Annotated in this window: 75 protein-coding genes and 1 pseudogene (1 of these 76 cut by a window edge); 60 read left to right on the top strand and 16 right to left on the bottom strand. The window is 44.8% G+C overall.

Features of this window, described 5'->3' with window-relative positions; genetic code table 11:
* Positions 1-683 precede the first annotated feature (683 nt).
* Complete coding sequence (locus MH215_RS04895) at positions 684-875, bottom strand: cysteine-rich CWC family protein (RefSeq protein ID WP_239288702.1); 192 nt, start codon at positions 873-875, stop codon at positions 684-686.
* Between the two features lie 171 nt (positions 876-1,046).
* Positions 1,047-3,047 carry an endonuclease MutS2 gene (locus tag MH215_RS04890; RefSeq protein ID WP_239288617.1) on the bottom strand — a complete coding sequence of 667 codons (2,001 nt, stop codon included), beginning with the start codon at positions 3,045-3,047 and terminating at the stop codon, positions 1,047-1,049.
* A 537-nt stretch (positions 3,048-3,584) separates the two neighbouring features.
* Between MH215_RS04890 and MH215_RS04885 the strand changes: the two genes are divergently transcribed.
* From MH215_RS04885 to MH215_RS04825, 13 genes are all read left to right on the top strand, one after another.
* Positions 3,585-5,921, top strand: coding sequence for a helix-turn-helix domain-containing protein (locus MH215_RS04885; protein WP_239288616.1), 2,337 nt, complete (start codon positions 3,585-3,587; stop codon positions 5,919-5,921).
* A gap of 348 nt (positions 5,922-6,269) precedes the next feature.
* Positions 6,270-7,223: an ABC transporter permease gene (locus MH215_RS04880; protein ID WP_056701329.1), complete on the top strand. Its 954-nt coding sequence runs from the start codon at positions 6,270-6,272 to the stop codon at positions 7,221-7,223.
* Positions 7,224-7,267: 44 nt separating this feature from the next.
* Complete coding sequence (locus MH215_RS04875) at positions 7,268-8,140, top strand: carbohydrate ABC transporter permease (RefSeq protein ID WP_239288615.1); 873 nt, start codon at positions 7,268-7,270, stop codon at positions 8,138-8,140.
* Between the two features lie 69 nt (positions 8,141-8,209).
* Positions 8,210-9,709 carry an extracellular solute-binding protein gene (locus tag MH215_RS04870; protein ID WP_239288614.1) on the top strand — a complete coding sequence of 500 codons (1,500 nt, stop codon included), beginning with the start codon at positions 8,210-8,212 and terminating at the stop codon, positions 9,707-9,709.
* Between the two features lie 23 nt (positions 9,710-9,732).
* Positions 9,733-10,842: a glycoside hydrolase family 88/105 protein gene (locus tag MH215_RS04865; RefSeq protein ID WP_239288613.1), complete on the top strand. Its 1,110-nt coding sequence runs from the start codon at positions 9,733-9,735 to the stop codon at positions 10,840-10,842.
* A 304-nt stretch (positions 10,843-11,146) separates the two neighbouring features.
* On the top strand, positions 11,147-12,661 hold the full coding sequence (locus tag MH215_RS04860) for an extracellular solute-binding protein (protein ID WP_239288609.1): 1,515 nt from the start codon (positions 11,147-11,149) through the stop codon (positions 12,659-12,661).
* Between the two features lie 222 nt (positions 12,662-12,883).
* Positions 12,884-14,950 carry a type I pullulanase gene (gene pulA, locus MH215_RS04855; RefSeq protein ID WP_239288608.1) on the top strand — a complete coding sequence of 689 codons (2,067 nt, stop codon included), beginning with the start codon at positions 12,884-12,886 and terminating at the stop codon, positions 14,948-14,950.
* 341 nt (positions 14,951-15,291) lie between these two features.
* A complete protein-coding gene (gene pulA / locus MH215_RS04850) occupies positions 15,292-18,165 on the top strand; it encodes a type I pullulanase (RefSeq protein WP_239288607.1) in 2,874 nt (957 codons plus the stop codon).
* 241 nt (positions 18,166-18,406) lie between these two features.
* Entirely contained in the window at positions 18,407-18,910 is a 504-nt protein-coding gene (locus MH215_RS04845; protein WP_239288606.1) for a hypothetical protein, read from the top strand.
* A gap of 217 nt (positions 18,911-19,127) precedes the next feature.
* A complete protein-coding gene (locus tag MH215_RS04840) occupies positions 19,128-19,760 on the top strand; it encodes a 50S ribosomal protein L25 (RefSeq protein WP_239288605.1) in 633 nt (210 codons plus the stop codon).
* 243 nt (positions 19,761-20,003) lie between these two features.
* Positions 20,004-20,525: a hypothetical protein gene (locus MH215_RS04835; protein WP_239288601.1), complete on the top strand. Its 522-nt coding sequence runs from the start codon at positions 20,004-20,006 to the stop codon at positions 20,523-20,525.
* A gap of 257 nt (positions 20,526-20,782) precedes the next feature.
* A complete protein-coding gene (locus MH215_RS04830; RefSeq protein ID WP_239288600.1) occupies positions 20,783-21,748 on the top strand; it encodes a helix-turn-helix transcriptional regulator in 966 nt (321 codons plus the stop codon).
* A gap of 43 nt (positions 21,749-21,791) precedes the next feature.
* Positions 21,792-22,154: an HIRAN domain-containing protein gene (locus MH215_RS04825; protein ID WP_239288596.1), complete on the top strand. Its 363-nt coding sequence runs from the start codon at positions 21,792-21,794 to the stop codon at positions 22,152-22,154.
* A 12-nt stretch (positions 22,155-22,166) separates the two neighbouring features.
* Here the strand turns inward: MH215_RS04825 and MH215_RS04820 are convergent, their stop codons facing one another.
* Positions 22,167-23,267 carry a glycosyltransferase family 4 protein gene (locus tag MH215_RS04820; protein WP_239288700.1) on the bottom strand — a complete coding sequence of 367 codons (1,101 nt, stop codon included), beginning with the start codon at positions 23,265-23,267 and terminating at the stop codon, positions 22,167-22,169.
* 212 nt (positions 23,268-23,479) lie between these two features.
* Here MH215_RS04820 and MH215_RS04815 point away from each other — a divergent pair, with 212 nt between their 5' ends.
* The 6 genes from MH215_RS04815 (at position 23,480) to msrA (ending at position 29,550) form a co-directional block, all read left to right on the top strand.
* On the top strand, positions 23,480-23,776 hold the full coding sequence (locus MH215_RS04815; protein ID WP_056701357.1) for a DUF3817 domain-containing protein: 297 nt from the start codon (positions 23,480-23,482) through the stop codon (positions 23,774-23,776).
* A gap of 289 nt (positions 23,777-24,065) precedes the next feature.
* Positions 24,066-24,884, top strand: a complete 819-nt coding sequence (locus MH215_RS04810; RefSeq protein WP_239288595.1) for a TerC family protein — start codon at positions 24,066-24,068, stop codon at positions 24,882-24,884.
* A gap of 588 nt (positions 24,885-25,472) precedes the next feature.
* Positions 25,473-26,936 (top strand): RtcB family protein, encoded by a 1,464-nt coding sequence (locus MH215_RS04805; protein ID WP_239288594.1) that lies wholly within the window; start codon positions 25,473-25,475, stop codon positions 26,934-26,936.
* Entirely contained in the window at positions 26,936-28,243 is a 1,308-nt protein-coding gene (locus MH215_RS04800; protein WP_239288593.1) for an AAA family ATPase, read from the top strand. The genes MH215_RS04805 and MH215_RS04800 overlap by 1 nt, the downstream gene beginning before the upstream one ends.
* A gap of 314 nt (positions 28,244-28,557) precedes the next feature.
* The gene (locus MH215_RS04795; RefSeq protein ID WP_056701367.1) at positions 28,558-28,815 is read left to right on the top strand and encodes a GlsB/YeaQ/YmgE family stress response membrane protein; all 258 of its coding nucleotides are present in this window, start codon (positions 28,558-28,560) and stop codon (positions 28,813-28,815) included.
* Positions 28,816-29,034: 219 nt separating this feature from the next.
* Positions 29,035-29,550, top strand: coding sequence for a peptide-methionine (S)-S-oxide reductase MsrA (gene msrA / locus MH215_RS04790; protein WP_239288591.1), 516 nt, complete (start codon positions 29,035-29,037; stop codon positions 29,548-29,550).
* A 167-nt stretch (positions 29,551-29,717) separates the two neighbouring features.
* Here msrA and MH215_RS04785 read toward each other — a convergent pair whose 3' ends face one another.
* A complete protein-coding gene (locus tag MH215_RS04785; RefSeq protein WP_239288584.1) occupies positions 29,718-30,980 on the bottom strand; it encodes an outer membrane protein assembly factor BamB family protein in 1,263 nt (420 codons plus the stop codon).
* Positions 30,981-31,288: 308 nt separating this feature from the next.
* Here MH215_RS04785 and MH215_RS04780 point away from each other — a divergent pair, with 308 nt between their 5' ends.
* Positions 31,289-31,894 carry a restriction endonuclease gene (locus MH215_RS04780; RefSeq protein WP_239288583.1) on the top strand — a complete coding sequence of 202 codons (606 nt, stop codon included), beginning with the start codon at positions 31,289-31,291 and terminating at the stop codon, positions 31,892-31,894.
* Between the two features lie 140 nt (positions 31,895-32,034).
* A complete protein-coding gene (locus MH215_RS04775; protein WP_056701374.1) occupies positions 32,035-32,256 on the top strand; it encodes a hypothetical protein in 222 nt (73 codons plus the stop codon).
* Positions 32,257-32,318: 62 nt separating this feature from the next.
* On the opposite strand, the gene fabV is transcribed toward MH215_RS04775, so the two are convergent.
* Positions 32,319-33,509 carry an enoyl-ACP reductase FabV gene (gene fabV / locus MH215_RS04770; RefSeq protein WP_239288582.1) on the bottom strand — a complete coding sequence of 397 codons (1,191 nt, stop codon included), beginning with the start codon at positions 33,507-33,509 and terminating at the stop codon, positions 32,319-32,321.
* Between the two features lie 201 nt (positions 33,510-33,710).
* On the opposite strand from fabV, the gene MH215_RS04765 reads away from it, so the two are divergent.
* On the top strand, positions 33,711-34,991 hold the full coding sequence (locus MH215_RS04765; protein WP_239288581.1) for an XRE family transcriptional regulator: 1,281 nt from the start codon (positions 33,711-33,713) through the stop codon (positions 34,989-34,991).
* A 136-nt stretch (positions 34,992-35,127) separates the two neighbouring features.
* On the opposite strand, the gene MH215_RS04760 is transcribed toward MH215_RS04765, so the two are convergent.
* A complete protein-coding gene (locus tag MH215_RS04760; protein WP_239288580.1) occupies positions 35,128-35,550 on the bottom strand; it encodes a hypothetical protein in 423 nt (140 codons plus the stop codon).
* A 281-nt stretch (positions 35,551-35,831) separates the two neighbouring features.
* Here MH215_RS04760 and MH215_RS04755 point away from each other — a divergent pair, with 281 nt between their 5' ends.
* Together MH215_RS04755 and MH215_RS04750 are read left to right on the top strand one after the other, a co-directional pair.
* Positions 35,832-36,248 carry a hypothetical protein gene (locus MH215_RS04755; RefSeq protein WP_239288579.1) on the top strand — a complete coding sequence of 139 codons (417 nt, stop codon included), beginning with the start codon at positions 35,832-35,834 and terminating at the stop codon, positions 36,246-36,248.
* 97 nt (positions 36,249-36,345) lie between these two features.
* A complete protein-coding gene (locus MH215_RS04750; RefSeq protein WP_239288578.1) occupies positions 36,346-37,140 on the top strand; it encodes a hypothetical protein in 795 nt (264 codons plus the stop codon).
* 149 nt (positions 37,141-37,289) lie between these two features.
* Here MH215_RS04750 and MH215_RS04745 read toward each other — a convergent pair whose 3' ends face one another.
* The 3 genes from MH215_RS04745 to MH215_RS04735 form a co-directional block, all read right to left on the bottom strand.
* Positions 37,290-37,904, bottom strand: a complete 615-nt coding sequence (locus MH215_RS04745) for a hypothetical protein (protein WP_239288577.1) — start codon at positions 37,902-37,904, stop codon at positions 37,290-37,292.
* A 48-nt stretch (positions 37,905-37,952) separates the two neighbouring features.
* The gene (locus tag MH215_RS04740; RefSeq protein WP_239288576.1) at positions 37,953-38,768 is read right to left on the bottom strand and encodes a class I SAM-dependent methyltransferase; all 816 of its coding nucleotides are present in this window, start codon (positions 38,766-38,768) and stop codon (positions 37,953-37,955) included.
* Between the two features lie 89 nt (positions 38,769-38,857).
* The gene (locus MH215_RS04735) at positions 38,858-39,805 is read right to left on the bottom strand and encodes a helix-turn-helix transcriptional regulator (protein WP_239288574.1); all 948 of its coding nucleotides are present in this window, start codon (positions 39,803-39,805) and stop codon (positions 38,858-38,860) included.
* Between the two features lie 100 nt (positions 39,806-39,905).
* Here MH215_RS04735 and MH215_RS04730 point away from each other — a divergent pair, with 100 nt between their 5' ends.
* Together MH215_RS04730 and MH215_RS04725 are read left to right on the top strand one after the other, a co-directional pair.
* Positions 39,906-41,339 (top strand): glycoside hydrolase family 1 protein, encoded by a 1,434-nt coding sequence (locus tag MH215_RS04730; protein WP_239288572.1) that lies wholly within the window; start codon positions 39,906-39,908, stop codon positions 41,337-41,339.
* 170 nt (positions 41,340-41,509) lie between these two features.
* Entirely contained in the window at positions 41,510-42,073 is a 564-nt protein-coding gene (locus MH215_RS04725; protein ID WP_239288570.1) for a hypothetical protein, read from the top strand.
* A gap of 8 nt (positions 42,074-42,081) precedes the next feature.
* On the opposite strand, the gene MH215_RS04720 is transcribed toward MH215_RS04725, so the two are convergent.
* A complete protein-coding gene (locus MH215_RS04720) occupies positions 42,082-42,858 on the bottom strand; it encodes an AraC family transcriptional regulator (protein ID WP_239288569.1) in 777 nt (258 codons plus the stop codon).
* Between the two features lie 15 nt (positions 42,859-42,873).
* Positions 42,874-43,458, bottom strand: a complete 585-nt coding sequence (locus MH215_RS04715; protein WP_239288568.1) for a LysE family translocator — start codon at positions 43,456-43,458, stop codon at positions 42,874-42,876.
* A 206-nt stretch (positions 43,459-43,664) separates the two neighbouring features.
* Between MH215_RS04715 and MH215_RS04710 the strand changes: the two genes are divergently transcribed.
* The 6 genes from MH215_RS04710 to mmsB all read left to right on the top strand — a co-directional run bounded on the left by MH215_RS04710 (position 43,665) and on the right by mmsB (position 52,027).
* Positions 43,665-44,672, top strand: a complete 1,008-nt coding sequence (locus MH215_RS04710) for a substrate-binding domain-containing protein (RefSeq protein ID WP_239288565.1) — start codon at positions 43,665-43,667, stop codon at positions 44,670-44,672.
* Entirely contained in the window at positions 44,653-46,638 is a 1,986-nt protein-coding gene (locus MH215_RS04705) for a cache domain-containing sensor histidine kinase (RefSeq protein ID WP_481857425.1), read from the top strand. The genes MH215_RS04710 and MH215_RS04705 overlap by 20 nt, the downstream gene beginning before the upstream one ends.
* On the top strand, positions 46,635-47,891 hold the full coding sequence (locus MH215_RS04700; RefSeq protein WP_239288563.1) for a response regulator: 1,257 nt from the start codon (positions 46,635-46,637) through the stop codon (positions 47,889-47,891). Before MH215_RS04705 ends, MH215_RS04700 begins: the two co-directional genes overlap by 4 nt.
* 331 nt (positions 47,892-48,222) lie before the next feature.
* The gene (gene chvE / locus MH215_RS04695; protein WP_275445966.1) at positions 48,223-49,308 is read left to right on the top strand and encodes a multiple monosaccharide ABC transporter substrate-binding protein; all 1,086 of its coding nucleotides are present in this window, start codon (positions 48,223-48,225) and stop codon (positions 49,306-49,308) included.
* A gap of 21 nt (positions 49,309-49,329) precedes the next feature.
* Entirely contained in the window at positions 49,330-50,889 is a 1,560-nt protein-coding gene (mmsA, locus tag MH215_RS04690; RefSeq protein ID WP_239288561.1) for a multiple monosaccharide ABC transporter ATP-binding protein, read from the top strand.
* Positions 50,864-52,027 (top strand): multiple monosaccharide ABC transporter permease, encoded by a 1,164-nt coding sequence (gene mmsB, locus MH215_RS04685; RefSeq protein WP_056701410.1) that lies wholly within the window; start codon positions 50,864-50,866, stop codon positions 52,025-52,027. The genes mmsA and mmsB overlap by 26 nt, the downstream gene beginning before the upstream one ends.
* A gap of 216 nt (positions 52,028-52,243) precedes the next feature.
* On the opposite strand, the gene mgtE is transcribed toward mmsB, so the two are convergent.
* Positions 52,244-53,614, bottom strand: coding sequence for a magnesium transporter (gene mgtE, locus MH215_RS04680; protein ID WP_239288559.1), 1,371 nt, complete (start codon positions 53,612-53,614; stop codon positions 52,244-52,246).
* Positions 53,615-53,847: 233 nt separating this feature from the next.
* Between mgtE and MH215_RS04675 the strand changes: the two genes are divergently transcribed.
* The 22 genes from MH215_RS04675 (at position 53,848) to MH215_RS04570 (ending at position 75,387) form a co-directional block, all read left to right on the top strand.
* Entirely contained in the window at positions 53,848-54,546 is a 699-nt protein-coding gene (locus MH215_RS04675) for a DNA alkylation repair protein (protein ID WP_239288693.1), read from the top strand.
* Between the two features lie 61 nt (positions 54,547-54,607).
* Positions 54,608-55,147, top strand: coding sequence for a methylated-DNA--[protein]-cysteine S-methyltransferase (locus MH215_RS04670; RefSeq protein ID WP_239288555.1), 540 nt, complete (start codon positions 54,608-54,610; stop codon positions 55,145-55,147).
* 216 nt (positions 55,148-55,363) lie between these two features.
* Positions 55,364-56,587: an amidohydrolase gene (locus MH215_RS04665; protein ID WP_481857421.1), complete on the top strand. Its 1,224-nt coding sequence runs from the start codon at positions 55,364-55,366 to the stop codon at positions 56,585-56,587.
* Between the two features lie 194 nt (positions 56,588-56,781).
* Positions 56,782-57,657 (top strand): GNAT family N-acetyltransferase, encoded by an 876-nt coding sequence (locus MH215_RS04660; RefSeq protein ID WP_239288554.1) that lies wholly within the window; start codon positions 56,782-56,784, stop codon positions 57,655-57,657.
* 39 nt (positions 57,658-57,696) lie between these two features.
* Positions 57,697-58,191 (top strand): hypothetical protein, encoded by a 495-nt coding sequence (locus MH215_RS04655; protein WP_239288553.1) that lies wholly within the window; start codon positions 57,697-57,699, stop codon positions 58,189-58,191.
* A 5-nt stretch (positions 58,192-58,196) separates the two neighbouring features.
* Positions 58,197-58,625, top strand: coding sequence for a GNAT family N-acetyltransferase (locus MH215_RS04650; protein WP_239288551.1), 429 nt, complete (start codon positions 58,197-58,199; stop codon positions 58,623-58,625).
* Positions 58,626-59,063: 438 nt separating this feature from the next.
* Positions 59,064-59,339, top strand: a complete 276-nt coding sequence (locus tag MH215_RS04645; protein ID WP_239288549.1) for a CD3324 family protein — start codon at positions 59,064-59,066, stop codon at positions 59,337-59,339.
* Positions 59,340-59,503: 164 nt separating this feature from the next.
* Positions 59,504-60,052, top strand: a complete 549-nt coding sequence (locus tag MH215_RS04640; protein WP_239288547.1) for a GNAT family N-acetyltransferase — start codon at positions 59,504-59,506, stop codon at positions 60,050-60,052.
* A gap of 83 nt (positions 60,053-60,135) precedes the next feature.
* Positions 60,136-60,558 (top strand): DUF1801 domain-containing protein, encoded by a 423-nt coding sequence (locus tag MH215_RS04635; RefSeq protein WP_239288545.1) that lies wholly within the window; start codon positions 60,136-60,138, stop codon positions 60,556-60,558.
* Positions 60,559-61,031: 473 nt separating this feature from the next.
* Positions 61,032-61,529, top strand: a complete 498-nt coding sequence (locus MH215_RS04630; RefSeq protein ID WP_239288543.1) for a hypothetical protein — start codon at positions 61,032-61,034, stop codon at positions 61,527-61,529.
* A 371-nt stretch (positions 61,530-61,900) separates the two neighbouring features.
* The gene (locus MH215_RS04625) at positions 61,901-62,254 is read left to right on the top strand and encodes a hypothetical protein (RefSeq protein WP_239288541.1); all 354 of its coding nucleotides are present in this window, start codon (positions 61,901-61,903) and stop codon (positions 62,252-62,254) included.
* 230 nt (positions 62,255-62,484) lie between these two features.
* The gene (locus MH215_RS04620; protein ID WP_239288539.1) at positions 62,485-63,507 is read left to right on the top strand and encodes an endo-1,4-beta-xylanase; all 1,023 of its coding nucleotides are present in this window, start codon (positions 62,485-62,487) and stop codon (positions 63,505-63,507) included.
* Positions 63,508-63,796: 289 nt separating this feature from the next.
* Positions 63,797-64,909 carry a response regulator transcription factor gene (locus MH215_RS04615; protein WP_239288537.1) on the top strand — a complete coding sequence of 371 codons (1,113 nt, stop codon included), beginning with the start codon at positions 63,797-63,799 and terminating at the stop codon, positions 64,907-64,909.
* A 4-nt stretch (positions 64,910-64,913) separates the two neighbouring features.
* Positions 64,914-66,686 carry a sensor histidine kinase gene (locus tag MH215_RS04610; protein ID WP_239288535.1) on the top strand — a complete coding sequence of 591 codons (1,773 nt, stop codon included), beginning with the start codon at positions 64,914-64,916 and terminating at the stop codon, positions 66,684-66,686.
* Positions 66,687-66,697: 11 nt separating this feature from the next.
* Entirely contained in the window at positions 66,698-68,251 is a 1,554-nt protein-coding gene (locus MH215_RS04605; RefSeq protein WP_239288533.1) for a response regulator, read from the top strand.
* Between the two features lie 139 nt (positions 68,252-68,390).
* Positions 68,391-70,052 (top strand): ABC transporter substrate-binding protein, encoded by a 1,662-nt coding sequence (locus MH215_RS04600; RefSeq protein WP_239288531.1) that lies wholly within the window; start codon positions 68,391-68,393, stop codon positions 70,050-70,052.
* A gap of 180 nt (positions 70,053-70,232) precedes the next feature.
* Positions 70,233-71,135, top strand: a complete 903-nt coding sequence (locus MH215_RS04595) for an ABC transporter permease (protein ID WP_260985345.1) — start codon at positions 70,233-70,235, stop codon at positions 71,133-71,135.
* Between the two features lie 13 nt (positions 71,136-71,148).
* The gene (locus MH215_RS04590; protein ID WP_239288526.1) at positions 71,149-72,051 is read left to right on the top strand and encodes a carbohydrate ABC transporter permease; all 903 of its coding nucleotides are present in this window, start codon (positions 71,149-71,151) and stop codon (positions 72,049-72,051) included.
* Between the two features lie 316 nt (positions 72,052-72,367).
* Positions 72,368-72,697, top strand: coding sequence for an immunity protein TriTu family protein (locus MH215_RS04585; RefSeq protein WP_239288525.1), 330 nt, complete (start codon positions 72,368-72,370; stop codon positions 72,695-72,697).
* Positions 72,698-72,825: 128 nt separating this feature from the next.
* Complete coding sequence (locus MH215_RS04580; protein WP_145408224.1) at positions 72,826-73,644, top strand: purine-nucleoside phosphorylase; 819 nt, start codon at positions 72,826-72,828, stop codon at positions 73,642-73,644.
* Positions 73,645-73,883: 239 nt separating this feature from the next.
* Positions 73,884-74,807: a DUF7638 domain-containing protein gene (locus MH215_RS04575; protein WP_239288524.1), complete on the top strand. Its 924-nt coding sequence runs from the start codon at positions 73,884-73,886 to the stop codon at positions 74,805-74,807.
* A 52-nt stretch (positions 74,808-74,859) separates the two neighbouring features.
* Positions 74,860-75,387: an SMI1/KNR4 family protein gene (locus MH215_RS04570; RefSeq protein ID WP_239288523.1), complete on the top strand. Its 528-nt coding sequence runs from the start codon at positions 74,860-74,862 to the stop codon at positions 75,385-75,387.
* 123 nt (positions 75,388-75,510) lie between these two features.
* On the opposite strand, the gene MH215_RS04565 is transcribed toward MH215_RS04570, so the two are convergent.
* Positions 75,511-76,764, bottom strand: a complete 1,254-nt coding sequence (locus MH215_RS04565; protein WP_239288521.1) for an MFS transporter — start codon at positions 76,762-76,764, stop codon at positions 75,511-75,513.
* 56 nt (positions 76,765-76,820) lie between these two features.
* Positions 76,821-77,726: an ArsR/SmtB family transcription factor gene (locus MH215_RS04560; RefSeq protein WP_239288519.1), complete on the bottom strand. Its 906-nt coding sequence runs from the start codon at positions 77,724-77,726 to the stop codon at positions 76,821-76,823.
* 318 nt (positions 77,727-78,044) lie between these two features.
* Here MH215_RS04560 and MH215_RS04555 point away from each other — a divergent pair, with 318 nt between their 5' ends.
* From MH215_RS04555 to MH215_RS04545, 3 genes and pseudogenes are all read left to right on the top strand, one after another.
* On the top strand, positions 78,045-78,473 hold the full coding sequence (locus tag MH215_RS04555) for a GNAT family N-acetyltransferase (protein ID WP_239288517.1): 429 nt from the start codon (positions 78,045-78,047) through the stop codon (positions 78,471-78,473).
* Positions 78,474-78,650: 177 nt separating this feature from the next.
* Positions 78,651-79,877, top strand: a complete 1,227-nt coding sequence (locus MH215_RS04550; RefSeq protein ID WP_239288515.1) for an MFS transporter — start codon at positions 78,651-78,653, stop codon at positions 79,875-79,877.
* 13 nt (positions 79,878-79,890) lie between these two features.
* Positions 79,891-80,290: pseudogene (locus tag MH215_RS04545) on the top strand (LLM class flavin-dependent oxidoreductase); the annotation flags it as partial.
* Positions 80,291-80,534: 244 nt separating this feature from the next.
* Here the strand turns inward: MH215_RS04545 and MH215_RS04540 are convergent.
* Positions 80,535-81,884 (bottom strand): response regulator, encoded by a 1,350-nt coding sequence (locus MH215_RS04540; protein ID WP_239288513.1) that lies wholly within the window; start codon positions 81,882-81,884, stop codon positions 80,535-80,537.
* Positions 81,881-83,593, bottom strand: a complete 1,713-nt coding sequence (locus MH215_RS04535) for a sensor histidine kinase (RefSeq protein ID WP_239288511.1) — start codon at positions 83,591-83,593, stop codon at positions 81,881-81,883. The genes MH215_RS04540 and MH215_RS04535 overlap by 4 nt, the downstream gene beginning before the upstream one ends.
* Before the next feature lie 404 nt (positions 83,594-83,997).
* On the opposite strand from MH215_RS04535, the gene MH215_RS04530 reads away from it, so the two are divergent.
* The 3 genes from MH215_RS04530 to MH215_RS04520 form a co-directional block, all read left to right on the top strand.
* A complete protein-coding gene (locus MH215_RS04530) occupies positions 83,998-84,792 on the top strand; it encodes an ABC transporter permease (protein ID WP_310138571.1) in 795 nt (264 codons plus the stop codon).
* Between the two features lie 21 nt (positions 84,793-84,813).
* Positions 84,814-85,683, top strand: coding sequence for a carbohydrate ABC transporter permease (locus MH215_RS04525; RefSeq protein WP_239288509.1), 870 nt, complete (start codon positions 84,814-84,816; stop codon positions 85,681-85,683).
* Between the two features lie 63 nt (positions 85,684-85,746).
* Positions 85,747-86,797: the 5' portion of an extracellular solute-binding protein gene (locus MH215_RS04520; protein ID WP_239288507.1), read on the top strand. Its footprint extends 635 nt past the window's final position; only the first 1,051 of its 1,686 coding nucleotides appear in the window; it begins with the start codon at positions 85,747-85,749; its stop codon lies beyond the right edge, outside the window.

Genomic DNA, 86,797 nt, shown 5'->3' with positions numbered 1-86,797 from the left:
GCGTCACTTGCAACAGCATTAAGCGTCAACTCACAATTGTCCACTGAAGTGTTATACGCAGCAGATCACAATATGAGAGTGAAGGTTGAGATCCAAGACCTGCCTTATCACACATCATATTCAACACGAACAATCTTTACTGCTGTTAATTAACGATAAACTTAAATGAATAAATAGATTTTGGATAGTCTTCTTGTCTTAAGTATCCTTTAGTGTGAGTAGGAGCACCATGGATCTGTTACGAAGCACTGCAACGTTGGAAGCTACAAATGAGATAAAAATAAAATCGTTAGATATCTTGCTCACCGTGGATAACATAGGGCATAGAAATAAGCAGCGCAGTGTGATGTTACAATCACGCTGCGCTGTTTGGCTACCAAGAGGAGTTCATCTTCGCTCCAAACGCTAACGAACCTACCGCATCTTAATAGACATGTTATCAACGTATGCAGGATTTAACGAACCTCAGTATCGCTATTCCGTCATAGAGCGGTGTCAAAACCTCAAAATTCAACTGAATTTACGAAATAGTGCCTCTGTGATTCGTTAGATTTCAGATCCCGGAAAATGGGAGTGAATAGCGTGTGTCAGATTCATTACATCAAAAAAACACTAAAAGGGAGGGCCATCCCCGTCATATTCATGACTTATGGGACAGCCCCTTTTGCTACCAAGAACGCCATTTACCCCCGTGCCTTAAACTCTGCTAGACATGTCTGACAAATGCACGACTTTCTTCGTTGCTCCGTAGGAATCCGGTCGAACACGCCTTCAGGAAATACAGCTTGGTTACACCAGCAATCAGAATGCGGAGCGCCAGCGGCATACGAACATCCATTGGCTTCCCCACAGAGGGGACAGACCAGTGGATTCATTTGAGCCTCCTTAAGATTTGCATTTGCATCACGATCTGCGCCCACATCTGTATCTGAGCTTAAGTTAGACTCCGATTCGAATTGTAATTCTGATCTTAATTCTCTATTCAATTTGAATTCCACCTTTATTTCGGTCAGGTCTTTCTTACAGTATATCAGATACTGGGATCGTCATTGTTGTTCAGGAGGCAGTTCTATCTGAAGTCCTTCCACATGTTTACGTCCCATAAGTTTACGCTTCTTCCGGTTCACTTTGCTCTCAAATACAATATCGAGGTCATAGTTGTCAGGGTAGAGTTGATCGGCAGCGATATGCAGAGTCAATCTCTTCTTATGAATCTTAAGCTTGCGACCACGGAGTATGACACCGATATTACCACGAGCATCCTCAACGTCGCACACAGTTCCCGTTTGACCAAGATACCCGATGTAGACCCGGTCTCCCTTTTGGAATACGTTGGCTTTTACAGGCGCCTCTGATTCTTCTGGCTTCTTAGACTTAAGTGCCGACTCTGACAGAGAGGTGGTGTTGGTCAGCACGATAGGTCTATCTATGTCAGTTACAGGATGTTTTTCTGTTGATTGTGAAAGTGGGGTTGAAGAAGGTTCTGTTATCCATTTCTCTGTTGATGAATTACTCTGTTGAATGCCCTGATTGGAGATGGACTTCGAACGATCGATAATGTGTTGTGCCATTCCTAGTTTCAGTGCAATGGCATAAGCATAACTTTGTCCAGCTTCCCCAATTCGCAACCGATATAACGGCTGAAGTGTTGCCGTGTCAAATTCCATCCGAGCATTTTCAAAACCTGGTGTAGCGGCAGCAAAATGCTTAATTTCTCCAAAGTGGGTGGTGGCTACAACCGTCGCTCCCCGTCGATGTAGTTCTTCAAGCATGGCAATGGATAGTCCTACCCCTTCCCCTGGATCTGTACCAGAAGCCATCTCGTCAATGAGAACGAGTGTTGAGGAATTAGCCTGTTCCAGGATACCGATCATGTTGCGAATATGGGCAGAGAACGTGCTAAGTGCTTGCTCCATGCTTTGACCATCTCCGATATCCACCGCAATTTCACTGTATACAGACATCGTACCACCTTCTCCAACAGGGACAAGCAAACCGGATTGCATCATAAGGGTAAGTAGTCCGAGTGTCTTGAGTGCTATTGTTTTACCCCCGGTATTCGGCCCCGTAACAATGAGTGAACGATAGTTCGTGCCAATTGTAAAATCGAGTGGAACCATAGATTCGCCCATCAATGGGTGATGTGCACGTTGGAGTTGAACTCTTCCTTCTGCATTAACTTGAACAACGCGTCCATCCATAGTGACCGCATATTTTGCTTTTGCCAGTAGAAAGTCTAGTATGCCTATCGTCTCGGTATTCAGAGCAATTTCACGACTATATGACTCTGTGAGCGTGGTCAACTCACCAAGAATCTTCATCTCTTCTCGAGATTCATCTCCCTGTAGTGCTGCGAGTTCACTGTGAAGACTCATGAGTTCTACCGGCTCAATATATACCGTTTGCCCACTTCCTGATTCGTCCAACACACTGCCCTTGACCAGCTTGCGGAATTCCTTCTTGATCGGCAGAACGGTTCTTCCATGACGTTGACTAATCACATTTTCCTGCATGATGGAGCGATGTTTGCCGAGCAGTGAATCGAGCTTACGCTTCATTCGCTCTTCATTTACCATCATTTTTTTACGGATTCGTGTAAGCTCTTTGCTCGCCAGATCTTGAATACGTCCGTTATGGATACTACGTTCAATCTCGCTTAGCAATGATTCCATGAGCATCATAGATGCAGCATAACGGCTGACGGTTGGAGCGATCTCGGATTTGCCCTCCATATATTTCATCAGCTGTGCACAGCTTCGCAGAAATTGTGCAAGATGACTGAAATCACGTTCACTAAATAAATATCCTGTGCCTAGCAGATCCATGATGGTTTCCATCCCATCAAGGGATGGAATGGGGATGCTCGCGCCGTAACGGAGCATAAGAGCGGCTTCTGCTGTTTCTTCTAGCCGCGTCTGAATCCAATGAACATCATTCATCGGTTTCATGTTATGAGCATGACGTTTGCCCAAATAAGATCGCGCGCAGGAGGCTACGTTTTTTTGAATTTCAAAATAATTCAGTGTGCGTAAAGTGTTTTCGTTCATGGGAATCTCTCCTTAATATTAAATATGGTGTTGGGTTATACAGCTGACTTATTCCTGGAAAACGCAAAAAGGGCAGAGAATGAACAAACGTCATTCTCCGCCCTAAGCTGTATGGGAAAGCAGAGTCCAATAAGGTCTATAACAAAAAAATCCACGCTGAACACAGCGCGGAAATAGACCCGGACAAGTACAATCCCGGAGGCGATTTATGATATCCGCTGTTCTTAACTAAGTACAGGGATCTGGCTCATCATGAAATACACGTATGCCTGAGGGCATATGCGAAATGAGAGGCCAAACTCCTGAATATGAAACTTGGTTAGTTAAGAACGCTCACCGACATCAAAATCTCTCCTTTGATTGAGGAATATGCAACTAATATAAACTGGAAATTACCTCAAAGTCAACCCGGAAGTTCATCGTTCAGAAGAAATGAGTGGACTTGAATAAGAATGGGTTTTAAAATAACAATAGTAAATTAACCCAATGTAAGCGATATTATGGAATGGGAAGTTTGTAGAAGGAGGGTGCTCTTCTTTGCCAAAATACTTGCTGCGTCTGCTATGCTTCACCATGATCCTTGGAGCGCTTCCAGTCATCATTATTGGCTCTGTCTCATATACGATTGCTTCACAGGATATTGAGCAAAAGGTGCGCGAGAGTAATCTGCAGATATTACATCAGACTCAGATGAGAGTGGAGCAGGTGCTGCGCAGTTTGCAATTATCATCTATTCAATACGTAAATTCTCCTTTGGTTTTACAAGCGATGAAACATCCACTGGATAGTAGCGAATTTGAGCAAATCCGTGATCTGACATCTGGCTTTAACAATTTACAGGCAGTGACTAATATTGATCAGGCTTATTTAGTCAATCTAGATGAGGACTGGGTTGTTTCAATGCGTTCGTTTGGCAAATTAGACGATTTTAGTATCCGAGATCGAATTGGCTCATATCTGAAATATACGAACAGTTTATTCTGGGTGACGCAGAATGTAAACTCAGCAAAAGAAAGTGTACCTGTATCGGCAGGTGTGGGCGATTCAACACAGGAGATCGTTCCGGCACTCATTTCTTCGGACAATGTGGTTAGCATGGTGTTCAAAATCCCGATGATGCCGACGAATGTCAAACCGAAAGGATTTCTTGTGATTGATATTTCCGATACAGAGCTTAGCTCTTATTTGAGTCGGAATACGAATTCAGGAGATATGTATGTACTTGATCGGGATCAGAAGTTTTTCCTGAGTGATGCGGATCAAAATGGGAAGTACACTGCATTGAATGAGGAAATTCAAGAAAAAGTGCAAGTAACAGGGCAGTCAGAAGGCTTCTTCAATGCAGAGGTAGAGGGGAATCAGGTGGCTGTTAGTTATAAACAGTCACAGCTTAACGGATGGTTGTACGTATCTGTTGTATCTCTTGGGCAGATTACTGCTCAATCTCAGAAAATTGCATTGGTAACGGGAGTGGCAACACTGGTGATGTTGGGATTAACCGGATTAGTTGCTTTTTACGGTAGCCGGCGGATGTATTCACCCATTTCGAGACTCCTTCAATTCACGAAAGGGCTGGACTCTCCTATGGATTCGAAAGGTCGAAGACAGGATGAATTCAGCTATATTGAAGAGCGATTATCGACCTTATTCAGTTCAGAACAGACCATGCGAGAGCAGATGAAGGGACAGCACGTTCATTTACAGGAATTTTTTATGACGAAACTATTAACAGGCAAAATATCGGAAGAGGACTTCAGATATCAAGGTGATCTATATGATTTTCCAACCAACTGGTCGAGCCTTGGTGTGCTTACACTTCAGATGGATACCATTGAGGGGACGCGTTATGAGGAGCAGGATCGGGATCTGCTGCTTTTCGCTGTAAATAATATCGTTGGAGAATGGCTTCCTCCGGAAATTCGGTTCACACCAGTCATGATTGATGACGCCCAGGTTACCGTTCTGGCCTCTGAGCTGCATGATGAATTGCAACTAAAAGAATGGATGCACACGCAAGCCGAGGGCATACGAGAACGTGTCGTTACTTATCTGAATCTGCCCGTAAGTATTGGGATCAGCCGATCTTATCAGGCCATAGGCGATACACCACAAGCTTATCAGGAGAGCCGGGAAGCACTCCAAGGGCGAGTTAGCCTGGGTAGCCGTATTATTTTGCATTATGAGGATATTCAGCCACGAGGTCAGACAGAAGCCGCCCTATATACACAGTTACGGATGATCGAAGATCAATTGGCTTCTGCGCTGAAGCAGGGTGATGTGGAGAAAACGGATGCCTACTTCACGCAGTACTTGGGATTACTTGCAGATAAGAAACTACATTTCAGTGAGTATCCGGTCATTATGGTTCAATTGTTGTCCCGTGTATATCAATTAGTACAGGAACAGGGTGGAGATGTGGCGGAAGTGTTGGGGGAGAAAGCCTCGATGGCTCGTTTGTTGAAGCTGTCTACACTGGATGAGATGACGAATTGGTTCCGCAAACGCTTATTTCAACCGGTCATCCATTTCTGGCGAGAGCAGGAAGAGTCTCAATACATGAATATCGCTCGACGAATGATCCGATTAATCGAAGAACGTTATGATCGTGAGCTGTCACTTGAGGCTTGTGCGGAGGAATTGAATTTTCATCCTGTTTATTTGAGCCGTGTGTTCAAGAAAGAAGCAGGCGTGAACTTCACAGAATATTTAGCCCAATACCGTATGGAAAAAGCCAAGACCTGGCTACAGACAACGGATCTGAAAATATCAGAGATTGCAGAGAAATTGAACTACACTAATCCGACGGCTTTTATTCGCACATTTCGTAAAATTACAGGCACGACCCCGGGGAAATATCGGGAACAACAACGGTAGAAATAGACCTGCTTCGCCTGCTATGGCGGGCAGGTTTTTTTGAGGTAATGTGATGCGAATCATCTCTGGACTAACTTTTCCTGTGGATTAGAAGAATTAGAAGATCACAGCCTCGTTTACAGATTGTCCTCATCTTTTCTTAGGAGTTAAGACAGAGATATTGAGGTTAAAAGCGGTTCATTACCGGTTGGGATTTAATTACACAAAAGCTGTAAACCCTTGCTACATAAGGGGAAACAAGAAGCTAAAATGAGACGATAGCCAGTGATGTGTTTATCCTCCACAATGAAGACATGAATTCAGGAAGTGATATTTTGTAATCGTTTCCAATGTGGGGAGGAAGACACTATGAAAGCCGAAACGGCGGCTCAGACACGGCCCGCTACCCGCAGTGACAAAAACCTACTGTGGAGGGACATCATCAAAAACCGGTGGCTCTATATTATGTTAATACCCGGTGTGCTTTACTTTATTATCTTCAAATACATACCTATGTATGGCATTACGATGGCTTTTCAGGATTACACGCCTTACAAAGGTATCCTCGGCAGTGAGTGGGTTGGTTTTAAGCATTTTTCACGTTTCTTCGGGGAACCGCAGTTCTGGACTTTATTCCGAAATACGTTCTTGCTTGCCATCTATAACATGGTGTTTTTCTTCCCACTGCCAATTGTACTGGCACTGATGTTGAATGAAGTTCGTCGTGAACGTTTCAAACGATTCGTACAAACACTTGTCTATGTACCTCACTTTGTATCATGGGTTGTTGTTGTTGGTGTGTTCTACATGTTGTTCACCACTGAAGGCGGTGCCATTAATGAATTGCTCTACAATCTGACGGGACAAAAAGTTGCCTTCTTACTTGAGCCAGGCTGGTTCCGTACCATGATTGTTGGACAATCCATTTGGAAAGAAGTCGGCTGGGGTACAATCATTTTCCTTGCTGCCCTCTCTGGTGTAGATACACAGCTCTATGAAGCGGCAAGAATCGATGGCGCCAACCGCTGGCGTCAGACGTGGCACATTACGCTGCCTGCTATTCGTAGTACCATTGTTATTCTGCTCATTCTGCGTCTGGGCAACTTCCTGGATACAGGCTTTGAACAAATCTTCCTGATGCTGACTCCGACAAACCGCGATGTGGGCGAGGTGTTTGACACCTACGTATACACGAAAGGTCTGACACAGGCACAGTACAGTTACAGTGCTGCCGTGGGATTGTTCAAGTCGGTCGTCGGTCTGGCACTTGTACTAGGTGCCAATAAGTTGGCCAAAAAATTCGGGGAGGAAGGCGTCTACTGACATAAAGAGCAGGCGCTCTTCACCAGACAGGAGTGAACATTAAGATGCAACAGGATAAAACGTGGGGCAATCGGATTTTCGACTTTCTCAATCATGGCTTGCTATTGTTAATCGGAATTGTGACCGTCATTCCATTCATTTATATTTTGGCGGTCTCCTTTACAAGCCCGAGTGAAGTAGCCAAGGGAGGATTCATTCTTTTTCCTAAAGAATTCTCACTTGCTGCATATCGCTATATTTTCTCCACAGATACCTTGATTCGTAGTTTGGGAGTATCCATCTACATCACCGTTATCGGAACCTTCATTAACTTGTTGTTTACGTCTCTTATGGCTTATCCGCTCTCAAGAAGATACTTGCGTGGACGTCAGCCGATCTTGTTAGGTGTACTGTTCACCATGTTATTTAGCGGAGGCATGATCCCGACCTACTTCGTCGTGAAATCACTACACCTGACAGACACGTTATGGTCGCTCATGCTGCCTACGGCAATTAGTGCGTTTAACCTGATCGTTCTTAAAAACTTCTTCCAGGCCATCCCTGATGAACTGGAGGATGCGGCCAAAATCGATGGGTGTAACGATGTCGGCGTATTATTCCGGATTGTGTTGCCTTTATCCATGCCAGCGATGGCAACGTTCTCCTTGTTTTATGCCGTAGCTCACTGGAACAGCTTCTTCAGTGCAGTTATCTATATCAACGATAGTCAGAAATGGCCGGTACAGGTATGGCTACGTGAGATTGTCATTCTGGCACAGAGCCGGATTGGGGATACAAGTATCGAGGAAACGGAGATTCAGCCACTCACCATCCGTATGGCGGTTATCGTGTTCTCAACCATTCCAATTATGCTTGTCTATCCGTTCCTGCAAAAACACTTTGCCAAAGGGGTGATGCTAGGTTCGGTGAAAGGTTGAGTTGGCACATGTTAAGAAATCGGAACTTTAAAACAGTTAAAGCTGCATAAAAAGGGGAGGTTTCATTCTATGAAAGCAACAAAAAAGAAAGCCGTAGCCGTTCTGAGCACACTTGCACTGGTTACAGGTTTGCTCGCGGGATGCGGATCAGATGAGGGTCAGGCTGCTGAAGGCGGCGTGCAAAATGTATCCATTGCGATCGCACAAGTAGGAGACGTTCCAAGCAAGGACAACGAAGTACAGAAGAAAATCGAAGCGTATACCAATACGAAACTGGACGTCCAGTGGATTCCGGCTTCAGCGTACAATGACAAAATCAATGTCATGATCGCTTCCAGCGACATGCCTAAAATTGTGAAAGTTCAATATAACCCTACGGTAACAAGTGCGATGCGTAATGAAGTGTTCTGGGAAGTTGGACCGTTATTGAAGGATTATAAAAATCTGTCTGCACAGAACGAGCGCTTTTTTGACAACATCAAGGTTGAAGGGAAAATTTACGGCGTACCTGTATTCTCCGATATTGCCCGGGCAACTGTCATTTACCGTAAAGATTGGTTTGAGAAGCTGAATCTCAAAGTACCGACAACACCAGATGAATGGTATGAGACGATCAAAACGTTGTCCACTTCTGATCCAGATGGAGATGGTCAAGATAATACATTTGGTCTGATGCTGTTCAAGCGTTACAACGAGGATCAATATTCCTTCACAACTCGCCTTGGTGTAAGCTTTGGCGCGCCAAACAAGTGGAAAGTGGAGGACGATGGAAGCTTTACACCGGAATTTATGACGCCTGAATATAAACAAGTCATGGATCTTCTGAAGCGTTTGTATGATGAGAAGTTGCTTAACCAAGATTTCGCAGTATTTGATTCCACAGAAGCTGAGAAGAAATACGATTCCGGTTTAGTGGGTATGCGTGTGGGTGTTGCACAGAACGGTAAAAGTCAGCAGGAACGTTTATCCAAGAACGACCCTGACGGTGTAGTAGATATCGCTGGATTGTTAGGGCAAAATGGAGATCGCGTTGCAGGACAGACAGGTAACTCAGGTATTCTGGCATTCCCTAAATCCACGGTGAAATCGGAAGAAGAACTGAAGAGTTTGTTAGCATTCATTGATAAGTTGATGGATCCTGAAATGGCTACGCTCTTAATGCGTGGTATTGAAGATAAACATTTCACCAAGGTTGGTGAAGATCAGGTAGAGATGAGCGACTTCGACGCTTTCCAACGTGAAGTGAAGCCATATCGTGATAATTTCCCTTATGTTGAGGGCTATAATGTACCGAAACTGAAAGATACTGAGCTGGGTGAAAAAGGAACCGCACTCGCGAAAGAGCTTGCGGAGCACGCTGTTCCGAACCCTGCCCTTACGTTGTATTCTCCTACCTATGGTGATCGCGGCGCGGATCTTGATCAGATGATCGCGGATGCGCAGACCAAATACATTATGGGCAAGATCGATGAAGCAGGCTGGCAGAAGGAAATTGAGAATTGGGCGAATGCAGGTGGAAACAAAATTCGCGAAGAATATGCGGAGGACTACAAAAAGCAAGCTCAATAATGAGCTAGAAGCGGAGGAGCGCCATGAAAGAAACGTTACAACTTACGCCAGTGCGAATGGCTGAACAGTTCATGGAAAGTTATCGTAGCCATGACTTGTACTCCACCTGGCATTATGAGAATGGTTGTATATTAAAAGCCTTAGAAGAGTTGTATACCCATACGGGGGAACAAAAGTATTTTGATTATATCCAGGAACTGATGGATCATTTCGTGCAGGAAGACGGTACGATTCGAAACTACAATGTTGAGGAATATAATCTCGATCAGATTAATCAAGGGAAATCGTTATTTCTGCTCTTAGACAAAACGGGAAAGGAGAAGTATCGCCAAGCGGCTGACCTACTCATGGTACAGCTCAAAGGCCAGCCACGCACAAGCGAAGGTGGATTCTGGCACAAAAAGATATATCCTTTCCAAATGTGGCTAGATGGGTTGTATATGGCGACCCCTTACCTGACACAATATGGAGCCGTAACGGGCCAAGATAAGTGGTTCGATAAGGCAGCACTACAGTTGCTCTTGGTAGAGCAGCGCACACGTGATCCGCGGAGCGGTCTGTTGTATCATGCTTGGGACGAGAGTAAAGAGCAGCGCTGGAGCTCAGGGGAGACGGGTTGTTCTCCCCATGTCTGGAGCAGAGCTGTTGGCTGGTATGTGATGGCTGTGGTAGACACATTGGACTATCTGCCAATGGATCATGAACAGCGTGGACAGATTGTAGGTATCTTCGAACGACTGGCTAATGCGCTTGTACATGTTCAGGATCAACAAACTGGATTATGGCCGCATCTCTTGGATCAACCAGGCCGTGAGCGCAATTACTTGGAGGCATCGGGGACTTCGATGTTTGTGTATGCCTTAGCTAAAGGTGTACGCAAAGGATATCTGAGTGGTAAATTCAAGGCGATTGCGGAAAAGGGATATCAAGGTCTGTTACAGCATTTGCTGCAAACGGATCGAGAAGGCGTGCTCTCCTTAACGCAATGTAATGGTGGAGCTGGTCTTGGCGGCAGTCCTTATCGTGATGGTTCATACGAGTATTATGTAACAGAATCAATTCGGATTAATGATCCGAAATCGGTCGCTCCGTTTATTCTTGCAGGAGTGGAGATGGAACTAGCTACACGATAGGTCGTTTCTGAAAACTCGCTGAAGTGCATCTTTTACCGCTTTTTCGCCCCCTGCTGCGTCACTTTCCCTTGACGTGCCCCGGCACGCCTGCGGAAAACTTCCTGGCTTGGAACGAAAATTCGGCAAAATCTGCGTCCTTCGGAGTTTTCAGACACTCCCTAGTGCTTTTCTTCAGAACATTTATGATAGCGCATTCATTTATTGGTTTTGCTTCAATCCATACCAAAGCTTCCAACAACCCGTGAGCACCTTCTACTCGATGGAAGCAGGTCATGATTAGGTTATCCAAAAGGAGAGATGGTTCATGAGCCCAAAAGTACGGATGTCTCGTTTAAGCGGATTGGTTGTCATTGGTGCAATGTCCGCAGGACTGCTCGCAGGTTGTGGGGGAGAGAAAGCACCTGCTGCGACGGGAGAAGGCAAGTTTCCCATTTCCATCTCTTTAATGCAGGTAGGTGATGTACCTGCGAAGGAGAACGGGGTTGAGCAAAAGATTGAGGAATATACGGGTACCGATGTGAATGTGCAATGGATTCCGCAGTCTGCTTTTGATGATAAAGTAAACGTCATGGTTGCTTCGGGTGAGATGCCCACCATTATGAGGGTGAACTATGTACCGACAACTTTTAATGCAGCCAAAACAGGTTTGTTCTGGGAACTTGGCCCTTACCTGAAGGATTATAAGAACCTGTCTGCCCAATCCGAGGCGTATTTTGAAAATATCAAAATAGAAGGCAAAATCTACGGTATCCCTAATTTCCGTGATATCGGCCGTACCGCGATTGTATATCGTAAGGACTGGTTCGATAAATTGAATCTGGAAATCCCCAAAACATTGGATGATTGGTACAACGTGATGCATTCCATGCGCAAGGATGATCCTGATGGAAATGGCAAAGAGGACACCTATGGTGCGTTGCTGTTCAAACGGTACAATGAAGGTGTATCTTCCCCACTTACACGGATTGCGGTGAGTATCGGAGGCGTAAATAAATGGGGTGTGGATGACTCGGGTAAACTGACACCAGAATTCATGACTTCGGAATATGTAGACACGATGAAGTTGTTCAAAAAGTTGTTTAGTGAGGGACTCATTAACAGTGATTTCCCTGCACTTGATCCATCGGAAGCGGACAAAAAGATGGATTCCGGGCTCATTGGCATGAAGCTGAACGGGGTAGCCCAGAACGGCAAGTCATCCCAACAACGTCTCACACCGAATGCACCGGATGGAGAGATTGATGTCGCTCCATTCCAAGGACCGGATGGAATTCGTATCGCTGGAGAACCAGGTAACTACGGTATGCTTGTCATTCCAAAAGCTGCCGTACCTGATGAAGAGCAGTTGAAGGAGGTACTCACCTTCTTGGATCAGCTAATGGATGAAGAACTTAGTACGTTACAGTTACGCGGTTTGAAGGATGTGCACTATACCGAGACTGCCGATGGCAAAACGGAGCTGAAAGACTTTGATGCATATCAACGGGAAGTGAAGCCTTATCGTGATAATCTTCTAAGTATTGAGGGTTACAATGTTGCTGAACTGGTGGACGTACCTATTGGTATGAAGGGTACAAAGATGGCACGTGAGAATGAACAATATGCAATTCCGAATCCTGCCCTGACACTCTCTTCTGCAATCTATACGGAGAGAGGTCAAGAGTTAGATCAGATGATCTGGGATGCCCAAACCAAGTACATTATGGGTAAACTAGATGATGCAGGCTGGGAGCAAGAAGTGGCAAACTGGAAGAAATCCGGTGGTGACCAACTGATCTCAGAGTTTGAAGCATCGTATAAGGAATTGAACGGCAAGTGAATCCATTTCCAGTGATTTATGAAATTGATTCAAGTAGTTTATAAAATGGAGGCGTACCTCGTGCGCTTATCATCTACGTTCTAAAATAAGGGTTGCGAATCTTCGGATTCGTAACCTTTTTTATTCGTTTTTATTATGAATGGACTGTGGAAGGGGTATAAGAGTAGAGGAGCACTTATATAGCATAGTCAACTTGATGCCCACAGAGAGGAGTACACAGACATGATAGAACAATATGAATACGAGGATCAACGGTATGTTGAGGATGTAAACGATACATATGAGGGAGACGATCTAGGTATTACGATGCAATCAGCGTCATGTCGTTTCAAAGTATGGACACCGAAGGCTGCTGAAGTTCAGATGTTGTTATATCCCCCATCTACAGACGGAAGTCCTGAAGAATATTCCGATCGTTCGGGACAATTGAAACCTAAAGTAATTCCCATGAATAAACAAGCTCAAGGCATCTGGCACGTCGAGATGAGCGGTGATTGGTGTGGTTATCGTTATATGATTCAGACTACCTTCGGGGACGGAAGACGCGAGGTAGCTGTAGATCCTTATGCTAGGGCTGTCACTATGAATGGAGAGATGGGGGTAATCGTCAGACTGGAGCATACAGATCCCGAGGGATGGAAAGAAGATGTTCGGCCAGAACTCGCGAGCCCAGTGGATGCGGTGTTGTACGAGCTACACGTGCGAGATTTCTCGATTCACCCTTCATCTGGGATGAAGTATAGGGGCAAATATCTGGCTTTTACCGAGACGGGTTTACTGGATTCGGAAGGTAATTCCATCGGTGTTGATCACTTGGCTGAGCTTGGCATTACGCATGTGCATCTGCTACCCGTATTTGATTTTGCTACAGTAGATGAAGCTCAGGTGGATACTTCCAATTCCGATCGATCTAATTATAATTGGGGGTATGATCCCCTCCATTACAATGTGCCAGAAGGCTCTTATGCAACACGGGCGGATGAACCAGAGACTCGAATTCGAGAGTTCAAATCGATGGTGATGGCTCTGCATCAAAAGGGGATCGGCGTCGTTATGGATGTGGTCTACAACCATACCTTCGACACTGCGAGAAGTTCATTTGAGAAGCTCTATCCAGGGTACTACTATCGTCAATGGGAGGATGGTACATATAGTAACGGGTCGGGAACAGGAAATGAAGTAGCGACCGAGCGTTATATGGTTCGTAAATTCATTATGGATTCTGTACGCTATTGGGCAGAGGAATACCATGTGGATGGGTTTCGGTTTGACCTGATGGGGCTCATCGATACAGCAACAATGAAAAGTCTGGCGACAGACCTACATGAGAAGGTCTCACCATCCATCCTGTTATATGGAGAACCTTGGGGCGCACTGGAATCGCCTCTTGGAGACGATATGACGCTTAAGGGGGATCAACGTGAGTCTGGTTTTGCTGTCTTTAATGATAATTTTCGCGGAGCTATTAAGGGGGACAGTGATGGTGCAGGAACAGGGTTTGCAACAGGTGCAGAAGGAGCAGAAGAAAACGTGTGGGTTGGAGTAAAGGCAGCTATTACCGATTTTACTGCAGCTCCGACAGAAACCATTAATTATGTTACCGCGCATGACAATCTTAATTTGTGGGACAAGGTTGCGTATACGCAAGGACTGGAGGATACACTCGGTTTTATCAGCTATGATGAGGACGGCAGTGTCAAAGGATGCGACAATGTGCAGCAAGCGGTTCAACAAGCGAGCCCGTATAAGCAGGTTGAAGCTGAACATGTTCTAGAGAATGAAATGGTACGGCGATGTTTGCTTGCCAATGGCATTGTATTGACCTCTCAAGGTGTACCATTTCTGGCTGCTGGTGATGAATTGCTGCGTACCAAGTTTGGTGACGCTAACAGCCATGAGAGCGGGGATGTAGTTAACGCTATCCGTTGGGAATACAAAAAGCAGTTCAAACCGGTATTTGATTATTATCGCGGTTTGATTCGTCTGCGTCGAGAGCATCCTGTTTTTCGCTTTCGTACCCGAGGAGAGATTGAGCAGAATATACGATTGCTTGAACAGGGCAACGGTATTCTGGCATATGAGTTACTCGGCACAGCATCAGGCGATTCGTGGAAGCGAGTCATCGTTGCCTATAACGCTGCAAAAGAAAGTCGAGCACTTTCCATTCCGTCAGCACAATGGCATGTGGTTGTGGAGCAAGGACGAGTGGGTACGGATACGATCCGTACAGTAGTAGGTGGAGAGCTTAGCATTCCAGCCATCTCAATGACAGTTATGTATTGCTCATAATCATAATCACTATACAGAATAGGTTTAGAAATGATCTGCCTCTCTTCTTTGGAAGAGGGGCTTTTTGGGCATATGACGTTAGCGTGTTGGATCATATTGAACATTTCATGCCTTTTTCGTCTGGACAGGACAAATGCTGTCAATCTATGGCACTTGTTTACATATGCTGTATTTTGAAAGCGATTGCTGCGGGCGATAGAACTTTTGCCCAGATATGACTTCATCAAAAGCGAGCATAAACCGATATGTTGAGTATCAGACAACCTTGGGTTGACAAATGGCGTCCCACTTCGTAACATCGGGACAACGTGAAATTCATGCATATAAAGGCGGTGGGAACGATGCCGGAATGGACATCTTTTCGTTATGATGGCAACGATCTTGGCTTAACATATACTCGTGCTGCAAGTTTCTTTAAACTGTGGGCACCAACGATACAACAGGTTTCACTACTCCTTTTTGAAGGTGCTGGGATCTATGATGCAAAGGGAAAGGTAACGGAACATACAGATGGCCAAGAGCATTTGATGGCTCAAGATCCAGATGGAATATGGAGCTTGAAGCTTGAAGGGAACTGGGCGGGCTATTATTACATGTATCAGGTCACCCATGCCGATCAGCGAATAGAAGTGGTGGCAGACCCTTATGCTCGGGCAGTATCTGCCAACGGGCAGCGGACAGCGATTATTGATCTGGAGGATACACACCCGGTCGATTGGGAGCAAGATGTGAAGCCTACTTTTCTGCACCCAGTAGATGCTGTGATCTATGAATTACATGTACGTGACTTCTCATCAGATCCACATGCTAACATTCCGTATAAGGGGAAGTATCTTGCCTTTACTGCTTCGGGACTGACAGATAATGCGGGCAATTCCATCGGCGTAGATCACCTTACTGAATTAGGCATTACACATGTACACTTGCTGCCTATAGCCGATTATCAGACGGTAAATGAATTGGTTGCTTCCGAAGTTACTCCGGCGGCTAAAGTACCTTATAACTGGGGGTATGATCCACAACATTATAATGTACCCGAGGGTTCTTATGCGACAGATCCGCATGATCCAGCAGTTCGGATTCGGGAGTTCAAGTTGTTGGTACAGTCGCTACATCGACAAGGAATACGTGTGGTGCTTGATGTTGTATACAATCATACGTACAGCATAGAGGAAGGTCCATTCGAACGCATCGTGCCTGGATATTTCTATCGTCATCGTGCGGACGGTACGCTGAGCAACGGATCAGGTGTGGGTAATGAGCTGGCTACCGAGCGTCCTATGGTGCGAAAATATATTGTTGATTCTCTTTTATACTGGGCAGAAGAGTATCATATCGACGGTTTTCGTTTTGACCTAATGGGACTGATTGATACAGAAACGATGAATGAATTAACACGTGAGCTGCGAGAGCATATCGATCCGTCGATGTTGATTTATGGTGAACCTTGGACGGGGGGAGACTCACCGTTAGAGCGAAAGACACTCAAAGGAACACAGCGGGGTCAGGGTTTTGCCGTGTTCAATGATCACTTTCGAAGTGCCATTAAAGGAGATAGTGACGGAACGGGCACCGGATTCGCTACCGGGGCTGCCGGTAAAGAATACGATCTAATCACAGGAGTAGCAGGAGCATTGGATGATTTTACATCATCACCTATAGAGGCGGTCAACTATATAACGGCGCATGATAACCTCAATCTATGGGACAAAATTGCAACAGCGATGAACCTTCGACATGAACTTGGTTTTCCGACGTGGAAGGATGGTCAGCCTGTGGAAGGTGGTAGTGCCGAATCTGCGGTAAAAGCAGCCAACCCCTACCGATATATTCATGAGGATCATGTCCTAGATCATGAGATGGTTCGTCGCTCTTTAATAGCGTCAGGCATTCTATTGACCTCTCAGGGGATTCCTTTCCTGCATGCGGGCGATGAAATGCTCCGTTCCAAATCAGGAGATCAGAACAGCTATCGTAGCGGTGATGCGGTTAATGCAATCACTTGGGCGAATAAAGCTAAGTTCCGTCCTGTTTTTGACTATTATCGTGGCTTAATCCATCTGCGTCGTACACACCCGGCTTTTCGAATGATCGAAGCCCAGCAGGTACGGAATCACCTGCGTATTATGCGTGCCGAGGGCAACGTTGTTGTTTTTATGCTCCACGATGGAGCGAATCAAGATACTTGGAATCAGATTATCGTCATCTACAACAGTTCCGCTAATCAGCAGCAGATTCATCTGCCGGAAGGAAGCTGGCATGTGGTGGTGAATGATCAACATGCGGGTACGGAGCCGATCACAACCGTTAATACTAGCGTCTCTGTCGAGCGATGGTCGCTGATGGTGCTATATGATACAGAGCGTGCATGTGTTGCAGAACCGGCAGTGGTTGAGATTAATAGCCCACGTCAGGTGTATAGTCCTGGGGAGACAGCAGAGCTAAGAGCGGTCGTGAGGGATCTTCTAGGCAATGTCGTGGAGAACACTGAAGTACGATGGACTTCTTCTCATCCTGATGTGATGCGTATCCAGTCGAATGGTGCAATTCAGGCTGTGCAGACGGGAGAAGCATCCATCACCGCTCAATGTGGTGAGCTTACTTCAACCTGTACATTACAGGTGGAGCAACGCTATGCTGAACGAATTGAGATCGTGGGTGAGCCGATTATGTACACCACACGCATTAGCCGTTTTCGAGCATTGGTTCTAGATCAATTTGGTCAGCCTCTGCAAGGAACCAAGCTTCGTTGGAGCTCATTGAATCCGGAAGTAGCAGCTGTTAGTACTGCTGGTATTGTACGTGCGCTGACGCCTGGATCAAGCGATATCGTAGCCGAGGCAGGTGGGATTCGTGCTTCCGTCATGACGAAGGTGCATAAGCAAATTTCACGCGTTGTTACCCTTCGATATGAACGTGAGGATCAGAGATATGAGGGATGGGATGTGTGGGTCTGGGGCACAGGTATGCAAGATGGAGCCGTTCCTTTAGAACGTGTAGGAAATGTGGCAGAAGCTCGATTCCGTGTTGCCGCAGGCCTGCATCATCTCGGCTTGATCATTCGACTGAATGAGTGGGAGGCCAAAGATACATGCGGAGACCGATATGTGGATATCGTGCCTGAGGATGGAGATGTGCAAATCATCGTGCGCAGTGGATCAGATCAGATGCAGGTTATTCGAGCAAATGCTGAAGAAGAACAGGATAGTGCATAATTCAATCCAGTTGTAATCGGTAGCATGCAATGTAAGACCACGTTGGGCAGGCAGTCGGGAGTGATTCCGGCTGCTTTTTCTATACTTAGAGTTACGCTGATTAATCACTCGAACAGAGTATAGATCACTGGAGATAAATATAGAAGTAGAGTCCACTATATAGACTAAATTAGTAAAATCATGAAACTTTCCAGCGATTTGAAGCGTAATGAAAGTAACGACTCTGTTTTGAGGTGATGAAATGAAGGCTATAAGTAAATTGCTGCTCCTCTGTATGATTCCAATTCTATTGTCCTCCTGCTTACATAACGGGGAAAGTCCTCAACTGACCTCTGATTCGGATCTGAAGCCTCCAGTCGAAATAACAATTGAAGAGGCAGAAGCCAAGATCCCATTTGACATTAAAGAACCGTCAGTTCCATTCCAAACGACTGAAAAATCGATAAGGATTCTAGCTACCAATGATCCATATGATGCTGTAGAAATTACGTATGCCAATACAGACCAAGGATTGAACCTGATTATGATGATCACCAACTCAAAGGTTAAAACGTCTCCCCATGGAAAGAAAAGGCAAAAACTAGCGGACGGTTCGCAAACCTGGGATCAGGGAAACGATCATATCAGTGCCATTTACTGGAGGAATGAGGGGTTAACATACTCTCTGGTTGCAGGCAAAAATAACAACCTCGAACCCTTATATGATTACAAAACATTAATTGAAATAGCTGATACAATCCAATAATTGAGTAAGTTCCATTCATGATGCTAACGGGAGATTCTTATAGTCAAAATCAAAAAAATGTACAAGTAATGTTTGAGATCCTCTTTCAATGGGGTAAATATAGATATGGCTCCTAATTAGGCCACAGAATATAAAGACCCATTTGGTTTAATTGCGAAGCATCTGGCTTCCTCAAACCAATATGAAGTAGGGATCCCTTGAAGGAGGATGTTCAATCATGAAATCCAACGGAAAAATGGCTCAACTTACGGCAACCCCAAGAACTGAAAAGAAAGGTGCAGCCTTGCGCCTGTTGAGACAGGGCGGACGAGTTCCGGCTGTCGTGTATGGCCCGGGACAAGATGGCGCCCCAATACATGTAGATGAAAAAGAAATGCTGAAGGTAGCGCGCACAGGACGCTCTGAAATGTTCAACCTCAATGTAGAGGGTGGCAAAACAGTTCCAGTGTTGATCAAGGATCAACAGGAACGTAACGGACGTCTGTTGCATGTAGACTTTCTGCAGATTTCTAAGAATAAACCAATCAGTGTAAGTGTAACTCTTGATTTCCAAGGTACTGCTGCTGGCTCGAAAGCAGGCGGCGTATTCCAGACACAGGAAACTCAGTTGGAGGTCGAAGGATTGCCTGCTGACCTGCCTACTTCTATCGAGGTAGATGTAAGTGGACTGGAGATCGGTGATCGTCTAACGGCTGCCGATATCAAATTGGATAAAGGCTTGACGCTAATTACGTCCCCTGATTCCATTATCGCTTCCGTAATGCCGCCACAAGCGGTCGAGGAAGAGCCTACGGCTTCTGCAGATGAAGCAGAACCAGCGGCTGAAGAAGAGAAGTCTACAGAAGAATAAGCAAGGTATATAATCCTGCGGGATTCTAACCTTACTCAAGCCCAGTCCATTGGACTGGGCTATTCTTAGTTGTTAAGACAGGAGAGTAAGATGCATGGATGAACAATCCTTAGCAGAATGACAAGATGTAGTTCATGAACGGTTGAAACGAGGGGTTGTAACGCATCAGAGTGCTTGTGCGTTTATAATATAGGTACGGCTAAATATAGGTTAAGTTGAAGGAAAAGAAGGTAGGTATGTATCATGTTTGATCCGACTGTATTTGATAATCTGAAAGTAGGCTTCGAAAATACGCTCTATGACCTTGATAATTTAGATGAGCTCATTCTGATCACGGATCGTCGAGATCGCCTAGAGATGGCGAGCATGTCCAGAGAGTTTGTATTGCAATTCAGTTTACGTGCACATCCTGAAGTGACCGGAGAAGTGGTGTTAAGCAGTTCTCTTGAAGCCATTGCTGCTGAAATATTGGAAAAGCCAGATGGGGTGCCCGGCTGCCGGCTGCAACTTCGGTTTGCTATGAAGATTGTACAGCCTGATCCAGATTGTGAGAGAATACGTGCAATATTACAGCAGAGCTGGCCGCAGCAGAGTATAATCCTGAAGCTCCAGTACGTGTATGAAGAGGAACCGAGGATATATTTTGTCTCCGCTGAAGTCTATTTTGACCGTAATGTGAACGAGGAACAGATGGGGGATATCCCAGAACTTGCTGAGCACATGATCGATGCTTTAACCCAATTGGTAGCGCTACATACCTCATAGGCTCAAGCCTTGTCTCTTGATCAAGAGACAAGGCTTTTTTGTGAAAATTAATATAGGTAATCAGACACAGGTAAAAGGGCTTTGAATTATTAATTTACGCAAGCAAGTAAGAGAATGTATATTGGAATAGCGTTATAAGTGCAAGAGAACTAGATGTTAGTGGTGAAATTGCGAAAGTGAATTGGGTCTAAAGATTTACCAGTGTACTAAAGGAACTAGTTTTCCTTGCCGATAAAGTATCGAAGGGGAGAAACTACATGACAGAGAAATTAATTCGTCTGCTACGTATACTTCAGGCTATACAAGCAAATCCCGGTATTACAGCCAAAGAATTGGCTGTAAAATGTAATACAACGGTACGCACAATATATCGTGACCTACGGATTTTGGACAGGGTTGCCCCTATAACAAATGAAGGTTATGGAAAAGGTTACCGTTTTATTGGGGGATTTTCCATGTATCCTCTTGATTTTACGGAAAAGGAAGCTATGGTTTTCTCCATGCTTCCATCTGTCGTGGATACCTCTAAGCTGCCTCTTGAATTCGATTCTGCGTTTGATAAAGTGATGTCTGCTCATTCCAGATCGAATGCAAAAAGCAGTGAAATTGTGGAAGATATTGCAGGTATTATTCGTATGGGCACTCCAGCCTATCGGGAAGAAAGTAAAGATCCCAATTTGTTAATTCCGATTATTGAAGCTATTCTTCATCAACAAACGATTCGAACGCAGTACCATACACTGACGAATAATGAAATCACAATTCGGGACATTGACCCCTATTATCTTATACCGCGTGATCAACGCTTTTATCTAATTGGTTATTGTCATTTGTTGCAAAAGGTGCGTCTATTTCGAATCAGTCGATTTCTTGACGTGGTTCGGATCAACAATCATTTTGACAAAAGTGATTTCAACATAACGCAGTACATGAAGCATACATGGTCTATTGACCGTGGGGACGAACATATCCATTTCAAAGTTAAATTTTCGGATAAAATAGCCCCTTACATAAAAGAAGAGGAGATGTTTGTTCGTCCTCGTATGACAGATACGCCCGATGGTGGGTTGTTATTCGAAGTGACGTTGAACAGCAGTCGTGAATTTCTGAAGTGGCTATATCAATTCGGGCCTCAAGCTGAAGTGCTAGAGCCCCGTGAATTCCGTAAGGAAATTCGTAATCAATTAACTCAATGGTTGAAGCATTATGATCGGGAAGCCTAAGTTCCCATGTGAACTGAAGAGAAAACGTAAAGGAGTATGATTCATGAGTAAAGAGTTATTCGCAGCCATGTATGGGATGGAACACTATCATGGTGTTGGGGCTTTGCATGTAGGAGACATGTTGTTTCTGGTCAAGGATCCTGATAATCGTAGGGATCAACATGCAATTAAAGTCGTCATTCCCCCGATTGGAACGGTAGGATACATTGTTAATGATCCCCGTCTGATTCCTCACGGCTGTTGGACAGGTTCGGACTTCTATGACATCTTCAGTCAACAGACCTGCGCAAAGGTAAGGTTTGCGATGAAGGACATGATTATCGTAGAGCTAATTGAGATTGTACAGGTTCCCGTTCCGCATATGGACACATTTATAACAGGCTGGCAATCACGAGAAAAGGCTTGATTTATCTCGCTTTTATTCGCGAATTAGCCGGGTATAGGCGGCTTCTAGATGTAATGCTGTACGCTCCCAGCTAAACTTTTGGATGGCGTGTGCTCTCCCGTTTTCGCCTAAGGAGCGAGCCAACGCTGGATTAACGGCTAGTTTATACAGAATTGTAGCAAAAGGCTCTGGCTCATGATATGGATGTATTAGATAACCATTATGCCCAGACTCAATGATCTCTCGTATACCTCCATTGTCTGAAGCAATTACCGGAATACCTGAGGCCATAGCTTCAACGTTCACCAGTCCAAAAGCTTCATGTTGCTGGGAGGGACACACAAGACAGTCCACAGCTCGGTATAAACGATCGATTCGTTTATGCGCAATCTGACCGCGAAAAGAAGCACGTACGTTCATTTTTTTGGCTAATTGTCGCAGTTTACGAACGTATTGGGGTGGCCCTTTACCTGCAATAATGAGTTTGACTGATATGTGTTGTTGTAGACGTGCTATTGCACGAATCAGGACATCAATCCCTTTGCCAGGGATGAGTCTACCAACATAGAGGACGCAGAAAGACTCTGATAGTTTAAACTCCGTTCGGAGATCTTGACGTTCAACCGCTGTAGCAGGCTTGAAGCGTTCGAGATCCACACCTAATGGAATAACGGACATGAGACTTGTTAATTGGGGGAATCGACGACTGAGGCGTTGTTTGAGTGAGAGGCTGTTGACAGCAATTAGATCAGCCTGTCGCATCAACGCGAGACGTGCTAATCCTGGCTGTGCGAACGTAAGAGAATGGAGGTAGAGGATCACAGGGATATGAGGAAGGTTTTGTTTGATGGCAGCCATGCAGCGTGGTCGATTGTCGACTTGAATCAGGTCAAACGTATGGTGTTTCAATAAACGTATAACAGCTTTGGTGTATTGCTCTGTATTGGTGGCAGGCAAACGCCGTATGGTCATTCCTTCAGTATATTCCGTTGTGGGCAGACCTTGCATTTCACGACTGATGATAGTAACTTCATGCCGGAGGGAGAGTTCGCGAGCGATACCTAAGATACAGATCTCGACTGATCCATTTCCAGGTACAGGAAGTTTTTCCGGTGCAACCATAGCGATTTTCATCAACCTGTCTCCTCCTTGTCCCTCCAGCGTAAACAATCTTCGTCATATCCTATGTGCAAATGAGGCTTTTGGTTCAAAAGCTTATGCCGTGGATAACATTCCCACTGAGTGCAGTTGGGAGTATGCCATGTTTAATGTGGTATACTGGTTGAATTCAATGGTATTGAATATGAGATAGTATTCAGGATAGGTATGAAGCCAGGAGGAAAGACATGTTACATTCAACAATGGGTCGCTTTCGATTGCTAATGTGGTTGCAGGGACTCTCTTATTTGTTATTGCTTTTTGTTGCTTTTCCATTGAAGAATGCCGGGATTATGCCGCAGGCTGTTACCTGGTTTGGTAATCTGTATGGTTTTCTTTTCTTGATGTATCTACTGATTGTGGTCAGCATGCATACTTCGCAAAAATGGCGTATACGCCGATCATTGGCGCTATTCTTCATTTCGTTTGTTCCGCTCGGGAATTTTGTATATGACTTTGTGGTTTTTCGAAAAATGGTTCGTTAAATAAAGCTTGACTTTAATTAACGTTATGAATATGATGAGAACAGGTTATTGAAGCCTGTTTCATCTAAAAACTACATATCCTGATGTTAAAGGGGAGTAGCTTTCACAGTAAAGTCGTCAATTCGGGATTTATCCCCGGCTTTATTGGCAGCAATTTGTTGTTAGCGAGACCTTTACCAAGTTTTTATGCTGGGTAAAGGTCTCTTTTTGTGGATAAAAAGGATCTTTACCAGCGATGGTAAAGGTCCTTTTTTTTGTACATCATAAGGATACTAAGGAGGAGTCAATTTTGGAGTTGTCATTATTATTGGAGTATGGGTGGGTGCTTGCCGTCTTAGTTGTCCTGGAGGGATTGCTGGCAGCAGATAATGCATTGGTGCTCGCGATCATGGTTAAACATCTACCAGATGATAAACGCAAAAAAGCGTTGTTTTACGGTTTGTTAGGAGCATTTATATTCCGTTTGGGATCGTTGTTCCTAATCTCGTTCCTCGTTGATGTGTGGCAGGTTCAAGCGATTGGTGCGCTGTACCTCTTGTACATCTCCATCAACCATATCGTCAAGAAGATATTAGGTAGTCGTAACAAAACCGATGAAGCTGCAGATCAGACACCGAAGAAACCGAAGAAACAAGCTGGCTTCTGGATGACGGTCTTCAAGGTAGAAGTGGCGGACATTGCATTTGCTGTAGACTCCATCTTGGCCGCTGTTGCACTAGCTGTTGCGTTGCCGCCAAGTGGATTAGCTCCAATTGGTGGTCTCGACGGCGGACAGTTTATCGTTATTTTCTTGGGAGGATTCATTGGTCTTGTGATCATGCGGTTTGCCGCTTCCTTCTTCGTTAAATTGCTGCATTCCCGTCCTGGTCTTGAAGTAGCTGCTTTTGTTATCGTAGGTTGGGTTGGGGTTAAACTTTCAGTTATCACACTTGCACACCCTTCTCTGGGCGTACTGGATGAGCATTTTCCAGAAAATAAAATTTGGAAATTCGGATTCTATATTGTCCTGATTGCGATTGCCGTTTGCGGCTGGTTCTTCTCTTCTAAAGTACCGGAAAAAGAGAACGAAAATCCGGTCGAAGAGTTGGAGCAACAAGTAGGAAAGTAAGCTTGAGTTTTCTTGAAATAACAAGTGAAATGGATAGGACAAAGGCAAGATTCGCTTACAGCGGGTCTTGCCTTTTTGTTATGCATCATGTTGACAAGATACGCGATTCTTTAGGGTACCCGATAGCAGCGCTTATTTTAATTTCCAAGAATAGGGTTGACACATGGAAAGAAATCCGCTTAATATTGTATATATCATTTACGAAGGGAGGTCGCGAGTCATGACGCTGGTCTACAATTGGAACTACACGCAACAGAAATTACAACACAACTCACACACAATTGCATATGCAGCTCATTGTCTCATCGGCCTCATACGGGCAACATAGGAGAAGGAGCGTATCTGTGAAGAGTCAGAATGACTCGGTATGGATAGGCTGTTCGCCGCTAATTTAGCGATGGAAACTAGAGTCGCAGCTTCTTCAAGCTGCAACTGTTTTCCATTATGGTGATGAAGAAGTCATGGGCATTCTGTCCATGGCTTCTTTTTTTGTGCCTTTTGCAGAAGAAGGACAACGAATCTGGATATTACAGCAATTTATGAAAATGTTTAAAACTTACGGATAAATGAAAGGAATAAACCAATTTTATGAATACACAACCTAATTTATTTGCGGATGCGAATGATTCCTTGGGCGGATACCGGCATGAGGTCAAGTTGCCGGCGGGGGATCTAACCGTATATGCCGCACAACAGCTATTCTCCTCTCTGGACTATAAAGTGTTCGAGATGGCCAATAACAATTTGCAGATCCCCGGAATTTCGTATATGAGCTATACACCTGACGTGCATGTCGGTGTTGGTACATGTATTGGAACAACAGCGGTATGGGATGCGACCAATGGGTATGTATCACCCTCGATTGTAGGCAGCGACATTGGCTGTGGCATGAGGGTGCATATGACCAATTTGCATAAAGATGATTTGAAAGATGTAAAATTGCGCCGAAAACTCGTTAAAGCGATTGAAAAGGTACTGCCTATGGAAGCGAACCAGCGGGGGCATTATTCTGACATTCGATTAGAGCACATTGTTCGCAAAGGATTACATGGATTACCGAAGAAATATATACCGGATGGCTATACCCCTAAGAAGTCCACGTCTGTTACCCATGTGGAGAGCAGTAAATTCACATTTGATGAAGAAGTGCTGAACCTTGTCCCAGATATGACATGGCATCGTTCCCACCGTCAGCTAGGTACGTTGGGCGGAGGGAATCATTTTGCCGAAATACAAGCGATTGAGATCGCCGAGGAGAATCGTGATATTGCTGAAGCATGGGGGTTAGTTGACGGACAAATTGTAGTGATGATCCATTCCGGCTCTCGCACTTGGGGAGGGCATATAAGTCAAACCAGTTCATCAGCAATCGCCAAAATGATGCAGCGAAACGGGCTCGGAACATCTGACCCAAGACTAGTCTTTGCCCCACTGGAGCATGCCGAGGGACGCCACTACGTGAATATGATGTATTCCGCACTAAACTACGCTGTGGTGAATCGTCACTTGATTGCTTACTCCATTCGTGAAGCCTTTCGTGAAGTGTTCGGATCCAAGTGCGAATTCCGTACACTGTATGATCTGATGCACAACTATGCTTGGGAAGAATCACATGCAGATCAAGGCTCGGTCTTCGTACATCGCAAAGGGGCAACACGTGCATTGCCAGCGCATCATCCTGATAATCCGAAGCCATATCTCGCCACTGGACACCCTGCGCTGATTCCAGGCTCCATGGGCACAGCTTCATATATCATGGTTGGTCAACCGCAAGGAGCAGATAACTTCTATTCCATCTGTCATGGTGCAGGGCGAATCCGTTCACGTAATGCAACGAAGCGTTTAGTCACTTTGGCGGATTTTGAACGCGCGCTGGGTGTAGGTACAGAGAATGAGATTGTTGTCAATCAGCGTTCACTAGAATCGATTATTGATGAATCACCACAGGCATATAAAAATGTTGATGAAATTATTGATAGTGTTACCGGCGCGGGACTGGCTCAAGTTGTTGCCAAATGTAAACCGCTTGCCGCTGTGAAGGGAGCTAAATAATGACAGTACACAAGGAACATGTGAAGCAAACGAATTCACCGAGAGCGATCTACGCCTTTGATGAGCATAATGATGGTCGAATTGAAGGATACTCAGCATATGCACGTCTCATTCGCGGCATTTCGGAGGCGCTCTATGAGCGATACGGAACTCAATATGAACTATTTGCGAGCGATGATCCCAATAGCGAATATTGGGATCTGCTGAGAGAGGATCTACGCACGGATAATCCTGAAGTAGAGATTGTGGCTCGAATTTTCGATGATTTGGAACTGCGCACATTACATTATGACGATGAGGGAGATGTGCCATCTTACGGCGTGCATTACTCCATCCGCAACAATGTATTTGTTTATCCAAGCTGGGGTGTGGCGCTTGTACGCATTCCTTTCTTCCGGGAAAATGGAATATATAACGAGGACTTTGTTTTTGCCATCGGAGAAGAAGAGCTGAAGCAATTTCTGGGCAGTGTACGTGAGCGTGAACGCCAGCAAAATATGAAAAAAGTAACGGTATACACTGACGCGCGCAATGGTAGTGACCGTCATTCAGAGTCGATTACTCGTTCAGTGACCAGAGATGAGGTGGTATTATCGCCTCAGATCAAACAAGATATTTTCCGCTCACTGGATCAATTCTTCGAAGCGGATCGCTCCTTCTATCGGGATTACGATATCCCTTACAAACGTGGAATTCTCCTCTATGGTCATCCGGGTAACGGTAAAACGACATTGGTGAAATCCATTGCGGGAAGCATTTCAGGGCCTGCTGCTTATTGGCAGATCACGGAGTACACGAATAGTGAATCGGTACGTGATGTGTTCGACGCGGCGAAGCGTTTAGCGCCGATGGTGCTGATTATTGAGGATATTGATTCCATGCCGGAGGAGGTGCGTTCATTTTTCTTGAACACGCTGGATGGCGCTACGTCCAAAGAAGGCATTTTCTTAATTGGGACAACGAATTATCCAGAAAAAATAGATCCGGGTCTGATGAACCGTGCCGGACGTTTCGACCGGGCGTACGAGATTCCAATGCCAGACGAGGCGCTGCGCCTGCAATATTTGCAGCAGCGGGGCTTCGCAGTGTTCGCTGGTGAGGAAGGCACGAAGGAAGCAGCGCGTTTGACGGATTCCTTTTCACTCGCACAGCTAGGAGAACTATATGTTAGTACAGCATTGGAATGGCATCAGAACGGAGAGGCAGATATGATGAAGATCATTCAAGCCATGCGTGGTGAATTGGACAAGAGCCACAAGCAGAATTGGATGACGCAGCCTGGAAAAGGACGTGCTGGATTTTATTGATCTGCCCGTATCCTGTTGGATAATGATGATCGGATAACGTCCAAAATATTATAAATCTCAAATGGTTATACTAAGGTTGTCTGGTAAGACATACAATGACTTTCGGGAGGTACAAAGCAGCTCTGCTGTGTAAGTAATCCGTTACCGGAAGTTATACCGAGAATGAATTCGATACCGTCGTGGGTAGCAGCCTAAAAATGAGTCTTATGGAAATAAGGTAATATACAACAAATTTCGTATAGGTGTTTAAATGCTTCCGTAGCGGTTAATAGTAGACAGACAACAACAAAAACTTTTAATTAGAGGTGAATGATATGGGTTGGTTATGGTCATTAATTATCGGTGGTATCATTGGATGGTTGGCAGGACTTATCGTTGGTCGTGACATTCCCGGCGGTGTAATTGGTAACATCGTAGCTGGTTTCATCGGTGGATGGTTAGGTGGAGTCATTCTGGGAGATATGGGTCCAGAAATGGGCGGATTCTTCATCGTACCGGCATTAATCGGTGCTATCGTACTGGTAGCCATCGTGAGCTTGATCTTCCGTTCTATGGGTCGTAGCCGCGGGTAACGATATTCGAGATAATGCGAATTCTTGCAAACACATATGAAGCTGTGTAGTGGGTAACGCAAGGGCTCGATCACATAACGGATGACTACGAAGAGGTTGATGGAAGTCCACATAAGTGGATTTCCATCAACCTCTTGTTTGTTATGTTATTTACTTCGATAGATGTATTTCTTATACTTTGCTTAGGGCGTGTTGCTTAATTAGAAAGGATGAGGTGGAGTGGAGAAAGCTACATTTGCTGGAGGTTGTTTCTGGTGTATGGTTACACCGTTTGAAGAGCAACCGGGCATACATGGTATCATATCCGGCTATGCCGGCGGTCACGTCGATAATCCAACATATGAACAGGTCAAAACGGGAGAGACGGGGCATGTCGAGGTGGTAGAAATCACATTTGATCCCGAGGTATTCCCTTATGAACGATTACTGGAGCTATATTGGCCTCAGATTGACCCTACTGATGATGGAGGGCAGTTCCAAGATCGAGGTTCACAGTACCGGACGGCTATTTTTGTGCATAATGAACGCCAACGTGAGCTTGCAGAACAATCCAAGCAGGCTGTAGCTTCTAGCGGTCGCTTCAGTCAACCGGTTGTAACGGAGATTCGGGATGCGGCAGTTTTCTATCCGGCAGAGGACTATCATCAAGACTATCATAAGAAAAACGAGAAGCATTACAAAGAAGATCGTGCGATATCTGGCCGTGATGAATTCATTGAAGAGAACTGGAAATAATGTCGTTGTGATCTGAAAGTGACGAATCTAAAAGGTAACGAAATGCGAAAATCCAGGGAGTTCCGGTTGGAACCCTCCTGGATTTTTGGTTTATCATATGATGAACTAGCTGTTACTTCATTATAAATGAAGCAGATCGAAAATAGATGTTTATAACCATTTACGTATTAATTGTTCGCTGTGTTTAGGACATATTTGGACAATGCCTCGTTCTTGAAGTTATAAATAATATCATTCGTATAGGTGGAGTAACCCTTCATATCTTCAGGAGATGAGGTGAATTCGTGAATGCTCTCCAAGGTAGTAGGATCAAGAATATAACCTGTGTTAACAAAATCAATTTTATAATTCCCATCCTGTGTATGTTCAACGACAGTTAATACATCTTGTTGATCCTTGAACATGCGCTCCGTTACCTTGCCTTTCATCGTATACAGCTCAAGCTTCTGTCCTGTAAACACGGTATATCCGTTACCTGCCGTTTGCACGAAAGCATTGCCAGCAATGGATCGACCCCAAGCGAGTTTACCATCTGAACCAAAGCCCATGAGTTTATTGCCTGTATTGTCGAAATTGGCACGCATAATGACTGAACCGTCCTCCAGAATAGCCAGCGATTCGCCACCACCGTCTCCGATCGTGTTAGCGTTGGTAGGGAATTGATAGAAGGAAAGACGATTCAACGTGAGATCATAAATTTCCAGCTTCGGATTCGCCGCTTGCTGCCAGTAGTTGCCTACTTTGGTCTGCTTGCTGGCATCTACAACGATGCGGTCATTACCAGCTTTTAGCACAGCCCCATTGATGGTTTTCGCTGTGATCAGCTTGCCCTTGGCGTCATAAAGTGAAATGGATGAACGAACAGAACCATTTGATAGTGGCCCCGTACTGGAAGCAATCATTAACGTGCCGTTATTCATTAGATATAAGTCAGATGGCGCGTTTACCGTTTTGACCCAGTTCGTTTTACCGGATGTATTGTAGGAATACACTTTTTTCGTTCCATCGGAATATTCCATGTATACATAGGCTGTTCCGTTATCGGCGTACAATGAATTGGAGTATGTAGTATAAGGGCCACTTTTCTCATGGAAAATAACATTCCATTTCAGTTTACCTGTTGTAGCATCCAGTGCCTGGAGTGAGTCCAGATTCCAATCCAGCGCCGTTTTACTGTTGATTTTGGTTACAGGCTGATAAGAGTGCACGTACACCAGATTTTTGGAGGGCACGGCGTGAATTTCCTTAATTCTAACGTCTTCCTGAGCGTTCACTTCAGAGAGCATGAGCGATGAGGAAGTCCAGGAAGGCTTGGTCAGCGCTTCCGTTGAAGTTGCTGCGTAGCTTGGTGTATTCATGCTGAAGAGGAGCACGCCGCTAAGTAAAAGGGCAGCCCATGTTTTGGTATTTCGTTTGCTAAGTGTATGCAAGTTATAAACCACCTTTCTTCGGTTCGAATAGAACCGATTGTTGAATTCTACCATTTATAGCAAGTTGAATTCAACCTAATGGGCTGTAACCTTTTATCAATATAAATAGGTAATTGTAGTTGTTTGCAGAATTTTGGCGGTTACAAGGAATTCATCTTCTTTCGGCCGAGGTGGAAGTCTGATATATTTAGTCCGGTGGCGAAGACGAATCATAGATTTGGCATCATTTTGATAAGTGCGTGTTCAAAAAGGTCGGTTTTCAGACTTTTTGAACAACCTATATAAGGGAATGGACAAGGAGAACAGACATGAATTGGAACGACAATTGGACCACCTGGGTCATCGGCTGTATCGCTGCATTACTCATATTTGTATGGATTATTCGCCGTATTATTGGGCGAGGGCAGCGCATACGCAGAGAAGCCAATCCCCGCAAAATTACAATTCGAGACATTGATAAAATGCAGGATGGATCGGAATTCGAGCTGTATCTATTTCACTTATTTCAACAGATGGGATATGACGAGGTGCACAAGACGACAAGCAGCCGAGATTTTGGAGCAGACCTCGTGTTTACGGACAGATTAGGTCGAAGAAATGTCATTCAAGCGAAGCGATATGGGGCTAACCATCCTGTAGGGCTAAGTGCTGTGCAGGAGATATTTACATCCATGCGTTATTATGAAGCGGATCGTTCTATTGTATTGACGTCGGCTAGATACACGGAGGCGTGTCGAACACTCGCTGCTGTGAATGGTGTAAAGTTACTGGATCGAGAGGATCTAATGGACTTAATTACTTTGTTCAAATCGAGAAGAATCGAAGAGGCGATGGAATTAATTGAGGAAGAGGATCACGAACCGATTGAAACATGGCAATCCCGGCAAAAGAAAGCGATCAAAGCAGCCAAATAAGAATTGGCTTCTTGTTTACAGAATAATAGTTAGTTGAATGTGTCGGTAAGATGTACTGCCTCAAGGCACTCATACCTTCACATTCAACTAATGCACATGGTATATTGGGGATATCCCAATTCAAGGAGTGTGTTGTCATCATGGCACGAACCCAAACACAAAAGGCATTACGCAAAGCAGAGCTTGCAGGACAATGGTGTTCAGAACAAAGCAGAAGAAATAACAAAGATTACGGTGCAATCTCGCAGCATGTTCGCATCATGCCTACGAAACAAGAGAAATTACAAAAGGTCAAACACAAGAAGCGGATCCAGGATGGTGGTGCTTCTTTTTATTTTGTCTTTGCTCGGTTGAGTTGTTGAAAAGTGATACAAAAAGGGAGAGCCACAAGACTCCCCTTAAAGTTAACGTATTATTTTCACAATTAGCGAAGGTGTGGAACCTCTACATTGGGATCAACGTCTGCTTCGTAATCTACGCCGTCAGTTTCGAAACCAAACAGTTGGAAGAACTCTTTACGATACCCTTCGAGATCAGACAAATCATAGATATTATCCGTAGTTAGCTCGTTCCAAATCTTCGCAACTTCCTCCTGCACGTCGCCCCTCATCTCCCAATCGTCAATACGAATGCGACCTTGTTCATCCGTTGGCACATCGCCACCTGCATATAGACGATCTGCGAAGAGACGTTGTAATTGCTCGATGCAGCCCTCATGCAATCCTTTTTCTTTCATGACTTTGTACAATGCGGAAATATACAACGGTACAACCGGAATAGCTGAGCTGGATTGAGTAACGAGTGCTTTGGCAACGGTAACGTAAGCACGTCCACCCGTAGTGCTCAAACGATCATTCAGCTTGTGCGCTGTCGCTTCCAAATGATCCTTCGCCTGACCGATGGAACCTTCACGGTAGATGGCTTGCGTAAGCTCTGGTCCGATGTAAGAGAACGCGATCGTTGTAGCATCATCAGCAAGTACGCCACCTTGTTGCAAGGCATCCATCCACAGTTCCCAGTCTTCTCCGCCCATGACGGTTACTGTTTGGCGAATTTCTTCTTCGCTAGCTGGCTCCAAGGTAACTGAACTAACTTCACCTGTATGGAAGTTGACCGTTTTGTTAGTGTACGATTGTCCAATCGGTTTCAGAACGGAATTGAACACTTCACCTGTATTTGGATCAACGCGGCGTGCGGAAGCTACGCTGTAAACAACGAGATCGACTTGACCGAATTCGCTACGAATCAATTCAACGGCTTTCTCTCTCGTTTCGTTTGCAAATGCGTCACCTGTAATGCTGTACGATTGAAGACCAGCTTGTTCGGCTGCTGTCTCAAAAGCGGCAGAATTATACCAACCTGCGGAAGCCGTACGTTTCTCTGTGGACGTGCTTGGGCGGTAAATACCGATTGTATTGGCACCTGCTCCGAAGGCAGAGACCACACGGGAAGCTAGTCCGTATCCGGTTGAAGCACCAATGACAAGCACATTGCGCGGGCCTTTAATTTCAGGTTGGGATTTTACATATTCAATCTGTTCCTGCACCTGTGCAGCACAGCCTACAGGATGGGAGGTTGTACAGATAAAACCACGTGTTCTTGGTTTAATAATCATATATTGGCATCCTTTCATGTTCAGCTCATATGTTACATACCTTCCTATTGTAAAACAATTGGCTCCGAAACGGAAACCGTTTGATTCATTTTTAGGAATAGTGTGGCAATCGGCGTTTGAGTTTGCGATGATAGTACATAACATGAAGATGATCATATATCCATTTCATTTGTCAAAATAATAGGAAGGATACATAAAATTATGCTCAAGGAACGAATTGAATTTCTAAGTAAAAAGAAACAAATCTCGCGCAAAGATCTTGTGGATGGCCTGGTTACTCAGGCACACTTTGCTAATATTTTGGCAGAACGATACGCACTTCCTGAAGACTTGGCAGATGCCATCGCAGAGCGGTTAGGGGTGCAGCCATCATATCTATTACATGCGGCTGCGCAGGATGGGCAGACGCTTTCGCGTGCCGAAGCGATCTTTGACCAGTTGTCGGTTGCCGCCTCGGCGATCCCAGAGGAGACGGTACATGCATTGGATGACCGAGATGATACACTTACGGTGGAGTTAACCACTGCCTTAATGAAGGCAGTCTATTATCAGCAATTAAATGATGCATCCGCACATGAATATATACATAGCTCGTACCTGAACTTTTATCTGGAGAAATACGGTCGTCCGGATGATTCGGATCTCCCACGTCCGTTATACAAGGCCTTGTTATACTACAAAATACAATACTATCGTTCTAAACATGCTTTTGTGGATGTTCTCACACATGCGACCCGACTTAGTTCGTTGCTTCCTCAAGGCAGTGAGTTTTGGTTGTCTGTGCAGAACATCAAGATGGAAGCGTACATTCAGGTTAGGCAGTATGAAGAGGCCAAGCAGGTGTTTAAGCAGACGATGCGTCATGTTGTAGATCAGCGACTATTTCATCGTTTATCTGGACTATATGTGGCGTATAGTGGATATTGTTTCACCATGGGGCTTGTGCAAGAGGCGCTCTCGGCGCTGACTATGGCGGAGGCAAATTTGGTGTACACCAGCAATCAGGGGGAGCTGATGACCGCTATTGCGAATAACCGGATCGTCATGCTGACGATGACGGGTGAGCTGGATCAGGCCATGGGCGAGATTGAAAGATTCGAGTCACTTTTGCAACAGGAGCCAGAAGAGACACAGTACGGTATGAAGCCGCTTATTCTCATTTATCGCTGTGAAATCGCCTTGGCTCGTAAAGATTGGGGTATGCTTGCTCTAAGCGTGGATCAACTGCTGCAGTGTGCGACGACGCAGGATCAACAGATGAGCGGAATCTTCTATCAAAGTCAACTTGCACTAGCACATGGGGATCAAGGCGTATTTATGGAACGAGCTTTGGCATGTCTACCTTATTTTGAATCCGCACAGCATGCACTAAGGCTAGAGCATTTATATGAAGGGTTAGCGGTCGTGTCGGAGGATCAGCGCAAGTATAAGGAAGCAGCGGTGTATTATCGTAAGCTTGTCTATTTACTTCGTAATAAATAAGATTTATCGTCGAATTATGTGTCTGATCGATCAACAGGAAAAAGGCATAGGATAGCTTGGTTAAACTTTCGGCTGTCCTATGCTTGGTATACTAAAGATGAATTCGCTTAAGTTATAGCTATCTTGATGTGAGTTCCTATTGATCATTTTTGGTGAGGTTCTCATTCTCTAGTAGTCTTTGAATTTGAGTTGTTAATTCTTCGTTGTGGATGTAATAGTGCCCACCCTGTGAATTGGGAGTGAACCCCAGCTTAATCTGGTTGTTTTCTAGCAGAGATACCGCGTACAGAAAGCCACTTCTGTCTTCTTGGTTTGAATCAGGCACGAAGGTCAGGTTCTTTACTTGATTAATCCATTCTTGAATCTGTTTTTTGTTAGAGAATACTTTTCTCACGCCTGAGCTACCATCCGTAATCTCAATGGAATCTACATTTTCCATATCCCCTGGGTAGAATTGTTGTATCGTTTGGGTGGTGAGCTTCTCGACTTGAGGTCCGTTACAAGCTGTAACGGCAAGCCCGCTGAGTAACAGAAGTACAAGTAAACATAATTTCTTCATGTTGCTCCCCCTCGTTTGTAAAATTTGATAATCTTCATCCTCATATCCCATTTCTTTCGGGTGCGTACGCAAAAAAATATGCAGAAAGATAAATTGAAATTAGGATCGTCATCTCTTTTATTGTGAAAATCAAGAAAAAGGTGTCATAATGAGCGCGAAAGCGGAGGGTAAATCTCTTCATTCGTCGTTTCTTTTGTATGTGCTCAGAAGTGTATTCAAGAGTATGTCGTTATGTTTATACTTAATATATAACAAATAACACAAATAAAGAGGTGCTCATCATGGGATGGTTCAGTAGAAAGAACAAACAGGAAGATGCGATTGCAAAGGCTGACAAGGTCATGAACAAAGGACTTACTGGCATGATGATGAAGGGTCTGGTATCTAAAGAACATCGGGAGGCAATTAACCAGAGTATCCATTCTGCGAAGCAAGCACAATTAGGTGCGAGTGGTTCGCTTCCTTTAACAGCGACTGCTGTCGTGGTAGCGGCTACGGATACCGGGAAACTAATCAACTTCGACCCGATCGTTATACTGGTTCTGGACGTGACTGAGACGAATGGGACTACATATCAACGAACACTGGAGACGTTAGTATCGAAGATGCAGATTCCACGGGTAGGGGATCGTATTGGGCTAGGTCAGAATCCCGCTAATCCATCTGAATTAATCTATATGGGACTACTACCAAGCTAGGTTGATAAGTAGGAACGTTAGTGAGAACAAATGCTTGGATGGACTAAAATAATATTACGTTTAACAACTGGACATAGATATTGAAAGGGTGGTACTTATGGTAGGGTTTTTGAGACTTATTGGGTTATTACTTGTATTTGGTGTTGGATTCTCGCCATTTTTGGCAGAAAAGTTGTGGAATGATCCGTTTATTACGATGCAGGCTTGGTGGTATAGACCTGCAATTTATACGGGATTTGCGTTGATTTTTGTCCCTTCAATTCTAAGCGCTATTTTCGGCAGAAGCCGTGTGAAGACAGGGATACCTGCCCTTGGTGTCATCACAAGTATACAACAGACTGGAACCTATATTAATGAACAGCCTGAAGTACGTATCGGTGTTACCGTCTCCCGTAAAGGACATGAGAAATACGATACTACGTTCAAGACAATCATTCCGTTGACGTCTATGGCGCAATTCCAGCCAGGTAGCTTCATTCCACTGCTGGTATCTGAGAAAGATGAACGTAAGGTAGGTTTGGACCTGAATGGACAATTGTCGCAGCAGGATATGCAGGAATTACTGAATGAGAAAATGGTTCAGGAGGGCGTGTCTCCCGAGATGATGGATATCGCCCGTACTGGTGAGAAAGCAGTAGCGAAAGTACTGGATGTCACTCCAATCGGCGGAGCGAGAGAAGGGAAGATCAAGCTCAAGCTTACTCTCCGCGTGACCAAGACGAATGGAGAAACATTTGATATTACTACAGAGAAGGAATTGCTGGCATCCGCGTTATCTCAGGTGCAACAGGGACATATCATTAACATCTTCTATTCTAAGCACGACCCATCTAAAGTAGTGTTGGCTCTGAATGTGCAGGAAGATCAGATGAATCAGCTGTTCTCCTCCTAATTAATGCTACACTAATAATCCCCAGATTTCCCTTGTATCAAAGGGTCAGAATCTGGGGATTTATTTCAGTATGAAGCTGTTTCGAGCTTGCACTATAAATTGAACATTGCTGAGTAAAAGCTACGTAGCTGACTCCTCTATTAAATGCATTAGGGCAATAGAGAGGTTAGCATCGTTCGAAATGAAGGAAATAAAGGTTGTGCTAATGGAGCAAGCTGTGCTCGAGTCCATGATGGCTGCCCAACTAGAGCCTCGTGGTCAAACCAAACAACAGCATAATCCCCATCCTCGCTGGGATTATGGGTATCCCAACACACAGGCCCTGCATCATCTTCGTAGGTTGCAAAAGGAATATACCCCTGCGCAATCAAGGGCTCCCATGTTTCCCATAACGTATGTAAACTCCGCAATGGATTGTCTGATGGCAAATCTGGGAGCCCAACCATGAAGTGATCATAACGCAAATATACATTTAGAACATGTCGGGTCGTAAGGTAGGCAAGATACAATGGAGGTACCGGATTAGGAATATCATGCAATTGCTCTAATTTTCGAACCTGTTCTTCAGTTACCGTAGAGGTTATCATCTCCCAACGAACCCAGCCCTCTTCATCAACTTCACCTACTTGCATGTTATGAGGTACTCCATAATCCTCCACATCCGTTTTGGCAGGAAGAGACATCAGGATATCCCGATGTGGGGTATCAAAATAAGTCTCCAACGTATTCACAATTAGTGTCTGATCCTGCTTCAATTCCTGCACGGTACATCCTTCCTTATTCAATAGATTTATATAATAACGTTTATAAAATTATACGATTCCTAGGCGCATGCGATAAGAAAATAAAGCTGATCTGGTGTGCCCATCAAATACCTTCATTGCCAGTTGTCTGAATTCATCTGCGGCAGTCCGAACTTCATCTGCACCAAGCTTCAGAGCAGTTTGCAATCCACCTTGACTAAGAGCCAGATTGACATAACGCTCTGCGTCGAATGTTTCGCGATGGTGGAATACAACCTCGCGAACATAGCGGAACAATCCCGATTGCTGAATCTGCCCTAGATGTCCGTCTTTGCTCCATTTATAAGCCTGACTCTCTGGACTGGATAGTTGCAATGCGCGGTTGTCTGCGGTGAGCACTAATTGCTGGTATGCCTGTTCCAGCTGCCAATCCAGCATTGGAGGCCAGTCGCAGTCGTAAGCGGCGAAGATGCCTCCCGGTCGTAACACACGAGCGAACTCGGAGAGCGTTGACTGAGGCTCCATCCAATGAAAGGATTGTGAGCAAGTCAGTATGTCTACACTGTCGTCAGGTAAGCCAAGCTCATGCGATAAGCCAGACACAAATCGGAGGTTATCTGGTTTTCCCGCAGACTCCCATTTGGACTCGGCTACTGCCCGCATATCATCACTTGGTTCAAATCCGATAATACGATCTGCTTCATGAAGCCAGATCCATGAGGATAACCCTGTTCCGCAGCCTACATCTGCAACCATACGCGGTTTATGACCTAAGTACGTCGTTAGAATCTCTACAACTTCGGTGGGAGCAGAGGGGCGATTTTGGTCGTATAACGCACCAAAGCCGGCAAATCGATCTACATTGTTACGTCTGATGTCTTGCATGGACAAACCTCCTTCTGAGAATAGATGGATGAGATACCACAACATAATCAACTACAATGTTTCCAACCATATCTCTTACAGTATACCATTCATTCCTGATCTAGACTGGATTGATCGGTGCATTGTCCCTGCAAATGTGCGACAGCCATGCGATGGCGATGGAGCAGTTCCTGCCGAATATACGTTGGCTCCAGAATTGTGAGTTCAGCACCAAATGACATAAGAAAAGAATATAAGCGCTCGCCCTCATGAATCTCCAAGGATGCAAGCAATCGACCATCTGGCAGCTTCTCAATCCGGGAGGGGTCAAAGTAATCATATGCCCGGTACGCAATTGCACGTGAGAATTGTAGCTTTAACGAAACAGGCGCGCTCGCGTTATGATCCTTCGTGTCCGAGCTCTCATTTGTTGTGTTCTCGTCCATGATCTTGGATCGTAGCTTGAGTTCAGATATTCGTTTCATTTTATACGTCTGGGCTTCGGTGTGGTGAGGGCGATTCCGGTCATAGCCTTTGAAGTACCAAGTATTGTTTTTGAAAATTAGTTTGATCGGTTCGATCGTCTCTATACTAGACTCGCCGTCTGAATCGACATAATGAAATGTCATGAGCTGCTTGCTGAGGATGGCAAGCTTCACCTGGTTAAATAGTTCTCTCTCTTGCATGGGAATGCTACCCCAAGGAGAAAAATCAAATTCAATCCAGTCTAGCTCATGGTCAAACATGGCGGTGAGCCGTTTCAACATATGTGCACTGTTCAGATGCGGGATGGCACTCACGCTATAAAGACCTAACAAAATCTCATTCTGATCATCTTCAGATAGAAGCGACTTATCCATTACATAATTATCCATGAGATGAACACCACCATGTTTACCCGTTGTGGTATATACGGGAATGCCTGCCGCACTTAATCGATCGATGTCACGGTATACGGTGCGTACCGATATTTCAAACAGCCGTGCTAGTTCAGGCGCAGTCGATTTCTTTTTCTCCAATAACAACAGTAGCATTCTGAATAATCGGTTATTTTCCATGTTGTAATTATACCATGACAGAAGGTGTCAGGGTATGGGTGTTAGACTAGGTATATAGTGTTGCTAAGCGAATAAAGAAGAATAGAGGAGGAACGAAGATATGAAAATGAAAGATGGATTTTTCTGGGGTGGCGCTACGGCTGCCAATCAATTTGAAGGTGGATGGAATAAGGGCGGCAAAGGGCCAAGCACTTCCGATATGATGACAGGGGGTACGCACACGACTCCACGACGCATTACATCTGTATTGGAAGAGGGAACGTATTATCCGAGCCACGAAGCGGTTGATTTTTACGGTCACTACAAAGAGGATATTGCAATGATGGCTGAGATGGGCTTCAAAATGTTCCGTATGTCGATCAACTGGTCAAGAATCTATCCTAACGGTTATGATCTGGAACCGAACGAAGAAGGATTGAAGTTCTACGATAATGTCTTTGCTGAGCTGAAAAAGTATAACATTGAACCACTCGTAACCATTTCTCACTATGAGACGCCATTTGGCTTAACAGAGAAGTATAATGGCTGGGCATCCCGTGATGTGATTGATCATTATATTCGATATTGTACAACCCTCTTTAACCGTTACAAGGATCAGGTAAAATATTGGTTGACGTTTAATGAGATCAACTGTCTTACGATGCCGATGGGCGCTTATATGGCTGCTGGTATCTTATTTGAAGGTAAAGAGACACTGACGGATGGGATCGATAAACCACAAACGCGTTTCCAAGCGCTGCATCATCAATTTGTTGCCAGTGCCAAAGCCGTTAAGCTGGGTCATGAGATCAATCCTGATTTCAAAATTGGCTGCATGATCGCCTTCATGACAACATATCCGAACACATGTAACCCAGATGATATGTTGCTCGCACAGAAGAAGGATCAAATTTCGAATATGATCTGCGGAGATGTACAGGTTCGTGGTGCATACCCTGGATTTGCCCAACGTTTCTTCAATGAGCAAGGAATCCACATCGAGACGCATGCAGACGATGCACAAACATTGCGCGAAGGCTGCGTAGACTTCTACTCCTTCAGCTACTATATGTCCTTAGTTGAAAGTGCAGATGAGACGCTGGAGAGAGCAGAAGGCAACCTACTCGGAGGTATCAAAAACCCGTATCTGGAAGCTTCCGACTGGGGTTGGCAGATTGATCCTAAAGGTCTGCGTTACACGCTAAATCACCTGTATGACCGTTATCAAATTCCGTTGATGGTTGTTGAAAATGGTCTGGGTGCGGTCGATGTGGTAGAGGAAGACGGCTCCATTAACGATGACTACCGGATTGACTATCTGAAAGGTCACATTGAGCAGATGCAAGAAGCTGTAGCAGATGGCGTAGACCTTATTGCGTATACAATGTGGGGATGTATCGACCTTGTGAGTGCTTCCACAGGAGAAATGAAAAAACGGTATGGCTTTATCCATGTCAACAAAGACAATGATGGCAATGGTGATCTGAGCAGAACACCGAAGAAGAGCTTCTACTGGTACAAAAAAGTGATTGAATCCAATGGTGAACAGCTATAATTCACTTCATTGGCTGACGATAAAAAAAATAAACCCGCTTATCCTGTAATAGGGATGGGCGGGTTTCTTGGTCTATAGTTACGCTACTCTACCGTACTCTACAGATACATAAATAGTAGATTCTCAACCATATGGTATAATCATGAAAAAAAAGGAAATGGAGTCATTTTATGAAACGAATATCCTTTCTAACCATACTCATTGTCCTCGTTACATTAGGATTTACCATTTACCCGGGAGAGAAAGCCTATGCTTGTAGCTGTGTCGACAATAATGCATTAGAAAAGCTAGATACCTACTCGGCAGTATTTGAGGGAAAGGTTACTGAAAAAGGCGCCCGAAGCCAGTTCGGATTTGGCGAATATCGTAAATATACTTTTGAAGCAGTAAGAGCATGGAAGGGAGTTCATGAGCAGAAGCTTACAATTCATAGTCTGGATCAAGGTTCCGCATCATGTGGATTTCAATTTACCAAAGATGAAACCTATCTGGTGTTTGCTTCCTCAGATGAGAAAGACCATACACTGAAAACGACTCTATGCAGTGGTAATAAACTCATTTCCCAAGCGGATGAAGATGTAAAATTACTAGGAGCAGGAGAGTGGGTCACCGAAGATGACTTGGGTTCAACGAATTCAACTGCTAATTATTTATTCCCACTCGTTCTAGGTAGTATAGGGCTGTTTCTTGTTATTGTTGTAGCGATAATATATGTCCGTAGACGACAGAAGTAACGGCTTCTCTAATTGAGTTGTTTCATGTATTCATAGGCGGTAATGCCGAAGAAACGCTTGAAATGACGGTTAAGATGCGTGAGATCCACGAATCCGCACTGAGCTACAGCAGCGTAGATGTCTTTATCGTTCTCTAAAGATTGACGTGCGTGCTCTACTTTGCAATTCAGGAAAAACTGGTACGGAGAAATGCCGGCTTGTGCTTTGAACTCACGAATGAACTGATATTTAGACATGCCAAGTTGGGTGCAAAGGTCGTCCAATTTAAGCACATCGTCGATGCTGTAGAACATCATTTCTTTTGCTGTACGCACAAGGCTGCTGGTAGCTTTATGCGGTACGATTACTTCGTTTTCTCTAGCTAATAGGTTTGCTAGATTGAGCAGTAGCTCGCTGCATAAAGCTTCATCTCGGCCATGCTGAACAGCATCGTTCACCCTGAGGATTGCTCGCGCAAGTTCAGGGTCATAAACGATGGGTGTTGAGAAGTGTAACTCCTTCTTTCCCAGCACCTCGGCCATCAGATCTGGTTTGAAATATAACATGACATAATCGATTCCTTCACGGTCATAGGAGCTACCATCATGCGTCTGCTCTCGATTAAATAACATGACACCATTTTTGTGAGAAGCTTGATAATGACCATCCAGATTATATTGTTGAATGCCTCGAAGAGTCACGCCTACGGCATATTCCTCGTGACAATGCTTTTTGTAAGTGAAATCTGTAAAGCTGGCGGAGAGAGCCAGCACATCCTCTGATTTTTTGTAATTGAACAATTCCACCAAGCTAACCTCCGATCACGAGATGATTCCCGATACCATAATGGCTGAGTATAACAAAAATAGAGCCATGAGCATACTCGTTGTTTTTTGATGATGATTAAGAAACGTTCTGAAGATAGACCCAAACACCACCCAACTGGAGTAGGCTAAAAATCCAATGAGTGTAATGAGCATAACGAACATAAACGAAGATAGAGAACTATTGTAATAGGGCAATACATAACTAGGAATGACGGTGAACGTAAACAGAATGACTTTGGGATTCAGAAATTGCATGATGAACCCGTTCAGGAAACCAGTAACTTGTTTCGGTGCATCCGCAGTGGAGCCCATTTTGTATACCTGATAAGCCAGGTATAGCATGTACAGACTGCCTACGATCTGCATCATTTTTATCATGCTGGGCAGAACGCCTGCGAGCAGATGATTAAGAAAGGTGGAAGCGGCAAGCAGTAGACCGAACGCAAGTGTGGCACCCCACACATATTGCATCGTTTTGCGTGCGCCTATCTTCTGCGTTGAAGACAGAATAACAATATTGCTAGGGCCAGGTGTGAAGGTAACGATAATGCAGTAGATCAAAAAGGATGTAATATTCATCTGAAGTCCCCTCTAGAAGTAATATGGTTCTATGATCATATGCCAGAGAGACTTCGAGCTTATAGTACATTATTGCAGCAGAATTATTGACTAGAGCAGCGGTAGCTTCTTTTCGAAAGCAAAGAGTGGTTTTCTTTTTGAATGATTGCGTTTACAATTTAGAACGAAGTGTAAGGTGATCAGACCACTTAAGGGAAGTGAACGGTATGAAGAAAATGCTGTTGGTATATATTCTGCTTATTGCAGCATTTGCATTATATGTTCTGAGATTTGAATACACCAGTCAGGCGAACAGTTCTTGGGAGAACCGGGGGCTGCGTGGCGATATTGGCGAGACATACATCATGATAACGTTCCAATCCGGGCTAGAGTATTGGAAGAGTCCGCTCAAAGGATTCGAGGATGCCGCGGATACGCTTGGCGTGACTGTTGAATACCGCGGAGCTACCCGATATGACGCGAAGGAGCAGACAACCGTAATTGAGCAGGCAATCGCGCGGAAGCCTGCAGGTATTGCTATATCTGCCATCGACCCACAATCATTGATCCCGGCGATCAACAAGGCAATCGAAGCGGACATTCCCGTCATCCTGTTCGATGCAGATGCACCCGATAGCCAGGCGTATTCCTTCCTTGGGACGGATAACTACAAGTCTGGTGTAACGGCAGCGGATAAAATGGCTGAGTTGTTGGGGCGTGAGGGTGAGGTTGCTGTTCTGACCCTACCCGGACAACAAAATCATGAAGAGCGAACGAAGGGTTTCCGGGATACGATTCAGGAACGATACCCGTCCATGAAGGTCGTTGAAATTGCGGATGGACACGGAGATGCGGTGATATCTAGAGACGAGACGTTAAGGATGATGAAAGCTCATCCGCAATTGGCAGGTATTTTTGTAACCGAGGCAACAGGAGGGGCAGGAGTCGGTGAGGCTGTGCAAAATGCAGGGGAAGGTCAGACGCTGCAAATCATCTCTTTTGACACAAACAAAGCGACACTCGATATGATCAAAAATGGTACGATATCAGCCACGATTGCGCAGGGAACCTGGAACATGGGGTATTGGTCGCTACAATATTTGTTCCATCTGCATCATCAGTTAACGGTGCCTGCTCCATCCTCTTCTGGTGAAAATGCGCCGTTACCGGTAATGGTAGACACGGGGATCTCTGTGGTGACACGCTCGAATGTGGATGATTATTATGCCAAATAACAAGGAGCATGTTGAGGAAAATCATGCTTGGAATCGCCAAACTTGGCGCTCTTCGCTCAGAAACGCTATGAAGCGTTTATGGCTACGTAACATGCCGCTGCGCTACCAGTTGATGTTACTGTTTTTATTATTTGCTATCGTACCTTCGGTTGGGCTCGGATTGCTCGTGAACTGGACGGTAGAGCGTGTGGTGGAAAGACAAGTTGAGGGACATACGATGCAGCTTATTGGCAAAGTGAATGAAGGTCTGAACACTAAAATGGAAAATTTGCAGAATATGACCTACTTGATTGCATTTGACCCGGATATCGATGCATTTATGCACGGAAATACGCCTTCGGATCTGGATGAGGATCTCGATTCGATAAGCAAGGCAGAGAGTGCTCAGAGTGCTCAACTAGAGCAGAATCAGCTGTATGACATCAAACAAACCTTACAGGGATTCACAACGTTGTACCCGGAAATCGCAGGCATCGTGCTCGTCAATGGCAGTGGAGACTATATTAGTAATGAGATGTATCCCCGAACGGAGCAGGGGCTGACCGAGGAGGCATGGTACCGAGAAGCTTCAGCTCATCCAGGCATTTTTACTGTACTTGGTCAACCTAAAGAGCGTAATATTACGACGCATGTTCGCTACAAAGATGATGAGATTGTATCGGTTGCACGCTCCATTACAGATGAAGAATCAGGACGTGTGCGAGGAGTCATCATGATTGATCTTAAGCTGAGGTCTGTCTCGCAGGCTGCACGCAATGTAACCTTGGGTAAATCTGGGTATGTCATGGTAACGGATGCAGAAGGGCAGAGCGTGTATAAGCCTCAACATCCCCTGATTGAAGATATCCCTGCGGATTGGTTTCCCTCCGAGGACAGCGGAACGTTTACCGCCGAGACAGATGGTGGCACGTTATTATTCATGTACCAGTCCTCCACCTTTACTGGGTGGAGAACCGTAGGGGTATTTCCAACAAGGGAATCCATTACGGAGGTACGCCAGATACAGTTTTATGTAGTCAGTTTTGTATTTGTAGTGTGTTTGTTCGGTTTAAGTGCCTCTTTGTGGTTCTCGCGTTCTATTGCTCAGCCTATTTTTCGCTTAATGTCTTATATGCGCAGAGCAGAGACTGGTAATCTTAGAGCAGGTCGCTGGAGCGATCGTGCCGATGAGATTGGCATGTTGGGGAACAGTTTCAATCGAATGCTCGTACAGATTCGGCAGCTCATATCGCTGAATGAGCTACGGGAACGACAGAAGCGGGATGCGGAGATGCGTAGTTTGCAGGAGCATATTAAACCCCACTTTTTATACAATACATTGGACACGATTCACTGGATGGCTCGCAAAGAGGGGGCAGATGACGTATCGGGCATGGTGGGTGCGCTGTCTCGACTGTTTCGAATTGGGCTTAGTAAAGGTCAGGATTATATTCCGCTGCGTTCCGAGCTTGAGCATATTAGCAGTTACCTGCAAATTCAGCAGACACGATACCGTGATCGCCTGCAGTATACATTGAATGTTCCTGAGGAACTGCAGAACCTGTACATGTTGAAGTTGTTGCTTCAACCATTGGTGGAGAACGCAATCTATCATGGAATCAAAGGGCGACGTGGGCCAGGCCTGATCCGTGTGGAAGCTAGAGTAGAACGTGGCAGATTACTTCTTATGGTGGAGGACGATGGAGCGGGTATGTCCGCCGAGCGACTTGCAGAAATGACAGATTTGCTGGATGTTCCTCTAGAGAGCTTGGAGTCAACTTCTCCAAGCATGACCGGTAAAAGCTATGGGATGCTGAACGTACAAGCCCGATTACGACTGTCCTTTGGTGATGAATACGGAATCGAACTAACAAGCCGGAAAGGCGAGGGAACTCGCGTAACTATTGTCCATCCGCTGATGCGAGAGCTGCCATCACTCCCACCAACGAAGCGACTTAATAATGAAGAGAGGCAGGAGAACGAATGAAGGAGTCTATTGAATCAACTACGACAACCAAGAAATACCGTGTGCTAATTGCGGATGATGAACCAATCATTCGGGAGGGCATTCGGGATGCAATTGACTGGGCCACTCTCGGAATGGAAGTCGTCGGTGAAGCCGAGGATGGTGAGGAAGCATTGGAGCGTGCGGTCGACATAGATGTTGATGTCGTATTAGTTGATATGAATATGCCGTTTCTGAACGGAATCGAACTGATTCGGGCTCTTCAGCAAAAGTGTCCAAGATGTCGTTATTTGATCATTTCAGGACATGATGAATTTGCTTATGCTCAAGAGGCTGTTCGTCTGGGCGTTGAGGATTACATCCTGAAGCCTGTAGAAGCTGAGCAACTGTATTCTGCGCTTGGGCGCTTGCGTCAGCGGTTGGATGAAGAACACCAGCGGACAGCCTATGTAAGGCAGGCTGCCCATCAGATTGAGCGCAATATTCCTCTGCTACGGCAGCGATTCTGTCTAGAGTGGCTTGAAGGGCAGATTGGAGGGAGAGATTTAAAGGAACAACTTACCTTTTTGCGTCTGCCCTCCACGCCACCTGTTCAGATTGGAACGGTACGTTGGCCTGCTGCGGAAGCGCGAAAGACCGTCATGAGGGAGAATGATCGTCAACTGTTCCTTTATGCTGTTGAAAATGTTGTTAGTGAGCTGCTAGGAGATCTCCCACATGTCTTATTTCGGGACGCCAGCGGGTTAATTGGCATATGTCTGTGGCAGGAAGCTCCAGAGGAAATCGCTTCTCTGTTAGAACAGCAGATCAGTTCCTGCCTAAATATCGCCATTCATGCCCATGTTGAGTTTCATACAGGCACACTGGAGGAGACCCCGGGTACGTATCGTCTTTGCCGTGAGCGGGTCTATGGTGAAGTTCGGTTGTCCCCGCTGGTTCGCAGAGCAAGACAACTCATTCAGGAAGAATATGCAGAGCGGGATCTAACGTTAGAATCACTTGCCACTAGACTGCAAGTGTCCGCTGTATATCTTAGCCGAGTGCTTAAGAAAGAGCTCGACAACTCCTTCGTTACGCTCGTCACGCATGCTCGCATTCGCAAGGCTGTACAACTTCTTGATTCCACAACGCTACCCATTCATACGATCGCGGAGCGTGTAGGTTATGATACGCAGCACTATTTCAGTACTGCATTTAAGAAGGCGATGGGCATCTCGCCAGCTCAGTATCGCAAAGATGGAGGAACGGGCAATCGTTCTTCGGTTACACAGTAATTATGAAAGTTAAAATATGAATGACACCATAAGGATGAGTATCCTAAAGATGTGATCTACTTCCGTGAAGTGGAGTAGAACATGTCTTTTTTGTTTTTCCTTGAAGATTGATTGCTAGGTTCCAACAATGTAACGATGTTTTCTTCTTTACTTCCATCAAAAGTTAAATTTTTATAAAAAAGGTTCAAAACCTGCAAAGACCTCTCTACTGCTGAAATGCTACGATAATTCTCGAACAGGAAGTCGCAAGGCACATACTACATTCATTCGTTGTAAGCGTTATCTCAGTTGTTATGAATAATCGTATGACCTGAGGAAAGGGGAACTTCATATGAAAAAAGGAGCGATATGGATCTGGCTTCTGGTGATGACCTTGATGCTCTCGGCTTGTAATCTAGCTGAAAGTGACCTAGGCAGCAAGGAAAAAGGATATATAGGTATCTCGATGCCCACCAAATCATCGGAACGATGGGTCGGGGACGGAGAGAACATGGTACGACTGTTCCAAGAGCAAGGTTATAAAACAGATCTTCAGTATGCTGAAGATGTGGTCGAAAATCAGATTTCACAGATTGAGAACATGATTACAAAAGGTGTGGATGTGATGGTCATCGCATCCGTGGATGGTAACACACTAACCGATGTAATCAAGAAGGCGCATGATGAAGGGATAGAGGTCATTTCGTATGATAGGCTCATTAGAAATACCCCGTATCTGACCTATTATGCCACGTTTGATAACTTTAAGGTGGGTGTGCTCCAGGCTTCCTACATTGAGCAGAAGCTTGGGCTTAAGGAAGGAAAGGGGCCTTATAACATTGAACTGTTTGGCGGATCGCCAGACGACAATAATGCCTACTTTTTCTTCGACGGTGCAATGTCTATATTGAAGCCTTACATGGATTCCGGCAAGCTGGTTGTTCGTAGTAAACAGATGACGATGGCACAGATCGCCACCTTGCGCTGGGACGGTGCACTTGCACAGTCACGCATGGATAATCTCCTCAGTGCTTATTACTCTGGAGACAACCTAGATGCAGTCCTATCTCCTTATGATGGTATCAGCATCGGAATTATCTCGTCCTTGAAAGGGATTGGTTACGGAACAGCAAACAAGCCATTACCTGTCATAACCGGACAGGATGCCGAGCTTGCTTCAATCAAGTCCATTGTTGCCGGTGAACAGACACAGACGGTATTCAAGGATACACGGAAACTGGCGGAGCAGACGGTGGAAATGGCTAATAGCATTTTGCAAGGTGAACAGGCGGAAGTGAATGATACAAAATCATATAACAACGGTATTAAGACAGTTCCAGCATATCTTCTTGATCCGATCTCTGTAGACCGAACCAATGTAGAGCAGGATATTGTTGGCAGTAAGTATTACACGAAGGAAGAGATCGGCTTGAAATAAGGAATGAAAGGAGCACATCCCATGGCCGGAATTATTCTGGAAATGAAGAATATTACCAAAACATTCCCTGGCGTCAAAGCGCTGGAAAATGTCAATCTGCAAATCCGTGAGGGCGAGATTCATTCGATATGCGGTGAAAATGGTGCAGGCAAATCGACACTCATGAAGGTGCTTAGCGGTGTATATCCATACGGCACGTATGAAGGTGATATTTTATTTCAAGGCAAACCGTGTGAGTTCAAAGACATCAAGCAGAGTGAAGATCTGGGGATTGTCATTATTCATCAGGAGTTAGCTCTGATCCCTTACCTTTCCATAGCAGAGAATATATATTTGGGCAACGAGCGTGCAAGTAAAGGAATTATTAATTGGAAGGAAACGTATGTAGGTACGCGTGAACTGTTAAGCAAAGTAGGTTTAAGTGAAGATCCGAATACGCTGGTATCTAGCATCGGGGTGGGTAAACAACAACTCGTTGAGATTGCGAAAGCACTCTCCAAAAAGGTTCGCTTGCTTATTCTGGATGAGCCCACTGCTGCATTGAATGAGGACGATAGCGAGAATCTGCTGCAATTAATGTTGGAATTCAAGAAGCAGGGCATCGCCTGCATTCTGATCTCTCACAAGCTGAATGAGGTCTCCAAAGTGTCGGATGCCGTAACCATATTGCGAGACGGCAAGACCATTGAGACGCTGGATATGAGAAAAGATCAGGTTACAGAAGACAGGATCATTAGTGGAATGGTGGGACGTGATCTCACGAGCCGTTATCCTGAGCGTCATGCTACCATTGGTGACATCGTTCTGGAAGTGAAAGACTGGACAGTATACCACGAGCAGCATGCTGAACGAAAAGTACTGGATCAGATCAACATGAATATTAGACGTGGTGAGATTGTAGGTATTGCGGGGCTTATGGGCGCTGGACGTACCGAACTTGCCATGAGTATATTCGGCAAATCGTATGGACGCAATATATCAGGACAACTCATGAAGGATGGCAAGCCCATCCAAAACAATAGCGTTACCGAGGCCATTCAAAATGGGTTTGCTTATGTCACCGAGGATCGCAAGGAATACGGGCTTATTCTGATGGATGATATCAAGCGCAATATTTCATTGACAGGTCTCAACAAACTGACGAAAAATGCGGTTGTGAATGAGCACGAAGAAGTGCTTGTAGCGGAAGAGATGAAGAAGAGTATGAACATCAAAGCACCTAACATTTTGCAGAAGACCGGTAACCTTAGTGGGGGGAATCAACAGAAGGTGGTGCTGAGCAAGTGGATTTTTGCCGGACCCGATATTCTCATTCTGGATGAACCCACCCGCGGCATCGACGTTGGAGCCAAGTTTGAAATCTATACCATCATTCATCGTCTTGCCGCTGAGGGTAAAGGGGTACTGGTTATTTCATCCGAACTGCCGGAGGTTCTTGGCCTCTGTGACCGGATCTATGTGATGAATGCTGGGAGAATGACCGGAGAAGTTAGCCGTGAACAAGCATCGCAGGAAACGTTGATGAGATATATGACCAAGTCTGGAGGCGGGAAGCATGGAATCAATAACGAAACTGTTTAAAAGCAACATCCGTCAATATGGTATGATCATTGCCTTAGTCGTTATTATGCTTTTGTTTGAGGTACTGACCAACGGGTTGTTACTTAAGCCCATCAATATAACAAATCTAATTTTGCAGAATAGCTACATTCTAGTACTGGCCATCGGGATGGTGCTGGTCATCATTACCGGTCACATTGATCTATCGGTTGGTTCCATTGCAGCCTTTGTTGGTGCAGTTGCAGCCATTATGATGGTTGACTGGCAGCTTCCGGCATGGCTTGCAGTGATCGCGTCTTTGCTGGTTGGAGCCTTGATTGGTGCATGGCAGGGCTTCTGGATCGCATATGTGCGAATTCCCGCCTTTATTGTAACACTCGCGGGTATGTTATTGTTCCGCGGGTTGACGATGATTGTGCTTGAGGGTCAATCCATTTCACCTTTTCCAGGGGGATTCCAGAAAATAAGCTCAGGCTTTTTACCGGATATTCAATTCTCTGGGCTTGGGTTGGTGTCCATTATTGTGGGAATTCTGCTTACCTTGTGGTACATCTTCAATGAACTGCGTGAACGTCGTTCACAGCGCAAATACGGCTTTCAAGTTGTATCTCAGGGACTCTTCCTGCTTAAGTTGATTGTGGTGGCAGTGGTAACGAATTTGTTCACCTTTGTGCTTGCAAGTTATGCAGGTATTCCGAATATATTGGTGCTGCTATTCGTCCTAATCGTTGTCTACTCATTCGTCATGAACCGTACGGTGATGGGTCGTCACGTATATGCTCTTGGAGGTAATGAGAAGGCAGCGGGTCTGTCTGGCGTCAAAACGAAAAAAGTAACCTTCTGGGTATTTGTGAACATGGGTACACTCGCGGCAGTATCTGGACTGATCTTCGCTGCACGTCTGAATGCAGCTACACCAAGGGCAGGTACCAACTTTGAACTAGATGCGATTGCTGCCTGCTTCATCGGTGGAGCCTCAGCTTCTGGGGGGATCGGGACTGTCTTCGGCGCTATTATCGGTGGTCTGGTTATGGGTGTGCTCAATAACGGGATGTCCTTGATTGGTCTCGGTATTGACTGGCAACAGGGGATCAAAGGTCTGGTGTTGCTGCTCGCCGTTGCATTTGATATCTATAACAAAAACAAAAGAGCTGCCTAAGTGTAAAATGGTTATGGATGATGTCGGGGTTATAAACCGATGCTCAATCTAATCGTGTGTTATATGTCTGAATACAGCTGATATTACGCTTCATTTCATTAAAATTCAGAATTCATTTTATGTAATATTCAATAAAAACAAACAGACTTAGATCACAGATCCAGGTCTGTTTGTTCGTTTATATATTGTGTTTTTCCAGTTATATTCCGGCTGCATTTACATCAGTGCGTCTAGGAAACGAGTGGCAATGCCGAAATAGATAAAGAGCGACAGAATATCATTTAACGTTGTAATTAGTGGCCCTGAGGCAACGGCAGGGTCTACCTTGAATCGGCTCAGTAGAAGTGGGATACAAGTTCCAGTCAGCGTACCAATCACGAGTGTGAAGAACAGAGATACCCCGATAATCGCACCAAGCAGCCAGTCCCCTTGCCAGAAATAAGCGATGATAGTAATCAGGATTCCGCAGACGAGACCAATCATCGTGCCTACTTTAATCTCCCGACCAATTAATGCCAGCACCGTTGACTTGTCCAGCTTACGTCCGATCAGTCCACGGACAACGACAGCCAAAGACTGTGTACCTGTATTCCCCGTCATCCCGGCGATCATGGGCATGAAGAAGGCGAGCGCGACAACTTGGTTTAACGTATCTTCAAAAAAGTCTACAATACTTCCGGATATTAATCCGATCAGTAATAACAAGATCAACCATGGAAGTCTGCGCTTGACCGCAACCAGTGGCTTCGTATCAAAATCAATATCTTTACCACCGCCCCCCATTTTGGCTAAATCTTCACTCGCTTCATCCATAATAATATCAATGACATCATCCATCTGAATGATCCCGCATAGCCTATGATTCTCATCCACAACCGGGAGTGCCATGAACTCGTAACGCTGTAGTAACTGCGCCGCTTCTTCCTGATCCATATCTACTGTAGCGTGGATCACACGTCTGGTCATGAGCTCTTCAACCTTGGTCTTATCGTCTGCCAAAGCAAGGGAGCGATAACTTACAACACCGACGAGTTTACCCTCATTGTCGGTCACATAGAGATAACTGGAAGCAGAGATATGCATGGTGCCTTGCGATTGTCTCAGCGCTTCCTTGGCTGTCTCATGGGCGAGCAGAGTTCGATACCGATCTGTCATGATCCGTCCAGCCGTCTCTGGCGGATAATTCAGCACAGACCGGATGATGGCAGAGTGATCAAGATTCATATCAGACAGCAATTCTTCCCTACGTTTAGCAGGGATATCATGCATGAACCGAATCAGGTCGCTTTTGTCCATCTGTTGCATGACTTCAAGCGTTCGTTCTGGCCCAAGTTGTTCGAACAGTTGGATCTGTTCATGTAGCTTCAGGTTCTCCGCCAGATCGGCTAGCGCATTAGGTTTGAACAGCAACAGAAACCGATTTCTCTCTTCTTCGGGGAACTTCTTATATATAAGTGAAAGATCATAAGGATGCAGCTCCTTCACCAATTTAAAGAATTCAGGTAGATTTTGGGACTGCACATGTTGGACAAGTTGTTCGGTGATCTCCTCCACGGAGAAATCTTTCTTGGTATGAGATCCGTTCATATCGACACTCCTTTCTGAATGGTCAACTTCATATTTTTAAACGAAATGGATGAGCAGTTAAACAAGGCATGAATAAAAAGGAAACGTTTTGTCTGGAACAGGTCAGGGAAACCGAGTTCTTAGGGGATGCCTTAGGATATGGAAATCTTGCTCAAACATGCAATATGGGCTTACAAACATACGCTACGAGGATATACTTGATGTACAGCAACAAACGAGGGGGACATGTACTAGTGGAGGCAGATATCAGAACACAGTTACTCAGCCTGGCTGAGCCAGAATATCAGAAATTTACAGCAGCACTCATTCCTAACATTACGAATCTATTGGGTGTTAGAATACCCGCACTACGTAAGATGGCGAAACAGATTGTTGCCGCAGATTGGCGTGCCTATCTGGAGAACGCAGACGATGATTACTTTGAAGAAGTCATGTTGCAGGCGCTGGTTATTGGATATATCCGCACAGATCCAGAAGAATGGCTGCGGCATATTGCTTGGTTTGTCCCCAAAATCAATAACTGGTCTGTATGCGATAGCTTCTGTGGTGGATTAAAATTGACGAAAAAAGAACAAGAACGGGTATGGCATTTTGTGCAGCCTTATCTGGCATCCGAGCTAGAGTATGACATTCGCTTCGGCGTTGTGATGTACTTAAACTATTATATGGAAGAGCCGTATATCCATCAGGTGCTGGCTTCATTGGATCAGGTTAGACACGAAGGATATTATGTGAAAATGGCTGTCGCATGGGCGATTTCGATTGCTTATATTAAATTGCCCGATATAACGATGCGTTATCTTAAGGACAATACGCTTGATGATTTTACGTACAACAAAGCGCTTCAGAAAATAACCGAATCGACTCGCATTGATCCGCATACAAAACAAATTATTCGTGGGATGAAGCGAAAGCTGAAGCGATCAGTTTGATCCGATTAAGCGTACAATTGGAACATGACACGGAAGGATGATGGTTATGAGGCAAAAGATCATGTGGACCCCGTTGGAACTAGATGGACTGCCCTGGATCGTACTTGCAACAGAGAAGGGTGTAAGCCGTATTATTATGCCTAACGAAACATTGCAGGACTGGGAAGGTTGGATTGCTCGTGTAGCTCCTGGGATTGAATTAATAGAGGATGAACAGACGATTAACCATACAGGTATTACCGAGTGGCTAACATCGTACTTTGCCGGAGAAAAGGTAGCATTCACAGCTGACATTCCACTGGATCTGATTGGAACAGCATTCCAGCAGCAAGTATGGACAGAGCTTGGACGAGTTCCTTACGGTGAGACTCGAACCTATGGTGATGTTGCGTCTGCAATTGGAAGACCATCGGCAGTACGAGCAGTCGGTGCAGCGAATGGAGCTAACCCCATTCCAATTCTATTACCATGCCATCGCATTATTGGTGCAAACCGTAAGTTGACAGGATTTCGTGGCGGGCTAGACATGAAACGCAGACTGCTCGATATTGAACAGATCGAGGGCGTATCTGACGGTGGGCATGCGAGATTTAGATTCTAGGAAATAGGATGAACAAACAGAAATACAGGTATGAATCATGCTTGTATTTCTGTCTATTAAGAGTGACTCCAAACGCTAAACGTATGGTATGCCAACGTTATACATATTTTTGCTACGTTACCCATTATGCTACGATAAATGAATCAATTTCATAATACCTTTAGCTGCTTCAATCAAGGCTAGCTATAGATCAAAACGGTGGGAGTGAAGGGTCATATGTTGAATCAGGCCTATTGGTTAACAAACGTAAATTTGGAGCAGAGTTATGTGATGGATGGACAAGAAGTGACCGGAACACGGACAAGCTTATGTCACCTTCGCATTGAGAACGGAATTATTGCAGAGATCATAGGTATTGAAACAGCGCTTCAGAATGCACTACCCAAATACGATTGTCACGGTCTGTTGTTGCTTCCTTCGTTCGAAGAGGCCCATATTCATCTGGACAAAACATATTACGGAGAGCCGTGGCAGGCGGTTAAGCGCATAGGCAGCATCTTCGAACGTATTGAGGAGGAGCGGCAGTTGCTCCCGAAACTATTGCCTGAAGCTAGAGGTCAGGCAGAGCATATTTTACAGCTTATTCAGCGCTTAGGCTCTACGCATGTAAGGAGTCACTGTAACATTGAGCCAGTGAGTGGACTGAAACGGTTAGAAGCAACCAAGCAGGCATTGGATGCATTCTCGGGCAAGCTTTCTTCCGAAATTGTGGCTTTTCCACAGCATGGACTTCTTCGCTCCGATTCTGTTGGATGGATGGACCAGGCCATGGCTGAAGGTGCAACGCATGTAGGTGGACTAGACCCAGCTACTGTGGACGGAGATGTCGAGAGATCGTTGCATGCGATGGTCGAACTGGCTGTCCGCTATCAGGCAGGTATTGATATCCATCTGCATGAACGTGATGAAGCTGGGAAGCAAACGTTACAACAATTAGTTAAGCTAACTAAACAGGCAGGGCTTCATGGAAAAGTCACGGTGAGTCATGCGTTCTGGTTCGCTAATGCGGACGCGCAGGAGGCAGAAGAGATGGCCATTCAGATGGCATCTCTTGGTATGAGTGTGGCATCTACTGTGCCAATTGGCAGAATGATGATGCCTCTGCCGATGCTTCATCGCCATGGGGTGAAGGTCAAGTTGGGAACCGATAGTTTGACAGATCACTGGTCACCTTTTGGGAATGGAGATCAATTGGAGAAAGCGGGACGTTACGCAGAATTGTACGGATATTCAGATGAGCTTTCCTTGGCTCAATCGCTAGGATTCGTCACGGGCGGCATAACTCCAATCGACGCTCAAGGGAATCAGGTTTGGCCGAAGGTAGGCGATACAGCTAGCTTTATGCTGGTTCACGCGAGTTGTTCCGCAGAGGCGGTTGCTCGAAGAGCCAAGCGGCAGACCGTATGGTATGAAGGGCAATTGGTGAGCGGATCGATATAAACGAAAATAATCAGCGCATTGTATAGAGATGGAGAATACATCAGCCACGGGAAACCGTGGTTTTTTTGTTGCATAAATCATATGTCCATAGATGTAATTCTGGGTTATGATGGAAGCACATGAAATATTTCGATGGAAAGCAGCTGGAATCTTCGTGAAGAATAAAATGATAGATTTAACAAGAGAGGTGCAGAATGAGACCGAATACACCCTATCGTTTAATCCAAGCAGACCCATCTACATATGCAGCGTACTTTGCCACGTATCGCAAAAATGTCTGGTTCAGACCAAGTTGGTCGGACATTCATTCTATGATGCTTGAAGCAACGGATTGTTATTGGATCTATAGAGCAGAGCATCGAATCGCGGGAATTTCTTTGGTTGATGATGAGCTAGGTTCCTTATTTATGATTCCACCGCACACATTAACGAAGGAAATTGTTGAGTTTCTGAAAGATCATATGATTCGTAAGAAGAGCGTACCTGATCAATTACATGCCTATAATGTTATGCCTGAACATATTTCGTTATTTGAACATGCTGAATTCAACAAGCTGAGCACGCGGAAATGTATGATCAGGCCTACTGAGCCCTTGGAAAATCCTCTGACATCGAAGTTAAAACGCATTCGGCCTGAACGAGTTCACATGCCCAAACTAGCTGAGATGATGATCGAGGCTTATCGTGGCGGAGTAGAAGAACAGTCAATGGTTCATTGTCAGAATGACCTCACATATTATTTTGATCATTATGAGCAGGATGAACTGCGCGCTGCTTCCTCTATTTTGGTTGAGCAAGATACGGAGCGTATGGTTGGATTCTGTCTTGTAACCTTGTGGGAAAATCTACCTCTAATCTATGATATCGCTGTGACACCAGCCTATCGATCAGAGGGACTTGGAGGATACTTGTTACATCATGCAATAACGACCTTAGCACCCCTGTATCCTGTCATTCGCCTGTTCGTTACCCAGGGCAATCCCGCCGAGCATTTGTATACTAAAGTTGGCTTCCTTTCTGGTGAGGAACTGTCTCATCTCGTATGGTTTGGAACGAATCATCGCAGTTGATATGACCGAACATATGCTGGTTCAGAGGAGAAACAACTTATGAAAAGAACACGGTCTATACGTAGGATGATCTATGTCGATCAAGAAGCTCAAGGCAGAAGGCGGATCAATCTGACGAGGAAACTCATCGTTGCGTTCTTAACTTCTCTTAGTTTTGCTTTTATTGTGAGTATTCCTTCAGTAAATGATATGGAAGGCTTCAGAGTCTATATGATCGTATTTCTGTTATTTGGTACACCGCCTATCTTCCTGATCGGTATCCCAAGTTCTATCCTATTAGACAAGTGGTTAGCCCCGGTACTCAAGAAAAACAAAGTTTATTTCATGGGAATACATGTGATCGCTTATGCGATGGTTGGTTTCCTTGGTACCTATGTATACCTTTTCGCGCTCAATATCGGTAAAGTGATAGAAGTTAGAGAAGTCTTGTTCATGACCTTATATGGCATCATTGCTGCGGTGTTATTTTTCTTCATTGATATAGGGATAAAGGTCTTAGTCCAAGTACGGGATGCAAATAAAGAGCAGAGGTGATGTACATGATTCGAGAAGCCGAGGGCAAGGATGCTATTGCAGTTGAAAGACTATATCAAGAGTTGTTACCAAATCATTCTGATATTCATGTGTTGCCTGAACGATTGGAAGAGATTCGAATTAACCCGAACAGCTATCTGTTTGTATATGAGGTGGATGGAAGTCTTGTGGGGTCGGCGCATTTACATGTTTGTTTGGATGCACTGAGTGGAACGAGACCCTTCGGTGTGGTTGAACGAGTGATCGTGACGCAAGAAATGCAGGGCAGAGGACATGGTTCGAGATTAATAGAGCACCTCGAGGAAGTCTGCAAGGAGAAAAATTGTGTTAAAGTGTTCCTTAGCAGTAATGCATTGCGGCAAGACGCGCATCAATTTTATGAAAAGTTAGGTTATGACGGCGAAGGAAGTAAGGCATTTAAGAAGTACCTGTAGAAGCGGATTTCGTATCTAGATGAACATTTACATGAAAACGGAGAGGACAGAAATAACATGGAGAAGCGGAGCGTTCGCCTAAAAGCTTTCTGAAAGAAAGCTACATCGGAAGCATACGCTATCCCCGGATTTTCCATTTAGAAAAGTGAATCAGAAAAATCTGGGGGTAACAGCGATCGGAAGGTTATTCTGTCATCGGAGTGGCAAGTGTATATATTCTTTGATTCAAGTTATCTAGTAGTGTTCAAGAAAGGGGAGATACCATGAAGTTTGTCATAACAGGTTTATCGATCTGCTCTATGCAAAGTCAGTACGTATGAACAACGGCGGTTGTTTGCATAGAGCCTAAACGTTAGATCCGCCTTCATTTTCTGCACGAAAAAGAGTTCATCGGTTGACTTTGCTACCTTAAATATCATTTTTTAAGGAGCGAGCCAGATGAAATATACAAATGCTGATTCATTATTACCAGAAGAATTATTACAAGAGATTCAACGATATGTGCATGGTGGGATGATCTATATCCCCAAACGCAAGGATACCCATTCGAAATGGGGAGAACAATCCGGCACCCGGGTTATGCTGAACCTAAGAAATCGCGAAATACGTGAGAAGTTTGCTGAAGGTTCTACGGTAGATCAGCTGGTCGATCAATACGCGTTATCTTCGGACAGTATCAAAAAGATTGTATATTCTCGCAAAAATAAATCGTAAATCATAAAAATCCATGTTAGAGCAACGTCTAATATGGATTTTTAAATATGTAAAGAATGAGTCCTACTCAACCCTTATCTATTTATGTTATTTGAATGTCCTTATACTAATACTGAATCGTCAACTGTTTAATATACAACTCATATCGAGAGGATGGAGCATCAATGAACATTACTATTGAATTAACCGATGAACAAACGAAGTTCATCATCAACAATCTGTATCCCATGTACTTACACGATCTGTCTGAAATATGGGGATTCAAACCTAACGCCTATGGAATCTTTGAAGATGATGAGACGATGACATTAGCAGAGCAAAATAACGTTTTTGATATCTGGTGGTCGAAGCCAGGCATACTGTATCCATATTTAGTACGAGTAGAGGGTATTCCAGCAGGATTTGCTCTGGTGGCTACACCACCATACACACCTCATGGCAGCGAATTTTATATGAATGAATTTTTTATTTTGCGGCCATACCGTGGAAGTGACGTTGCTGAGCATGCGGCTATTCAAGTGTTGAACGAGCACCGAGGCACGTGGGAGGTGCAGACGAATGCAGCGGAAATCAATGTTAGGGCCCAGCAATTTTGGAAAAAGACATTAGTGCGATATACACACGGAATGTACCAACAAGACACACTGGAACCTGATGAGGATGGAACTAAATTGAAGTTTACACTGAATAACCAAATTGTTGAATTAGGATAATTAAGGTAAATATGTAGTCACTTCGTGTATAATTAATAGGAGTAAATGGGAACTGGTGGAATGAGGGGAGTGAAGATTACACTATGGTACAACCAAAAACAAAAGAAACCGATAGCAGTGTTATTGAATTTATAGAAAGTGTTGAGAGCCCGAAGAAACGTGAGGATGCGTATCAATTATTAGATATTTATACAGAAACAACGGGATATGAAGCCAAAATGTGGGGGCCGAGTATTATTGGATTCGGCAGCTATCATTATCGATATGAATCAGGACATGAAGGTGATGCACCGCTGGTCGGTTTTTCACCCCGTAAAGCCAAGATCAGTTTATATTTCGCCACAGGAGATACGGAGCGCGAGGCACTATTGAATGATTTTGGTAAGCATACGACAGGAAAAGCTTGTGTCTACATTAACAAAGTTGCAGACATTGACGTGCTTGTATTACGAGCGTTGATTACACAATCGGTCAGTTTCTTGCAGGAAAAGTATCCGAATCAATAGAGTGATTAGCTAAGGCTGAATGACGAGTAGGTCTATGAGTTGTAAGCTAATTCTGTAAAGATTGGAGGATATAGAATTGAAGATCAATTATAGAATTCTTAATATATCAACATGGTTAACGGTCTTATCTGTACTGATTCTTCCTGGAAAAGTATATACCGAAGGAGTATCGCGGACAGAATATGGGTTACCGTTTCGATTTTTCACACAATATCATCTGGGACATACAACGGGAAACCCCTGGTTTATTTCAGATGTATTCATTGGGCTAGGTGCGTTCATTATCAATGTGCTGATGATCTATTTCTTCATACACGTTGGTATATACTTTAAGAACAGATGGGTTTCGTCTCGTGTGGAACAGTAACCGCGAAGCACGCGGTTTTTTCGTTTTTGCGCATAACATGATCACATGAGGAGGGATAACTCAATTTTAAATTCGGGAATTTTCGAGTAGAAAGGATGGAGTTATTATGGAGCAAGCGGCTTATATCTCTGAAAATACGTTACAACTTATATCTCTGCATGATTGTTTGATAAAAGAGGTGGTTGTATCCGGTTCGGATCTAATCTTAACGTTTGGACACATTGATGTGCTCGCAGATCATCCTCTGAATTCGACTGGACTAAGCATGTGCACGGGAGAAGCGAAGCTTCGGTTAGAACATGCCGAGGGTATTGCGTCTGTCTTGTATGATACTTCTGAGAGTGCTAAGCAAGACGACCCTGATGCGGAAGAAGACTCTCATCCGAGAGAAGTCGACATGCTAGAGATATTAGAGGATTTTGAAGTGTTACAGCATTCGGAGCAGCGTCACCCAGAGGGATATGTACATCGGTTCGAGGGTATTGGATCGGTTAAACACAACACAGATTATGCTTACGTTGTGATTCGTTGTAATCGTGTGACAATTGAATGGAATGAGTTTACAGATAAAGCTTGGTTCGAAGGTTGGGCTGAAGATAAGTAGAGGGTGTGAGAGAACTGCTACGTAAAATACTTATATTCTTATTGGCCATACTCCCTACAATCATTTCGATACAACTTATGATTTTTTATTTCCCCGCAACGGGGTTAGGAAGGATCTTAACGGTTCCATTTACGTATATGGTGAATATTCTGATCATTCTGATCGGGATGTTCATTAGCTCAAAGATTGCACTGAAGAATAATCGTCTTCATTGGTTCAACATTTTCATTTGGATAGCAATCATCCTAATGACGATCGTAATTGTAATCGTTTTTCATCCTCAAGAGTACGGACCTACGCCCTGGCGAGTAATCCTCAACAACCTGTCCTAAATCCTCATGTCTCGCATAGGTATGGTATAGAGGAGTGTGATGAGGATGGAGCAGAAGGTACGGGATTATTTTGAGTTGAAACAGCAGCAAAAGGAGATCGAGCAACGTCTTTCTGTCCTGCGGGATGACATCTTGGGGTACTGCGCAGAGCAAGGTGTGTATGAGACAGAGCTTGGTGGGTATGTTGTAAAAACGGTGCTACAGCAGCGGAAGGAATATGATGATCAGAAGTTATACGCAATTCTTCCCGATCCTGAAATCTGGCGTTTACTGTCCAAGGTGGACAACAACAAGCTCAAGAGTCTGCTCAAGCTCAATGTGCTCTCCGAGGAACAGATTAGTTCAGCAGTTACCGTGAAGCCAATCACCTTATTACAGGTGGACAAGTTGTAGTTAAAATGACTTGTTACATATCGGCATACGCCACGGATACCTATAATCACTTAACGATTCAAGCGCCTTCCACATCCATTGTCGTTAATAGCGACGAATGAGGAGAGGCGTATTTTTGTATGAACAGACGTTTGGTTCAATCTGTGGGGGTAAGAAGTTTAATTTGTTCATAGTAAGCGCATTCATAAACAGATATGATGAAGTTAAAACCTTCGGGGGAGGAATGAAACATGTCGAAAGAGATTCCATCTTTACACTATGCATTCCGAGACAATTTCAAAATTGGTGCCGCTGTTCACACAGGCCTTATACGCACAGAGGGTGATTTCATTGCCCGTCATTATAACAGCATCACTGCAGAGAATCAGATGAAATTTGAAGAGATCCATCCGGAAGAGGAGCGTTATTCGTTTGAGGCAGGCGATGAAATCGTTGACTTCGCGGTTCGTAACGGGATGTCCGTTCGTGGGCATACATTAGTATGGCATAATCAGACGTCAGATTGGATTTTTCAAGATCCAGCTGGTGGCACGGCGTCTAGAGAATTATTGCTGTCACGTCTGAAGTCACATATCGATACAGTGGTTGGACGTTACAAAGGTCAGATCAGCGCCTGGGATGTTGTTAATGAAGCCATTGAAGATAAAACGGATCTTACGATGCGGGACACCAAGTGGCTTCAGATTCTGGGGGAAGATTATCTGCTGGAAGCGTTCCGCGTAGCTCATGCGGCTGATCCTCAAGCACTACTATTCTATAACGATTATAACGAGACTGATCCGGTCAAGCGGGAGAAGATTTACGAACTGGTCAAAGGTTTATTGGAAAAGGGAGCACCTATTCATGGGATTGGCATGCAAGGTCACTGGAATATTAATGGTCCATCTATTGAGGATATTCGCATGGCGATCGAACGTTATGCTTCACTAAATGTGCAACTTCACATTACAGAACTGGATCTGTCTGTATTCCGGCATGAAGATCGAAGAACCGATCTGATCGAACCAACCGCTGAGATGATGGAGCTACAGGAGCAACGCTATGAAGAAATCTTCCGTCTCTTCCTTGAGTATCAAGCTTCGATTACCTCTGTTACGTTCTGGGGAACATCGGACCACTACACATGGTTAGACAACTTCCCTGTACGTGGACGCAAGAACTGGCCATTCGTATTTGATCAACAGCTACAGCCCAAAGAATCGTTCTGGCGTCTGTTAAATGCAGCAAAAGGTAGCGTATCTACAAGCGGGTGAAGTTCTTAGACCAGTGAGTCTCACATAACGAGGAGCATCTTCTGGTTAGCGTCATGGTGCCTAATATAGCAATTAGGGAGTACTGAACATTACTCAACAGGTTACCAATGTGTTAGATGATTCATAGCTGTGTTTGAGGTATTCTGAATAACGGAGAGCCTTACTCATCCAAACCTTGTCTAAGGTCGTGGAGGTAAGGTTTTTCAGGATTCCTGTAGAAAAATTTCTATTGTCGCATGGGCCGCATAATGCCATACTGGATACAAAAATGGAAATGGAAGGTGGGTTCATGCACAAAGTCATTGTGGCAGATGATGAGCCGTATACACTGGAAGGCTGGAGAACAATGATTGACTGGCAGGCTTGTGGCTACGAATTATGTGGTACGGCGACGGACGGCGAAGAGGCGCTTTCCTTAATTGGTGCGATTGAACCTGATCTGGTGGTAACCGATATTCAAATGCCTGTACTGGACGGTCTCGGATTAATTCGAACGATGCGTGAGGAATTGAAAAATAACGCCAAGATCGTTATTGCCACAGGGTATTCCGAATTTGGTTATGCCAAGCAGGCGATCCAGTACCAAGTTGACGAGTATGTACTCAAACCGCTGGTCACCGAAGAGATTCATCGGATATTGCTGGAACTCATCCCACCATTAAACCAGCGTAGAGACGAGAAAAAGTACACTGGAACCGTTGATCCCGGGAGTGAAATGGCGACCCACAGATCCATAGGACTAGACACGCCAGAGCATTACGATCATGAAGGGATGCTTTCGTTGTCGAGACAACTGTTGGTGGCCATTGAGGCAGGCGACGTTGGTGAAATCCAAGCGGTAGTCGACAAGATACTATGCTTGATTGTGAGATCGGAAATGTCTCTCAGCCAGGCTCAAAGTGTCATCCGATATATGCACGGTGAGTTGCTACGTAAGTTCAGTGAAAAGAAAGACTGTATGCTGTTGCTTCAGGAGAGAGCATGGCATGAAGCGGAGAGCTGGACATCTGGAAAATTAAAAGGGCTATGCATTCAATTATCAGAACGTCTATCTCAGTCTTTACCCAAGAAGTCCACCATGAGAAGTCCGGTAGCCGAAGCGATCGAATATTTAAATGAGCACTATTGCACGAAAATTAAGCTACAGGATATTGCCCAGCAAATCCATGTGAATTCGGCCTATCTTGGTCAGCAGTTTAAGCTTGAAGTCGGCGTAAGCTTTAGCGAATATATTCATAGGCTTCGGATTGAGGAGGCACGTAAATTGCTCCGCCGAACGCATATGAAAATTTCGGATATTGCATCTAAGCTGGGCTATCATGATGCAGAATATTTTACAGATAAATTTAAAGCGCTTACAGGAGAACTGCCATCTGTCTACAAAAACAAAAGTCAAGGGTGATCATGTGCGAAGAAATAGATGGATGTTTCACAAGGTCAATGATATTCCTCTTCGATCGAAGCTACTGCTGATCTATATCTTCAGCATTCTTCTACCGGTCATAATCATTAATGTATTCTTCTATCAGCGAACCTCTTCAGATATCAAAGTACGGGAAGAAGAAAACTTACGCAAATCCATTGAACGGGCGGCAGGAGAACTGCTGGGCATGATTGATGAGAGTGTGGCCTTGAGCCGGATTATTGCAGCCGATGATACGTTATATCAGGCGCTCGATCAGACGTATGACTCACCCGTTGAGTATTACAATCAATATGATGGATTTCTACGTGATAAGTTGACTCGATATATGTCAGCCAACATTCTGGAGGTTCGCATCTTAACGGATAACGACACCATTCAAACGGGCAGTCATTACGCTGTCATTGGGCAGGGGGAGCGAACGATTCCGGGGTTGGAGAGCTTAAAGAAAACCCAAGGCGGAATTTTGGTTGTGGATTATGATGAAACCACGTTGTTTCATCCAGACAAACGCATTAGTGTGATTGGCAAAATGGATACATATACGTCGTATTCAACCTATGCCAAATATTCCAAAATTGATCTGCAGCTCAGTCGAGTGTACAGTATTTTGAATCGTGAAACGAATAGTCTGCAGCTTCGTCTGGTTGACGAGAATAATCGGGTTGTGGTGTCCAGCGATCAGTCCCAGCAGGCTGCAATCCAAAGTTCGTCTTCATCAACAGATGAGGGGAACTCCAGATATCGTTTAGAGCGAACATTAGGCAACCTTGATTATCTAAAGGGATGGAAATTAATTGGAATCGCGAATACGGCTCATCTGGATCAGTTACTGGCAGAAGCACGAAACTCGATCTTATGGCTTGCATTAATCAGCACGGTTATTCCTTCTGTGCTGATCTATATTATTCTTCGCTCTTATCATTATCGCATTCAGAAGCTGTCCAAACATATGAAGAGAGTGCGCAATGATCGTTTTGATGTGATTGAAATTCAAGAGGGTCGGGATGAGATCGGTGGATTGATCCGTACGTTCAATATGATGGTTGGCAAAATTCATTCGCTCATTAACGATGTCTACAAATTAGAAATTAGGCAAAAGGATCTGGAACTTGATCGGGTTAGAACGGAACTATCGATGCTTCAAAGTCAGATGAACCCTCATTTTTTGTTCAACACATTAAATGCACTGCTCGTTGTCAGCACGAAAAATGGATACACAGAAGTTACCGAAATTATAAAAAGCTTATCCTTGCTCATGCGGCAACTACTCAGTAGATCCGATAACCTTGTGCCTCTGCAGGAGGAGCTACAATTCACGTCCCTCTATTTGCAGATAGAGAAGTTTCGGTTTGGTGATCTGTTCAACTATACATTTGAGATCGATCCTGAAGCGGCTTCACTGCGGATTCCACGCATGAGCATTCAGCCCCTGGTTGAAAATGCATGCAAGCATGGGTTACAGGCTCGGAAGAATGGTCGACTGATTCGGGTAACGGCCAGACTGACGAAGTCTGGTTTGGATATCCGAGTGATCGACAATGGAGTGGGTATGGATGAGGGGAAACTGAATCAGCTTATGAGGGATGTGCGTTCTGATCGTGCGATGGATGGTCACGTGGGTATTCGTAACGTTTACCGACGGCTTGAGCTTTTTTATGAGGGAGCTGCTATATTCAACATTCGTAGTGGACTAGACGAAGGAACGGAAGCAGGCTTTCTTATTCCATTCTCGATTATGGACACGAAGGGATAGGAGGAATGAACATGTATAAGGTTCTTCTTGTGGATGATGAACCGTTTGCGATAGAGGGACTGCAACTGTTAATCGACTGGGAGAAACATGGATTTGAAGTTGGTGGGATATGTGCCAACGGGGAGGATGCTATTGATGCAATTTCCCGTGAGCAGCCTGACTTGGTCGTAACCGATATTCGAATGCCGGTCATGAATGGGCTGGAACTCATTGAAGAAGCCCGCCGGCTTGGTCATCGCTCAACATTGTTTGTCATTACGAGTGGGTATAGTGACTTCAATTATGCCAGACAGGCGATACGACTCGGGGTATCCCATTATTTGACCAAACCGGTGATCGAGTCCGAAGCGGATGAAGTGCTGCAACGGCTGAAAGAAGAATTGGTGCACCGGGAAACGCGCGAGTTAATGTTGGATCAGGCTTATAATCAGCGAACGAAGCAAGCTTTACTTACGTTAGTCACGAACCAAGATCAGGCAGAATTCAGTGATGAGATGGATTGGGTTGTGCATGAGTTGTCTACTAAAGCACATACGTGGGCCTACTTGTTAGTGATGATTCAAGGCGATAGCGCAAGTGCCAAACAGGCGATCCAGCAATTTATGGATGATGAGCATTGCGGGTACCTGCTGGATGCCGAATGGAGTCCTTATGGCATTGTCTGGTGTGGCTGTAGCGACGCTTCTACCCGTTCGGATCAAGACTTACGGCAATTTGCAGAGCGGCTCCTGAACGTTCTGGATCAGCAGGCGGCAGCAAGTCGGGTGCAAATAGCTGTAGGCTGTCCTGTCAGCCAAGTGCAAGAATTAACGATCTCTTACCGTGCTGCCGCAGAAGCAGGACGCTTTTTATTTTTTGATGATACACGACTTCTATACGCAGAGGATATGAATGAGCAGCACTTGCTGTTTGATCCAGATACGTTAATGGAAGCAGATCTCATTATGGAGTTAATCGAAAACGGTTCCGGAGCAGAATTATCGACCTCTGTCTGCCGAGCGTTTAATACATTTAAAGATCAAATGGCTGCACCAGAGCTGGTTCATATTTTTGCAACCCAGATTATGTTTCGCGGACTTTCCCTCTTCAAGGAACTGGGCGGAGAACCGAATACATTGATGCAAGATTCAGCTCTCCATCTCCATGAACGGCGTTATCAGAATATAGAGGAGACAGCTAAGATGTTAGAAGCGTTCTGCCTCAAATGCCAATCGGAGATCGGGACGCTGCGAGAACGACGTGTGGGTGGAACCCAGGCTATGGTAGCGGAATACGTCCACAATCATTACAAGGAAACCTTTACGATTAAAGAGCTCGCCGAGCGATTCTATATTCATCCGGTTCATCTGGGGCAATCCTTTATGCGTAAGTATGGCAAAGGGGTGCTGGATGTTGTGCATGATCTGCGAATGGAGGAAGCGAAGCAACAGCTTCGAGAGACCGACCAGGCATTGTATATGATTGCGGAACAAGTAGGTTATCGAAGCTATCAACACTTTCTGAAACAATTTGAGAAAAGGGAGGGTATGAAACCAGCAGAATATAGACTGCAATCTACGCTTTGAAAGTAATAATGATGACTTGTACATCATGAACATCTGAAATTAAGGGGGGAAGGACCTTAAATTTAACTATTATGGAAACGCATACATTTCATCATAATAAGACCTGTAAGGTAATCCAACTTCCAAGGAGGGGCAATACATGGGGGTCTTGAAGAGGAAAAGATTATGGGGATCCGTTTCACTCGTTCTGGCAATCAGCCTAGCGCTGGTAGGTTGCAGTGGTGAGGAAGCCAAAACAACAACGGTGGACGGCAAGGAAGTTTTGAACATCTCGGCTTTTATTGGTACGCCTAACCAGGCGCCGGCTCAGGATAATCGGATATACAAACAAATCGAAGAAGAGCTTGGCGTTAAGCTGAATATGGAATTCCTAGTGGGTGATCTTCAGCAAAAATTGGGGGTTATGATTGCAGGTGGAGATTTCCCCGATCTGATCACAGCAGATACGAAGCTGGTTGCGGCTGGAGCCGTTATTCCACTGGAAGAATTGATCGAGGAGCATGCACCTAACCTGAAGAAGCATTTCGGCAAAGATTGGGAGCGAATGAAGGATTCCAGTGACGGACATATTTATTGGTTACCGAACTATGGCGTATACACCGGCGAATTTATTAGTAACTATTATTCCGGTCCTGCCTTCTGGATTCAAAAGGCAGTTCTGAAAGAAGCCGGATATCCAACACCTAAGACGCTAGATGAATATATGAAGCTGATTCGTGATTATGCTGCGAAGCACCCAACAACGGAGGATGGTCAGCCGACGATCGGATTCACTACACTTGCATCCGACTGGAGAACGTTCCCGTTGCTTAACCCACCAGAGCATCTGACGGGTCATCCGAATGATGGTGGTGTTGTCGTAGATGACAATGGCGTGGCAAGTGTATTCGCAGATAAGGATATTTCCAAACGTTATTATAAAGAGCTGAACAGTCTTTATAATGATGGTTTGCTCGATAAGGAAGCCTTTGTACAGAACTATGACCAATACTTGGCCAAAATCTCTTCTGGGCGGGTTATCGGCATGTTCGACCAGCACTGGAACTTCCAACAGGGTGAAGACCCACTCGTAGCTCAGGGCAAAATCAGTCAAACGTATGTCGGCTTACCGCTTGTATACGATACAAGCATTAAGGATCACTATTTAGATCGTCCGGTCATTAACCTGAATAACGGATTTGGTATTAGTAAAGATGCTAAAGACCCGGTAGCGATCCTCAAGTTCCTTGATGCGCTCATGGATGAGAAATATCAGAAGCTGCTGTCTTGGGGTGAAGAAGGCGTGGATTACATGGTGAACGAAGAAGGTCGATTCTATCGTACACCAGAGCAGCGCACAGAGCAGGAAGACCCAGCTTGGAGACTGGCTAACAAAGCGGAAGGTTTCTACGGTGCAGCACCCAAGATGGAAGGAACCTTTGAAGATGGCAATGCGATCGGAGCAACGAATCAACCAGAGGAGTTCTATGACGGCTTGAAGCCAGAGGATAAAGAGTTGTTAGATGCTTACGGTTACAAAACATGGAGTGATTTCTTCTCTCCTGCACCTGAGAATCCAGTGTATTATCCAGCATGGCAGGTGGATCTGCAGGAAGGTTCAGATGCTTCGGTTGCGAACAAGCAAATGACGGATACTTCCCTTAAATTCTTGCCTAGAGCGATCATGTCCAAAGCAGATGAGTTCGATTCCGTCTGGAGCGAATATGAGGATGCATACAAGAAAATCGATGTGAAGGCTTATGAAGACCGAATTAATGAGCAATTGCAATGGCGGATTCAGAACTGGACCGTGGAAAAATAGAAAAAGTGAATTAGAGTCTTCCGGAAGGTGTGAATGGCATGCAGGAGCATGCATTACGCATTACGTACCTTCCGGGGTCTCTTGCTAATCGCTGTAGCCTAATAGGAGGAGTGAAGGATGGCGAACACGCCTAGGGCCATACAGAATCAATCAGCTTCAACCGTTGCTGCCAAGACATCTATGTTCAAGCGTTTACGTAGCCAGAAACAGCTCATGTTTATGTCTTTGCCGATCGTCGCGTACATTCTAGTATTTTCATATTATCCGATCTGGGGCTGGGTCATGGCTTTTCAGAATTACAGTCCAGCGAAGAGCTTCGCGCAGCAGGAGTGGGTCGGACTTAAGCACTTCAAGTTTCTGCTTACGGACGACGCGTTTCTGAACGTGCTTCGTAATACCATTGCAATGAGCTTGATTAATATGATTCTTGGATTTGTGACAGCTATTTTATTTGCGGTTCTACTCAATGAGATCAAAAACAAGCTCTATAAACGGACGATTCAAACGATCTCGTATTTGCCCCATTTTCTGTCCTGGATCATCGTTACGGGCATTGTAGCGAGTTCGTTATCCGTAGACGGCGGGATTGTCAATGTTGTGTTGATGAAGCTGGGATTTATTGACGAACCCATTATGTGGCTTAGTGTACCGGAATACTTCTGGGGCATCGTCGGCGCTTCCCATGTGTGGAAAGAGGTCGGCTGGAACGCCATTATTTATCTGGCAGCCATTACTTCCATTGACCCTTCGCTCTATGAGGCGGCTGAGATCGATGGAGCGAATCGCTATCATAAAATGCTGTATGTCACACTGCCTGGAATCAAGTCCATCGTCATTATCTTGTTAATCATGAACATGGGATGGATTCTGGAAGCAGGCTTCGAAGTACAGTACTTACTGGGGAATGGGGTCGTTGTGGACTGGTCCCAGACTATAGATATCTTCGTTCTGAAATACGGCTTGCAGATCGGTAACTATTCACTAGCAACCGCTGCAGGTATATTCAAAACCATTGTCAGTATCACACTGATCTTTGCAGCTAACTCGCTTTCCAAACGCTTCGGTGAGGACCGATTAATATGAGGAGGACATATCGATGGGAATAAACAAGTCTCGGCTTGAGCCGATTGTCTTCCATACGTTAAACGGCGCACTGATGATTTTTATCGCAGTCGTGACCCTGTATCCGTTTCTGAACACCCTTGCCATATCGTTCAATGCAGGTAATGACACGATCCGTGGAGGCATCTATCTATGGCCGCGGGAGTGGACAGCCCAGAACTATCGAGCCGTATTTGCTGGGGGAACCATCTTCCAAGCCTTCGGCATCTCGGTTGCGAGAACCGTGCTAGGCACGGTGCTCAGCTTATTTCTGACCTCTATGCTCGCTTACACTCTAAGCCGCAGAGATTATATCTTGCGTAAACCGATTACGATTATCGTTGTACTGACGATGTATTTCAGTGCGGGTCTGATTCCAACCTACTTCCTAATCAAGGATCTGCATTTGCTCAACAACTTCCTAGTGTATATCATTCCAGGGTTGATCAGTGCATTTAACATGATCGTGATTCGGACGTATATTCAGACACTGCCGGAAGGACTAATTGAATCCGCTAAGATTGATGGAGCCGGTGATTTCAGAACGTTTATCTCGATTATCTTGCCGTTATGTCAGCCTGTACTTGCTACGGTGGCGTTGTTCATCGCAGTGGGTCAATGGAACTCGTGGTTTGATACGTTCTTGTATGCATCATCCAAGCAGAATCTGAGCACGCTGCAATACGAATTAATGAAGCTGTTATCCTCGTCAATGAATTCGAATAGCAGTGCTGCTGTTGCTAACGGAGCAGATCTCGGCGCAGCTCGGAATATGGTTACACCTGTATCGATTCGTGCAGCCATTACAATCGTAGCAGCTTTGCCAATCCTGGTGGTGTATCCATTCTTGCAGAAGTATTTTGTTCATGGATTACAGCTTGGAGGCGTTAAGGAATAGTCGAGCGTCAACGTGAAAATACAGGCGATTTGAAGAAGCTGTAGCAAAAGAATAGTAGAATGCAACCGGTCATGGGATGACCGGTTTTTTTTGAGCTTATGTAGTTTCTATATTGATTAATGGACGAAGACAGCTCATGCAATTTGGAACAAAAGGATAGTGAGTATGCCTTATGTATGGATAATATGGTAAAATTTATATGAATGATTATCCTTTCACAGCTCAGGAGGAAACAATCTATGAGAAGAAGAATTTTGCCGATCGTGATGACCATATATGGGTCGATATTTTGCATCCCAAGGAGGTGTGTTGTCACTTGCTTCGACATCGTTTCGAACAATGGGCCAAGCGTCGAGCAGTTACGCTGAAATCCGAGCAGATTAGGACGGAACAGGTCCAAAAGGATAATGTAAATGAACGGTTCATACTTGATCCTTCCACAGGATTCAGGCATGAGTCGAGACTTGCTATGGGTCAAGTGACTGTCTGGGAATCGAGACAGATGGAGTATGAGGTTTTGAATATCGAGTCGGAAGAACTGATTTTGTGGAAGTATGTGGAGAAGAGTGACCATGATAATGAAGTTGACTTCGATGAGCTCTTGCAGGAATATTTCCAAGCATTGAAGTCGGGGTGCAAACCCTAAAAGTAGTGGGGAAAGTGACATAGTGAGCTTACTTTTCGAGCTTCCATTTACATCAACTCTGTAGTTGATTACACTTGAGGTATCGTAACTTGTTTACGCAAATTAATATCATCAGGAGGAATCCATCCATGCATCAAACTGAACATATTCAAGAAGCTAGAGATTACATATTAAGCAGAACCAGCTCCAAGCCAACTGTAGGTATGATACTGGGTTCAGGACTTGGCGCTCTCGCAGACGAAATTCAGAACGCAACGGTTATTCCGTATAGTGAAATCCCATACTTTGCTAAATCCGAGGCTGTGGGTCATGCCAACGAATTGGTCATTGGAGAACTGATGGGCAAAACTGTTGTTGCGATGAAAGGACGCCTTCATTATTATGAAGGATTTACACTGGAGGAAGTGACGTTCCCGGTACGCATGATGAAAGCATTAGGTGTAGAGCAATTGATTATCACCAATGCTTGTGGCGCGATCAATACAAGCTTTGAACCAGGTCAGCTTATGATCATTACAGATCATATTAACCTGGTGGGTAACAATCCACTGATGGGGCCAAACAATCCAGAACTGGGCACACGTTTCCCAGACTTGTCCCAGGTATACAATCCAGAGCTGCGCAGCATTGCACTTCGTGTCGCAGATGAGCAGAAGGTTAGCTTGCAGCAAGGAGTCTATGCTTGGTGGAGTGGACCGGCTTATGAGACACCAGCGGAGATTCGCATGATTCGTACGATGGGTGCAGATGCAGTAGGGATGTCGACTGTGCCTGAAGCTATTATTGCGGTTCATGGGGGTATGAAAGTGTTGGGTATTTCTTGTCTCACTAATATGGCCTGCGGCATTCTAGATCAGCCGCTTAATCACGAAGAAGTCATTGAAGTTGCTGCCAAAGTAAAAACAACGTTCACGGGGCTTGTCAAAGGTATTCTGCAAGAGATGTAATCGGAAGAGCAGCATCTCTCCTAATATTGTAAGTTGGTGATCATAGCAGCATTGTCCAAGATAGAGCTGAATCTGTCTGGGCAATGCTTTTATGTGTATATTTTTATGAAAGTTTACATAAAGGATGAGTCCAATTGCGTAGCAAAAGATGGGCGGAAGTTCTCTCGTGTTTTCGTTTTTCTTATTGTACAGTTGTAGGATATGGGAAGGTGAAGATTCATGAAAGTGAGGTATCTTAAGTGCAGAACATTAGAAGAACGAAACAGATTGAAGGCACAACAACACCTGGCATCATACATAATGGCGGACATCATTTTCTCATACCTGTGCAGATTTATGAAGACGGCATGATCAATTGCTGGGAACTATGCGATCTGAAAGAGCTGAAGCAGAAAATCGAGGAGTATTGGTTAGGCCCTGATGTACCTGCTGGAGAGACGATCTCCATTCATGGATTGGGTGCTTACCGAGTGGAGCAAGCGGACTGGACACATAACAATAGCAGTTACTATGAACATATCGAGCGTAAGATCAGAGCGTTCAATCCTGAATTTCGTAATATATTCGAAGTCACGCCACGTCTCCAACAACAGAGGGAAAATAGAAGAGTATCATATTCGCCTCAAGCGGTTGATTTTGCAGTATTGCAGGAACTGTTCTATGAGACGATTCAGGGCGATGGCTTCTCTATCTTCATGAAATACGAAGGACAGCATTACCTGGTTCATCTGGTGGTGTATGAGAATGGTAAGGTGGCGATCTATCAGTTGCCCGAGTATGTCGAGATGGCTATAGACGAATTGGCAGCGTGGTTTCAGGATGGAACCTTCTTTACAACGATTGATCGCCCGGTAGCTATACGAATACTGGATCTGGGCGAAGTGACGTTCTCAGAAGAGCAATATGCCGAGAATGTTGAGGATAAATACCAGGATCTACTGGATATGTATAAGAAACTGACGGGAGAACAAACAACGTTTGAAGCGTGTCGACATGCGTACCACATGTATCTGGAAGATCCGAGTGAATTCAACCGAGCTGTGCTGAAGGAAAAATATGAACGGGTACCCGAGCATCAACGGATGTACTTGGGCGATATGGATAGCCGGGATATGGATTATCAGCGAATTATATATACGCCAGAGGAGAAACGAGAAGTGTAGGCTTTGCATCTCCAGCAGAGGTGACCCATTCATAAGGAGGATGAGGTGTGGAATGAGTAGGCAGGCTGAACAATTGTGGCAACGTATCATTGCCAAAGGGACAAGCGTTGATCCGAGCTTTGAAGTGGCACTTCATCTCCAGCCGGGAGCGACAGAGGCAGATTTTCGTTCTGTAGAGAACGAGTTGGGTGTGATATTGCCAGAAGAGATGAAGGCATTATATCGTATCCATGATGGACAGATATGGGACATCGACGGAACTGCTTTTGTCAGGAACCTAACGCTAACCCCTCTTGCGCAAGTGAAGGATAATTGGACTTTCCTTCAGGAGGAATTCGAACCCGATGAGTTGGAAGCAGACATTGATGATGCGATTAAACCACTGCTTTGGAACGCCAAATGGATTCCTATTGCCGAGAATGGTGGGGGAGATTATCTATGTCTGGACACGGATCCTGCATCTTCGGGAAATGTGGGACAAGTCCTGTATTTCTGGCATGATTGGGGTAAACGTGCGGTTGAGGCTCCGGGATTATTTTCGTTTTTGGAACTATGTATAGAGGAAGAGGACGACTATTAGAACTCTCGGCTTGCAACACTTTGAAACACCAAAACACCAAAACACCAAAACACCAAAACACCAAAACACCAAAACACTTAAAGCGTCGTCCTTGGAAGGAAACGTTTAAGTGTTTTTATGTGTTTATCGCCTTGTTATATGAATTTCATTCAAAGATTTATGCTGTAGAGTAGAGAGATCACCGTTCAAATGTTTCAGGTTTGGGAGAAATATAGCAGCTATAGAGCAGAAGAAAGGCAAAAGTCCGAGAGATACAAATAAGAAGGGTAAACCATACATTTCGGCAACGGCCGCACCTGCAAAAGCTCCCACGGGTTGAAGTCCACCACCAATTAAGAAACGAATAGAATTGACCCGACCTTGCATGGAACTAGGTACAAGTGTCCCGTGTAACGAAGAGCTGAGAGAACCAAAGAAGGGACCGGCTACTCCTGCGGCACATACGGCAATAAGTGCAAATGGATAACTCGGAAATAATCCTAATAAGGCATTACAAAGCCCAATGACTGCTAGGCTACACAGCATGACGGTTCGTCTTTTCTTAATCTCACCGATCCATGAGATAACGGCTAGCCCTAGAAGTGTGCCAAATGCCGAAGCGGTAGTTAGGGTTCCCATAGCGGCAGCATCTCGGTGTAGTACTTCACGGACAAAAGGAATCATCATCGTCCAGATGGCAACCGACGACATGTTGCTGACAGAAACCATCAGCATGATCGAGAGCATCGCTGGGAATCTCCGATAGAATGAGAAGCCTTCTCCAATATCTCGAAGATAAGCTTGAAGGGAGAAGGTGACTCGCGACGCTGCTGGTTTCTGCATAGTGGGCAGATAGAGCAGGGCAGTAATCGCGGCTAGGTAACATATCGCGTTGATACCAAGGGTAGGCAATGCACCAGCGGCAGCCGTTAGCGCTCCGGCGATGGCTGGCCCCAGCAAAGCAGCGGCGTTCCGACAACCATCAATGACTGCAAATGCCCGTAACAGTTTATGTTCACCAGCGACACCGGGTACAACAGCCATGGCTGTGGGCATAAATAGGGCGGAACAGGCTCCGCTGAGCGCTGCGGCAACGAACAGATGCCAGAGTTGCAATTGTCCTGTGATCCCCATACTCAGTGGTAACAATAGAGCCAGTAACCTTACTGACGCTAGTCCCGCCATAAACTTTCCACGATGCAGACGGTCGGATAAGGGCGATCCAAGCAACCTGAAGGTTACCTCGGGAATACTGAAGCTGAGTGCCATAGCTCCCATAGCTAGCTTCGAGGCAGTTAACTCATAGACCAGCCATTCCATAGCCAGCAGACCAAACACATCACCGAGAGAACTGAGTGTAACTGTAGCTAATAAACCATAATAACTTCGCTTAAGCATATAGGTTCCTCCGCAGGGTAGAATCAAGCCATTTGTACAGAGGAAGTTGCTTGAATTCAGCTTCCAATATAAGCTCCAATCTGCTGTGGGAGGTTGTTCAGAGCTTCCAAGCGCAGGCTATATTCCGTGTTCTTGTGGTCATAATGTACGATAATTAGTCCGGCTGCTCGCAAGGCAATAAGATGGTAATGTATCGTGCTCTTCGATAGTCCTACCTCGCGTACAATCTCAGTAAACGTCAATTGCTTACCCGCCAGTAATCGTAAAATGAACAATCTAGTTTCATCCGATAGTGCACGGGTTAAACGCAGTAATCCAGGATTCGGTCTTCCCGGTTCGGTGGGAAGAATGTCACACGAATAACTGGTGAAGATGATCTCGTCAAAGATCGCTGAGGTGACAAATGGGCGCGCATGGAATTGAGGGATAAGAATTACCTTGTTCAGCACACCGTTAGGATAGATTCGCATACCCTGTGTAGCTTGTTCATAGACCTCTTGGTCATTACCTCCCTGTAAACGGGCACGCCTAGTCTTCGCCTCGTGCGAGAGACCTTCGATAATAGCTGGATCGATGTTCTTAAAGTAGTGTTCATTCCATTCACGTATGGCTTCAGATGTCCGGCTGCGAAGATCGGGCAGATTAGAGGGTACAGACAATTTCAAGCCAGCAGCGATATCATACAACTGTCCCGAAGACAAACCTTCAAGCCAATCCAAAAAGCCTTGAACCGAGCGATCCCCAGGGCAATGCCATATGTATGGTGCAAGACTGAAGTTGTCTGTAGCTTTCATCGTATCTCTCATGTTTTGCAGCTTGGCTGGTGCAAATTGATCCTGTACATCGCGAATCCACAGTTTTCCAGCATCGAGAGCTGAATGATTTTGTTTACCCATAAAAGCGGACAGACTGCTTACACATTCATAAATGGGTGCAAAATCAACCTCTACTTGATAGTTCATAGTTGTATACTTCCTTTCCTTTCAGTATGTAATCTATCTTTCTTTTTTTTGTTTTTCTATATTTATAGAACTAATAATTTGTTTTATTATATACGAACATTTATATTTGTTACAACACAAATTTTCCAACTGCTCTCTCCCACATTTTCCTACGTAAATGAAGAGTAGCATACTTACGAGAAGCAGTTTCGTAATGGGAATACTTGTAGTCATCCAATGACTCTGTTGCCCTAGTAAGCAAAAAATGAATGTAACTTTGTTTTTAACGATGTATAGTGAGGGTCTAGAGAGAGGGGTGTTGAGGTGGTTCCAGTTACGATGCGACAATCACATCAGGAAGACCAGGAACAGCTTGCAGAATTAAGAGCCTTAGTGCTGTACGATGATCTAACGCGATTAGGGAGATATGATGAGGTGAGGGTACGTGAACGTTTCCGTACAACATTCGATCCCGCCTATACGTGGATTATTGAAGCTGAAGGCTCTATGGTGGGATGCATTGCATTTAAGCCCAGAGCAGAGGCATATCTGTTAGAACACTTTTATATTCATCCAGATCATCAGGGCAAACGAATTGGAACACAGGTGCTGAACATGTTACTGGATCGGGAAGAGATTCGGGGCAAGCGAGTTACCTTAAATGTGTTGCAAGGAAGTCCGGCGCGGCGATTGTATGAGCGTCTAGGGTTTGTTCTGGATACGGAAGATGAGGTTGACGTGTTTATGTCCAAGCTAGTTCCAGAGTAGCTTGGTCACTCAAAGCACAATTCAGTGTTGAATTTCCATAGTTCAACAGATTAGATCCATTCATTTAATTGTTGAATGGGTCTATTGAACTTTTCTATTATACATTCACGATGAGATATTCTAATATACTCTATAACCTACTTTTTATATAGGAATTATTGAATATGAGGAATGTCGATGGTTCATTGGAAACGGAATCTGTATATTCTGTGGCTGGGTTTGTTCTTCAATCATATGGCATACACCTTGTCTGTCCCGTTCTTTCCACTGTTTCTGCAAAATGATCTTGGCATCCAGCAGGGGGTGGAAGTCTGGGCTGGCATCGCCATCTCCATTAGCTTTCTGATCAGTGGACTCTGTGCCCCGTTCTGGGGATCACTAGCGGACAGATACGGCAGCAAGCTAATGCTGATTCGCTCAGGAGTCGGTCTCGCGATTGCACATTTAGCGAACTATTGGGTATACGATCCCTTTACCTTTATAGCTGTTCGGGTCTTTCAGGGATTAATGGCTGGTTTCAGTCCGGCTTCCCTAACGCTGGTTGGTACCAACACCCCAGAGAAACATGTGGGTTATGCACTAGGAGTCATCTCAACAGCTACAGCCGCTGGGAGTATTCTTGGTCCGCTGGCGGGTGGAGTTCTTAGTCAATGGGTAGGTCTGCGTGGATGCTTCATCGCCTCAGGTATCATCACACTGCTATCTGCTCTCATGGTGCTGGGTGTTAAGGAATCACGTGAGCCTCGCAACATCACTCGTTCCAGCATTCTAGATGATGTAAAGCAAGCAGCGAGCATACCAGGTCTAATGCGGATCTATGGTTTGATTTTGCTCGTCTCCACTTCAGTGTTAATTATTGAACCCGTGCTGACGCTGTACGTTGTGCAGATTGGTGGGGATGTCAGCCGTGCGACACTTAGTGCTGGGATTGTCTTCTCCGCGATTGGTATAGCAACGGTTATTATGGGGCCTCGCTGGGGACGCATCGGTGGAAGGATAGGATATGAGAAAACGCTGTTTATCGGTCTGCTGGGCGGGGGAATCGGTAGTCTATTGCAGTTGACCGCGACGAATCTTATTTATTTCGGTAGTCTGCGGTTTGTGTATGGGCTCTTCTTCGCAGCCGTGTACCCAGCTCTTAATGCACTCATTATTCAATATGCAGCTAAGGAATTTCGAGGTAGAGCCGTTAGCTTAAGTCAGAGTGCAAGCCAGTTCGGTATTGTGCTAGGACCACTTCTCGGTGGCTTTCTGGGAGGGTGGACAGGTATTCCTTTTATATTCCTACTCACTGGAATTATACTGCTAACTGCGGCTTGGGTGGTTAGGGCGAAGGAGTTCAATCAAGGCACTACCCGGCAGGTTATGACAAGTGATCGTGAGACAACGCTTAACAAATTATAGGGAGGGCTTCGATATAGCACAAAGACAGTTGAGATTGGGAGCGAATCTGAACGGAGTTGGGAATAGCATTTCATTCTGGAGACATCCGGATATTCCGATTAAAGCGAGTGTAAGCCTAGATTTTTATAAAAAACAAGCGCTCAAAGCAGAGGAAGGCAAGTTCGATCTGCTCTTTATTGCAGACGGTCTCTTTATTAATGAGAAATCCAATCCTCATTTTCTGAATCGATTTGAGCTGATAACGCTCTTATCTGCGCTGGCGGGAGCAACCTCTCACATTGGTCTTGTAGCCACCTTATCGACATCATACAGTGAGCCGTTCACGGTGTGCTAGGCAGTTTGCTTCACTGGATCATGTTAGTCAAGGGCGTGCAGGCTGGAATGTGGTGACTTCACCGCTGGAAGGATCAGCCAAACTTAGGTCTTCATTTTCCGCATAATCGATATTCACTTGAGACGGCACAATAGGTTCGAGCTTCTGTTAAGCGACACATGAAAAAAGTCGCTGGGCTTGTTCCTTTAAGCTAGCTAGGTGAAACAAAAATCTTAAACAAAGAAAAACCGCTCCAAGGCTGGGAACGGTGAGATGATGAACATGAAAGCTCGATGTTGAATGTTGTAGGCTTGAAATGGGGCGTATGTCTGTGAAATGTGTTCTTATTGGTGGGTCATGTTTCTCCGATACTGGTATGGCGTGACGCCGTACTCCTGTTTGAACAACTGAATGAAATACTGAATTTTACGGTAACCGATCATTTGCGCGATATCGGCTATCCGGAGTTCGGAATCCTGGAGCAACTGGGAAGCTTTCTCCAACCGTTTCCTCGAAATGTAGTTGGACACGTTTTCTCCGGTCTCTTGTTTGAACAGCTTGGAAAAGTAGACAGGATGAAGATGCGCGACTTTTCCTAGTTCATCGAGACTAAGACCATGGGAAAGGTGGTCTTCAATGTATTTTCGTACTTTATCAACGATGGTTTGAATGGACATTTGTTTGTTGATACGGATTCTGCTGAACATGTCGATGAGAACGAGCCCGAACTTGTCGGGGGCTTGAAGCCGATTGAACATCCAATCGGCTATTTTCGTTGTATCCTGATTTTTGTCCTTGAGATAGATATACGTGATGATCTCCATTAGATAAATTTGTTTTTGTTTTCTGTTAGCGATTCGCTCATACGTATGTATGATATTGCCTATCGTTTCCGAATCACTTTCCACTGAAGAGAGGGCAGTTAACTCAACGAAATCGCCAAAGCTTACGTTCTCATTCAGGAAGAAACGGTAAAAGTGTTCCCGTGTTTCATTCCGGTTGGTAAATGCGAACGTTGAGGACAAGGCCGCTTGATTCCACTCGGCAGCGAATCTCCGTGCTGTTTCTTCGGGTATACAGGCGACCAGATGTGATCCTGAAGTCCAAACGAATGAAGTAGATGGCTCTGCAACAGTATGTTGTACACGTTCTACATCTGCTTCTGTGTAATGCTCAAGCTTGAAGAAGCAATAACGATGGTCTCCTAAACATGCTGCGTATACATCATACTCTTCCTTTAAGGTTTCGTTCTGAGTAAGTCGCGAGAGCAGATAGCCCATACCATTAAAATGCTCCCAATTGACGGAGTGAACAGGACGTGAATTCTGGATCTTTTGAATAGCTTTGGACATCGCATGCTCTACGTCGTCTTTATCAACAGGTTTAAGTAAATAGTCCAGAGCCCCGAGACGGATTCCTTGCTGTGCATAATCGAACTCGGAATATCCGGAGAGGATGATGACTTTGGTTGGTAAGTTGTTTTGATGAATATGGTGCAGCAGATCTATTCCCGAAACCTCAGGCATGCGAATGTCTGTAATCAAGATGTCGATCAGGCTTCCGTTCAACATTTCTCTCGCTTCAATGGAATTGGTCGTTGTCTCAATCTGATGAATACCGAAGGAACGCCAATCAACCAAATGCTTCATATACTCCACGACATAATGTCCATCATCAACAATTAACAGCTTCATATGCTCTCTCCTTTCTCTGTCGGAACGTGAATCATTAGCAGGACAGACAGCCCGCCCCAGTCATTGGTTGAAAATGCTAACCCACTACGATCGCCATACGTATTTTTTAGACGCCGATTAACATTCCAGAGCCCCACACCTCGGGTTCCCTCAGGCGGGGTGTCGCTATCAAGCTGAGTCTCCAGCTTTTTGATTTCATCCGGTGTAAGACCTTTTCCATCATCGGATACCCGGATGAGAATGACTTCCTCTGCTTGCTTTACATCGATGTTCACCCGGTTGGCTCCCTGTTGCCCTTCAATACCATGCTGAATAGCGTTCTCCACGACAGGCTGGATGATCAGTGGCATGAGTGGAAGAGAGGTGAGTTCTGGCGGAAGATCGATAGCATACTCTATTTTTTTACTCAAGGTCATGATGATTAAGAAGTGTTCTGCAAACTGAAATTCCTCTTGTAACGTGACTTCATGTTTATCCAGTCTGGTCAAGTAACGATAATATTCAGCCAGATGTTTACTCATTCGCATGACAGCATCAGGAGAGAATTTGGCTACGGACATAATGAAGAATAAGCTGTTGTATAGAAAATGAGGATTAATCTGGGCTTGAAGTTGCTTCAGCTCTGCACTCCTTCGGAGTTCCGTCTCTGTCTTCAAGGATACAAACAGATCCTGAATCTCGGCTACCATGTGATTAAAGCTTCGGAAGAGGACGTAAAATTCGTTATCCGTATTTTCCGTAATTCGTGTACTATGATTGCCCTGCTCAACCTGTAAGAACTTTCTCTCCATTAAGCGAATATTACGATCGTAATTTCGGTAGAACGTAAAGATGACAATCAGCCCTAGTGTCAGAACGGCTATAATACTGATAAGAAATACCTTTCGGTTATGATCAAGCGGTTTAAGGAAATCATTTGTACGTGTATAGGTGATCAGATAGGTGTCGAGTGCTTCAATATAATGGGAGAGAACATAGTAGTTTTCGGAATTCGTATGATAATCATATTTAAGTGTAGCTCCCTCTTGCGGTAACAGAAGTTCTGAAATCGCTTTCAATAGATCGTTATCTACTTCATTCTCGTCCCATAATCGGTGATCGTCAAACCATAGAAAAGCGTTCGAGCTATCATTGTTAACAGCCTTCTGAAGTAGGCTCTTCAGGTAATCATTGTTCAGCTTAACACCAACGACATATTGAACTGGCTTCAATTGCTCGGATTTTTGGATATACGGGTAGGCTGCAAAATAATACAAGCTATCATCGATAATACGCCAGCCAGGTCGCTGAATTTCGTTAAATGGAAGTCGCGCCTCCAGCGTATTGCTGGTAGACAGAAATGTTCCTTCATTTTTCCAATAAATTCCGATGGATTCAATCGAGCGGCTAGACAGAAGGGTTTGGCGTAAGCGATCAACAATATCATTTTTTTTCATCTGAGAGTCGTAGTTACTCAGCTCCAGCACTTGCCTTTGATAAAACCTGACATCACTGTCAGCCGCAAACTGAACCCCATACATATTAGCCTCATACATAATTCCGTCAAGGATGCCCTTAACATAATCAAGTTGGTTCTTGGAGGCTCCAATCATATTTTCTTCCAATGTCTTCGAGCTCAATCGATTCATCACGAAGAATAAACTCAGTGTTAATAACAGAAAAAATACAAAGAAATAGATAAAACGTTTCATGTACATTTTTCTAATCATGTGTGTTCCTTTCCTATACGCAGAACTTGAAGTACGACCAATTGCAATTCCATTTCATCATAAGCCAATCTGGATCAAAGCGGAAGAGTGACCGTGCTTTAAAATGAAAGCGGTTTAAAATTGATTCAGATTGAGGTTATGATCTTCACATTTTGGCATTTTGGCATGAAAGCGCTTTTGTTAAGCTTACATTACGAGGACGCGTCCCCAGAGCCATCACAGAGGAGGTATGCACCATTAATGAGATTAGTTCCGTAAAAACAGGCTCAAATATAACGCCCAGGGTGTCCCGGCGAACGCCTTGGAAAAAGGAATTGAAGAAGAGCTGGCCACTGTATGTATTATGTATTCCCGCATTCGTATTTGTTTGTATCTTTTCATATGGTCCGATGGTCGGTCTGCTCATGGCTTTTCAGGATTATAAACCCTGGCTCGGGATCTCAGGTTCCCGCTGGATCGGGCTGGACAATTTCGAAAGAATCTTCCGGTATGACGAAGCAACGCAAGCCATTATCAATACGTTGATTATCGCCGTTTCCAAAATTATCGTTGGTATTATCGTACCTATTGTTATGGCTATTCTGTTAAGTGAGCTGCGGAATGTTGGCATTAAGAAAAGTGTGCAGACACTCGTTTATCTGCCTCATTTCTTGTCATGGGTTACGGTTGCAGGGCTCATGATTAACATCCTTGGATTGGATGGAGGCATCAACCAGATGTTGACCCGCATTTTTGACATCGCTCCCATTTACTTTTTGGGTGACCCGGATCTGTTTAGATTTACGGTCGTAGTCAGCGATGTATGGAAAAGCTTTGGGTTTGGCATGATCGTCTATCTGGCGACCATTGCAGGGATCAACCCTTCGTATTATGAGGCAGCCGAAATTGATGGTGCGACACGTCGCCAGCAAATTTTATACGTTACCCTGCCAAGTATGCTGCCGATGATTATTGTCATTTCTACGCTCAGTCTGGGAAATATTCTGGACGCAGGATTTGATCAGGTATTCAACCTCTACAACCCACTTGTCTACAGTACGGGAGATATTATTGACACCTATGTTTATCGTTCTTCCTTGTTGAATGGGCAATACGGATTCGGTACAGCGGTAGGGTTGTTCAAATCGGGGATCAGTCTCATCTTGATCGTCGTATCCTATAGGCTGGCCTATAAGTATGCCAACTACAAAATATTCTAACAGGAAGGAGGGAGAGGCAGCATGTACCATAAGACGACAGGGTATAGAGTTTTCTCGATTTTCAATTATGCGTTTATGATCTTGGCAGGACTGGTGTGTTTTCTTCCACTGCTTCATTTGCTCGCGCAATCCCTCAGTAGTAAGGCGGCAATAAGCGGTAATTTAGTATCCTTTTGGCCGGTCGGCTTCAATATGGATGCCTATGTCAAAACGTTTAGCAATTCTAATTTTATCAGTTCCATGTGGACTTCGATTCTACGAACGGTCCTGGGAACATCCATCAGCATGTTTATTCTTACTTGCGCAGGATATGCGCTGTCTAAGGAATTCCGGGGGCGCAACGCGCTGATGTGGTTTTTTATCTTCACGATGCTCTTCTCCGGTGGATTAATTCCTTCTTATATTTTGGTTACAGGTCTTGGTTTGAAGGATACCATCTGGGCGTTGGTCTTGCCGGGAGCCTTCGGAGCGTATAACCTGATTCTTCTTGTCAATTTCTTCAAAACGATTCCGAAAGCGCTGGAAGAAGCAGCATTTATCGATGGAGCTTCCTTTTTTGCAATCCTTAGCAAAATTTATTTACCGTTGTCTCTGCCCGGAATAGCTACGGTATCCTTGTTTATTATGGTGGGGCACTGGAATTCCTGGTTTGACGGTATATTGTACATGTCGGATGCGAGTAAGTATCCGCTAGCTTCTTTCCTACAGACCGTAGTCGTGCAGAGCAACATGCAGAACATGGCGATGAGTCAGTCGGAAGTGGAAGCGATGTCGGAACAGAGCATCAAGGCAGCTCAGATTTTTGTCAGCACACTGCCGATTATTATGGTCTATCCTTTTTTACAACGCTATTTCGTGAAGGGAATTGTGCTGGGGGCCGTCAAAGAGTAACAACAAGAAAAGGACACAGGCAATCCATAGAAACAGCCATTTGATCGAAGGGGGAGTATCTCTATGAGAAAAAGAAGTAACGTGTGGAAAATGTTAAGTGCAGTCATGTTGTCAGCACTTGTTGTAGCCGGTTGTAGCAGTGGAGAGAGCAATAATGTTGCCACGCCAGAATCCGTGCTGAAGGATGGGAAGTATGATCCTCCATTGACCATGACGATTGCCAAACAACAGGATGAGAATTCGGGGAAATATATCAACGGTGAAAGCCTAAATGACAATGTGTTAACTCGCTGGGGCGAGGAAAAGCTCGGCATTAAGATCGAAACTACGCTGCTTGGGGGTGATGCTTCACAATATAATACCAAGTTACGGCTCGCACTAACGGGTTCAGAGAAGCTGCCAGACGTTCTACCGGTCTATGATACGATGCTGATTAATGACTTAATCGAATCTGGACAGGTGAAGGAAATTACGGAAGATATCGCAACATACATGCCTGACCGAATCAAGGAAATCTACAAACAATATCCATCGACCTTCAATCCGGTTGTTCGGGACGGCAAAGTGTATGGTATGGCCATTGCGCCAAATCTCACAGAAGGTGAAGTCATGTTGATTCGCCAAGATTGGCTCGACAAGCTGCAATTGAAAGCGCCAACAACACTGGAGGAGTTCGAGCAAGTCATTGCGGCATTTACGAATGATGACCCGGATGGTAATGGCAAGCAGGATACATATGGCTTTACTTTCTCGGGAAAAGATTCTTACAACACAGGCTGGGTGAGTGATCCGGTCATGATTTTCAGTGCATATACCGGTAAACATCTTCCGCGACAATGGTTGAACGACAATGGCAAGCTAACCTACGGATCGGTCGCTCCAGGCAACAAGGAGGCACTTGGCAAGTTGCGTGATTGGTACTCTAAGGGATATTTGAACAAAGAGCTGGCTACGCAGGGAGCATGGGATGCTTTGTCTGACTTTACGGAAGGCAAGGCGGGTATTATCGTCGGTCGACCTTGGTTATACGGCAGTGTGAAGGATGTGGAGAAAAATATAGAGGGTGCCAAAGTTGTTCCCTATCCAACCATCCAAGGTGTGAACGGGGATAGAA

It is taken from the genome of Paenibacillus sp. ACRSA, assembly GCF_022346845.1.
Taxonomy (GTDB): Bacteria; Bacillota; Bacilli; order Paenibacillales; family Paenibacillaceae; genus Paenibacillus.
The sequence above is the reverse complement of the archived record's forward strand: the minus strand, read 5'-3'. Positions and strand labels throughout refer to the sequence as shown.

Bases quoted from the DNA above. Each gene is read 5' to 3' on its own strand.
- MH215_RS04605 (WP_239288533.1), top strand. From the start codon at position 66,698: ATGTATAAGGTTCTTCTTGTGGATGATGAACCGTTTGCGATAGAGGGA.
- MH215_RS04550 (WP_239288515.1), top strand. From the start codon at position 78,651: ATGGTTCATTGGAAACGGAATCTGTATATTCTGTGGCTGGGTTTGTTC.
- MH215_RS04555 (WP_239288517.1), top strand. From the start codon at position 78,045: ATGCGACAATCACATCAGGAAGACCAGGAACAGCTTGCAGAATTAAGA.
- MH215_RS04640 (WP_239288547.1), top strand. From the start codon at position 59,504: ATGAACATTACTATTGAATTAACCGATGAACAAACGAAGTTCATCATC.
- MH215_RS04820 (WP_239288700.1), bottom strand. From the start codon at position 23,267: ATGAAAATCGCTATGGTTGCACCGGAAAAACTTCCTGTACCTGGAAAT.
- MH215_RS04725 (WP_239288570.1), top strand. From the start codon at position 41,510: ATGAAACGAATATCCTTTCTAACCATACTCATTGTCCTCGTTACATTA.
- MH215_RS04815 (WP_056701357.1), top strand. From the start codon at position 23,480: ATGTTACATTCAACAATGGGTCGCTTTCGATTGCTAATGTGGTTGCAG.
- MH215_RS04650 (WP_239288551.1), top strand. From the start codon at position 58,197: ATGATTCGAGAAGCCGAGGGCAAGGATGCTATTGCAGTTGAAAGACTA.
- MH215_RS04800 (WP_239288593.1), top strand. From the start codon at position 26,936: ATGACAGTACACAAGGAACATGTGAAGCAAACGAATTCACCGAGAGCG.
- MH215_RS04840 (WP_239288605.1), top strand. From the start codon at position 19,128: ATGAAATCCAACGGAAAAATGGCTCAACTTACGGCAACCCCAAGAACT.
- MH215_RS04880 (WP_056701329.1), top strand. From the start codon at position 6,270: ATGAAAGCCGAAACGGCGGCTCAGACACGGCCCGCTACCCGCAGTGAC.
- MH215_RS04525 (WP_239288509.1), top strand. From the start codon at position 84,814: ATGTACCATAAGACGACAGGGTATAGAGTTTTCTCGATTTTCAATTAT.
- MH215_RS04530 (WP_310138571.1), top strand. From the start codon at position 83,998: ATGGCTTTTCAGGATTATAAACCCTGGCTCGGGATCTCAGGTTCCCGC.
- MH215_RS04710 (WP_239288565.1), top strand. From the start codon at position 43,665: ATGAAGAAAATGCTGTTGGTATATATTCTGCTTATTGCAGCATTTGCA.
- MH215_RS04600 (WP_239288531.1), top strand. From the start codon at position 68,391: ATGGGGGTCTTGAAGAGGAAAAGATTATGGGGATCCGTTTCACTCGTT.
- MH215_RS04870 (WP_239288614.1), top strand. From the start codon at position 8,210: ATGAAAGCAACAAAAAAGAAAGCCGTAGCCGTTCTGAGCACACTTGCA.
- MH215_RS04735 (WP_239288574.1), bottom strand. From the start codon at position 39,805: ATGGAAAATAACCGATTATTCAGAATGCTACTGTTGTTATTGGAGAAA.
- MH215_RS04750 (WP_239288578.1), top strand. From the start codon at position 36,346: ATGGTAGGGTTTTTGAGACTTATTGGGTTATTACTTGTATTTGGTGTT.
- MH215_RS04590 (WP_239288526.1), top strand. From the start codon at position 71,149: ATGGGAATAAACAAGTCTCGGCTTGAGCCGATTGTCTTCCATACGTTA.
- MH215_RS04580 (WP_145408224.1), top strand. From the start codon at position 72,826: ATGCATCAAACTGAACATATTCAAGAAGCTAGAGATTACATATTAAGC.
- mmsA (WP_239288561.1), top strand. From the start codon at position 49,330: ATGGCCGGAATTATTCTGGAAATGAAGAATATTACCAAAACATTCCCT.
- MH215_RS04830 (WP_239288600.1), top strand. From the start codon at position 20,783: ATGACAGAGAAATTAATTCGTCTGCTACGTATACTTCAGGCTATACAA.
- MH215_RS04890 (WP_239288617.1), bottom strand. From the start codon at position 3,047: ATGAACGAAAACACTTTACGCACACTGAATTATTTTGAAATTCAAAAA.
- MH215_RS04625 (WP_239288541.1), top strand. From the start codon at position 61,901: ATGAGGATGGAGCAGAAGGTACGGGATTATTTTGAGTTGAAACAGCAG.
- chvE (WP_275445966.1), top strand. From the start codon at position 48,223: ATGAAAAAAGGAGCGATATGGATCTGGCTTCTGGTGATGACCTTGATG.
- MH215_RS04865 (WP_239288613.1), top strand. From the start codon at position 9,733: ATGAAAGAAACGTTACAACTTACGCCAGTGCGAATGGCTGAACAGTTC.
- MH215_RS04895 (WP_239288702.1), bottom strand. From the start codon at position 875: ATGAATCCACTGGTCTGTCCCCTCTGTGGGGAAGCCAATGGATGTTCG.
- MH215_RS04540 (WP_239288513.1), bottom strand. From the start codon at position 81,884: ATGAAGCTGTTAATTGTTGATGATGGACATTATGTCGTGGAGTATATG.
- MH215_RS04620 (WP_239288539.1), top strand. From the start codon at position 62,485: ATGTCGAAAGAGATTCCATCTTTACACTATGCATTCCGAGACAATTTC.
- MH215_RS04780 (WP_239288583.1), top strand. From the start codon at position 31,289: ATGAATTGGAACGACAATTGGACCACCTGGGTCATCGGCTGTATCGCT.
- MH215_RS04565 (WP_239288521.1), bottom strand. From the start codon at position 76,764: ATGCTTAAGCGAAGTTATTATGGTTTATTAGCTACAGTTACACTCAGT.
- fabV (WP_239288582.1), bottom strand. From the start codon at position 33,509: ATGATTATTAAACCAAGAACACGTGGTTTTATCTGTACAACCTCCCAT.
- MH215_RS04730 (WP_239288572.1), top strand. From the start codon at position 39,906: ATGAAAATGAAAGATGGATTTTTCTGGGGTGGCGCTACGGCTGCCAAT.
- MH215_RS04775 (WP_056701374.1), top strand. From the start codon at position 32,035: ATGGCACGAACCCAAACACAAAAGGCATTACGCAAAGCAGAGCTTGCA.
- MH215_RS04645 (WP_239288549.1), top strand. From the start codon at position 59,064: ATGAAATATACAAATGCTGATTCATTATTACCAGAAGAATTATTACAA.
- MH215_RS04845 (WP_239288606.1), top strand. From the start codon at position 18,407: ATGAAGGCTATAAGTAAATTGCTGCTCCTCTGTATGATTCCAATTCTA.
- MH215_RS04660 (WP_239288554.1), top strand. From the start codon at position 56,782: ATGAGACCGAATACACCCTATCGTTTAATCCAAGCAGACCCATCTACA.
- MH215_RS04570 (WP_239288523.1), top strand. From the start codon at position 74,860: ATGAGTAGGCAGGCTGAACAATTGTGGCAACGTATCATTGCCAAAGGG.
- MH215_RS04825 (WP_239288596.1), top strand. From the start codon at position 21,792: ATGAGTAAAGAGTTATTCGCAGCCATGTATGGGATGGAACACTATCAT.
- MH215_RS04715 (WP_239288568.1), bottom strand. From the start codon at position 43,458: ATGAATATTACATCCTTTTTGATCTACTGCATTATCGTTACCTTCACA.
- MH215_RS04875 (WP_239288615.1), top strand. From the start codon at position 7,268: ATGCAACAGGATAAAACGTGGGGCAATCGGATTTTCGACTTTCTCAAT.
- MH215_RS04765 (WP_239288581.1), top strand. From the start codon at position 33,711: ATGCTCAAGGAACGAATTGAATTTCTAAGTAAAAAGAAACAAATCTCG.
- MH215_RS04560 (WP_239288519.1), bottom strand. From the start codon at position 77,726: ATGAACTATCAAGTAGAGGTTGATTTTGCACCCATTTATGAATGTGTA.
- MH215_RS04755 (WP_239288579.1), top strand. From the start codon at position 35,832: ATGGGATGGTTCAGTAGAAAGAACAAACAGGAAGATGCGATTGCAAAG.
- MH215_RS04700 (WP_239288563.1), top strand. From the start codon at position 46,635: ATGAAGGAGTCTATTGAATCAACTACGACAACCAAGAAATACCGTGTG.
- MH215_RS04635 (WP_239288545.1), top strand. From the start codon at position 60,136: ATGGTACAACCAAAAACAAAAGAAACCGATAGCAGTGTTATTGAATTT.
- mgtE (WP_239288559.1), bottom strand. From the start codon at position 53,614: ATGAACGGATCTCATACCAAGAAAGATTTCTCCGTGGAGGAGATCACC.
- MH215_RS04595 (WP_260985345.1), top strand. From the start codon at position 70,233: ATGTTCAAGCGTTTACGTAGCCAGAAACAGCTCATGTTTATGTCTTTG.
- MH215_RS04665 (WP_481857421.1), top strand. From the start codon at position 55,364: ATGTTGAATCAGGCCTATTGGTTAACAAACGTAAATTTGGAGCAGAGT.
- MH215_RS04760 (WP_239288580.1), bottom strand. From the start codon at position 35,550: ATGAAGAAATTATGTTTACTTGTACTTCTGTTACTCAGCGGGCTTGCC.
- MH215_RS04740 (WP_239288576.1), bottom strand. From the start codon at position 38,768: ATGCAAGACATCAGACGTAACAATGTAGATCGATTTGCCGGCTTTGGT.
- MH215_RS04805 (WP_239288594.1), top strand. From the start codon at position 25,473: ATGAATACACAACCTAATTTATTTGCGGATGCGAATGATTCCTTGGGC.
- MH215_RS04630 (WP_239288543.1), top strand. From the start codon at position 61,032: ATGGAGCAAGCGGCTTATATCTCTGAAAATACGTTACAACTTATATCT.
- mmsB (WP_056701410.1), top strand. From the start codon at position 50,864: ATGGAATCAATAACGAAACTGTTTAAAAGCAACATCCGTCAATATGGT.
- MH215_RS04860 (WP_239288609.1), top strand. From the start codon at position 11,147: ATGAGCCCAAAAGTACGGATGTCTCGTTTAAGCGGATTGGTTGTCATT.
- MH215_RS04670 (WP_239288555.1), top strand. From the start codon at position 54,608: ATGTGGACCCCGTTGGAACTAGATGGACTGCCCTGGATCGTACTTGCA.
- MH215_RS04535 (WP_239288511.1), bottom strand. From the start codon at position 83,593: ATGATTAGAAAAATGTACATGAAACGTTTTATCTATTTCTTTGTATTT.
- MH215_RS04835 (WP_239288601.1), top strand. From the start codon at position 20,004: ATGTTTGATCCGACTGTATTTGATAATCTGAAAGTAGGCTTCGAAAAT.
- pulA (WP_239288607.1), top strand. From the start codon at position 15,292: ATGCCGGAATGGACATCTTTTCGTTATGATGGCAACGATCTTGGCTTA.
- MH215_RS04655 (WP_239288553.1), top strand. From the start codon at position 57,697: ATGAAAAGAACACGGTCTATACGTAGGATGATCTATGTCGATCAAGAA.
- pulA (WP_239288608.1), top strand. From the start codon at position 12,884: ATGATAGAACAATATGAATACGAGGATCAACGGTATGTTGAGGATGTA.
- MH215_RS04615 (WP_239288537.1), top strand. From the start codon at position 63,797: ATGCACAAAGTCATTGTGGCAGATGATGAGCCGTATACACTGGAAGGC.
- MH215_RS04795 (WP_056701367.1), top strand. From the start codon at position 28,558: ATGGGTTGGTTATGGTCATTAATTATCGGTGGTATCATTGGATGGTTG.
- MH215_RS04705 (WP_481857425.1), top strand. From the start codon at position 44,653: ATGATTATTATGCCAAATAACAAGGAGCATGTTGAGGAAAATCATGCT.